The organism is Collinsella sp. TF06-26 (assembly GCF_002232035.1).
Taxonomy (GTDB): domain Bacteria; phylum Actinomycetota; class Coriobacteriia; order Coriobacteriales; family Coriobacteriaceae; genus Collinsella.
Map to the genome: position 1 here is coordinate 267 of NZ_NKXR01000009.1, position 100,369 is coordinate 100,635.

The window sequence follows — 100,369 nt, forward strand, 5'->3', positions numbered from 1 at the left end:
GCTGATCCGGTCCGACCGGGCCGCGCGGCAAGGAGATATATTGCCAGACCGGAAGGGCGCCGGGGGCGGGAATCTGGGCGTACACATTTCCTGCACATTTTGGGATCCGGCTAACGTTTGCCAGCCGTTACCTACCGCTCGCCGAGCATCTCTTTATATAAGGCAGCCTCATGGTTAAAGCGGATACGTCCCCCTAGCTAAAGCACAGCCAGCATCGAGCAACTCATCACGTTCTTCCACCGAGAACCCCTCGGCGTAGACGCGCACCACTGGTTCGGTCCCGCTAGGACGGACCAGCAACCACGTGTCATCCTCGAATGCCAAACGCAAGCCATCCATATGACTAACGTTTTGCGGCACCTTGCCACAAATCGACTTGGGGTTTACGCCCGGCAGCAGGGTTCGCAACGTTTCGGCATCTTCGGCCTCAAGGCGCAAATCGCGTCGACCGTAACTCGTCTTACCAAAACTGTCCTCGAGTTGGTCGACCAGAACGCCCAAAGGCGCGTCCGTCTTTGCCATAAGCTCGCACAGAATCAGACAGGCGAGGATTCCATCGCGCTCGGGCATATGCGCGGCGATGCCGATACCACCGGCTTCTTCGCCGCCCATGAGGACGCCGCCCTTCTTCATCTCCGCCGCTATATATTTGAAACCGACTGGTTTGACGGTCACGCGGCAGCCAAGCGCCTCGGCAATGCGACGCACGAGCGTCGAGCATGAAAGATTGACAACGACGCGCCCCTCCAAATTACGAAATTGAACCAAGTCGCCCAAAACGAGCGCCATGATCTGATGCGGATGTATATATCTGCCGCGCTCGTCAACCGCGCCGATACGGTCGGCGTCGCCGTCGGTCACCAGGCCAGCGCAAGCTCCGTCCTCGATAACCGTGCGCTCGCAAGCGTCCACCCACGGCTCAACGGGGTCGGGGCAGATATCTTCTTGGTCAGGTGCCTGCCCGGCATGAATCTCGTGCACCTCAACGCCAAGCTCGCGCAGCAAGTCGGCTAGATAGCCCTGGGCTGCGCCGCCCATGGGATCAACAACCACGCGCAGGTGCGCGGCACGGATGGCTTCGGCATCAACAAACGATGCCACCGCCTGCATATAGTCAGGAATGATATCCGCGGTGCGATATTGCCCCTCGATCCCCATTGGCTCGGGAGCCATGGTCTCTTCGAGCTCTTCGATGACATCCTGGTTGGCGGTCGAGCCGTCACCCATGCGAATCTTGAGGCACAGATAACCCTGCGGATGATGGGACCCCGTCACCATGAGCGCGCCGCACGCCTCACCGTCATAAGCCGCCGCCCACGTAAGGGCAGGGGTCGGAACAGGTCGCGAAGCGAGCACGGCGTCTAGCCCGTGCGCTGCTAGCACACCCGCCGCAAGCTCAGCGAACTCGCGCGCCAGGGGCCGAGTGTCGAACCCTATATATACCGTTTTGCCCGGATTGGTCTTTTGCCACAACTCGCCGACGGCATCGGCGATACGGGCAACGTTATCGGCAGTGAAGTCCTCATCGACGCGAGCGCGCCAACCGTCAGTTCCAAAATGAATTATCGTGCACACGCGCAGACACCTCACAGTGTTTGGATCATGGTACGCATGAGGTATACCCGCGATACACACTCGGCAACCTGCCGGCACCAGCATTCACCATTTGGGCAAATGCTGCCGAGGACATGCAAGCAATAAAAAACCGCCCCGTATGGAGCGGTTTTGCCCTTTATATATCGAGCGCCTCGGCCATCGCTGCCGTAGTGATTGCCGTGGTTCCACAGCAACTGCCCACCATTGCGGCACCGGCATGTCTCCATTCGATGCATGCGCGCGCGAAAGCCTCGGGGTTCTCGTGCCATACGGGGCCATCCTGAGTCTGGACCGGATCGCCCACGTTGGGACGCACCGTGACGGGAGTAGTCGCCGATGCAACCATCCTGGGCACTGCCGCGTTCGCAGCCGCAAGCGAACAACAATTAACACCAACCGAGTTTGCGCCGTGTTTTTCGGCGTACAAAACGGCTGCCTCGATGTTGAGGCCATCGCCCAACAGGTCGCCTTTATCGTCAACGACAAAACTCACCAGGACAGGCATGCCGTCGGCGGCATCTCGGGCGCCGGCAAGCATGGGCTGCAAATTACGGATAGACGTCACCGTCTCGATCAGCAGACCGTCAACACCGGCATTGAGCAAGGCGTGCGCCTGTTCGCGCGCAATGCCTCGGATTTCACGATACTCGGCAGAGTCTTCGGCAAACCACTCAATACCGATCGGGCCCATCGAGCCCAGCAGCAGCTGAGGGTGCGCCTGGCGGGCATCGTCAACGGCCCCTCGATTGACCTCCGCCACGGACGGCGCAATCTGATCGTGCTTGAGGGCATAGCTTGATGCCTGAAAGGTGTTGGTAATGAGCACCTGCGCGCCGGCGGCGACATACAAGCGATGAATACGAGAAACGGTCTGCGGCTCTGCCAGATTCCAAAACGCCGGTGGAATATCGGCGGCGTCGTACTCACTCAACAGAACACTGCCCATGGGGCCCTGCGCCAACAAGGTCTCGCTCGACAAGCGGCGCGTAAGTTCCTCGGCACCAAAGCGATTGTAATAACTCGTATCCATATATATCCCGCTATTCCTCGACGCTGATTCCCTGCTTTTCGAGATAGGCGAGCCAGCGGTTCATCGTGTCCTCGGATAGCGCATGCTCCATCATGCAGGCCTCGGAATCGGCTCGCTCAAATTCGACACCGAGCTCCTGAACCAAAAACGTGCGGACGAGGCGATGACGGTACCAGATAGCCGTGCCAACCTCGCGGCCGCGATCGGTCAGGACTACCTTGCCGTAGTGCGATTGCTCGACAAGCTCGGATGCCTTGAGCGCCGAAACCGCTTTATTGACCGATGCCTTGGAGACGCCAAGGCGCTGCGCGATGTCGACCGATCGCACGCCGTTGGTTTCCCCCTCTTCGCTTTCAATGCGAACCATGCACTCCAAGTAGTCTTCGTTCGCCACCGTCAGATGTAGTTCGCGCGAGCTATTTGTCGTATCCATGATCTTCCGTCCCTTCTGCATTCAATGGCTGATTCTACCCCATCCAAGCGTCGCGGTATGCCGTGGCATACCGTGCTAGAGTTCTTGTTGCACACGACGACCAAGATTGGAGCGGTCTTTATGGAAAACACCACCACGAACCCCGATGTCCTCGAGCGCTTTTTGCGCTACGTCCAGATCAACACGCAGTCCGAGGATGCAAACTGCGACCAGGTACCCTCGAGCGTCGTTCAGTTTGACCTTGCCAACGTGCTGGCTGAAGAGCTGCGCGAGCTTGGTGCGGAAGATGCCCACGTGACCGAGCATGCCTATGTCTGCGCGCATATCCCCGCAAGTGCGGGCGCTGAGGACAAGCCCGCCCTTGGCCTGATCGCCCATCTCGACACCACCGAAGTTGCACCGGGCGCCGGCGTGAAGCCGCACATCGTACACTACGAAGGCGGCGACCTGGTCTGCGGCACGGTTGACGGTAAGCCCGTTGCCATGAGTACCGCCAAGCTTCCCGCCCTGAACGACCTCGCGGGTGAGGACCTGGTCTGCAGCGATGGCACCACGCTGCTGGGCGCGGACGACAAGGCAGGCGTCGCCGAGATCATGTCGCTTGTCGCGCGTATCGCTCAGGACCCCTCTCTGCCCCATCCCGCACTCGGCATTTGCTTCTGCCCTGACGAGGAGATCGGTCACGGAGCCGAGCTGTTGGATATCGATACCTTTGGCTGCAAGTACGCCTACACGGTCGACGGCGGCCCCATCGGCGAGCTGGAGTGGGAGTGCTTTAACGCCGCCGAGGCGACCATCCGCTTTGAGGGCCAGTCCATCCACCCGGGCGACGCCAAGGGCCGTATGGTCAACGCAGGCAATCTGTTCTGCGACTTCAACGCGTTGCTCCCCTACGTGCAGCGCCCGGAGTATACGGAAGGCTACGAGGGCTTTTATCACCTTGAGGGTGTATCTGCGACCGTCGATCACGCCACGGCGCGCTATATCGTCCGTGATCACGATGCCGCCAAGTTCCAGCAGAAACTCGACCTTATTGATGCCGCCGCCTCGATGCTCAACCAGCGTCTGGGTGAGGAGCGCGTGACGGTCGAGATTAAGCAGCAGTATCGAAATATGGCCGAGATCGTTCGTGACTATCCCGAGCTTATTGATGTTGCCAAGGAAGCCTACCTTGCCTGCGGCGTTGAGCCCCAAGTGCTGCCGATTCGTGGCGGCACCGACGGCGCTCAGCTGTCGTTCCGCGGTCTGCCCTGCCCCAACCTTTCCACCGGCGGCTATTGCTACCACGGCGTCAACGAGTTCGTCCCGGTCAGTTCGCTCGTCAAGATGACCGACGTGCTCCAGGAGCTCGTCGCCCGCTTTGCATAAGCCTGGCCGCTCAAGCCTAAAAGACAAACCGCCCCGTCCTCTACAGAGGACGGGGCGGTTTTTGTACAGGGAGTGTCCCTAACTGCCGGCAGAAAAGGAACGTCCCCAAGTGCCGCAAAATGACGAGATCCACTCTCGCTTTGTGGGTAGTCATTGGGGACGTTCTTGTTTGACTAGTCGTTTAAGAACGTCCCCAATGACTACCCAACGACTAGTCCGGACCGAGGCAACGCCGATGTTTTGGCAACGACAGCGAAAACCCGCCAGAGCGAGCAAGGTGCCTTGAAACGAGGCGGCATTGATCTTTTGATCATGCCGCCGAAGTTGAAAGGCAGATTGCCGCTCTGGCGGGTTTGCAGCGTCAACTGGTTACGCGGGCTGGTAAGCCCGCGTAACCCTAATAATTGGCTTCGTAGCCGTTGCCGTCGCCGGTGGGCTCTTCGTAGTAGTCCGAATCGCTCGAATCGCTTGAGTCATCGGAATCGTCAGAGCTGACCGATGAGGTTGCGGTACCGTTTGCGTAATCGTCAGACGTGTTGTTGTTCAGGTCGCCGATCGTAGAGCTGGAACCGTCGGAAAGACCCATGGTGTTGGGACCCTTGGGATCCTTGCCAGCATCGACGCGCTCCATCATTTCCTTGAGCTCGTCCTCGTAGACAAAGACGTAGCTCACACCGTCGATCATGGTGCTGTCGTCGGCGTACGAGGGCAGGTTGGCCGAGTAGATACCGTCGACATCCATACCGCGCATGGCGTTGACCGTAGCCACGATATCCTGAACGCTCATATCGGTTACGAGCATATCGGACAGCGAATTAACCAGGCCAAAGATCTTCGTGGCATCGAAGTTATTGAGAATCTGGTTGGCAAGGGCGCCAAGCACCTGACGCTGGTGGCGCATGCGCGTGTAATCGCCGTCGGCATAGGTGTAGCGGCAGCGGGCATAGGTAAGGGCGGTGGCACCGTCCATATGCTGCTGGCCAGCGGTAATCTTAATATCCAGGTGCTCGGGGTCGTCAACATCATCGGTTGCGTTAATGTCGATACCGCCAACCGAATCAATCAGCGCCTGCATACCGTCGAAGCTGACCTCGGCATAGTGGGAAATCTGAACACCGCACAGCTCGTTGACCGCCTCGACCATGGCCTCGGCGCCGCCAACGGTATGGCAGGCGTTGATCTTCATGGTCTCGCCCTTGTACTCGACCTTGGTGTCGCGCGGAACGGAAATGAGCGTCGCCTGCTTTTGCGTGGGGTCGATGCGTGCCAGGATAATCGAGTCGGCACGATACGTATCCTCGCCCGGACGGCCGTCGGTACCAAGAAGCAGCACGTAGAACGGATCCTTTGCCTCATCGGTGTCAACCAGAACCCGACGCAGATTGTCGGTAATGACATTAGAATCGCCGAGCTTGCCCATAATGGTGGCAAACCACAGGCCGGCAGCGGTAGTGGCACTCAACAGCACGCCAAGCACGACAATGAGCGCGACGTGACGAATCGTGTGGCTACGACGACGTTGGCGAGCGCGCTCGGAATAGCGAGCCACGTTATCGCGACTGTAGATCTTGGCCTGCGCACCAGTTGAGGGTCTTCGGGTGGTGGTATCTGCGAGGGGCTTTTTATTAAACATAGGCAACCTGTATTAGTAGATGACGGGATCGGGGACGGTAGCATGCTCGACATGCGCGCCGAGCGCCTGCAGCTTTTCGACAAACTGCTCGTAGCCGCGCTTGATGTGATGGATAGCCGAAACCTCGGTCGTCCCGTCGGCGATCAAGCCCGCTACGACGAGGGCCGCTCCGCCGCGCAGATCGGGCGAGGTAACCTGTGCACCCGAGAAGCCCTTGACGCCATGAATCATGGCATGATGGCTCTCGATACGAATGTCGGCACCCATGCGCACCAGCTCAGAGGCAAACATAAAGCGATTCTCGAAGATGTTCTCGGTAATAACGGAACTGCCGTCGGCAAGGGCGGAGAGCACCATAATCTGCGCCTGCATGTCGGTCGGGAAACCGGGGAACGGAAGCGTCTGGATGTCGACCGGCTTGATACGCTCGGCACGGTTCACATGGACGCCATCCTCGACGCGCTCGCAGTCGATACCCATGAGCTCCATCTTCTTGAGCACCATGCCCAAATGAATGGGGCAAAAGCCCGTGACATCGACACCGCGATCGTCCGCCATCAACGCACCGGCGACGATAAAGGTACCGGCCTCGATGCGGTCGCCCACCACGCGATGGATAACGGGATGGAGCTCTTCCACGCCTTCGATAGTCACGACGGGCGTACCGGCGCCAACAATCTTGGCGCCCATCTCGTTGAGCATGTTAGCGAGATCGACGATCTCGGGCTCGCGGGCGGCATTGTCGATAACCGTGGTGCCCTGTGCGCGCACAGAGGCCATGATGAGATTCTCGGTCGCACCGACGCTGGCGAACTCGAGCGTGACGGTGGTACCGCGCAGACCTTGGGGCGCATTAGCGTTGATGTAACCGTGGGCGGTATCGAACTCAACGCCCAGGGCCTCAAGACCAAGAATGTGCATATCGATCTTACGAGCACCCAGGTTGCAGCCGCCCGGCATGGCAATTTTGGCGCGATGGAAGCGGCCCAGCAGGGGCCCCATGACGGCGGTGGAAGCGCGCATCTTGGCAACGAGCTCGTAGGGGGCCTCCCATGAATCGACCTGAGAGGTATCAATCTCGAGCGTGTGCTCGTCGAGAACATCGATCGTAGCGCCCATGCCCTTGAGCACCTTGCCCATCACGTGGACATCGGAAATATCGGGCACGTTCTGCAGCGTCGTCTTGCCCGGCGCCAGAAGCGTTGCCGCCATGAGTTTGAGCGCGGAGTTCTTGGCGCCCGAGACGGGCACGGAGCCTCCGATGGCGTGGCCACCCTCAACGCGGATAATATCCAAGGTCTACCCTTTCAAAAAGCATGCCCGGGGTGGCTGGGCCATCCCGGGCATGATGTGTTCGCAAATGGTCGAACGCTAAATCGTTTGACTATTGGGCAAGCTTGAGCTTACACCATGCGATTTCATTATAGAGGTAGGCGCGGCGTGCATCATCCTCCGACAAATTACCCAGCTTCTCTTCAAAACCTTGAATATCAGCTTTAAGCTTGTCGGCATCGACGGTCGCCAAATCGCAAGCGCGCTCGGCGAGAACGGTCACGACATCGTCCGCAACCTGGGCATAGCCGCCGGCCACGGCAAACGTGTGGTCGACAGTGCCCATGGCCTTATCGGAAACGCGAACGTAACCGCGGTCGATCGTGCAGATCTCGCTGGAGTGAGCAGGCAGAACACCAAACTCGCCATCCGTGGACGGAATCGACACAAACGCAGCGTCGCCCTCATAGGCGCAGCTCACGGGGCACACGATGCGGATACGCATAACCTACTTCTCCCCCATCTTGCGGGCGCGCTCGCGCACGTCCTCAATCGTGGAAGCATAGCGGAAAGCCTGCTCGGGCAGGTCATCGGCCTTGCCGTCGACAATCTCGGCGAAAGAGCGGACGGTATCCTCGACGCGGACGTAGACACCGGGGTTGCCGGTGAACTTCTCGGCGACGTGGAAGGACTGCGAGAGGAACTGCTGAATCTTACGGGCACGGTTGACCGTAAGGCGCTGCTCCTCGGACAGCTCGTCCATACCCAGAATGGCGATGATGTCCTGAAGGTCGGAGTACTCCTGCAGGAGCTCCTGGACCTTGACGGCGACACGGTAGTGCTCCTCGCCGACGATCGAGGGATCGAGAGCGTCGGAGGAAGACGCGAGCGGGTCGATAGCCGGGAACAGGCCGAGCGACGAAATGCTACGCGAAAGAACCGTGGTGGCGTCGAGGTGCGTAAACGTCGTGGCAGGCGCCGGGTCGGTCAGGTCGTCTGCGGGGACGTAGACAGCCTGGACGGAGGTAATGGAGCCCGTCTTGGTCGAGGTAATGCGCTCCTGGAGGTCGCCCATCTCGGTTGCCAGCGTGGGCTGGTAACCAACGGCGGACGGCATACGGCCCAGCAGTGCGGAAACCTCGGAACCTGCCTGGGAGAAGCGGAAGATGTTGTCGATGAACAGCAGAACGTCCTGGCCGCGATCGCGGAAGTACTCAGCGGTGGTAAGGCCGGCCAGACCGATGCGCAGACGCGCTCCGGGCGGCTCGTTCATCTGACCATAGACCAAGCAGGTCTTGTCGATAACGCCAGACTCGCTCATCTCGAGGAACAGGTCGGTGCCCTCGCGGGTACGCTCGCCGACGCCGGTGAACACCGAGGTGCCGCCGTGCTCCTGGGCGAGGTTGTTGATGAGCTCCTGAATCAGAACGGTCTTGCCGACGCCGGCGCCGCCGAACAGGCCCGTCTTGCCGCCACGGATGTAGGGCTCGAGCAGGTCGACGGCCTTGATGCCGGTCTCGAAGATCTCGGTCTTGGTGGTGAGCTCGTCAAAGCGGGGCGCTGCATGGTGGATGGGGTAGAACTCCTCCACCTCGGGCATGGGCTTGCCGTCGACGGGCTTGCCCATAACGTTCCAAATTCGGCCGAGCGTCTTGGGGCCAACGGGCATCTTCATGGGCTCACCGGTATCGGTGGCGATGAGGCCGCGCTGCAGGCCGTCGGTCGAGGACATGGCAACCGTGCGGACGACGCCGCCCGGAAGCTGGCTCTCGACCTCGAGGATCGTGCTCAGATGACCGATCGGGGTCTCGGCCTCGACCGTGAGCGCGTTGTAGATCGGGGGCACCGCGCCGTCAAACTTGACGTCGACGACAGGGCCGATGATTCGCACGATGCGACCATCACCGGCAGTCGTCTTCTTGGTGGCTTCCTCGACCGCAAGCTTTACGGTGTTATTAGCCATTACTGTTCCTCCAATGCTGAGGCTCCGCCGACGATCTCGTTAATCTCGGTCGTGATCGAAGCCTGGCGCACGCGACTATACGTGCGGGTAAGGGTCGAGATGATCGCGGTGGCGTTTTCCGTCGCGGAGTGCATGGCCTTGCGGCGTGCACCCTGCTCGGCAGCCGCCGAATCGATCAGGGCCTGGTAGATGACCGTCAGGATATAAGACGGCACAAGCTTGCCGAGAACATGCTCGGGAGAGGGCACGAACTCGAACGTGGACGAGATGCGCTTAGGGGCGTCGGTCTCGTTCTTACGCGGACCGTGGGCCATAGCGATCATCTCGGGATCGAGCGGCAACAGATGCTCGACGCGAAGCTCCTGATCCACGCGGTTCTTGGCGTGGTGGTAGACAAGCTCGACACGGTCAAGCTCACCGGCACGATACGCATCGCAGATATGAGAGGAGATCATGCGGGCCTGATTGAAATCGGGCTCAGAGGAGTTGCCCTCAAAGTGCATGACGACGTTTGCGCGGTCACGGAAATACGTGGCCGGTTTGCGCCCACACGCGATGATCTCGCACTCGATGCCGTCGTTCGCCCAAGAAGCGGCGAGCTTTTCGGCCGTGCGCTCCACCGTCGTATTGAAACCGCCGGCAAGGCCGCGGTCAGAAGCAATGACGACAATCAGGCCACGCTTAACGCTCTCATGCTTCTGCAGCATGGGATCGGTGCCCGAACAGGAGGCGTCGCCGGCGACCGTCAACATGACGTCGGTCAGCGCCTCCTTATAGGGCTCGGCCTGCTTGGAGCGATCGAGGGCACGACGGATCTTGGCCGTAGAGACCATCTCCATCGTGCGCGTGATCTGCTTGGTCGTGGTAACCGAGGAGATTCGCTTCTTAATGTCGCGAAGGTTGGCCATGGGGCTTAGTTCTCCTCTGATCCAGAAACATCCGAATGGTGCTTGGCCATGAACTGCTGCTTGAAGTCGCCGATGACGCGCAAGAGCTCAGCCTTGGTGTCATCATCGATCTTCTTGGCGCGAACCTTGTCGAGCAGCGAACCAAAGCCATTGTCCATGTACTCGATGAGCTCGGCACGGAAGGGCAGCACGTCGGCGATCTCCAGGTCATCCAGGAAGCCCTCGTTGCCAGCGAACAGCGTAACGATCTGCTCGCCAACCTCAAACGGCTTGTAACGCGGCTGCTTCAGGAGCTCGGTCATGCGAGCACCATGGGTCAGCTGCTTCTGAGTAGCCTCGTCGAGGTCGGAGCCGAACTGCGTAAAGCCAGCGAGCTCCTGGTACGAAGCGAGGTCCAGGCGAAGGTTGCCGGCAACCTGCTTCATAGCCTTGGTCTGAGCGTCGCCACCGACGCGGGACACGGAGATGCCCACGTCGACTGCCGGGCGCTGACCCTGGAAGAAGAGCTCGGACTGCAGGTAGATCTGACCATCGGTAATGGAAATGACGTTGGTCGGAATGTAGGCCGAGACGTCGCCGTCCTGGGTCTCGATGATCGGCAGTGCCGTCATGGAGCCGTAACCGTTCTTCTTGGACATCTTGACGGCACGCTCGAGCAGACGAGAGTGCAGGTAGAAGATGTCGCCAGGATAGGCCTCGCGTCCGGGCGGACGATGCAGCGTCAGCGACATCTGACGGTAGGCCACAGCCTGCTTGGACAGGTCGTCGTAGATGACGAGCACGTGGCCGCCGGGGTTGGTCTCGCTGGCGGGCTTGCCGTCCTCGCCGTTGTACATGAAGAACTCGCCGATAGCGGCACCGGCCATAGGCGCGATGTACTGCATAGGGGCGGAATCGGCAGCGGTGGCCGAAACGATGATGGTGTAGTCGAGCGCACCGTGCTGAGCGAGGGTCTCGCGGATGTTGGCAACCGTGGAGGCCTTCTGGCCGATGGCGACATAGATGCAGACCATGCCCTTGCCGCGCTGGTTGAGGATAGCGTCGATGGCGATGGCGGTCTTACCGGTCTTACGGTCGCCGATGATGAGCTCACGCTGACCGCGGCCAATAGGCACCATGGAGTCGATAGCGAGCAGACCGGTCTGAACCGGCTCGCACACCGGGGTACGATCGATGACGCCGGGAGCCTTGAACTCGATGGGGCGACGGTGCGTGGCGACGATGTCGCCCAGGCCGTCGATGGGCTGGCCGAGCGGATTGACGACGCGGCCGAGCATGGCACGGCTCACGGGGATATCCATAATGCGGCCAGTGGTGCGGCACTCGTCGCCTTCCTTGATGGAGTCGACGGCACCGAACAGAACGGCGCCGACCTCGTCACGGTCAAGGTTCTGGGCAAGGCCGAAGACGGTCTCACCGGTATCGGAGCTCTTGAACTCCAGAAGCTCGCCTGCCATGGCGCTCTTGAGGCCGGAGACGCGCGCGATGCCGTCGCCTACCTCGTCGACCGTTGAAACCTCATGCGTATCGACCGTCGCGGAGAGGCTCGTGAGCTGCTCCTGCAGTTTCTTGGCGATATCCTGGGCATTGAGGGTTTCGGACATTAGGCTTCACCTCCGTACGAATTAGCAGAGTTTGCGAGGGTCTCCTGCGCGATGCGCAGCTGCGTCTTGACGGAAATGTCACGACGCTCGCCGCGGGCCTCGAGCACCAGGCCGCCCACGATAGACGGGTCAACCTGCTCGATAAGGAATACCTTGCGGCCGAAGTCCTGCTCGCATTTCTTAGTGATGGTTTGACGCAGCTCGTCGTCGAGCGGGATCGCCGTGGTGACGGTCACGCCCACTACATCCTCGTCTTCCTCGGCAACATACTTAAAGGCAGCTGCCACCTTGGGAAGAAGGTCGAGCTGGTCGCGCTTGGACATGGTGTCGAGCACGGCGATGATCTCGGGGCTGGCAGAAGCCAAGCGCTCGATCATCTCGAGGTCCTCGAACACATGGTTCTCGGCCTTAGCGGCTTCCAGAAGGGAGCGCGCGTAGGTCTCGAGCACCTTGTCCTGATAGCGGCTAGTCGGCATTCAGGCTACCTGCTTCCTGGATGTAGCGCTCGATGAGCTTCTTCTGCTCGGCATCGTCCTCGAGTGCCTCGCCCACGATCTTGGTGGCGACGGCAACGGACAGGTCGGCGATGGAGCTCGCGGCACCGGCGTAAATGGACTTGCGCTCGTCCTCGACGGTCGTATGGGCCTTGGCGATGATCTCCTCGGCCTCCTTGTGAGCAGCCTCGATGATACGGGCGCGCTCGGACTCGGCGTCCTTACGGGCCTCGAGAACGATGTCGGCAGCCTGACGACGGGCGTCGGTGACGATCGAGTCGGACTCAGCGCGCTTGGCGATAGCCTCCTGCTTGGTCTTCTCGGCCTCGTCGAGGCTCTCCTCGATCTTCTTGCCGCGCTCCTCCATGGTTTTCATGATGCCCGGCAGGGCGACCTTGGCCAGCACGATCCAGATAATCAGGAAGGCGATAAGCGCCGGGATGAACTCCGCCATCTTAGGGATGAGGATGTCCGCACCGGCAGCGCCGTCCTCGGCGAACGCGGAAACCGGCATGAGCAGCGCGGCCGCGGACGCGGAGAGTGCGATCGCGCTCTTCTGGGATGAAAGATTCATACTTGACGCTCCGTGCTATTTAACGATCAGCGCGACAACGAAGCCGATCAGAGCCAGAGCCTCGCCGAAGGCGGAGCCCATAATGAAGACGGTGAACACGCGGCCCTGGACCTCAGGCTGACGGGCCATAGCACCCGTAGCACCCAGAGCAGACAGGCCGATAGCAAGACCAGCGCCGATAACACCGAGACCGTAACCGATAACTCCCACGATTCCTCCTTTGTCGTGCGTGTCTTATTTCACGCAGGATAACCTTTTTATAACTGCCGGGCTCCATGGGTACGGGCACCGGCGGTTTAACGAATTACCTTACCTTTAAGGCGCGAACGGAAGACTACTCCTCCTCCGCGACCTCCTCTGCCTCGGAGACATACACGGCGGTAAGGACCGTGAAGACGTAAGCCTGGATGGCGCCGACCACAAGTTCGATCGCATAGATCAGGATGAGGATGGCAAGCCAGGCCAGCGAAGGCAGGGCGCCAACGGCGTGGGCCGCGGAAACCTGCTGAAGCAGCGGCTGCATGAACATGCTCGCCATGATGGCGAACGAGCCCATGACCACGTGTCCTGCGAACATGTTGCAGAACAGACGGACGGCGAGCGTGATGAGGCGCAGGAAGGTCGAGAAAAGCTCGACGACCCACACGAGCACGTTCATCGGGAAGCTCACGCCCTGCGGGGCGAGGCTCTTGATGTAGCCGATCACGCCGTGAGCCTTGCATCCGTAGTAGATGAAGTACACGAAGGCGAAAATGGCGAGTGCGGCGGTGGAGCCGATTGCGCCGGTGCCGGGCTTCATTCCCGGAATCAGGCCGATCATGTTATTGATCAGGATGAACAGGAAAAGCGAGCACAGGAACGGGAAGTGCTTCTTCCAGTTCTCACCCACGACACCCTTGCCGATATCGTTCTCGACGTACTCGATGATGTACTCGAAACCGTTGACGAAGAAGCCCTTGGGAACCAGGGTCTGCTTCTTCTTGAACACGGCCAGGACGATCAGGAGCACGATCGTGGAGACGATCAGCCAAAACGAGTACTGCGTGATGCCGCAGCTCAGATCGCCCACGACAGGGGTGGAGCTGAACTCGCTGACCAGATGATTAATCTCATCAGGCAGCTTTTCAAAAATTTCCACGACTTACCTTTCGACCTCATGAGGATCTCGCAGCGCCTTGGCGACACGAACCGCGCAGGCGGCCATAAAGGCCACGAAGCCGATCGCCTCGCCCAGGAGGAACATGCGAAATGCCTCTCCGAACAACACAAACACAACCAAGGTAAAGACGAGCAGGGCGATTGCCGAGACCGCCAGACTCACCATACCCTTGAGCATGTCCGCATTCTGTTTATCGTCAAGAACCGGCTTGAGCGTAAAGACAAAGGGAAGGAAGGCAATTGCGCCCGCGATGGCGCCTGCAACGATAGCGAGCAGATCGGCTATCTGAAACACTGGCGTCCTCACTTTCCTTTTTAACGCTTCACAGAACAGTTCCCGCCAAACATTGGTGACTATTGTACGAGCCAATCGCTAAAGTACAACCGAAAAAGCATCGGTTAATACGCACCTGTTCGTTTTCTTAAGACCTTCTTTATGCCGCAGGTACGGTAATACGTTTTTCTCGAACCCTGCAGGGCAAAACGTCCGTTAACAGGAGTGCGCGCGGTCGCCTTTTGTTCGTCCGCGCGCACCGTTTCTTCGTATTTGCAGCCGCGGCCGTTTAGCCCAGCGACTAGAGCGTGCCGTAGATGCGGTCGCCGGCGTCGCCGAGGCCGGGAACGATGTAGGCAGCCTCGTTGAGATGGTCGTCGATGGCGCAGGTATAGATATGCACATCTGGGTCCTTCTCGGTCAGCGACTTGAGGCCCTCGGGGGCCGCGACGATGCACAGCATGCGGATGTCCTTGACACCGCGCTCGCGCAGGTAGCTGATGGCCATCTCGGCCGAACCGCCCGTGGCAAGCATGGGGTCGACGACCAGGCAGATGCGCTGGTCGATATCCTTGGGCATCTTGCAGTAATACTCGTGCGGCTCGTGGGTGACCTCGTCGCGCTCCATGCCGATGTGACCCACGCGAGCGGAGGGCACCAGGTCGAGGATGCCGTCGACCATGCCAAGGCCCGCACGCAGGATGGGCACGATGGCGAGTTTCTTGCCGGCAAGCTGTTTGAACGTGGCGGTAGTGATGGGGGTCTCGACCTCGACGTCTTCCATAGGCAGGTCGCGCATGGCCTCGTAGCCGTCAAAAAGCGCGAGTTCGCGCACGAGCTGGCGGAACTGGTTGGTGCCGGTGTTTTTGTCGCGCAGGATCGACAGCTTGTGCTGGACGAGCGGGTGATCGACAAGCGTCACACGGGACGCATCGTAGGTGACGGTCATGGATTGATTGCCCCTTTCGTTGCGGCCGCAAAACGGCCTTGCTGACAAGGCGCGCAGCAATGTTGCCGCCGCACGCCATGCATTAGTTTAGCGGTTTGTTGTATCGAGCAGCCCATCGCAGCCCTACTGTGAGGTGCTGAGCGAGCGCCTGACTGCATCACGCCAGCCCGCAAGGTTTTGCTCGCGGCGCTCGGCGGACATGTGGGGAAGGAAGGTCCTAACGATCTGGGCATTTTGCTCCAGCTCTTCCAGGTCTTCCCAATAGCCGACGGCAAGACCCGCCAAGTACGCGGCACCGATTGCCGTGGTCTCCACCGTCTCGCATTGCAGCACGGGGATATCCAGCAGGTCGGCCTGGAATTGCATGATGAACTCGTTGCGCGAGGCACCGCCATCGACAGACAGGCGCTCAATCGAAAGCCCCACGTCCTGCTCCATGGCGCGCAGCACGTCGTAGCTCTGATATGCCATGGATTCGCAGGCGGCACGTACGATGGTCGCACGGCTCGAGGCGCCGGTCAGACCGCACACGATACCGCGAGCATGCGGGTCCCACCAGGGAGCACCCAAACCCGCAAAGGCGGGAACGAAGTAGCAGCCCTCGTTGTCGCTAATCGAAGCAGCGAGTTGTGCCGACTCGCTCACGCTCGAGATGATGCCCATGTTGTTGCGAAGCCAGTTCATCGTTGAGCCGGCGGCAAAAATAGAGCCCTCGAGCGCATAGCTGACTTTGCCGTCCGCAGCAATACCGATGGTGGAGACCAGGCCATTCTTGGATTCGACGATCTCGTCGCCGGTGTTCATGAGCATAAAGCAACCCGTGCCATAGGTGTTTTTGGTCTGGCCGGGACGGAAACAGCAGTGGCCGAACAGCGACGCCTGTTGGTCACCCGCCACGCCCATGATGGGCGGCATGTTGGTCATGATGTCGCTCGCGACGCGGCCGTAGTCGCCCGAGCTCCAGCGAACCTCGGGCATCATGGAACGTGGAACGTCAAAGAGTGCCAGCAGGTCGTCGTCCCAATCGAGCGTATGGATATTAAAGAGTGCCGTGCGGCTGGCATTGGTGTAGTCGGTGGCAAAGACCTGGCCGCCGGTGAGGTTGTAGATGAGCCAGGTGTCGATGGTGCCAAACATGAGGTCGCCCGCCGCCGCGCTTTCGCGTGCGCCGTCGACGTTGTCGAGAATCCACTGCACCTTGGAGGCCGAGAAATACGGGTCGAGCGTGAGTCCCGTGCGGGAGCGCACCAGCCCTTCTGCGCCCTGCTCGACAAGCTCGTCGATCAGAGGTGCGGTACGGCGGCACTGCCATACGATAGCGTTATAGATCGGCTGACCGCTCACGCGATCCCAGACCACCGTGGTCTCGCGCTGGTTGGAGATGCCGATGGCGGCAATGCGGTCGGAGTGGATACCGCTCTTAAACTGGACTTCCATCATGACGGCGATCTGGCTAGCAAGGACCGCCATGGGGTCTTGCTCCACCCAGCCGGGACGCGGGAAGCTGGTTTTGACGCTGCGACGTGCCTGCGCGACGATGCATCCGTACTCGTCGACGATGGTCGCAAGTACCGAGGTGGTGCCGCAGTCGAGCGCCATGATGTAGGAACCGCCAAAGTCAAACGAGGCATCTTCCATGCCCAGGCTGCCCAGATTCAACGACATCGCTTAAACCTTTCTATTGCATCGGGTCGGACAGGACCCGTTCGATCTCTGATGCGGGAAGTGCGCCTTGGCGCAGGATCTGGAGCTCGCCGTGCTGAAACGACACGATGGTCGAGGCGTCGCGACACGGGGTCTCACCGGCGTCGACGGCAACATCGACCCCCTCCAGGATGCGACCCTCCACCGTGATAAAACTTGCCGGCGCGGGCGCGCCATGCGTGTTGGCGCTGGTGCAGGCAAGGGGGCTGCCACAGGCGCGAATGAGCGCCTGCACCACGGGCGAGGCCGAAGCGCGAAGTGCCACCGTGTCGTCGGCAGCGCGCATAAAGGTCGGCACGCAGGGAGCTGCCTTGACCACGATAGTCAGGGCTCCCGGCCAGCATCGTCGCGCGAGTATGCGGGCATCTTCCGGGATATCCACGCCATAGCGGTCGAGTGCTTCGACGCCATCGACCAGCCAAGCGACGGTTTGCGTGAGTTCACGTTGCTTGAGAGTGAAGATACGGCGATAGCCGGTGCCGAGCGCAGGAACTGCGGCGCCATTGACGGCAGCCTGCGGATCGCGCGGCCACGATGGGAATTCGCTTGTATCTTGGGGCACGGCGTCCGAGAAGGCGTTGACTGCCACGGCGACACCGTAGACGGTCTCGGTCGGGATCAAAGCCAGGCCGCCGCGGCCGAGCACCTCGGCCGTGCGCTCGACGGCAAGCCGATGCGGCTCGCGCGTTCCCTCGTATACCCGATAGACCGTCTGCATGTGTATGCCAGCCCCTTACGCTCTGGTGCAAGTTTGTTTACTGTGGGGCATTCTCGCACGAAACGTTCAACCTATTTGCCCAGAGCGCATGTTGGTTTGGTGAGCGGCTCTAGTAGTCGGTGAAAGTGAGGGGGTTATTGGACTGCGACGAACTTCTTTGGCCTGCCGGCGTGACGTTCTTGGGCGGCGTAACGCTCGATGCTGTCTATCGTTATCATCCGACGGCCGTCGACGAGTTCAACATCGAGCTTTCCGGCTTTGACCAGCGCGGTAATCCGCGGAGCGGAGACTTTGAGGTCCAGCGCTGCGTCTTTAAATGTTCGGCACGCCGCTTCCCGAGCGTCCTCGTGGTCGATTTCGACTGAAAGGGCCACGACCTCGGCCGAGCGTTCGTACCCTGCCGGAGTCAAACCGTTGTTGAGGTCGTCGGCCAAAAACGCCATCAGTGCCTCGGTGGCATGGGCAATCGCTTCTTCGCGCGTATCGCCATCGGCAAAGGCGCCGGGAATCTGCGGGAAGCTAGCGCAGTAACCATCGTCTTCTTTTATGAGAACGCAGTCATAGGTAAATCGCTGCCTCATTTTGCCTCCAACTACCATCCAGCTTGGCGACGAATACTTGCCCACGTGCCCTTCTTTGGTCGATCACCACCAGAGCCGTTCACGGTGACAACGCGGTCACCAGAAACATACTTAGCATGACTACCGACTTGCGCGACCTTCACGAATCCATCGTGCTTGAGTAGGGCAATGATTTCCCGAAAGGTAGGAGGTTGCATGGGCCGACCTCTTTCAGCCGTCCTAATTATAAACTACTTTATAATTTTTGCTAACCAGTTAATAAATATTACTGGCGTTGCTTGGGCTCGGTGACGATGGCTCGGACAATGCGGGGGCGATCGGTGAGGTCGTGGACGATACGCACGTCCGAAAGGCCTGCTTGACGACAGAGCTCGGCCGCGGCGTCGAGCGCGCCCTCGTAGAGCTCGCAGGCAAACAGGCCGCCGGCACGCAGCATGTAGGGCGCCGCGTTGAGCAGGCGGCGGAAGATATCGAGACCGTCGGCACCGCCCTCGAGCGCCAGATCGGGCTCAAAGTCCTTGACCTCATGCGGCAGCGAGCGCATGACGTCGGTCGGGATGTAAGGTGGGTTGGAGACGAGCACATCAAAGGTGCCCCACTCTTCGCGGGGAATGGAACTCACCAGGTTTGTGAGGCTGAAGGCGACCTCGTCGGACGTGAGGCCAAGCGCATCACGGTTTTTGGTGGCCAGATCGATGGCGCGCGGCTCGATATCGGTAGCAGTGCAGGTAACGTGGCCGCGGCGCTCCCAGGCAAGGGAGAGCGAAATGCAGCCCGTGCCGCAGCCGACCTCGAGAACGCGGGCAGTGCGGGGCTCGGCTGGGGCAGATACGTTGGCCTCGGCGGCATCTTGCGCGGGAGTCGCCTGTTGGTCGTTGTCCTCAATGGCGATGCCGTATTCGTCGAGCTCGGGCTCGGGGGTTTCCATGGCCTCTGCTTCTGCCGCTTCGGCTTCTGCCGCCTGCGCGGCGGCTTCCTCGGCCTCGCGATCGGCCAGTTCCTCGGCATAAGCGCGACTGCCCAGCACATCGCCGCCTAGCGCCGCCTCGTCGGCAGCTGTGAGGTTGGCGGCACGGCGCTCGGCCGTCGCTCGCTCGTCGGCCAATGCGGCCTCGGCCTTGCGTGCCTGCTCGACCTCATCGTTCCAAGGCAGCTCAACACGCTGACGGGCAGCGGCCTCGGGGCTCAGTACCTCGGCATCCAGATAATTGAGGACTTCCTCGACGAGCATCTCGGTCTCGGGGCGCGGAATGAGCACACCGGGGGCGCACGCGACGTCGATCATGCGAAACTGCGTGCTGCCCGTGATGTATTGCAGCGGCTCGCCCTTAGCGCGGCGGACAACGGCCGCATGCATGGTCTCGAGCTGGGCCGCGTTAAGCGTCTCGTCCATACGCATATATAGGTCAATGCGCGCCAGGCCCGTGGCGGCGCACAGCAGCCACTCGGCAGAAAGACGGGGGTGCTCCTCGCCGCGCTCGGCCAGGTACTCCTTGGTCCACTCGAGACAACGCTTGATGGTCCAAATCTCGTTTGCCATGGGGCCCTCCCCTCTTAAGCGCCGGACGGCGCGCGAATGTCGGAGCAGATTGTAAGCGAGGCCAGCGCTTGGCAAGGGGCGATTGAAGGCGATTATCGAGAATCAGCCCAGAATTTTGCACCGAGCTCGCTCAAAGTGTTCATTCGCTGACGTCTAAATTTGCATTCGTCAAGCTTTTGGCAAGGTTGCCCCAAAACTGACCAATATCTAACCAAGAACTTGCCACATCGCTTGACGCACGACCCATCAAAAATCGCTCCGCGACTTCTTGAACGATATTTTGAGCAATATTTTCGATAGCGAACTTATGCCGTCAATTACCTTAAGCAGGTAAGCAGCTCAAATGACATCACAGCCGACTGAATAAAATATCAAGGCAATGTCACCAATGACTCCCTACGAATCATTTGACAACCAAGGAAACGCCGATGTTTTGGCAATGTCAGCGAGCGACGTCCAGAGCGAACAAGTTGGCATGAAAAAGGCAAGGCATAGACCTTCTGGTCATGCCTTGCCTTTTGAATGACAAATTGTCGCTCTGGGCGGCGCGCAGCGTCGAGTCGTTACGCGGTTTGTAAAACCGCGTAACCTACACGGCCTGTGCCAGCTTCTCGGCTCGCTCGGCGGCGGCGAGCGCCTCGATGACCGTGCCGAGCTGATCGCCTAGAAGGACGCCGTTGTAGGTGGAGTTGAAACCGATGCGGTGATCGGTCACGCGGTCCTGGGGCTGGTTGTAGGTGCGGATCTTCTCGGAACGGTTGCCGTGGCCGATCTGGCTCTGGCGCTCGGCACCGAGCTCTGCCTGCTGACGCTCGAGCTCCATCTCGTACAGACGAGCACGCAGCATCTGCATGCAGACCTCGCGGTTCTGGATCTGGGAACGCTGCTCCTGCGACTGCACCACGGTGTTGGTGGGCAGGTGGGTGATGCGCACGGCGGAGTAGGTGGTGTTAACGCACTGACCGCCAGGGCCGGAGGCGCAGTAGGTATCGATGCGCAGGTCGGACTGGTTGATCTGAACGTCAATCTCCTCGGCCTCGGGAAGCACGGCGACGGTTGCCGTGGAGGTCTGGATACGGCCCTGGGACTCGGTCTTGGGAACGCGCTGGACGCGGTGCACGCCGGACTCGAACTTCATGACGGAGTAGACGCGGTCGCCCTCGACCTTGAACTCGATGGACTTAAAGCCGCCGGCCTCGCTAGGGCTGGAGTCGAGCACGGTGGTCTTCCAGCCGCGCGACTCGCAGAAGCGCTGGTACATCTTGTACAGATCGCCGGCAAAGATGGCCGCCTCGTCGCCACCGGCGGCGGAGCGGATTTCGACGATAGTGTTCTTGTCGTCGTTGGGGTCGCTCGGGATGAGCATGTACTTAATGTCTTCCTCGAGCTGGGGAAGCTTGGCCTCGTTTTCGGAGATGTCCATCTGGAGCATCTCCTTCTCATCGGCATCGGTGGTATCGTGCAGCATTTCCTTGGCAGCCTCGATGTCATCGAGCGCACCGATGTACTCGCGCGAAGCGGCGATGAGGTCGGACTGGTGCGCGTACTCCTTGTTGAGACGCGTGAACTCCTTAATATCGGAGGCGACGGCCGGGTCGGAGAGCTTCTTCTCGAGCTCCTCGTAGGCCTTGATAATCTTTTCGAGCTTGTCGCGCATGGCGGGACTCCTTTATATGCGTGAAGGTGAAAATCGGCAGAATTGATGGGGCGCGGGGCGCCGATGCGGGGGTAAGCCCGGCTAGAACATGTCGATCTTCAGATACATGCGCATCCCTTCGCGTATGGGGGTACATAGTTGCGGTCTAACCCATACATGATAGCGTGCGCAGGCAAACCTGCATACAACCCGCACGGAATCCGACAAAGGGAGAGTCCCTTTGTCGGATTCTAGAGCGTATGGAGCAGGGCGATGAGGAAGCGAACACCCTGGAGGTAGGCGCGGCGGGTGATGCGCTCGTTGGTGCCGTGGACGCCGCGGTCGCACTCGTCATCGTCGACCACAAACGCCGAAAAACGAATGCATTCGGAGCAAATGTGCTGGTAGTTGGCAGCGTCGGTCGCGCCGATCACGGTCGAGGGGACAATCGCCAACGGCTCGGATGATCCGTTTTCCTCCGTCCCCTTTGGATCGCAGAAATAGCGGGCGGCGATGGAGCGAACCGCCTCGAGGCCGGGACCACCGATGCGCGGGGACGGCGAGGGCTCGGAGCTGCCGGGGCCCAGCTCCACTTCGACACGACCGGCAAGGTCCGCCCCGGCAACCGCCTCACGGCAGCGCGCCACAACGTCGGCCACGCTCGTGCCCTCGAGCATGCGGAAGTTAATGTTGGCCCACATATCCTGCGGCATCACGTTGGCGCCGGCGCTGCCTCCCTCGATCTGCGTGGGCGCGCAGGTGGTCGTCACCAGCGGATAGAGCTTCTTGCTGGCGAGGCAATCGCGGACAATGGCGCCCCCGTTGGCGGCAATCTCATCCGCCGTGTAGAGCCCCAGCTCGACAAGCTGCGCGGCAAGCAGATCGGTCACGCGCGTCGGCCACTCGATATCGCAGATTGCGGCGATGGCACGGCTGAGCACCTCGAGCGACGTGCCGCCGTAGGGGTTAGACGAATGCCCGCCCGCGCTCTTCGTCTTGAGCACGATATCGGCATAGCCCTTTTCGGCCAGGTCGGCATGCATAAGCCAGCCCTCGCCCGCGCCGTACTCGGCAGCCGGAACGATGCGGTAGTCGCCCTCGTCGATCAGGAACTCGAGCTCAACACCGCGCTCCTCGAGCACGCGGCCGATAGCTCCAGCGCCGTACTGCGTGGTTTCCTCGTCCTGGCCAAAGGCGAGCAACAGCGAACGCTTGTGCTCCCAACCGTGCGCCAATGCATACTCAACCGCCTCGAGAATGCCTGCGACCTGATCCTTCATGTCGATAGCGCCGCGGCCCCAAATGTAGGTGTCGTCCACGTGCCCGCTAAAGGGGGCGTGCGTCCAGTCGGCCTCGGTACCCGGCACCACGGGGACCACGTCCATGTGGCCCATGAGCATAACGGGATTGAGAGCAGGGTCGGAGCCGACAAGCGTCACCAACAGCGAGTGGTCGATAAGCTCGACCTCGCCCGCCGCAAACACGCGCGGCCAGGCCTGCTGCATATAGGCGCGCAGGTCGTCGAAGGGCTGCCAGTCCACCGCCTCGGCATCCATGCTCGAAATGGTCGGAAACGACAGCACGCGGCCCAAGCGCTCGCACGCGCTGACCTCGTCTATATCGGCAAAATCGTCCTCATGCGCAAAGAAGCGCCAAACCTCGGCCATGACATCCTTTCGATTGTGACGACAAAGGCCGCCCCACGGGAGCGGCCCTGCAACGTAAGCGTTTGCGGTCGGTTATTTGTCCTCGAGATAGCGAGAGAGGAACTCACGAGTGCGCTGGTGTTTGGGGTTGCCGAAGAGCTCGGCCGGCGCGGCATCCTCGAGCACCACGCCCTTGTCCATAAAGACCACGCGGTCGGACACCGTGCGGGCAAAGGCCATCTCGTGCGTGACGACGACCATGGTCATGCCGTCGGCGGCGAGCTTGCGCATGACCTCGAGCACCTCGCCCACGATCTCGGGGTCGAGCGCGGAGGTCGGCTCGTCGAACAGCATGATCTGCGGATTCATACATAGGGCACGAGCGATGGCCACGCGCTGTTTTTGACCACCGGACAGGCGGCCAACGGCGGCGTGCGCGAACTTTTCGAGTCCCACGCTCGTCAGATGCTCCATCGCGACCTTCTCGGCCTCGGCCTTGCTCATCTTTTTGAGCGTGACGGGCGCGAGCGTGCAGTTGTCGAGCACATCCATGTTGTTGAACAGGTTAAAGCCCTGGAACACCATGCCGATGTCCTCGCGCAATTTGTTGATGTTGCAGCGCTCGGCCGTGAGGTCCTGGCCGTGGAACCAGATGTGGCCCGCGTCCGGGGTCTCGAGCAGGTTGAGGCAGCGCAGGAAGGTCGATTTGCCCGAGCCCGAGGCGCCGATGATGGTGACAACCTCACCGGAATTGACGGACAGGTCGATGCCCTTGAGTACCTCGAGTGAGCCAAAGCTCTTGCGCAGGCCCTCGACGCGGATAAGCGGCTCTTGGTTTTGCACGGCTGCCGCAGTGCCGGTAGTGGCGGTATCTGCCATGATGATTCTCCTCGTCTTGCGCCTAGTTGGAGCTGGGCAGCGTGGCAGGGGCCTCGGCGCCCAGCTTTTTGCCAAAGGCTTCGAGCAGGCGGCTCGCCACGAGTGTCAGGATCAGGTAGACCACGAGCGCCACGCAGTAGACCTCCATCTGGCGGTAGTACACGCCGGCGACCGTGGTAGTAGCGTACATAAGGTCGAACACGCCGATGACCGAGAGCACCGACGAGTCCTTAATGTTGATGATGAGCTCGTTGGTGAGCGCCGGAATCGCGTTTTTAATGCCTTGGGGGAACACGACTTTGCGCATGGCCTGCCACTGCGACAGGCCCAGCGAGCGCGCTGCCTCGGCCTGGCCGGGATCGATGGACTCGATGCCGCCGCGCAGGACCTCCATCATGTAGGCGGTGGAGTTGAGCGAGATGGTGACGAGGCCGGCGGTGAAGGTACTCCAGATCTGGTTGGCCTGAGCGGTCTCGAAGCCCATGCCGCGCAAAACGGTAAAGCCCGCGTAATAGATGAGCAGGCCCTGGACCATCATGGGCGTGCCGCGCACGATGGTGGAGTAGATGGTCGCAAAGCCGCGGCCGATACTCTTAAAGAAGCGCACCAGGTCGTTGTCCACGCGGTCAAAGGTCTGAATACGCAGGAACACAAAGAGCAGCGCCAGGAAGAATGCGATGACGGTACCGAAGGTCGCAAGCGCGATGGTGATCTCGATACCGCGGATAAAGAAGTCGCCACTCTTGTAGGTCATGTAGACCAAGCTCGACAAAAAGTCGCTGGGGTTGGAATCCGAGACAATGCTCACCTGCACCAGGTCGATAAACGACATGACGCAGCGGTCGATAAAGAAGATCGCCGCGATAGCGACCACAACATAGCTACCCAGGCGCGCGCCGCGGCGGAAACGCTCGGATGCGAACGGCGACTTTTCGCGATAGTCACTCCAGTGCATAAGCTTGGTGACAAGCGCCGCTGCCGACACGACAATCCAGGCCCAAAGAATCGCCCAAAGGCAATCCTGGAAGATACCGGTGGGGGCTAAGAAGCTCAGCGGTGTGGGGTTGCGCTGGCTAAACGCCAGGCCGAGCGCCGCGATGACGCTCGTGCCCAGGTATACATAACGGTGGTCGGCCTTGATAAAGGAGGCCAGACGGTTGATGGCTTTCATGCTGCCTCCCTATGCCGGCTGACGGTCGAGGCACGCGTCCCACATTTGGTCGCGCTCCTCTTGGCTAATGCCCTTGAGTGTCTTGTCGATGAGCTTAAGCAGTTTGTCCGAGCCCTTGCGGCAACCGACATTTGCCGTGACCTCCTGCTTAAAGCCCTCGCCCTCGGCAAAGTGGATGGGGACGATACCGGGATTTTGGGCCATATAGCCCTTTTCGTTCTCAGTGTTGTAGGTCACGGCGTCGCACGTGCCCTGCAGCAGATTCGAGAACACCGTGGGGACCGAATCGACCGGGTTCTTGTGCACAACGCCCGGAATCTCGTCGATGACGGTATCGAGCATGGTGTCCTTTTGGCCGAGCACCGTGGCACCGCTGAAGTCGCTGAGCTTGGTGGCGTTTTGGTAGGGCGAGCCCTCTTTTACGAACAGGCCAAAGTAGCCAATGAAGTACGGGTCGGAAAAGCCGACGGACTCCTCGCGCTCGGGCGTGGCGCTCATGCCGGCGATGATGAGGTCAATCTGGCCGTTGTTGAGCGAGTCGATAAGGCCCGAGAAGCTCTGCTTGACGGCAACGGGCTCGCCGCCGAGAGCCTTGCAGACGATCTTGGCGATCTGCACGTCGTAGCCATCGGCGTAGGCTCCCTGCACGTTATCGATGGGGATCGTGACCTCGCTGGCCTCGGAAACCTGCCAGTTGTACGGGGCGTAGGCCGCCTCCATGCCAATGCGGATCTTATCCTTGCCGATCACAGAATCGGACAGGTCATCGCGACCGCCGCCCGTCGTGGGCTGGACCACCTTGAGTGTGGACGGACGCTGGCAGCCGGCAAGCGCGCCGGCGACAACGGTTGCGCTCGCAGCGAGGGCGCTACCCAAGAAGATGCGACGACTGCACACCGGCTGGGCCTGCGCGTCGCGCTGTAGTCGAGGTTGCATCTGATGCCTTCCTGTTTTGCTTTGCTGACAATAAGACAGGATATACGCCCGCAACCAGCAACGCGGCATGTGCGCGAAAAATTAATAGACACACAGTAGTCGTTTAAGAACATCCCCAATGGCTACCTACCAAAAAGCCTCCCTGCCGGATGTGGCAGGGAGGCTTAGCGGGCAGGAAGGGACAAAGGGACTGTCCCTTTGTCACATCTAGAGCAAGGTGACGCTAAAGCTACGTTTATCGGTAGCGCCCGGTGCCAACGTGATGGTGTTGACCTTGTGCTCAAAGACATCGTCCTCGGTGTCCATGGTGGTGTGGCCGGTCCAGGGCTCGAGCGCCACAAACGGAGCGTCGTTGGCGGCAGACCACACGCCGATGTACTTAAAGCCCTCAAAGTCGATCTTGACGCCGTGGCCCGACTTGCGGCCGCGCAGCGTGAGCGTGGAGCCCGGAGTATCGGTGAACATGATGGCATCGTTATCGAAGCTGCGGTGCGTGATGGGCAGCACGTCCGAGTTATCGGGAGCCTTGTAGCTACCCTCGAACGTCATGAGACCGTCGGGCGTGATGATGGGAGCCTCGTTCGTCCAGGCCTCGGTAAACGCCAGCTCGTAATCCTCGAATACCTCGTCCTCGGCACCGGGGGCGGGCACGTTAAATGCGGGGTGGCCGCCCACCGAGAACGGCAGGTCCACGTCGCCGGTGTTCGTAACGGCAAAGGTCTGGGTAAGCGTGGCGTCGCCGGTCAGGGCATAGGTCATGTTGAGCTTAAAGTGGAACGGGAACGCCTTGAGCGACTCGGGCGTGTCAGTGATCTCGTACGTTACCGAGGAGCCGTCCTCCGAAACCTCGACCAACTTGTGCTCGACGATGCGAGCGAGTCCGTGGCGCGGCATCTCGCAGGTGCCGGCCGCAGATGTCGCCATGTTGTTGCGCAGCGATCCCACGATGGGGAACAGGATAGGCGCATGCTTGCCCCAAAAGGCCGGGTCGCCCTGCCACAGATACTCGTTGCCGTTGAGGGCAAGGCTCGTGAGCTGGGCACCCATGGAATCGATGGCCGCGGTGAGGCCGCCGCGCTTGATGGTAGTGACGGTGGACATGCTACTTCCTCCAATAGTAAACAACGGTGTCGAGGGCTATTGTCCCACTCTTGGCGGCGGGGTTGAGCGACAGGTGCAGTTATTGAGCAATAGCGTAAAGGTCAAACCCGCCCTGCGGCGTGCTATCGACCGTATCGGGCGCCTGTGAATTAAAACTCACCGGAACCATGCGCTTTGAGGCACGGTAACGCGTGCCGTCGGTGGCGACGGGCGGCTCATCGACCGTGAGCTCGTAGTCGCCGGGCTTGAGCTCGATGCCGTCACCTTCGGAATTGACGTATTGGTACTCGTCGATCGCTTGCCCCTTGAGCGTGCGACCCACGATATGGACGAGCATCTGGCTGTCGCCGCGCGCGGTGTCCCACGTCGCGCCGTCCTTGACTTCGACCGATACATGCACCGAGCGCGTGCGGCTGAGCGATTGTTCGACGGACATCTCGACCTTGGCGGCGTCTTTTCGTTGTTGTTCAACATGGCTCCAGACGTTTCCAATTACCGAGCATGCGATAACGCCGGCCATGAAGGCGATGAGGATGGGGCCGAGCGGAGAGCGACGGCCCGCGTCCTCCTCGCGAGCCAGGTCGGGGCGACGTGTGGGCGCGGGTGCCTGGGCACCCTGCGCGGGCACGTCGAGTATGCTGAAGGATGCCGTGCTGCCGGGGTCGATGTTATGGCGCGGCTGTGGGGTCTTTGCCGGCGAGATCGACATATCAGCCGGCTCGCCGAGCGTGGCCGTGGCATCGGCCTTCGCCTCGTCGGCCTCGGCCTGGGCCCAGGCCTGTTCAAAGGTCAGGGACTCGGCGGCATCGGAGGCGGCGTCAGGCTCGACAGCGGTATCGTTGCCGGTCTCGTCCTCGTCGCTCGACATGTCACACGGCGCGGGCTCGTCCCACTCTTCGTCCGGAGCCTCGCCCTCGCTATACCACCATTCAAAGTTATCGATATCCATACGGGGCGCCCCTTAGGCCTCGCAAATAAAACACTTGCTAGCCTTATACCCCCAGATGGCACGGCGGCTCGCATGGAATGTGACAAAGGGACTATCCCTTTGTCACATTTTGCGTTTAGCCGTGGGCGATCTTGTTTCTCAGCAAGAAGTCGACCGCCCCTACGATTCTGATGCCGTCGATGTCTGTTGGATGCTCACCATCCCTGACGATCAGGATCTTCTCGTACGAATCAGGGATTTTTCCCAGCGTGTTTAGTTTGAGCGGTCGCAGCTCGCGCTCTCTGGTCGCCTCGGCATCGATCCGTTCGGTAACCTGGATATATTTACGGTCCGATCCCTCGCCGATTGCGACAAAGTCGATTTCCCCCGCGCGCAGATGGCCGCAAAACACTTCGTATCCTTCAAAGACAAGCTGGTTGTAGATAACGTTCTCGAGCATCCTTCCGCTATCGCTGCCTCTATATCCGTCAAGATAGCTGCGGATTCCCGTATCGGCTATGTAATATTTACCGCCTGTCTTGAGAAGCTCCCGCCCCTTGACGTCATACCTTTTTACCTTGGTAAACAGGTACGTCTCTTCCAGAGCGTCAATATACGCCGACACCGTCAGTGCGTTGGTCTTACCGCCCGATGATTCGTTGAGCGTCCCTACGATTTTGTTGACCGAGGTTTGATTGGAGATGTTGTCTGCCAGATACGCACAGAGCCGCTCGAGAACGTCGCGCTTGGTGATAGCTCCGCGACCTCTACGCGTCGCGCGCAATAGGATATCGCGCGCGACAATCGTCTGATAGAGGCTGCGGATGTAGTCGCGGCACGGTTCGCGTCTCGGCTCGTCATGAGCCAGAAACGGCATGCCGCCATAGGTTATGTACTGCTCGAGCACGGTGTTTGAATTAAGGCGATCGCCCGTCTTGGAAACGAGCTCGGCCCTCTCGCCGAGCCCTTCGGCGACGACCGCATCAATCGAGCGAAAATCAAGATACTCGCCAAACGTGAGCGGCTGCATCTTGACCTCGATATACCGGCCCGAGATAAGCGTTGCAAGCTCGCTCGATAGCAAAAAGGCATTGGAGCCCGTGACATAGATATCGCACGGCAAATCAATTCGAAGCGAGTTAACCGCCTTTTCCCAGCCCTCGACATTCTGGAGCTCGTCAAAGAATAGATAGGGGCGATCGACACCGTCAACGCGCTCCCGAACCATGCGATAAAACGTCAGGTAATCTGTAATCCCCGCATACTCTAGAGATTCCATCTTAAAGGTCAGCAAACGCTCGGCCGGCACCCCCTGTTGCGCCAGGTGCTCCCTCATCATGTCCAATAACGTGGATTTGCCGCAACGGCGTATACCCGTCACGATTTTGATGAGGTCGGTATCCTGAAAAGCAATGAGTCGATCGAGATAGCGGCTTCGGCGAACGATGTTCATAGAGTCTCCCTAGCGCCCGTCCAGACATGAAAACTTATAAACTTGCATTATTTGCAAGTTTATAAGATGCCACCTTAGAAACTTGCAGATTTTGCATGTTTCTAAGAAATGGACGTGGCTGTGACAAAGGGACTGTCCCTTTGTCACATTGCGAGGGTGACGGGGATTTGGATGCAGCAGAAGTCCTCTTGGTGGGACTCGTCGTAGCTCGTGGTATCGAGGTAGCAAAAGTCGAAGGCGTTGCCAATGGGCAGGAGCGCGTGCTTGTCCATGCAGGCAACGATGGCGCGGATGCCCTCAGGCTCGTACGGCATACCCCAGCGGCTCATGCACAGATACGTGCCTGCGGGCAGCACCTCGATGCCAATCTCTGCCAGCTCGGCGGGATCGCTCGGCAGCAGCTCCTCGGCACCGCGCGGCAGCACGGCAAAGGAGCCGGCGCCGGCAATAGGGTCGTCGGAATGCAGCGCCTCGCGACGCAGCATGGCGCCCCAGCCGCGCATGGGGCGCGTGCCCGTCAACGTACGCATGCGCAGAATCGCCCGCATGAGCGTGGGGTGAAGCATCGAGCGGCCGCGCTCGATATCGCCCGGAAACTCCTCAAAGACCACGTAGCGGCGCTCAAACTGTTTGAGCTCCGGCTTGCCCTCGCGCTCGCGCCAGTAAACCGCCTCGTCGTAAAAGCTCAGACGCTCCTGCACACTCGCGCGCTCGGCTTTGAGCCCGGCGATCTGTTCATCGAGCGCCTGCACCCGCGAGCGCAGGTGATCGGTCATCTCGCCAATGTCGAACGTCGAGGTCAGGCGGTCAATCTCGTCGAGTTCGAGCCCCAGGTCGCGCAGCATGCAGATCAGACGCATGAGCGGGATCTGCGTGGGCGAATAGAAACGGTAGCCTTTTTCGTTAACCACGGCGGGCTTAAACAGGCCGATCTTGTCGTAGTAGATGAGCGTTTGGCGCGAAACGTTAAACAAGCTCGCCATCTCGCTAATCGCATACATGCCCGTCTGCATAGATCCTCCCGACACACCAAAGCCCGCCGCCCACAGGGGCAGCGGGCTTAAACACTATTCGTATCCTACCCTAAAGACGCCTATGACCAGCGCTTATAGTTTGCACATGGCACGCCGACGGCCTCGAGCGCCTTGGCGGCGATGTGATGCACCGCGTCATCGAGCGTGGCGGGGCCGTTGTAAAACGTGAGCATAGGCGGCATGAGCATGATGCCGGGCACGCGCGCCAGGCGCGCCATGTTATCGACGTGAATGGCGCTGAAGGGCGTCTCGCGCACCATGAGCACCAGGCGGCGCTGCTCTTTCATCTGCACGTCGGCCGCGCGCAGCAGCAGGTTTTCGCTGTAGCCGCTCGCGATGCCGGCGAGGGTCTTCATGGAGCAGGGCGCCACGATCATGCCGTCGACCGGATAGGTTCCGCTTGCGATGGCGGCGCCGATGTTTTTGTTGTCGTAGACCACATCGGCATAGCACGCAAACTCGTCGAGCGTCATGCCGAGCTCCTGCTCGATGGTGATCTCTCCCCCGCGTGTGACGACAAGCGCCGACTCGGCGCCAGCCTGACGCAGGCATTTGAGACACTCAAGACCCAGCGCGGCACCGCTGGCGCCAGACACGCCAACAACAATGCGACGGGGACGGACAGAAGGCTCAGGCATGACAACTCCTTGACTACTTGGTAGGGCTTACCAGCAACAACAAAATGGCGGCTATAGGTCGGGCAATGTCAGCGAGCGCGCGCCTGGCGAGACAAGGTGCCCCGAAACAAGAAGGCATAGGGCTTATGCCCATGCCTTCGCAGCTGAGGGGCAGATTGTCCGCCAGGCGCGGGCGCAGCGTCGACCGGTGCGGCGTTTGTTAAAACGCCGCAATCTCCCTAGCCCATTTGTCCTTGTCGATTTCCATGAACTGCGAGCGGATGAAGTTCTTCTTAAGGTTGAACGGGACCGTGCAGTCGAAGATGGCCTTGCAGGCGATGCCGTGCTCGCGGATCGTGGGATCGAACGCGGGATCGTTGGACGGGTCGAGCACGTGGCAGTGGCAGCCGGGAATGGTGATGAGGTCCACGTCGGCCTGGAAGCGCGTGGTCATGGCCCACATCACGTCGCTCATGTCGAAGATGTCGACATCCTCGTCGACCAGGATCACGTGCTTGAGCTCGGAGAACGCCGAGAAGGCGAGCATGGCGGCGTTGCGCTGGCGGCCCTCGTCATTTTTGCTCGACTTCTTGAACTGCATGATAGCAACGAACTTGCCGCCGCCGCAGGGAGCGGCGTGGACGTTGAGCAGGCGGCCCGGGATAGCGGTCTCGACCATCTTGTAGATGGAAGCCTCGGTGGGGATACCGGCCATGGAAACGTGCTCGTGCGAAGGTCCGATGCAGCTCTCCATAATGGGGTTGACGCGCGTGGTGACGGCGGTGATCTTGATCACCGGGCATACCTTGGCGCCGCCGGTGTAGCCGGGGAACTCGGGCATGGCGTAGCCGTGGCCGTTGACGTCCTCGTTGATGGTCTCGTCGTGCATGAGGTAGCCCTCGAGCACGTACTCGGCATTGGCAATGCACTTTTGCGGAACGGTGACGCAGTCGGCAAGCTCGACAGCGTGGCCGCGCAGGGCGCCGGCGATCTGCAGCTCGTTAAAGCCGAGCGGCGTGGTGGGAGCCTCGAAGCCGCAGCACATGTACACGGCGGGGTCCAGGCCGATGGAGATGGAAATGGGCATGTCCTCGCCGCGCTGGCAGTACTCGTCAAAGAAAGCGCCAAGGTGACGGCTGCCCGGGGTGATCCACATGGCGAGCTTGTCCTTGTCGACGCAGGAGAAGCGGTGGATGGTCACGTCGGACTGAGAGCCGTCGGGGCTCGTGCCATAGGCGAGACCCATGGTGATGTAGGGGCCGCCGTCGACGGGCGTGTTGGTGGGAGCGGGGACGATCCTGCGCAGGTCAAAGCCCTCGTCGTTCGCCTTGTACACAACCTCCTGGCAGTCGATGTGCGCGCCCTCGGCGATCTGCTTGGGCGCGATCAGGTTCTCGAAGCGCTTGCCGATCTCGAGGCCCAGGTGCTCCTCGTCCAGGTCGAGCAGGGCGGCAACGCGCTTGCGGCTGGCAAGCATGCCGATGCAGACCTTGGCATCGTCAAAGCCCTTGACGTTGTTGAAGACCATCGCCGGACCCTCTTTGGTCGGACGCATAACGGTACCGCCGGCACCGACGTGGCGATAGACGCCCGAGACCTCGGCGTCCGGGTCGACCTGGGTGTCGGTCTCGAGCAGCTGGCCCGGCATCTCGCGCAAAAAGTCGAGTGCGGAGCGCAGGTCGTGGATCTGGGAAGCATCGGTAGTGGACATAGCGTGCTCCTTTCGGGAGAGTGCCCGGCGACGGGAGTGCCGCCGGGCTGGGTAACGTAGTGGGGCCGCAGCGCTTATAGATTGAGCGCTTGGCAACTCGCGGTTCAAGCACTCGGCTGTTTGCAGCCCAAGCGCTCGGCCGCTTACATCAGGCCAAAGAGATGGAACCAGGCGGCCTCGACCAGCACGACGATAAAGACGACCGCGGTGAGGGGAATACCCATGCGCATGGCCTCTTTGGAGGTGTAGCCGCCGGCGTCCTTGCCCTCGCCGATAAGGATCGGCAGGTTGTGGAACGGCAGGATGTAGTGGATGTTGATGGACGTGAAGACGATGAGCGCCACGGCAAGCGGGCTTACGCTGGAGCCGGCCGCGAAGCTGATGAACGCCGGCACGCACACACCGAGCACGGCCATGACCGAGCCCATGAACATGTGGATGATCATGGAGAGCGCGGCGACGAGCAGGGCGAACAGGAAGATGTTCTCGGGCACGGAGCTGGGAAGCACGACGTCGGCGATCCAGGCGTTCATGCCGGTGGCGCCGCCCACGGAACCCACGGCCATGGCGGCCGTCAGGAACATGAGGGACTTGATGTCGACAGCGTTCCAGCTGGCAGGAGTGAGAACCTCGCCGATGATGGGCATGGCGAGCGCGACACCGATGGCAAGTGTCACCCAGCCGATGTAATCGCCCGAGACGGTAAGCCACAGCGCGATGGCGATGACAAGCCACACGATGGCGCGGATCTCCTTGACGGAGAGCTTGCCGAGCGCGGCCTGCTTGGCCACGATCTGCTCGCGATCGTAAACGAGCTCCTTGCTGGGCTTAAAGAGGAAGAGGCCCAGGAACAGGGTGCACAGCAGCGCGACCAGCATAGGCACGCTCATGTACAGGAACCAGTCGACGAAGGACGGGCTCATGCCGCCGGCCTCGGCGCTGTACTGCGCGACGAGCGGGTTGAGTGTGGAGTCGCCCGTCAGGAAGAACATGGAGCCCGGGGCAGCAGCGGCAAACACGAGGAAGCCGAGCTTACCCTTGTCGTCGTCACCGTAGCCGGCGGACTCGGCGATGACCGAGACGACGGCGAGGATGAGGAAGGCGCGGGGGAACGGATGCGGGATCAGCAGCGACAGCACAAAGGTGAGCGCGAAGATCGAGATGATGAGCGACTTGGCGTCGCGCACGAACTTGAGCATAAACGCATAGGCGATGCGCTCGCCCAGGCCTGACTCCTTGACCGCGCTGGCGATGAGGTAGGCACCAATGACGAGCCACATGGTGGCTTTGGTCCACGAGCTAAACGTGGAGGCGACCGTCGCCGAGATGCTCGCGGCACCCGTGTCGTCCACGCACACCTTGAACAGAACGAGCAGCGCGCAATAGAGCAGGCCCACAAAGCCCGGCTGCGCCACGCCACACGCCCAGAACACCACCGTGGCGAGCGTCAACGCCAGACAGGTCTGACCGCCGACCGTAAGCTCGACCGTCGAGCTCAGCTCCGCCAAAGGAAGAAACTTCACCAGCAAAAAGACAACGATACCCAGCACAAAGCCAATTTCGCGCTTGGTGATCTTAAACGCCTTCTTTTCCGCTTCCATCTCCCCACCTTTCTTGTTGGGGGCGCTCCGGATTCGCAACCACGTTGCCGCTTAAAAAGGGGCGCCCGTTATCGGACGCCCCTTACGTTGCGCTGTGTTGTTGCAATACAGTCAAGCGGGATTTTTTGGATGGGAAGAAAAAAATCCGCGCCATTGATTCCATTGACGAGCTGCGGCTTTCGGCCCCGGCGTTGCCCCGGAGACAAATTGAGCAACAAGGCGCGAAAACCGCACTCATCGAGAGAGGGAGAGGAACAATTAGAGCGTCTTGGCGATTGCCACCAAAATCGAGTAGTACTTATCCTCGGGCGTATCGGTTCGGCTCGTCATGACCACGGGATGAGTCGTGCCGTTGAGCGAACCGGCGCTCTTGAGCTCGGCGAAAAACGTCAGGCTCTTGGTAAAGATGTTGCCGGACGGCAGATCGGGGACAATGAGCACGTCGCATTTACCGGCTGCCGGGTGCGTGACGCCCTTCAGGGCCGCCGCCTCCGGCGAAATGGCGTTATCAAGCGCAAAGGGACCGCCCACGCAAGCGTCGGGCCAATCCATATCGGCAATCGCGCGTGCATCGACCGTACTCGGGATTTTGTCCTTAACGACCTCGAGGGCACTGAGCACGCCAACGTTGGGATGCTCGTAGCCCAGCAGGTGTGCCAAATCTATGGCGTTGCGGGTGATCTGAACCTTTTGGTCCAAATTGGGCGAAATGTTCACGGCGCAGTCAGAAATGACCATCATCTTGTTCTGTGCCGGCCACTCCAAAACCGTCGCCTGCGACAGCAACTTGCCCGGGGGCAGCAGGCCATCCTGCTTATCCAAGATGGCGCGCATGAAGTTCGCCGTCATCATAAGGCCCTTCATGGGAATATCGGCCTCGCCGGAGCGAACCATCGATACCGCCATCTTGCCAGCGGCGAGCTCATCGTCGCATGCGATGATCGTGTATTCGTCCGCATTCTCACCCGCGGCGCTCAGGAGCTCCTGGATTCTGTCGACATCGCCAATGAGCGTAGCCTCGATAACGCCGCGCCGATGCGCATCGACAACGGCGGCGAGACCGTCGGGGTCCTGCGCACATGCCATGGCGATGCGCGCCTTTTTCCCCGATTCGAGCACCGCGCGCTCGATATCGTCAAACGACTTATATACCGTCATCTCCTACCACACCCATTCGGGAACGATTTGCTGGGGCTTAAACTCCTTGAGCTCGATCTGGCCGGAAAGCGCACGGTACGCGTTGGTTCCGAGCGATTCCATCTCGCGCTCTCCGGGCATAACGACCACGGGGGCGATAAAGCCGACGCGCTCGATGATACGGTCGACCAGATACGCGGCGTTGGCCATGCCACCGGTCAGCACAATGGCATCGACCTTGCCACACAGAACAGTCGCGTGGGCGCCGATGTCCTTGGACGCCTGGTAGCACATAGCGTCGAGCGCCTCGGCGACCTTGCTGTCGCCCGCCTCGGCACGGGACACGAGCGCACGGATATCCGTAGTGCCCGTATAGGCCATGAGGCCCGCCTCGCCGTTGAGGTGACGCTTCATCTGCTCGTGCGTAAACTCGCCCGAGTAGCACAGGTCAACCAGGGCCGCGCTGGGAACGCCGCAGCAGCGGTTGTTGGAGAACGCGCCGTCTCCGCCCAGGCCGTCCTGAGCGTCGACCATCAGGCCGCGCTTGTGACTCGCGACGGTAATGCCGCCGCCCATCATGACCATGATCAAGTTCAGGTCCTCGTATGCGCGGCCAATCTTATCGGCGTAGGCACGTGCCATGGCACGGTGGTTAAGGGCCTGAAACTTGCTCTCGCGCTGAATCTCGACCAGACCGGTATAGCGAGCAAGCGGCTCAAACTCATCGGTCGTGGGAAGATCGGTCGTTACGGGCACCGCATGGTCGGAGCGCTCCGTCAGACGGAAGGCGATCTCGACGCCCAGGTGGCTCACGTGCGTTCCCCACAGGCAGCTGCGGGTCTCGGAGCGCATGGCCTGGTTAATGCGGTAGGTGCCGCCCGTCGTCGGCTCGATATTGCCGCCACGGCTGCTGATGGCATCGAGCTCGTCGAGCTCAATACCGTGCTCTTCCATAAAGGCCAGGACAGACTGCTCGCGCAGGTCATACTGTGCCCAAATGTCGGAACCACATGCAGCCAATGCATCGGCATCGTGCGAAAGCGACTCGCGGATCTTGCACTCATCGTTCTCGAAATACGCGATCTTGGTGCTCGTGGAACCCAGATTGATAGCGAGGATCTTGTACGTCTTATCTTCCATAATTAGACCTACGCAGCCTTCTGGGCAGCTGCGGCGCGCTCCTCCTCGCCGCGCTTGGTCGCGGCCTGAATGTTGGCGTCGAGCTTATAGAGCAGCGGCTGAATGCCCTTCTTGCAGATGAACATGGCCACCAGGCCGGCAACAGCGGTAATCGCAAACGCAATGGCAAGCGAAGAATAGTAATCGTTTGCGGTCGGGACCATCGGATAGTACTTGTTGAACAGCTCGAGGATGGGCATGTGGCAGATGAAGAAGTAGAGCGAGTACTCACCGAGCGTGGAGAAGATCTTGTGGTTGAGGACCTTACTCGTGAGGTAATCCTGGTTGGCAATCGCAAATGCGCAGGTGATAACGGCCCAAATATCGATGAACATCTCGGCGGTGCCACGCCAGGTGTTACCGACGACCTCCCAGTACACGAGCGTGCAGAAGAAGAAGAGGTGGACGATAGTGAGGATGGTCTTGCCCTTGTTGGTGAGGACCATGGTGCGAAGACGCTCGTAAGGCTTGTAGCAGACCACGCCGATGCACATACCCCAAACGCCGAAGGCCAGGGCGTTCTCGACGATGCCGCAGAACAGGACGCGGCGGTCGTTCATCTCGAGGCCCTCGTTGAGGCACCAGACGGCGGCGAAGGAAACGACGATAAACGGAGCGATGAAGCCGGTGAAAATGTCCTCGTTCTTGGCAAGCAGGTAGTAAAGGAAGTAGCCGCCCACGAAGATGGCAGAGATGTACCACAGCGGAATGTTCCAAGCGAAGCTGATGCCGAGCTGGCCAAGGATGCCCGTGGCGTCGAGGCCGGCAAACTGCAGGATAGACGACAAGAGGTTGTACATCACGTCAGCGATGCCGCCGAACGACTCGCCGTTGGTGTAGATGAGGTTGCCCATGCTGTGACCGTCGTACTCGGCAAAGACGTTAACGACAAAACCGATGACGACGCCCAGGAAAAGCGCCGGCCAGAGGCCGAGGTAACGGGTCTTAAGGTAGTCGACCGCCTGGGTGCGCGCGGGCTTATTCGTGAGACCGCGACGCTTCTTGCCCTCATAGGACTTCATCATGAAGAAGCCGGTGAAGATCAGGAAGACGCCCAGGATATTACCCTCGGTAAAGAGAATGCCCTCGGCATTCCAGGAATGATCCTGCATAAACGTGAATCGATAGTTGAGCTGGTAGTGTCCCCAAAAGACCGCCAGCGTGGCAAAGAATCGCCAAAAGTCGACCGCATAGTTGCGCTGCTTCTTGGGCTTTGCAATGGCAGTTTCCGCCATCGTTCCCACCTTTCCGTTTTGCTCATAGTTGCGAGCAGTTTCACATTGAGAAATGACCCCGGCCAGGCTGTTTCGTTGATTGTTTCTTTATACGAAACGTCATTTCTTATTACGAACCATTATTTACCATAGATTTCTTGGTATGTGAACGAGAATCCCTTCAACGTAGAATATTTTCTGTGAACGTTGCTTTTTGCTATGATTTGTTTGTTACGCATAGAGAAACGGGTGATTTTATGGCAGAACGGACCTCCGGATCAGACGACAAGTATCTGTTGGGTTCCGTCAATAACACGCTTTCGCTTTTGGACACGCTCGCCGTCAAGGGCCCCATGACGCTCGCCGAGCTCGATCGATCGACGTCCTTTGGCAAAACATCGCTGTTCCGCATGCTGCACACGCTGGAAGTGAACGACTTCATCTGTAAGGATTCCGAGGCACGATACTCGCTGGGGCTTAAGCTGCTCTATCTGGGTAGCTCCGTTATCGCACGACAAGATCTTGCCGATACGGCACGACCCCGGCTGAGAGAGTTTTGCACGGAGCAAGGCCTGTCTACGCACCTGGCAAGGCTCTCGGGCTCTCGAGCCGTCACCATCGACGTCGAGACTCCGCTCCGCGACCTGCAGATCACCGGCCGCGTTGGCATGAGCCCGCGCGCGCACTCGACCGCCATGGGGCGTGCCATTCTCGCGAACCTTCCCGATTCCGAGCGAGAGGAGCACCTGCGCGGCGTTGACTACGTCAGCTATACGAACAGCTCGGTTACAAGCGAAGCGGAGCTCGCCGCACTTCTCGAGCAGGTAAAACGCGACGGTTATGCCTTGGATGTCAACGATCGCTACCCCGGCTTTGGCAGTATCGCCGCACCTATTTTCGATTACCGAGGCACCTGCGTGGCCGCATGCGGCATCGTCGCGCTCTCGCAAACGATTGCCGAGCGCACGGACGAACTGTCACAAGCCGTTATCGCGCTTGCCGCCGATATTTCCGGTGACCTGGGCTACCATCCAGACGCTCAGCAGATGTGACAAAGGGGCCATCCCTTTGTCACATGGCGAGGGCCGTACGGATGGATGGGTCGCCGAGAGCCTCGCGGAGCCAGGGGGCCAGCTGCTCGGGGTGACCCTGCAGGTAGCCTTTGAGCTCGGACGGAGCCACGCGGCGCACTTCCGAGATCTCCTCTTGGTTGATATGCAGCTCGCCCGGCTCAACATGGGCTGCGAACACCTCGCACCATTCGCACTCGCAGCGGCCGTCGCCATGGTCCTCGCGGTACACCACGTGACCGAGGTGCTTGAGCTGATCGGGCCCGCGCGTAACGCCAAGCTCTTCGTTGATGCGACGCGCCGTGGCGGCGGCAACGTCTTCCCCGGGGAGCGGATGGCCGGCGCAGCTGTCGGCCAGCACCCCGCCCCACAGGCGCTTGAGCGGACTGCGACGGCAGAGCAGCAGGCGCGCGCCCTCGCCCCACCCCTCGACCAGAAGCGTCAGAAATGCCTGGTGCAGGACGCCCTCCCCCGTATGGGCTTCGATGCGATCGACGGGGCCAAGCGCCTCGCCGGTCGCGGCATCGACCGCCACGACCTCGGCGCCCGCGCCGCCCTCATCCCAGCCGGCACGCAGAATGCGGGCGGCGTCTTCCTCGAGCGCGGCGATGAGCTCCTTGGTGGTGTCGAGCACGCGCTGCAGGTCGTCCCCGCTCGCCTGTTCAACATGAAAACCCGTGCTTGCAACGACCGGCACGCCAAAGCGCGTGGCCAGCGCCGCCGCGATATCGTGCGCCGGGATCTCGTCTCGATGGCACGGAACGGCCAGGATGCTCACCGTCGCCGTACGGCCGGGCTCGGGACGCGGAATGGCCTGTGCCGTGGCGCCCAGGTGCGCAAACTCCGGCGAGCAGGCGTACACCGCCATGCCTCGCGGCGTCACCGTCAACTGGGCCTCGAGCGCAAACTTGCCCTCGCCCACTACAACCTTTGTCGTGTGCATACCCATGGGATCTCCTGTCGCCCGCAATGTACCTGAGACCATCTTCGCCTGTATTGCGACTATACAGGCAAGCGCAGCCTGCGACAAAGGAGGCAGGCACCTGACACATTCTGTTAGAGTTGCAGGGATTGAATCCCGCTTATTCATGCGACATTGGAGTGACAACCTTGACCGCCGCAACCACGCCTAAAAGTAAGTCAACCGCCGCCGCGCTCTCCCCCGCGCGCACCAGGCTCTGCCTGGCGCTGCTCGTGCTGCTGGGATTCTCGCTCGGCTGCTCCGAGTTCGTGGTCATCGGCATCGAAAGTGACTTGGCGACGGAACTCGGCATATCGCTTGCCGCTGCGGGCCAGCTCATCAGCGTTTTTGCACTGGTCTACGCCATCGCGACGCCGGTGCTTGCGCTCAGCACGGGGCGCTTCCGTCGTTACCAGCTGCTCGTGTGCTACAGCATTATCTTTGTGCTCGGCAATCTGGTCATGGCGTTGGCGCCCAACTTCCAGGTACTGTTTATCTCGCGCATTGTCCTGGGATCCGTCTCGGGCGCACTGCTCGCCGTGGGCGTGACGTACATCCCCGAGCTGCTGTCCCCGCAGCAAACTTCGCTTGCCATCTCGGTCGTGTACGGCGCGTTTTCCGTGGCGATGGTCTTTGTGACCTCGATTGGCAAGTTTGTGGCCGACACGCTCGACTGGCACGTGGCCATGTACGGCACGCTGACCTTTGCCGTTTTGATCTGCGGAGCGCTCGTGGCGTTTATGCCGCGCGCCGGACAGACCGACGAACCCGCTACCTTCCGCGAGCAGGCGGGTCTGCTACGCGAACCGAGCATCATCACCGGCATGCTCATCTTTTTGTTTGGCGTGGGATCGGTCTATGTGTTCTACGGCTACGTGACGCCTTATCTTGAGCAGGTGCTGGGCATGGGCACTGTTCAGGCGAGCACCACGCTTATGGCCTACGGCGTGTTCTGCCTGGTCTCGAACATCTTGGGCGGATGGATCGACGCGCGCTTTGGCATGAAGGCGCTGCTTGTGACGTTTGTGCTGCAAGCTGCGGCGTTACTCGGGCTGTTTGCCGTGGGCGACACCATGCCGCTCGCGCTGGTCTTTGTCTTTAGCCTAGCGCTGCTCATGTACCTGTTCTCGGTGTCATGCATCACGCACTTTATGGACGTGGCGCGCAGCCGCCATCCCAAATCGATGGTACTCGCGAGCTCGGTAGAACCCATGGCGTTTAACGTCGGCATTTCGTTTGGCACCGCAGTGGGCGGCGCCGTGGTGAGCAGCGTTGGCATTGCCTACGTAGGCGCCGTGGGCGCTGCGTTCTCGCTTGTAGCCTGGGCACTTACACTGGTGACGATTAAGCTGGCTCGCTGGGAGCGCCACCGCGGGTAGCGCAATTGCAGCCAAAAGCCGCAGCACCGCCCACCATCTTTTGACCGTGTGGCGTTCGCTCCTGCAGCCATGCAACACGTCGTCTGCCGCCCAAGTCAGCATCTTTCCCGGCGCTATTTAACCACGCAAAACGCATCCTGTTAAGATTATCGCTATCGTTTTTCGCAATCTGAAAATCGATGGAATCGCAGGTAGAGCTTTCGTAGTCTGAAGTGGTCAATCCACACGAAAGGGGTTTACCACATGGACAAGAAAGCAGTTGTAATCGCCGGAGCCGGCAGCACCCACACTCCCGGCATCATCCAGAGCCTGTTGCAGAAGAAAAACGAATTACCGCTGCGCAAACTCGCCCTGTACGACATCGACGAGAAGCGCATGCATCTCGTCTACGACATCATGAAGCAGTTCATCGAGCAGGAAGCTCCTGACATCGAAGTTGTCGTGACGACCGATCCCGAAAAGGCATTCACCGATGTCGACTTCGTCTTCGCGCAAATCCGCCAGGGTGGCCTTCAGATGCGTCGCCAGGACGAGCGCATCCCTCTCAAGTACGGTTGCGTGGGACAGGAAACCTGCGGCGCCGGCGGTTCGATCTCCTATGGCATCAGGTCCATCCCCGGCGTCTTCGACCTCGTACGCTACGCCAAGAAATATAGTCCAGACGCCTGGATCCTCAACTATTCCAACCCCGCCGCAGTTGTCGCCGAGGCCACACGTCGCGAGTTTGGCAACGACCATATCCTTAACATCTGCGATATGCCCACGGCTATCTTGCTCTCGTACTCTAAGATGCTCGGACTTCCCAGCTGGCGCGATATCGACCCCATGTATTTTGGACTCAATCACTTTGGCTGGTTTACCAAAATATACGACAAGCAGGGGCGCGATCGTCTGCCGGAGCTCCGTCAGATGATTCTCGAGCACGGCATGGCCGTGAGCGACAAGCATCACAAGGACAAGGACTGGATGCACACCTGGGGTCAATACGTCAAGATTGTGAAGGACTATCCCGAGTATCTGCCCAACAGCTACCTGCAGTACTACCTGTACTCCAAAGACATGGCAGATGACATGGACCCCAACTGGACGCGCGCCGACAACGTCATCAACGGACGCGAGAAGGAGATGTTTGCCGAGCACGACAAGTACCTGGCAGATCCCGCCAATTACAAGAGCCCCGTACAGAGCTTCACGGTCTTTGGCGACTTTATCGTCGACGCAGCCGCCTCTATCGCCTACAACAAGTGCGAACGTTATCTCGTAATCGTCGAGAATAACGGCGCCATCCCCAATCTGCCCGACGACGCCATGGTCGAGGTCCCCGCCTACCTGCGCTCCTGGGGTCCCGAACCCATCAGCCAGCCTGCTATCCCCACCTTCTACAAGGGGCTTATCGAAGAGCAGAATGCCAGTGAGAAGCTCGCCGTCGACGCATATTACGAGCATTCCTACCAGAAGGCGCTCGAAGCCATCGCAATCAACAAGACCGTCCCTTCGACTACCGTCGCGCGCCAAATCCTCGACGACCTGATCGAAGCGAACGGCGATTATTGGCCGACCCTGTCCTAACTCCCCGCGCATCGAAGGAACATCATGAAAGAAAGCAAGCTCTACAGCGAGTTCCAGAGACTCGGCAAGGTGCTCATGGCGCCGGTCCTCCTCCTGCCCGTTTCCGGCATTTTGGTCGGTCTGGGCTCCGCCCTTTCCAATGCTAACCTCATCTCGCTCTGCCCGTTTTTGGGCACCGAGCCGATGGTGATCTTTAGCACGCTCATCAAAGCAGCCGGCAACGTTATCAATGGTAACATCTCGGTTCTCTTTGCGATCTGCATCGCCTACGGTTACGCCAAGGCCGAGAAGGCGACCGCCGCACTCTCGGGCTTCATCGGCTACATGACCATGAACACGATCATGGGTCAGCTGCTTATCCTGCTGGGCACCATCGATCCCGCCAACCTGCAGACCGGTCAGAACGCCATCCTGGGCGTAACCACACTCGACACCGGCGTATTCGGCGGCATCATCATCGGCTTGGTAGTCGCATGGATCCACAACCGATTCTATAAGGTGCAGCTTCCGCCGGTGCTCGGCATCTTCAACGGCACGCGCTGCGTCCCCGCCCTCACCGTCGTTTTCGCAAGCCTGGTGGGCGTTGCGCTCGCCTTCGTGTTTCCGTTTGTGCAAACCGGCCTAAAGGCCGCCTCGACACTCATCGATTCCACCGGGGTGTTTGGCGCGTTCATCTATGGCTTCTCCGAGCGCATGCTTCTGCCCTTCGGCCTGCATCATTTCATCTACCTGCCGTTTTTCTTCACTTCTCTGGGCGGTAGCATCCAGGTTGACGGCCAGACCGTCGAGGGTGCTGTCAACATCTACAACGCCATGCTCAACACGCCCGGCATGATGTACGACATCGACATCTCAAAATACGTCATGAACGGCAAGGTGCTGTTCGCCATGTGCGGCCTGCCCGCGGCGGCGCTCGCCATCTACCACTGTGCCCGTCCCGAGAATAAAAAGAAGGTCGGCTCCCTCATGATCGCCGCCGTTATTCCGGCCGCCATCATGGGCATAACCGAACCGCTCGAGTACTCCTTCCTCTTTGTAGCGCCCGTACTCTATGTGGTCCACGCCCTGCTGTGCGGCATCGCGTATGTACTCACCTACCTGGTACAGTTCAATGTACCCGGACCTTCCGCCTTCGGCGGACCGCTCCTCTCGTGGATCTTCAACGGCATCATGAACGCCGATAAAGGCTCCAACTGGTTCTGGCTTATTCCGCTCGGCATCGCTTACTTCGGGATTTATTACGTACTGTTCCGCACCTTTATCAAGAAATTTAACCTCAAAACCCCGGGCCGCGAGGATGATGACACGCAGGCAGCGGATGACACGTCGGCCATCGACTCCAAAGCACCTGTCCAGGTAAGCGAGCTCATCCCGCAGATCGTGGAAGCCGTGGGCGGCGCCGATAACATCTCGGGTGTCAACGCTTGCTTCACTCGCCTGAGGCTCAGCCTCAAAGACACCGCCCTGGTCAAGGACGATAGCGTCTTCACCAAAGACCTCGGCGCCAGCGCCATCGTGCACGTTGGCGGCGGTGTTCAGATCGTTTACGGCAATAAAGCTTCTGTCTACAAAGTCGAAATGAGAGAATACTTGGGCATGGAATAAATCCGTCCCATAGCTTCACCACAATGCTCCGGAGATGGCATATCCGCTCCGGGGCATTATTGTTTGGAGTGATTTGAATGTCGATGTACGAGGTCTATTCGAACCTCAGGTCTTGTATCGAAGACGTCGAGAAGGGCGGCAGCCTTGACGCCCACATCGCACTCTACGCCCTTTCCCATCACGACGAGGTCCCAGAGCTCTCAATAGAAGAACTTGCCCGCGCGTGCAATACATCGCCCGCGACCATCTCGCGCTTCTGCAGGCGCGTAAACGGCTCGAGCTTTCGATCGTTCAAAGAGCAAGTTGACGACTTCAACGCTTGGCTCCAGCGTGAGACAACCGAGGCAAGGGCTCATAAGCAAATCGATATACCCTGGTATTTCGATATCGTAGAGACCTCTTTGCTTGAAACAAAACGCCTGCTCACTGAGGATCGACTCGAGCAGGCCGTTGACTGGCTTCTCGATGCGCAAAATGTCTACGTATACGGAAGCTCATTCTCCAATCTCGCCGCCCGCTCACTCTGCGAAAAGCTGAGCCGCGTAAACCGACTGTGCTTTTCATTTGGCTCCGTCAAGGGACAGGAGACGTCGCTCTGTCTGCTCCAACCCGACGATCTAACCATCTTTGTATCGTTCTCAGGGAAGACGAGCCACATCTTCAATCTTTACGTTGAGGCCAAGCGGCGAGGTTGCCGCGTTATTTGGATATCGAGCAACATGGCATTCGATAACAACGGGGCGCGCGAGCTCTTGCTACCCGTGAGCGCGGAGTCACTCAGCGAGTACTCGACCGCCTTGGTTGAGGGCATGAGCCTACAAAGCGCGGTTAACGCTCTGTATATCAGCTGTGCAAATCGACTTCGGGCGCAGCGCTAGCCGCAAACACGCTAGAACCGAAAAAAAACGCACCTCACCGTCGCAAGGCGTCCGAATACACGATAGTCAGCGCCAAAAGAGTGCAGCGAGCACGTCATGTACTTGCCCATTCGCCCCAAAACAGCACAGGTCGGCGCCCGATTGAAGGATCGGGCGCCGACCTGTATTAATCTTGATTGTGTGTTTGAGTCGTTTACTCCATACCCAGCAGCTCGCGCATCTGGGTTGCGTAGTTAGATGCCATGTTGCCGTAGACAATCTGCACGCCGCCGTTGACATGCACGATGCCACGCGCTTCGAGCTTTTCGGTAAACTCGGCGTCATCAACCACCTTGTCACAGTCATTGAGCTGGATGCGCAGACGGGTGAAGCAGGCCTCGACAGACTTAATATTGTTGTCGCCGCCCACTGCCTCAACGATGGCGGGAATGAGGTCGCTAATCACGGTCTTGGGAGCCTTTTCGGCCTCATCGTCGGACTCTTCCTCGCGGCCGGGAGTCTTAAGGTCCTTCTTAAGAATGATGAACTTGAAGACGAAGTAGTACACCACGAAGTAGATGGGGCCGAGGAACAGGATAACCTGCCAGTTGGAGCCCTTGGCTGCACCCATAATGCCGTTAAAGATCAACGACAAGAGCGGGCCGCCGAAGGACGCGGAGCCAGCCACGTTGAACTGCAGGATATAGGTCAGCGCATAGGCAAGACCAGCCATGAGAGCGTGGAACACGTAGAGGATGGGCGCGATAAACAGGAAGGAGTACTCGAGCGGCTCGGTAATGCCGGAGAGGATGCAAGGCACCACGATGGCAATCATGAGCGCTGCGGTCTTCTTCTTATTCTTGGGAAGCGCCGTCTTGTAGAAGGCGAGCGCAGCGCCAGGCAGGCCGAACATGGCGAAGATAACCTTGCCGTTCATGACAAAACGGCTGACCTCGATGTTAAACGGCGTGCTGGGAGAGCCCAGGATCGCGTTGTAGATATTGATAGCGCCCTGAACAGTCTGGCCGTCGATGGTCTCGACGCCACCGAGCGACGTGAAGAAGAACGGCAAATAGACAAAGTGATGCAGGCCAAAAGGCAGGAGCATGCGCTCGCCGGCGCCGTAGACAAATGCACCAAAGGCACCCGTAGTCTTGATGAACTCGGACAGCGCACCGAGAGCGTTCTGAATAAACGGGAAAACAAAGGACATGACCAATGCGAGGATGCTGCATGAGAGCAGCGTCACCGCCGGGATAAAGCGCGTGCCGTTGAAAATGGAGAACACGGCAGGCAGCTCAATCTTGTAGTAACGGTTATGCAACCATGCGACGATTGCGCCCACCAGAAGACCGCCGATAACGCCAGTGTCGAGCGTGGTGATACCGAGGATCGTGCTCTGGCCAGTCGTAAGATTCGCGGGATCGATGACACCAGTCGCCGTAAGGAACGTGCCCATCACGGAGTTCATGCACATGTAGCCCAAAAAGCCACAAAGCGCCGCGGTAGCCTTCTCGGACTTGGCGAAGCCATAGGCGAGACAAATCGAGAAGATAACCGGGATGTTGCTCATGACGATGCCGGCCGCGGCCTTGAGAATCGAAAAGAAAATCGCAAAGCCCGGAGCAGCAAGCCAGGGAACAGCTGCCGTAAGGGTGGGGCTGGTAAAGGCATTGCCAAAGCCCTGAAGGATGCCGGCGATTGGCAGGATCAAGACAGGCGTCATGAGGACTTTGCCCAGGCGCTGGAACTTTGCCAGCAGCTCATCTTTGTTCATGGGATACCCCTCTTAAAGAAACGGGGCGTGCAGCTCTACAGCCCACACGCCCCATAACAGTTATCAAGCGCTATGGAACTAGCTACTTAAGCTCCGGCCAGTAATCCTTATTGGCCTCGATGAGCTTGTCGAGCACTTTGCGAGCCTTCTTGGCGTCACCGACCAGACGATTAAGCGTGAGTGCCTGCAGAGCCTTCTCGTAGGAACCCTCCATCCAAGCCTCAACAGTCAGGCGCTCATAGGCGTACTGGTTCTCCATAAGGCCGCGATAGAAGGTACCGATCTTGCCAACAGCATAGGGCTGCGGGCCATTGGCGCCCACGCTTGCCGCGACCTCGACCATGGCGTCATCGGGCATGCCCTCGATAATGCCGTTGTTGGGCACGATGACAATGAAGGTCTTGTTGGTGTTGCGATAAATGGCCGAGGTGATTTCCACGATCATATCGCCATGAGCGTCGTTTTGCACAACCGAGGAGTTCTTTGCGGTGCCGACTTTGGCAACACGCTCGCACTCGGCGAACACGCGCTTTTCACGACCGTTGATAACCTCGTCGGAGCGAGTGTAGTCGGGGTCGAGGTGAGCGACCTTGTACTCGGGATACAGATAGTACTGCAGATAAGTGTTGGGCAGATAGTCGGGGAAGTCCTCGAGCATGTCCTTGACCATGGCGTAGGTATCAAGCCAGGACTGGTCACGCTGCTCGGCATCGGCAGGAAGGAAGCCGTTCTTCTCCGTGTATTCCTTAATCTGCGGGACGAGGTCATGGCCCTCTTCATCGTAGATGTGCTTGAACCAACCGAAGTGATTGAGGCCGAAGTACACGGGCTCCGTCTTGCTCATATCGCGACCGAGCAGGCGACCGTAAGAGCGCATGAGGTTGACAGGCTGGTCGCAGATGTTGAGGACGCGATGCTCATCGGGCAGGACGCGCTCGAGACCATATGCCACAATAGCAGCCGGGTTGGTGTAGTTGATAATCCACGCCTCCGGGCTATGAGCGCGAACGTCGTTGACGATCTCAACCATGTCATGCATGGAGCGCATACCGTAAGCCATGCCGCCAGGGCCCACCGTTTCCTGGCCGATGATTCCCATATGCAGCGGAATCTTCTCGTCCTTGCTGCGCATCTCGTAGCCGCCGGTACGAATCTGGCAGAGCACAAAGTCAACGTCGGTGTATGCCTCGTCCTTATCGGTGGTGTAACCAAACTCCACACCGGGCTCCTCCTCGGCAAAGAGGATCTTGCCAAACTCGCCGATCGGACGCTGACGCTCGGCATCGATGTCATAGAGCATCACGCGGTTCAGCGGCAGAATGTCCATGTGCTTGGTCAGGGCTTTAAGAATGCCAGGGCACCACGTGGAGCCGCCGCCAACGATCACAATATTGAGCTTATCCTTCATGTTCCGTCCCTCCAGGGTTGGCTGATCGGTGTTCTCGAAGACCTTGGGCTACGCGGTTGTCCTCGGCTTGCTTCGTTTCGATTGATATTTTGCGACATAAGGTCATTTGCGAGTCCCCGTGTGGGCCAATGCGAAACGGGGACACATGATTTCGCTCACGACACAGATATGTGTAGGCAAACACGCGCGTTTGCCCAGTTCATGGGCAATAGGCAATCTTGACCGATTACCGATTTCTCACCTGGCTACACAAAGCGGTACCATATATACGGCGAGGTGCGAGGGGCTGAAACATCTTATGAAAGATCAAGAATCTTTTTATGATCATGTGCGAGCTGGCGAGAGCAAGCTCAACGATCTCGAAAGCGAGATCATGCGCTACATCATCGAGCTGCGTGATGATATTGACGATGTCACGCTTAAGAGCGTTGCTGAACGGTTCTTCGTCGCTCCCAATACAATCGTCAGGCTTGCCCATAAGCTTGGCTTCTCGGGGTTTACGGAGCTCAAACAATCGTATTCCGCCTCGCTCGACCGCAATCGATTCACTATCGAGGCACTTCCTCTTGATACCCAGCTCGTACAGACCAAAGATCTGCTTAACGACCGGGTCATCGATTCGGTTGTGAGTCTTATCCAGGACGCCTCGCATATCGTGTTCTTCTGCTCGGGTTTTTCGAAGTACCCGTGCCTCGAAATGGCTGAAAAGCTCAAAATAATGGGCAAGAATACCGACACGCTCAGTGAACGCCACGTCATGAGGCATTACGCAGAACTGCTTGGCAAAAACGACCTGGTCTTCAGCGTTTCAGTCAGCGGTGAGACGCAGGTGTCTATTGACGCCACATCGATAGCCAAAACGCGCGGATGCAAGGTCGTCACGCTCACCGGCTTTTCTCGAAATTCTCTCTCGAAACTAGCCGACTACCCCATCTACACCGTGCAAAAAGAAATCCGCTTGGGCAGCATGGACCTCGACAGTCGATTGATGTTCTATTACGTTTTCGAATTGATATTTGAGCGTTACTTCAAACTGGCCAAGAAATAAAACTTGGCATGCGTCCGGCTTCGACCCTTTAGCAGCCTTCTATATGAAAGGTATCGTCCTATGCAACGCGTACTGTTTATCTGTCATGGGAACATCTGCCGCTCGACGATGGCTGAGTCCGTGTTTACCGAGCTGGTGCGCCGCGCTGGGCGCGCGGGCGAGTTTGTCATCGATTCTGCAGTGACCTCGACCGAGGAGATCGGCAACCCGCCGCACCACGGTACCGTTGCCAAGCTACGCGAGGTCGGAATCCCCGTCGTCGCCCACCGCGCGCGCCAGGTGCGTCGCGCGGAGTATGGCGACTGGGATCGCATTGTCTATATGGATGCTGAGAACGCGCGCGGCCTGCGTCGCATCTTTGGCGACGACCCCGACGGCAGGATTACGCGCTTGCTCGACTGGACCGATCGCCCCGGCGACGTGGCCGATCCCTGGTATACCGGCAATTTCGATGCCACCTACCGCGACGTGCTCGCCGGTTGCGCCGCTATGCTCGAGCAGCTGTAGGTTCGCGGAGGCACGAACCTCGCGAGCCGCGTCATCGGCATACAGATCGAGCGTGGATTTTCTCCCACTTTGAGCATTCAAGTGCGCTCTAGACGGGAGAAAATCCACGCTCATTATCTCGGATAGCGGATGCGACAAAGGCACTATCCCTTTGTCGCGTCGGGGACTGTCCCTAGACCGGCTTGACCTCCAGCTTTATCCCCTCGGCACAGGAGTCACCCAAAACATCCGAAAGGGCCCAGGTCGCATATAGCGGCAAATAAAGAACAGCTCCGCTGCGTTCAACGTTGCCTCTCGAGAAAACAATCCCGAGCCTTACACCATATTCGGCCGTATCAAGCACATGGCCGAGCGCGGCGTGCGCGTGGTAATAGGAACCCGATTTAACCTCGATCGGAACAGCTGTTCCATCCGGTCCGTCGACCACAAAGTCCACTTCGCCGCGCTTCTTTGTCTGATAGTAGTAAAGCTGGCGATTTTGGGCAGCCAGCTGCTGGGCCACCACGTTTTCGTAAATACCGCCCAGATTGGGTTCCTTGCTATCAAGATACGCCGCCTGGGCGACGCCAACGGGGTAGCGCGCCATCAACATGCCCGTATCCGATTGGTATAGCTTGAACTGCGATGGCCGTGCCGTCTTGAGCAGGGGCGACTTTGGCTCGGTTACGATATCCGCCTTGAGAGCAACGCCGGCATCGACAAGCCAGACAAAATCTCGCTGGTACTTGTCGTAATGCGCCTTGGGGTCAATGGAATTGAGCACGAAGCGTTTGTTTTCGCCCTCGAGCATAATAGGGAGCTGATCGTAAATGCTCTGCACCTGAAGGGCTCGCCCGCTTGCATACTTGGAGATATCCCGCCGGTACTGTTCGTTGAGCTCTGACTGTAGCTGACGAACAGAGGCAAGGTCGCCCCGCGTGTCAAGGAAACGCTGCACGACCTCTGGCATTCCACCGACAACGGTATAGGTCCTGAAGTTTGCCATCATCGCGTCGTGAATGTAATCAGGAATGGGCTTCTCGCTGATACACGCGTCGCGTATCGTTTGGCGAGCTCCCTCGCTCACCCCGATCGCCCAGCAAAACTCCTCAAAATCGAGCGGGAACATCCTAAGCTCGTGAACATATCCCACGGGATAGGACCTAACGCCCTTGAACTGGGTCCCGAGCATTGACCCCGAAAACGCCCAGCGGCACCTCCCGTCCTCAACAAGGAACTTTGCCATCGTCATGATGTCGGGGGCCTCTTGGACCTCATCGATAAACACGAGCGTTTTGCCCGGTGCTATCGGCTTTCCCGAGAGAAGCGTCACCCTGCTGATGAAATCGTCGGCATCCCGTGCCTCGAGAAGAGCATCTTTTGCCTGGCGATTTTCCGCGAGATTGAGCTCGATATAGGTTGCGTAGTTTGACTTACCGAACTCGCGAATCGAGTAGCTCTTACCGATTTGGCGAGAACCCGTGACGAACAACGCCTTTCGTTCAATGGATCTCTGCCAACAATCAAGCTCATCAGCGATTTTCCTGCGCAACATAAGCTCTCCCATCGCCTCGATAAATGAAATGCAGATATTTATATCGACTATTATCGATGAAATGCAGAGATTTTTAGTACCGAAATTTGATGAAATGCAGAAATTTGAGCTTACTCGCGCATAGAACAACGACGCGTGCGCCTAAGCATGGGCATAAGTGAGGTCGGGATTCTCGCATACAAATCGAGCGAGGACTATCTCCCACTTTGAGTGCGAAATTGCGCCCAAAACGGGAGATAATCCACGCTCGATATTTCGACGGGAGAAAATCCACGCTCATCTATTCGTCGACGATCTCGGCAAGCCAGACGTTGAGGGTGTCGACCTCGGGGCAGCAGAACTTTGCCGTACCAGGCTCGTTGCCAGGCACGGTTCCGCCATAGCGCAGGATATCAATATAGGGAAAGCCCACATGGCAGGCCATGGCGCACATCTTGCCGCGGTCTCGGTCGAAGTCAAAGACGTCGCCTGGCTTGTGACCATGGTGGCAGCGGCACGCACCCAGCTGGTCCACGCAGCTCACGCGGATACGCGGACGCTTGCCACGCGGCGCGCCGAGCGGCTTGTTCTCGCCCGCAGGCTTGACGCCGCCCTCGCCAGCGTTACTCATGGTCGATCACGTCCAGGCAGGCCTCGATGGGCAGGCCGGCCGACTTGTCCTCTTGGTCGGCATTGCGTTCGATAAGCTCAGCCACCACACGCATGGCATCGGACGTCGCGCGCTGCAGACTCCAACCTGCCATAACGCGGCCGACGAGCACCGCCGAGAACGTGTCGCCCGTGCCCGGGAAATAGACCGGAATGAGCTCAAAGGGAATCGTGAAGTACTCCCCCGCTACATGGTCGTAACCGATAACCGCGTTCGTGCCATTGACCACGGCGCTCGTAATGACCACCGACCTGGCACCCAACTCGCGCACGGCGTCCACAAGGGCGCGGGCCTCATCGGGCGTGATCTGCTCTGCAATAGGCGTATCGGCGAGCAGACAGGCCTCGGTGTAGTTGGGCACCGCGTAGTCTGCGCACTCCAGCAGGTGCCGCATGAGGCCAATCGTGGACTCGGGCACGCCGGCATAGAGCTTGCCGTTGTCACCCATGATGGGATCGACGAACACCTTGGTGCCCTTTTGCGCACGGCGGTGGCAAAAGTCCGAGATGATGCGCGTCTCTTCCTCGGTCACGATAAAGCCGGTCGAGATGGCGTCGAACTCAAAGCCGAGCTCTTCCCAGATGGCAAGACTCTGACGCACGTACTCCGTGGTGTCGTGGATGTAGAACTTGGGATAGTTGAGCGTATCGGACACAAGTGCCGTCGGCAGATTGTGGATACGGTAACCCATGTGCGACAGCACCGGCAGCATGGCAGAAAGCGCGACCTTGCCGTAGCCGCACATATCGTTAATCAGCAGCAGCTGAGTGTTCTTCATGAGTGTCCCCCTTGGGTCGGGCGCGGCGGCGCCATAGTGCGACTTAGTGTAGCGCAGGGGACGTTGTGAGCAGAGGCGAGCGGTGCGAAGTGCAAATTGTTGCGGAAAGGTTTCGGAAATGGGGGCTGTTTGCTCCATGGCGGCCTAGTTAATGCTACTCATATAGTGCCATTTCAAAACTATGCCTATTTACTACGTTTAACCGCCCACCTCCAACCACAACAAATTTCGCTCCGACAAAACCGCAGGTAGATAGCTTGCGCTTTTTCAGAAACAGCTGTTGTGGTCGGGGATGCCGGATTCATCGTAGTAATTAGGCATAGTTTTTGGCGAGGCCGCTTCGAAAGGCGTCATCGCAGCCCAAAGTAATCCCTTTTCCTCCGTCCCCAAGGGATCAGATTGCCGCTTAGGAGCGTTTGCAGCGTCGAGCGGTTACGGCGTTTGGTAAAACGCCGCAACTTAATAAGTTTGGTACCTTGACATTCATTTCTTGCACTCCTAGATTAGTTAGGCACAAAACAATTGCACTACCTAACTAAAGAAAGGAGCGACACCATGTGCGATGACCACATCGGCCTCTGCCCCCACACGCCGGGCGGCGACCCCCATGAACCCGCAGATGCGCCCGCGGCACAGTCCCAATCAGACGCGCTCGCCAAGCACATCCTAAACGGGCTGGGCTTCTGCGGCCACTTTCTGCACTTTCACGGTGGCGGTGCCTCGGGAAAGGCGCCCATCGTCTGCCTGCTCGCCAAGCAGCCAAACGGCGAGATGTCACAGCAGGAACTAGGCCTGCACTTTGATCTTAAGCCCGGTTCGCTTTCCGAGATTCTCTCCAAGATCGAATGCGCCGGCCTTATCGAGCGCAGCCGCAATCCCAAAGACCGGCGGCAGCTCACCATTCGCCTGACCGAAGCGGGATGGGAAAAGGCCCACGTAGAGCAGGCTGCCCGCCTGCGCTTTAGAGAACGGGCCTTTAGCGCGCTCACCCACGACGAGCGCGAGGACCTCGCCGAAATGCTCGATAAAATCCGCGTAACCTGGGAGGAACTGGATGATTAAAACCCTCATGGGCAGCATCCGCGACTATATGAAAGTCACCGTTGCTACGCCGTTGCTTGTGCTTGGCGAGGTGCTCTGCGAGATGCTGATTCCATTTATCACTGCCAACCTGATCGACGCCATCAAAGACGGCGCCACCGTAGCCGAGATGCTTCCCACCGCAGGCTTTTTGGTGCTCATCGCGCTGACGTCGCTTGCTTTTGGTGCCGCTGCCGGCGTCACCTGCAGCCATGCGAGCTGCGGGTTCGCCAAGAACCTGCGTCACGACCTGTTCTACAAGATCCAGACGTTCAGCTTTGCCAACATCGATGAGTTCTCGAGCTCCTCGCTCGTCACGCGCCTGACCACCGATATCAACAACGTGCAGCAGGCCTTTATGATGATCATCCGTATCGCCGTGCGCGCGCCGCTGGTATTGATTTTCGCCTTTACCATGGCGTTTATCATGGGCGGCAGCGTCGCCATGGTCTACCTGGTCATCATTCCGCTGCTAGGCTTTGGACTGTTCTTTATCATCTTTAAGGTGCGCCCCATCTTCTCGCGCGTGTTCCACAAGTACGACGCCCTTAACGAGTCCGTTGAGGAAAACGTCACCGGCATGCGCGTGGTCAAGAGCTATGTGCGCGAAGACTTTGAGAAGGAGAAGTTCGCGACCGCCGCGCGCGACGTCCAGATGGACTTCACCCGCGCCGAGAAGCTGCTCGCCTTTAACAACCCCATGATGAACATCTGCGTCAACGGCGCGTTTGTCGTCATCATCTACCTGGGCTCCAAGCTCATCATCACGAGCCAGGGCACGCTGTTCGACGTGGGCCAGCTCTCCTCGACCTTTACCTATGGTTTCCAGATTCTCATGAGCCTGATGCAGCTGTCGATGATCTTTGTCATGGTGACCATGGCCGACGAATCGGCACACCGCATTGCCGAGGTGCTGGCCGCCGAGCCCACGATCGCCGGTCCCGCCGAGCCCGTGCTCGAGGTTGCCGACGGTTCCATCGACTTTGACCACGTGAGCTTTAAGTATTCCAAGCATGCGAAGCGCCAGGCGCTCGACGATATCGACCTGCACATTACGAGCGGCGAGACCATCGGCATCATCGGCGGCACCGGCTCGGCCAAGTCCACGCTCGTTAACCTCATCGCCCGCCTGTACGACACCACCGAAGGCGCTGTGCGCGTGGGCGGCGTGGACGTGCGCGACTACGACCTGGACGCGCTGCGTCACCAGGTCGCCATGGTGCTGCAGAAAAACGTGCTGTTTAGCGGCACCATCGCCGAGAACCTGCGTTGGGGCGACCCGAACGCCACCGACGAGGAAGTCCGCGAGGCAGCGCATCTGGCCTGCGCCGACGAGTTTGTCGACGGTTTCCCCAAGGGCTACGACACCTGGATCGAACAGGGCGGCTCCAACGTTTCCGGCGGTCAGAAGCAGCGCCTGTGCATTGCACGCGCCCTGCTGCGTCGCCCCAAGATCTTGATCCTGGACGACTCCACCAGCGCCGTCGACACCAAGACCGACGCCAAGATCCGCGCAGGGCTGGCAAGCTATCTGCCCAACACGACCAAGCTCATCATCGCCCAGCGCATCAGCTCCGTACAGGACGCAGACCGCATCATCGTCATGGAGGGCGGCCGTATCGCGCAGATCGGCAACCATGACGAGCTACTCAAGACGAGCGAGATCTACCGCGAGACCTTTACCTCGCAAAACAAGATGTCTGCCGAGGGCGAAGGGGCCGTCGAGGCCGACACCGAGGCATCCGCAACGCAAGCTCAGACCCAGGAAGGAGGCGAGGCACATGAGTAAGGCAACGACCGCCGAGCGCGCGCTCAACCGTAAGGGCGGCACCATGTCGCGCCTCATCAAGACGCTCTTTGGCTTCTATCCTGTGCTTTTGCCCCTCGTCGTCGCCGGCGTGGTGCTCTGTGCCATCATCAACTCCATCGGCGCGACCTTCCTGCAGAGCGCCCTGCAAATTATTAGCGAATCGTGGCAGTCGGGCGATTGGGAAGCCGCACAGCCCAAGATCGCACAGCTCGTGACCACCCTCGCCTGCATCTACGGCGTCGGCGTCCTGTCCTCGCTCTTCTGGAACCGCGCCATGGCTATTGTCACGCAGGGCTCGCTCGAGAAGCTGCGCGAGATGATGTTCAACCGCATGCAGGACCTGCCGATTCGCTACTTCGACACGCACCAGCGCGGCGACATCATGAGCCACTACACCAACGACATCGACACGCTGCGCCAGATGATCAGCCAGTCGCTGCCCAACCTGCTCATGACGATCATCATCATCGTCACGGTGTTCTTTATCATGCTGTACTACAGCGTGTGGATGTGCCTGGTCATCATCGCCGGCGTCGCCTTTATGACCTTTATGACCAAGCTGCTCGGATCCAACTCCGCGCGCTTCTTCATTGCGCAGCAGACCGAGCTTGGCGTGGTCGAGGGCCATATCGAGGAGGTCATGAACGGCCAGAAGGTCGTCAAGGCGTTCTGCCATGAGTCTGCCGCCGAGGCCGATTTTGACGAGCGCAACGAAAAGCTCTTCGAGGTCTCCCAGAAGGCCAACATGTACGCCAACATCCTCATGCCCATCCTTATGAACCTGGGCAACCTGCTCTACGTGCTGGTCGCACTGGCGGGCGGCATTTTCCTGGCGCTGGGCGTGCCCAACCTGAGTATCTCGGGCATGGCGCTGTCCATCGCCGTCGTGGTGCCGTTCCTCAACATGACCAAGCAGTTCTGCGGACAGATCGGCCAGATCTCGCAGCAGATCAACGCCGTGGTCATGGGCCTCGCCGGCGCCGACCGCATCTTTGAGCTCATCGACGAGAAGCCCGAGGCCGACGAAGGCTACGTGACGCTCGTCAACGCACAGGTGAACCCCGAGACTTGGGAGTTCGAGGAGGCTGACCACCACACCGGCATGTGGGCATGGAAACATCCGCACCGCGCAACCGGCGAGATCGAGTACGTGCCGCTGCGCGGCGATCTGGTTATGAACAACGTGGACTTTGGTTACACGCCCGACCACGAGGTGCTGCACGGCGTGTCTGTGTTTGCCAAGCCGGGCCAGAAGGTCGCGTTTGTCGGCGCAACCGGTGCCGGCAAGACGACCATCACCAACCTCATCAACCGCTTCTACGACATCGCCGACGGCAAGATCCGCTACGACGGCATCAACGTCAACAAGATCCGCAAGGCCGACCTGCGCCGAAGCCTGGGCGTCGTGCTGCAGGACGTGAACCTGTTCACCGGCACCGTGATGGATAACATCCGCTACGGCAACCTAGACGCCACCGACGAGGAGTGCATCGCGGCGGCAAAGCTCGCGGGCGCGGACGACTTTATCACCCGCCTACCCGACGGCTATGACACCATGCTCACCGGCAACGGCGCCCAGCTGTCGCAGGGCCAGCGCCAGCTGATTTCAATCGCGCGCGCCGCCGTCGCCGATCCGCCGGCAATGATTCTGGACGAAGCAACGAGTTCCATCGACACCCGCACCGAGGCCATCGTGCAGGCGGGCATGGACAAGCTCATGGAGGGCCGCACGACGTTTGTCATCGCGCACCGCTTGTCCACCGTGCGCAACTCCGACGCGATCATCTGTCTGGATCACGGCCGCATCATCGAGCGCGGCAACCACGACGAGCTGATCGCCAAGCGCGGGTATTACTACCAGCTGTACACGGGTGCGTTTGAGCTCGAGTAGGACCAGTTACTGACGGAGGGTGCCCCGGGGTCGGCGGGGTAATTCCTCCGTGCTCAAACATTCTCGCTGCACTGCGAAACTGCGCGCGGAGGAAATACCCCGCCGACCCCGGGGCACCCTCCTGCGCGCAATCAGTCCGTCGTTTGGAGCGGAATGAAAGTTAGTGAGGCCCTGGCCGTTTGGCCAGGGCCTCGTTTTGTGGGCTCAGCGGTCCTCGCGTTGCGGCCCAGCTGCCTCGGCTTTCTTTACGCGGTTCTTGTCGATGTACATGTTTTTGTCGGCCTGGGAAAAGAGCTCGCGCATCGTAGGCGGTTCATCATAATCACTAGAAAGCGCATAACCCACTGCATAGCTGATAGGCATGTCAGGGTGAGCCTCAGAATACTCGTTCACATTCACGCGAATCCAAGCGAGACAGGACTCCACGGCGGCTCGATCGGCATCCCACAGCACCGCGATAAACTCATCGCCGCCGTCGCGGCCCACAAAGCAGGTCTCGGACGCCACGCGCCCCAGCTGATGGGCAAAAGAACGGATGTATTCGTCACCCTTCTCGTGGCCAAAGCGGTTATTGACCGTATGCAGATTGTTAAGATCGAAGACACACAGCGCAACGGGCGCTTCAGCGGAAACGGGATGCTCCTGGCCCAAGATTTCCTCGCACTTGTTCTTGTTGGGCAGTCCCGTAGCTTCGTCGAGATAAACTTTGCTCTGCAGCTCGCGATTGAGTGCGGCAGTGCGCACCGCGCGAACAAGTTCGACCGCAAAGGTCGCCACCAAGCCCACGATGTCGATGATCACCAAGCCCTCGAGATAGTTGAGCGCCGTAGCCTTCTCCTGGGAGTAGTCCTCAGCGAGCCTCGTGGCGTCGTCACAAATACCAAAGAACTCCTCGCTCATGGCGATGATGTCGGTGTTCTCGTAGCCGACTTCGCGCACGCGGGCAATCTCGGTTCGAAGCTCGTCAAAATAGCCCGCGAGTTCGGTCATCTTTGCCTGATACTCATCGTCATCCAGACGGACGAGATTGAGGTCGTCGCTTCCGTAGCGCAAACCATTAATGTATGAATCAACGGCCTTGAGCAGGTCGTCTTGTGGCTGGCCTGCGTCCTCGAGCTTAACGATTCGCTGCGTGGTGCCGCGCACCAGACCGGCGTAGTTGACCACGCGCGCCGTGCCCTGGATGTCGGAGACGAGCAGCATAACATTGATGAAGAAGAAGATGAGAACTGCCGTGAGCGCCATCATGAGAAGGCGCACCGCCTGGCTGACCTTCTTGGCAACAGAAGCATTCACAAGCTCACTCTCCAAATGGTAAAAGCGCAGATAGCGCGCAGTGTGCCGAAATTCACGCGCGGACAACTCTACCATGATGGACCGAGAGCCTCAAACTTGATGCAGCCTATGGGGCGCAGCTTTGGGAGCGATTCCACCGCGTAGAGGGGCAAGTCGATGATTGCACCGTCCCGAGATGGCTTACCCGCCGAAAAACGAATGGCCAAATCATAACCAAATCGCTTAATACTCGCCGCCAGGCTCTTCGCCTTAAGGTTGGTCCCCGACTTCACCTCGACGGGAACCGCACGCGCCCCTGTGGGTTTTGGCAGTTTTCATAGGGAAAAGGTAAGAAAACATGGCAGTTTTCATAGGGAAAGCGGGCTTTCTGTGGCTATTTTCTCACGCATCCGTTGTGGGTCTTCTTTTTTACCAGGGGACTAGGGCTCGTTTTATGTGGGTGTTTTGACTGGCAGGTGCTGCATATTATTCGTATAATTTATCGTAAGTTCCCGTACATCGATTGGAGCCTTACATGCCCGCCATTAAACCTGTTTCCGATTTGCGCAATTACAACGAGGTGCTCTCCGATGTCCACGAGGGCTCCCCGGTGTTCCTGACCAAAAACGGGCACGGTTGCTACGCGGTGCTCGACATGAAAGATTACGACCGGTTTTGCGCCATCAGCACGCTGATGTCGGAGCTTGAGCGCGGGCGCAGCTCGGGTGATGAGAGCGGATGGGTCTCGTCGGACAACGTCGCCGCACACTTCCGCCGCAAGGCCGCAAACCATGCATAGCTGCGAGGTCGTCTACTCTCCGCTGGCTCTGCAAGATCTCGACGACATCTGGGACTACATTGCCGTCGAAAAGGACAATCCCGCAGCAGCTGATAGGATCGTAGGGGGCATTCTCGCTCGGATAGACCTGCTCTCCAGCTTCCCCGAGTCTGGTACACCACTCTCCTCGATCTATCCCCTACGCTCCGATTACCGGTTCGTGGTCTGTGACAACCATCTCGCGTTTTACCGTTTTCACCAGAAGGTCTATATCGACCGCGTCCTCCACAGAAAGCGCGATTACCTGCAGGTGCTACTTGCCGAATAAACAGGCCCCGATATAATTCGACCCCTTATCCGGGACCATGCCCGATGCAGCTAAAAAGCCCCGTCCTAAATGAGCTAGTTGAGGAGTTGGGCCATGGCGTTGACGAATTTTTGGACTTGGAGGGTGGGCTCGAGCGGGTAGTGCAGAAAGACCGGCACCTCGCGGCCGCACAGAAACGGCACGCCCACAAAGGCCGGGTGCACGCCCGACCACGCTCCGCAGGTGAGCACCGCGTCACCCTTTTCCTCCGCATCGTTAAAGAGCGCAAAGTCGAAGCTATCCACGTCGATCACGTCCACACCGCCGTCGGCCAACAGGTCGATGCGCAGGCTGTCCATAGCGTCGTTGCCGTGACGGAGCACGCGCAGGCGCATGCCCTCCAGGTCGGCAACCGTGATGCGCGTCTTGCGCGCAAGCGGGCTCGTGCGCGGCACATCAATATAAAACGGTACGTTGACGATAAGGAGCTTTTGGCAGGCGTCGCCCCAGCGCGGGGTCGAAAAACTCGACTGCACCACATCCACTTCGCGACCAAGACTGCGCATGACGGCCTCGCGCTCATCGTAGAGGTCACTCACCGGCACAATCTCAAAGCGCAGCGACGGCTCCAACTCGTGCACACTCGACCACATCGACAGCGTCTGGCGCCCCGGGCACATCATCGACACGCCCAGGCGCACGGCGCCGCCATCGCCCGCCGCGCGTCGGGCGCGGCGCAACGCATCCTCAGACTGGCGCATAATCGATCGCGCATCGTCCACCAGCAAAGCGCCCGCCGGCGTCACCTTGACGCCCGAATGTGAGCGCTCGAACAATGTAATGCCAAACTCGGCCTCGAATCCTGACACCTGTTTGACGAGCGCTGGTGTCGACACGCGCAGTTTTGCCGCCGCACGCGAGAAGCTTCCCAGCTCCGCGGCGGCCGTTATGGCCTCGAGTCGCCGATCGTACACGTCAATCTCCCGTTTCCAGAGGTATGGCCATGCGCTGCCAAAGGGGGTCGTTTTGGCAGGTCACACACTCAATTAAGAACAAATCTTCTTGCAAGCTATAAACCATTAGTTTACGCCATTCTAACAAATATGCAATTCACCTGCGCAAATCCAAAGCATACGATAACCAGCGAAAACCACGTGGGTCGATTAATGGGAGCGACCCACCGGGAGGCACAAGAAGGGAAGTTCCTATGAGCAATTGGCTTAAGCTCGAGGGCGATGTATGCGCCGTTACCGGCGCACTCGGCGGCATGGGCGTCGAGATTTGCCGAGAGTTCGCCCGCAACGGCGCCAACGTCGTCCTGCTCGACCTAGACGAGGAAAAGGTCAAGGCCGCAGCCGCCGACCTCGCCGCCGAGTTTGGTATCCATGCCGAGGGCTACAAGATGAACGCCTGCAACGAGGGCGAGGTTCAGGCCGCCGTCGACGCCACCATCGCCGACTTCGGCCGCGTCGACGTCCTCGTCAACACCGCCGGCATCCTGCGCTTCGCAGCCATGGAGGACCTGCCGTTGAGTGACTGGAACGACGTCATCAACGTCAACCTTACCGGCTACTTCATCACCTCGCAGCGCTTTGGTCGCGAGATGATCAAGGCTGGTCAGGGTCGCCTGGTGCACATCTCGACCGTTGCCAGCCACTCCCCCGAGACGTTCTCGGGCGTGTACAGCTCCACCAAGGCGGGCGTCAACATGATGTCGAAGATGTTGGCTGCCGAGTGGGGTCCCTACGGCGTGCGTTCCAATTGCGTCGAGCCCTGCTTTGTTAAGACCCCCATGTCGGCGAGCTTTTACGCCGACCCCGAGGTCGAGAAGAGCCGCAGCCGTCTCATCGCCACGCGCCGCATCGGCGAGGTCAGCGATATCGCCAACGCCGTCATGTTCCTGGCGTCCAAGCGCTCGGACTTTACCACCGGCGACGCCATCAAGGTCGACGGCGGTTTCTCCAATATGATGGGCGACCTCACCGCCAAGCCCGGCGGCCGTCGAGCCTTTGCCGACAACTACCTCAAGAACAAGGGCGTCGAGCTTTGGTCCGACGAGTCCGGCGTCGCAAAACCGACCGACCAGTAAACCAGCCTGCCAGGGAGGCCCCGCGGACGCACCCGCCCCTCCCCCGCATCGATTAGAAAGAGTCCAATGGCTTCCACCAACTCCAACAAGGGTCGCGCCGCCGTGCTTTCCGCCGCGTGCGTCACCATGTTCTTCATCAGCTCCATCGCGCTGTATTCCGTCGTGAGCAAAAATCTGCTCGCCGTCTACCCCGAGTGGTCGAGCGCCCTCACCTGGGCTTTCCCGGTCTTTCAGACCATCATGGCCGTGACGGGTATTTTCGCCGGCCGCATCTCCGATAAGATCGGCCCCCGCAACGTCGTGATCGCCGCCGCCGTGTGCTACGGCCTGGGCTGGTTCATGTCCGGCACCGTCACCGAGCCGTGGCAGTTCTACCTGTGGTTCTCGCTCGTCGCCGCCATCGGCAACGGCCTGGGCTACAACCCCGCGCTCACCACCGGTCAAAAGTGGTTCATCGACAAGAAGGGCCTCGCCTCCGGCATCACCCTGGCCGCTTCGACCGCCGGCCCCGCCGTGCTGTCCCCGGTGCTCGCCTCGCTGCTCATCCCGAGCCTCGGCATCTTTGGCGCCCTCAAGGCACTCGGCGTCATCTTCTTTGTGATGATCGCCGCCTCCGCCCTGTTCCTGAAGGCCCCCGAGGCCGGCTGGCTGCCCGAGGGCTTCGAGGCCCCCAAGGGTGGCGCGCACGCCGGCACCTTCGGCGACCTCACCCCGGGCGAGATGGTCAAGACCCCGCGCTTCTGGGTCCTCATCATCACCTTCGCCTTTGCCGCCACCGCCGGCACCCTGCTCGTGGGCAAGGTTGCCTCCATCGCCGCCGTCCAGCTCTTCGCCGACCCCACGAGCGCCGCGGCCGTCGCCCTCGGCGGTGTGGTGGTCTCCGTCAACACCTGCGCCAACCTGGTCGGCCGTCTGTCCTTTGGCCAGATCATCGACAAGCTCGGCGCCTACAAGTCGCTGCTCATCAGCCTTGTCGTCACCATCGTCGCGCTCGTCATCATGTCGATAAGCTTTACGCAGAGCATGTTCTTTGTGGCACTCGCCCTGCTCGGCTTTAGCTTTGGCGCCCTGCTCGTCATCTACCCGCCGCTCACCGGTGGCGCCTTCGGTACCAGCAACATCGGCGTCAACTACGGCATCATGTTCCTGGGCTACGCCGCTTCTACCTGGATCAGCCAGCCCATCACTGCCGTGCTGTATCACGCTGAGGCCGGCAGCGCCGCCTACCAGCAGTCCTTCTACGGCGCCATCGTGATCGCCGCCATCGCCGTCGTGCTCACCGTCTACATGATGGTCTCCGACAGCAAGAAGAAGTCCGCCTAGTTTTGCTTGACGCGGCAAGGGCCGTTCTCTTGCCGCATTCCACCGGTCACCAGTATTAAGGAGTCGAAATGTCTGAGCTCAACCCCGTCCGCATTGCCGTTATCGGCGCCGGCGCCATGGGCCGCAACCACATCCGCTTTGTCACCGAGGAGCCCGAGGCCGAGCTCGTCGCCATCGCCGACGCCTTTGAGGGCGCCCGCGCCACGGCCGAGGCCGCCGGCGTGCCGTTCTTCACCGATCCCGCCCAGATGATGGACGAGGTCAAGCCCGAGGCCGTCATTATCGCCACGCCCAACGACCTGCATCTGGGCGTTGCCCGCGAGGCCGTGAAGCGCAACATCGTACCGCTGGTCGAAAAGCCGATCTCCAACGACCTCGAGGATGCCCAGGCCTTCGCCGCCGAGGCCGAGACCGCCGGCGTGCCCGTGCTCGTGGGTCAGCACCGTCGCCACAACCCCTTCGTCAACAAGGCCAAGGAGATCATCGAGTCCGGCGAGCTGGGCAAGCTCACCGTGTCGAGCTTCCACTACATGATCTATAAGAACGACGAGTACTTCGATGTCGAGTGGCGCCGCAAAAAGGGTGCCGGCCCGATCCTGGTTAACCTGGTTCACGACGTCGACCTGCTCCGCTATCTGCTGGGCGAGCCCGTTGCCGTCCAGGGTATGCAGTCCAGCGCCGCCCGCGGTTTTGAGACCGAGGACTCCGCCGTGGTCAACGTCCGTTTTGCCGATGGCGCGCTCGCAAGCATGACCATCTCCGACGCCACCGCCAGCCCCTGGAACTGGGAGGCAACCGCTCGCGAGGATCCGCAGTACCGCCCCTTCGACGCCGACGCCTACTTTATCGGCGGAACCTTGGGTGCCCTTTCGCTGCCCCGCCTGCATCAGTTCTCCTACGACGGCGCCTCCAACTGGCACAAGCCGCTGCAGATGGAGATTCCGGCCGTCGACCCGGCGCTGCCGCACAAGATGCAGCTCAAGCACTTTGTGAAGGTCGTCCGCCGCGAGGTCGAGCCCGTCGTAACCCCCGCCGACAACGTCAAGACGCTCACGCTTCTCAACGCTATCAAGGAGGCCGCCGAAACCGGCCAGCTCGTCGAGCTGTAATGGCTTAAGAGCGGCCGCGGCAGAAACCCCATGCGAGCCCCTCGGTCCGCCACCAACAAGCCCCCTCTTCTTTGCCCCGCGAGCAGCCTCCTGCCCGCGGGGCTTTTTGCTACTTCGCTGACGATTTTTCTGAGGCGGGGGGCCTTTTTGCGCCTCAGTTTGGTTCGTTCGCCACGAAATGGGCCTATCTACTACGTTTAACCAATCACCCTCAACCATACCGAATTTCGCGAAATAAAAACCGCAGGTAGACGGGTTGCCGATCTTCGGAAAACCCAGGCATGGTCAGCCCCTACGGGTAAAACGTAGTAGATAGGCCGTTTTTGTGGCGCGGCCCCAAAACAGTCTTTTGGGACGGGTGGTATCCTTGGTAGCTCTGTGCTGCAAATGCACCATAAACGCAAGGAGTTCCATGGATCTTATCGCGCAGCTCGCCCGCGAGCTCAACCTTAAGGCCGCCAACGTCGAGGCGGCCGTCAAGCTTATCGACGATGGCAACACCATCCCCTTTATCTCGCGCTACCGCAAGGAAGCCACGGGCGGCATGGACGACGTCGCCCTGCGCGCACTCGACGAGCGCCTGTCCTACCTGCGCAATCTTGAGCAGCGTAAAGAGGACGTCATTCTACTCATCGACGCCCAGGGCAAGCTCACGCCCGAACTCGAGCAGCAGATTCGCGAGGCCACGCAGCTCCAGCGTGTCGAGGACCTCTACAAGCCCTACCGCAAAAAGCGCATGACCCGTGCGCAGAAGGCCCGCGAGGCCGGCCTGGAGCCGCTCGCCAATATGATCATCATGCAGGCTTCGGCCAAGGGCAGCGCGCTCGACGCCGCCGCGGCATACGTCAACGAACAGGCCGGCTTCGACACGCCCGAAAAGGCGCTCGCCGGTGCGGCGGACATCGTGGCCGAGACGGTGGCCGAGGACCCCGAGAACGTCGCCGACCTGCGCGCCTTTACGCAAAACACCGCCGACATCGTCGTCGAGGCCACCGACCCCGCCGAGAAGACCCCCTACGAGCCCTACTACAACTACGACGAACCCGTGCGCAAGATCCCCAACCACCGCATCCTTGCCATCGACCGCGGCGAGCGCGAGGGCAAGCTCCGCGTACGCGTCAACGTCGACGGCGCCGTCGCCACGGCACGCCTCGGTAGCCGTTGGCCCCGACGCCAGGGTGTCTTCGCCCCCGTCTTCGATGCCGCCATCGCCGACGGCTACAAGCGCCTCATGGCGCCCTCCCTTGAGCGCGAAGCCCGCGCCAAGCTCACCGTCCGCGCCCAGACCGAGGCCATCAACGTCTTTGCCAAGAACCTCGAGGGCCTGCTCTCGGCACGCCCCGTGCGCGGCGCCCGCGTGCTCGCGCTCGACCCGGGCTACCGCACCGGCTGCAAGGTCGCCGTCATGGACGAGACCGGCAAGCTACTCGACCACGGCGTGGTCTACCCCACCAAGCCGCGCCACGACGTCGCCGGCACCAAGCGCGAGCTCGCCCGCCTCGTCAAGAAGGACGGCGTCAACACCATCGTCATCGGCAACGGCACCGCCAGCCGCGAGACCGAGGAAGTCGTCTCGGAGTTCATCTCCGAGCAGGCGCCCAGCCTTCGCTACACCATCGTCAACGAGGCCGGCGCGTCGGTGTACTCCGCCTCCGAGCTCGCCAGCCAGGAATATCCCGACCTGGACGTCACCGTACGTGGCGCCATGAGCCTGGGCCGCCGTCTGCAAGACCCGCTGGCAGAGCTCGTCAAGATTCCGCCCCAGTCCATCGGCGTTGGCCAGTACCAGCACGACCTTGACCAGGCCGAGCTTTCGCGCACCCTGGGCCACGTGGTGGAAGACGTCGTCAACCGTGTGGGCGTCGACGTCAACACCGTGAGCGCAAGCCTGCTGGGCTACGTGTCGGGCATTACGCCAAGCGTAGCCAAAAACATCGTGGCCTACCGCGAGGAAAACGGCGCCTTTACCGATCGCCGCCAGCTCAAGAAGGTCCCCAAGCTGGGACCCAAGGCGTACCTTAACGCCGCAGGTTTCCTGCGCATCAGCGGCGGCAAGAACCCGCTCGACGCGACAAGCGTCCACCCCGAGAGCTACGAGGTGGCCACGGCCGTCCTGGAGCGCGCTGGCGTTGGGGCCAGCGAGCTCAGCCGCGGCGGCGTGCCTGACATCGAGCGCCGCCTGGGCAGCATCTCGACGCTGGCAAGCGACCTGGACTGCGGTACCCTCACGCTCATCGACATTGTCAACGAGCTCAAGAAGCCCGGCCGCGACCCGCGAGACGACGCGCCCGAGGTGGTCTTTAGCCGCTCGGCACTTTCCATCAACGACCTGGAACCCGGCATGGAGCTCAAGGGCACGGTGCGCAACGTCGTGGACTTTGGCGCCTTCGTCGACGTGGGCGTACACCAGGACGGCCTCGTGCACATCTCCAAGCTGGCCAACCGCTTCGTCAAGCACCCCAGCGACGTGGTGCGCGTCGGCGACACGATCAAGGTGTGGGTCGAGAAGGTCGATCGCGACCGCAAGAAGATCTCGCTCACCATGGTGCAGGGGAAGTAAACCGCCAAAGCGAACGTCCCCCTCTTCGCGGCGAGTGTCGCAAAGAGCGCGGGAATTCCCCGCACTCTTTGCCCCTTCGACAAAGTGGGGTATACTGTCCGCAGTGTGAAAAGCCTTCGTGCTTTTAGCGGCTGCGGGTACCTGTACCTACAGCCGCATTTTTCGTTTTGGAGGCTCGACTATGAAGGAGCGCCCGCTCATCCTGGCAGAACAACAGGTCGCCCACCTCGCAGAGCGGGGCGTCCGCTTCGACATAATGAGCCCCGAGGATGCGGTTGCGTTCCTCCGCGACAAAATCTTCTTTTTCAAGGTCAAGGCGTTTGCGAAGTGCTTCTCAACGTATCGTAGCTCCGCGTCAGAGGGCTACGGACGCTACGTCAACCTAGACTTCGCCTACCTCGCCGAGCTCACCAGACTCGACCACCACCTCCGCGAGCACATCCTCTCGATGACGCTTGACATCGAGCACTACATGAAGGTCCATCTAAACCGGACGATGATGGACGACGGCGCCGACGGGAAGGAGATCCTCGACCTCCTCTTCGCCCACGAGAGGGTGCGTAAGGAGAGGATGCTGGAGGAGCGGTTCGATCCAAGCGGGTCAGAAACAGCCGTCGAGAAGATGAAAGCCATCGCCGACCGGCTAGATGGAGTGGGCGGCAGCGAGCGAGCGACGCTCTTCCTCGAGATGCTCCACATCGCCGAGGACCAGACTTTGGGGATAGACCCGGAGCACCTTGAGCGCAGCGTCTCGTACCTCGGAGACTCGAACTACACCCGGAACCTCGCGAATAAGTATGGCAGACGCGAGGACATGTACGTCTGGAACTACCTGGAACTCGTCTCCTTCGGGGGAATCATCGCGCTTTACAAGTTCTACTTCTACGACCTCAGGAGGGAACGCAGCCAGGAGGCCGAATCCGTCAAGCAGCTCCTGTTCCCCGTGAAGGCCCTGCGCAACGCGGCCGCTCATAACGGCAACGTTCTGAACACGATCGGGCAGCGCCTACAGAAGCCCGTCGGCTCCATCGCGACGGCCGCGCGGGAGGAGCTCAGAATCGACCAGGAGCTCGTCGCCCTTACAAAGCGCTTCCCCGTCACCCACGACTTCACCGCACTCGTACTCTGCTTCGATAGAATCGTCAGCGATGCGGACGCGAGGTCGGAAAAGGCAGCAGGCCTGCGCGCCCTGCGCGAGCGCTTCCTTGAGCACGCCGACTACTTCGAAAAGCAGATCGAGCTTGACCGAGGAATCAGGATGCTGGGGGAAGTCATGCGCTCGGGAGCCGATGCCATCTCCTCGAGCTCCCTATAGCTCTTCAGTCCCCTAATAGCCCCTTGCCACTTGGGCCCCGCTCGGACAGAGTGGGTTCGAGTAGGTTCGAGCAACTCAGCAGCAATCCGACTACCCGCTGCATGAAAACCGCAGCTCAGACGCATGACATGCCGTCCCATGAAGCAGCGGGTTCGGGTAAGAGTACGTCCGAGTGGTCAGAGTAGGGCCCGACTTCCCCCTCTTGGCGACGTGCAAAATCGCGAATATTCAGCATCTCTCGATAGCCCCGCGGCGCCTCAGAGAGCCATAAAAGCAAAAACGGCCCCGTTTTAGCGTCAATTAGAGCCAAAACGGGGGCCGTTCCGTGCTTCAACCAGCTGGTAAAAGCCTTTACCGTGCTGAATATTCGCGATTTTGCACGTCGCCGCAGGGGGTACCCTTGCTTACGGCAAGATATGGAAGCCCAAAGCGGCGATATCCTTGGCAAAGCCGCGCACGGTGTCGAGCGAGACCTCGTACGGGTCACGTCCGATGTTCTTGCGCTTGGCCAGGATACTGTTGGGCACCGTGATGATCTGGCAACCGCATCCTTCCGCCTGGTAAATGTTGATGAGCTCGCGCGTGGACGCCCACAGGACCTCACAGCTGGGCTTGGCGGCGGCCTTCTTGACCGACTCCGTCATAAACGGAATGGGGTCAACGCCGGTGTCGGCGATACGGCCGGCAAAGAGCGAGATGATGGACGGCGTCTCGGCGTCAACGGCCTCGACCATCTCGTCGACCTGCGCAGGCGTAAAGATGGTGGTGACGTTGACCTTGATGCCGTCGGCGGAGAGCTTGCGCACCAGCTCGGCGGTGGACTCGCCCTTGGTAGTCACGCACGGAATCTTGACGTAGACGTTCTCGGCCCAGGCAGCAATCTCGCGGGCCTCGACCTCCATAGTCTCGACGTCGTCGGCAAAGACCTCAAACGAAACGGACACATCGGTGATGTGGGCCAGGACCTCCTTGGCAAACGCGCGGTAATCCGTCACGCCGCCCTTCTTCATAAGGGACGGGTTGGTCGTGAAACCCTGAACGTTGCCGTTCTCGTACATGTCGAGCATGCCCTCGAGGTTTGCACCGTCAGCGAACACCTTGATTGCCATCTGCCTGATTCCTTTCGCTTGCACATGGGCGTTGCACTGCTAAACACTTTACCTACGTTTATCAAGGCGTGAACTGCGGTCTTTTATCTTCTCGGCGAACGGTTTTGCAGATTTACCATTTTTATATCGACGCCCCAGCGGCAAAACGTTTTGCCGATCATTGCGTTTGATTCCGTTCACGGAACAGAAGCAGCGCCTCGCCGGCTCATATTCACAATCGCTCCAAAGCAAAAAGCGGTGACGCCTCGATTGAGACGTCACCGCTTCCGTGTAGGAGCCGGTTATCGGAGCTCCGCCCGATTAGGGCTTAACGTATGCCTGGATTACTCTTCCTCAACGTGATTGATCACAGCACCCTTGGTGTGGATGAAGTTGGGGACGAAGGCAACGACCAGAAGGACAGCGAGAATCGCGTAGACACCGGTGGTACCGAAGGCCTCGGCAGCGCGGCCAAGCGTAATACCAATGACGGAGAAATCGAAGTCGCCGAACGTAGTGTTCTTGAAGCCAAAGACGTCAAGAACGGGCAGGAGCAGGGCCGGGGCAAAGGTGATGAGCAGGCCGTTGACGAAAGCGCCAAGAGCTGCGCCCTTGCGACCGCCGGTAGCATTGCCGTAGATGCCCGCGGTAGCACCGCAGAAGAAGTGGGGAACCATGCCCGGGATGATGAAGATGCCCAGGGTAGCGCCCACGATGAACATACCGACCACGCCACCGATGAAGGAAGCGACAAAGCCGAGGATAACGGCGGTGGGAGCATAGGGGAAGAAGACAGCGCAGTCGACGGCGGGGATGGCACCGGGGATCAGCTTGTTGGAGATGCCCTGGAAAGCCGGGACCAGGTCGGCAAGGATCATACGAACGCCGTTATAGACGATGGTGACACCAACGGCGAAGGACAGGGCACAGGTCAGGGCATAGACAATCACGTTGTCGCCGCCAGCGGTCTTGGTAACGACCGCAGGATCTGCGATGTAAGCGGCGAAAGCGGTAACCAGGTAGAAGAAGGCCATGGTAAGAGCCGTGGAGATGGTAGTGTCGCGCAGGAAGGCGAACTTCTCGGGAACCTCGATCTTCTCGGTGCTGTTCTCCTCGGCGTCCTTAGCAAAAAGCGTACCGACTGCAGCGGAGATGTAATAGGCGAGTGAACCGAAGTGGCCCATGGCGATTTCATCGCCATCGGTAACCTTCTCGGTGAAACGCTGACCAACGGCGGGAAGCATAGCGCTCACGAGGCCCAGGAACATGCCGCCCACGATGACAAGCTGGACATCCTGGAAGCCAGATGCCTGCAGAACGGCAGACAGCAGGCAGGCCATAAACATGCTGTGATGGCCCGTCAGGAAGATGTACTTAAACTTGGTAAAGCGGGCAATGATAATGTTCACGACATAGCCGAGAATCAGGATCATCATGGTCTGAACGCCGAGGACGCTCTGAGCCATCGAAACGACGACCTCGTTGTTGGGCACGACGCCGGTGATGTGGAAACCGGTCTCGATGAAGGTACCCAGCGGAGCAAGGTTCTCCTGAACAACAGCGGCGCCGGCGGACAGCATGATGTAACCAAGAATGGGCTTCAGGGTGCCCGTCATCACCTTGTGGGCAGGGCGCTTAAGCGCGACAAGGCCCACAAAGGCAAATAGACCCATAATCCACGCTGGCTTGGTCAGAATCGATTGGATAAACTCAAGTATGGGAAGGATGGCTTGCATCTGCGCTTCCTTTCTCTCTAACGTGGGCGCGTTTCCCTCTTCCACAGGGAACCGCCCTTTTTTGTGCCGCTTTAGGCGTTAGCGGCGGCCGCCTTGATTGCCTCGAGGGCGTCTTCGCGGATCTTCTTCTTGTTCACATAGCTGCGAACGATCACAACGTTGCCGTGGAGCTCGGGGGCGAGTTCCTTAACGGTGATGAACAGATCCGGATTTGCGGAAGAAGCACCGTTCAGGTCCATAGACTCAACGTCGGCCTTGATGCCCTCCTCCTCGCAAAGCTCCTCGACTTTGCCGGCGAGCATCAGGCTGGACCCGATGCCGTTTCCGCATACGGTGATGATATGCATGGCAACCTTCCTCTCCTACACGTGACGGTTTTCCGTCTATCCAAAAGCGGCGACGCATCGCCGTGCCATTAAGGCCTAAAAGAATGAACGCATGGTCTCCAAAACCTGCTCGGGCGTATCGCATGCGCTGAGCTTGGCAACGCAGTCCTCGTCCTCGAACATCTGCGAAAGCTCCGCCAAGCAGCCAAGATGAGCCTTGGGGTCGGGTGCGCAAATACCCACGAGCACGTGAACCGGATCGAAATCCTCGTGTCCAAACGCAATGGCAGGGTCAAGCGTGACGATACAGATCCCCGCTTCACTCACATTGCCATCTGCCTGAGCGTGGGGCATGGCGATGCCCTCTTCCAAGACCATATAGGGGCCGAATTTGTGAACCGATGAAATCATGGCGTCAACATAGCTCTGGTCGCATTTGCCAGCGTCTACGAGCAACTTACCGCATGCCCTGATCGCTTCCTCCCAGTCGGAGGCCTCGACGTGGCAGGCAACAAGCTCGGGCTTAAGAAGATCGGTCAGCATACTCGTCCCCTACTCCTCGGGCAGAATGTGAAAACCAAGCGCCTGAATGTCGCGGGCAAAGCCCTTGACCGTATCAAGCGAGTACTCAAGCAAATCTTTCCCGAAATTCTTGCGTTTGGCAAGAAGGGCATTGGGGACCGTAATGATCTGGCATCCAACGGACTCCGCCTGGAAGATATTGAGGACCTCGCGCGTAGACGCCCAGAGAACCTCGGCAGCAGGCTTAACGGCAGCCTTCTTTACGGACTCCGCCATGAGGGGCAGCGGATCGACGCCGGTATCGGCAATGCGACCGGCAAAGATGGACAGAATAGAGGGGGTCTCAGCAGAGACGGCATCGACAAACTCGTCGACCTGCTCGGGCGTGAAGATAGTGGTGACATTCACCTTGATGCCGTCGGCAGAAAGGCGCTTGACCAGCGCGGCAGTGGACTCACCCTTGGTGTTGAGCGCCGGAATCTTAACGTAGACGTTGTCTGCCCAGGTTGCGATCTCGCGAGCCTCGGCTTCCATACCTGCCTCGTCGTCGGCGAATACCTCAAAAGAGACCGACACATCAGTAATGTGCTCAAGAACCGTCTTGGCAAAAGCGCGGTAGTCGGTCACGCCGCCGGCCTTCATAAGGGAAGGATTGGTCGTGAAGCCCTGAACGCTGCCATTGTCATGCATGTCAAGCATACCCTCGAGGTTAGCGCCGTCGGCAAACACCTTGATCGCCATGTTCGGTCCTTTCTCATCTAACACTATTGCTATCGAAAGCCTTCTTCTTTGTTTCAAAAGCTTTTCGGTATTCTTTTATAAACCATTTCAAAAGCTATCGAAAGCTCAATTGTCAACTTTCCGTGAACGGTCGAATATCGGACGTGAACGTACTTCTTTTGGGCGGCACCTTCAGAATGAGACTCTTTATAGCCCGTTTACGTGCGAACTATCTGCTACGCATGCATTTATGACATGCCATTCCGTTCTTTGATTCATTCGAATTTGCCTTGTTCTTTTCATATCGATACGTTATATTTCGATTACGAAAGGCGCATCTTTTTACCTTTTGTTCAAAAGGAGCGGCATATGGCATCTACTTCAGACCTTTCACCGGCCGAGCGTCAGCGATTTATCATGAATTGGCTGGCCGAAAAGCCAAATATCTCGGTATCCGACATCGTTCGCCGTTTTTCGGTTTCGGAAGTCACCGCACGACACGACCTCATCTCGTTGGAATCCGAAGGCAAGCTGCGTCGCGTACGCGGCGGAGCGGTATCGCTTTCTCGCTCCAACGCAATCTCGTATCCCGAGGAGCGCATCAATGTCCAAGTCGAGGCCAAGGAGGCCATCGCCGCAACCGCAGCAACTCTTGTTGATGATGGCGATGTTCTGGTAATTGATATCGGCACCACAGGCTTTTACTTCGCTAAGGCCCTTATGGACAAGCGTGAGATCACCATTATCACCGGCGATCTTGCAATCGCGAACTACGCCAGCTTCAATCTCCCCAATGCTTCGGTAGTGCTGCTGGGCGGCTCCGTGCGCAAGGGCCACCTCTATCTCGCGGGCGCACTGACGCTCGACTGCATGAGCAAACTACATGCCGACAAGGCGTTTGTCAGTGCTGACGGATTCCACCCCGACCACGGTTTTACCGTCGAGCACGACTTCTCGGCCATGATCAAGCATATGTACCTTACCAACTCAAACCAGGGCTACATGATGGTTGACCAGGGAAAGTTCAACAAGACCAGTTTTTATCAGTCCGCGCAGATCGATGACCTCGACGGCATCATCGTTGATGGAGACAACGAGGGCATCATGACGGCGGCGATCGAGAGCAGTCGCAGTCATCCCAAGCTCTATATTGCAAAATAGCTCAAATGGCCGGGTCGCCCCCACTACGGGCGACCCGGCCATTTATTAAATCAACCCAAAATGCTGCATCGCTGTGACGGTGCCGTCGTTCGCGACGTCGTCGGTCACGTAGTCGGCGACCGCCTTGACCTCGGGCATGGCGTTGCCCATGGCAACAGCCGTCTCGACGGCGGCGAGCATGCCCAGGTCGTTGCCCGAATCGCCAAAGCCAAAGGTGCGCGCATTTCCCTCGCGGCCCAGATACGCCAGCGCTCGTGTCACGCCCGCACCCTTGTCAATGCCCTTGGGGCTCAGCTCGCGATTTGCTTGCTGGGCTCGCTTGGAAGCTCGGCGGTAAACGCGTCTCCCAGTCAATCCGGCACCGCCGAGGCAAACCCCACACGCGCCCGCCAACGCAAAGGTCCGGCGGGACGCACCTAGCATCCCGCCGGACCGTCACTCGTCCAGGAGGCCACCGCGACGAACCTCTAGATCTTCGCAAGCTCCTCGGAGATGACGCGGCAGACGTCCTCAGCCTGAGGCATCACGCCGTACATCTCGAAGAAGCCGTGGTCGCAGCCGCGATAGCGAATCGCGGTGACATCAACGCCCGCATCCTGCAGCCTCTTCGCGAACAGCTCATCCTGATAGCGCAGGTAGTCATACTCGGAAGAGATGATGACCGTGCGGGGGAACGCGCTCACGTCCTCCGCGAACAGGGCAGACACCCTCGGGTCGAGCATCTCCTCCGCATTGCCGTTGGTATACATCAGCGGCAGGTCATCATTGGCATTGCGAATGCGATCCACCCTGCTCAAAGCCTCGATCCTCTGGTCGTTCACAATCTCATAGAGGTCATAGGACCATTCCTCCGGAACGGGGCCGCCGTCGACGAGCGGATACAGCTCGGCCACGAGCTTGATCCTGTCCACATGGGACCCGTCGAGGACGACGGCGTTGGTCAGGCTTCCGCCCGCGGAGTCGCCAGCCACGGCGATCCGCGTCGCGTCAACACCCAGCTCATCCGCATGCTCGACAAGCCAGCCGAGCGTCTTCATGCAGTCCTCGACGCCACCGGGAAACATCGTTTCGGGAGACAGGCGGTACTCGGGGTAGACCGCAACACAGCCCGTTCGCTCCGCGATGTCGCGCAGGCAGTTCTCGTACTGGCCGATGTTGCCAACCATAAAGCCGCCGCCATGGATGAACACGAGCGCGGCAGAACCGTTCTCGTGGCTCTCGGGCGTGAAGACGTGCAGGGGAATGCCCCTGTCGCCAAAATTCATGACGACGGTCTTCTTGGCAACGCCCACGCCCCTCACGACATGGGTCTCCTTGTTGGGAGCGGAACGCCACGCGATCACGTCCACCGGCCCCGCCGGCGCCGGACCGGCGGCGAGCTTCGCATGGGCGCGCGCATAGACGCGCGGATCGAGCACGTGCTCGCGCTCATCTCCCGGCACGGGCTTCAGTAGGAGCTTCAGCCCGTTGGGCTCGATGACCTCCCTAGCTCCACGCTCAAGCACTTCAAGCTCGGAAGTGGGGTACTTCCTCTCCTCGGTGCCCATGGCTAGCCGATCTTCAGCTCGTCAAGCTTGGCGTCAAGCTTGGCCATCTCATCGGCGGAAAGCTCCCACTCGAACGTCTCGCAGTTCTGAATCGCATGGGCGTCCGTGCGCACGCCAACGAGCGCGGTGCCCACGTACTCCTTCTGGGTGCTCCAGTTCACGGCGACCTGTGCCACGGGCTTGTCATGAGCCCCGGCGATCTCGTCCATGACCTTGAGCAGCTCCTGGACGCGCGAGAACTTGGGCTCCTGGAAGTAGTCGTAGAAGCCGCCGCGAACATCGCCCTCCTCGAACTTCGGCAGCTCGCGGAACTTGCCCGACAGGATGCCCGCACCAAGGGAGCCATAGGTGAAGGAGTCGATGCCACGCTCGTAGCCCCACTTGATGAGGTCCTCGGAGGAGCGGTCAACCATAGAGTAGGGCGGCTGCTGGACGTCGATCTGAGCGACCTTCTCGCACTCCTCGATCATCTCGGTCGTGAAGTTGGAGACGCCGATGTGGCGAATCTTGCCTTGCTCCTTGAGGAGCTGGAGGGCGCACATCGTCTCGGAGAACGGGGTCTTGGCGTCGGGCCAGTGCACGAAGTAGAAGTCGATGTAGTCGGTGCGGAGGTTGCGCAGCGAGCTCTCGACCTCCCTCATGATGTTCTTGAACGAAGAGTCGCGGTCATAGCCGGCGGCGCTGGTGATTAGGCCAACCTTGGTCGAGAGCAGGTAGCTCTCTCTGTCGACGCCCCTGAGCGCGTTGCCGACGACCTTCTCGGACGTGCCGTTGCCATAGCACGGCGCGGTGTCGATGAGGTTGACGCCGTGATCGAGCATGGTGCGGATGGCGGACATGCTAGCGGCGTCATCGTTCTCACCAAAGGAGTCGCCGCCGATCGCCCAGGTGCCCACAGCGAGCTGGGAGACGTCGACGTCGGAGTTCTTGAGGTGCGTGTAGCGCATGTTCTCTCCTTCTAATGGGGCGGCACGCGTCGAATGTCCTCGATCGCGTGCCGCCGGGAATTGCCTTGAACAAGCTTCTAATGATCCGAAAGCCGCCTTACACGATGCCCACGAGGCCGAGGACGAGCGCCAGAATCATGATGCCAACCAGGATGATGTTGACGTTCACGTTCTTCTTGCGCAGGAGCCAGAGGACGACGAGCGTAAGCCCCAGGGGCACGATGCCCTTGAAGATCGAGTCGAGGTAGGTCTGGATCATGACGGGGTCAGAGTCCTGAACCGGAATGGACAGGATCGTGTTGAATTGGACGTTCGCCGCAGTCATGGCACCGATCATCACGAGGCCAACCGTGGAGGTCGCCTTGGTGATGAGCTTCATGAGACCACCCTCGTACATCTCGGAAATGAAGTTGGTGCCCATGCTGAAGCCGAGGTAGGTCATGAAGTATCGGCAGAGGATCGACGGGATGTTGTAGATCAGCAGGAACATGATCGCGCCGAGGGGCGAGCCGCTCATGGCGAGGTTGATGCCAATGCCGGCGGCGATGACGCGCAGGACGCCCCAGAAGATTGCGTCACCGATGCCGGACATCGGGCCCATCAGGGAAACCTTGATGCCGTCGATGGACTCGGTGTCGAAGTCTTCGTGCTGCGAGTTCTCCCTCTCCATGGAGGCGACGAGGCCCATGGCGAACGTGCCGACGTTCTGGGTAATGTTGTACCAAGTCGTGTGACGCTTCATGGCTTCGGCACGGGCCTCGGGGTCATCGGCGTAGTAGCGGTTAAGCGCGGGCTGGACGGAGTACAGCCAGCCGTCGGCGCCAGCCTTGACGGAACCGCCAGCGCAGGAGGCGAACACGGAGAAAGAGCGCAGGAAAATGCTGTTGAGCATCTTCTTGTCTTCAGGGCTCACATTCTTGGTCAGGTTGCTCATGCGAAGAAATCCTCCTCGTCGCTGGTTACAGAGTCGTTGGAAACGGCCTGGGTGGCCAAGCCCTTCTTGGTGAGATCGAAAATCTCCTTGTCGCGGAGGGCGGAGGCAACCGCGATGATGACGCCGAGAACCGCGATGGCGATCATCGGGAGGCCGAGGTACTGGTAGAGCGTGAAGCCCAGGAAGAAGTAGATGCTGAGCTCGGTGCTCCACAGCATCTGGAGCAGGAGCGCCATACCAACGGCGGGCAGGAGGGCGCCCACGGCGTTGAGGCCGCTCATGACATTGGCCGGAATCTGGTTGACGATAGCGGCAACGGGCTCAGCGCCAAGGTAAACGCCGAGGAAGGCGATGAGGCCAAAGGCGGCGTACTTAACGAACCAGAGAACGAAGTGCTGAAGCGCGAGGCCCTTCTCGTTGCCCTCGGCGGCCATCTTGTCAAAGGTGGCGGCGAAGAACGCGAGGAACACGTTGTTCATGAAGATCGAGAGGAACGCGGTGACGACGCCAACGGGAACGGCCAGCGTGATGGCGGCGCCTTGGTCGATGCCGGCGCCAACGGTGAAGGCGACGGCGAGGGCGGTCGCGGTAACGGGCTCGGCGGAGATGGCGCCACCGATGTTAACCGCGCCCATGAAGATTGCCTCGAGAGAGGCACCGATGATGACACCGGTCTTGACGTCGCCCATCAGAAGGCCCGCAACGAGGCCGACCACGAGAGGACGCTCGATCATACACTGACCGAGAACCCAGTTGCCGCCGTAGCAAATCAGCACGGTCAACCAGGCCATTACTGCTAACCCAATCATTTGACTTCCTTTCTCTCATTTCATTTGACCGCCTGGCCAAATCCCCTTATTTCTCCGCCGCCTCGATCAGACTCTTGAGAGGAGTCTTGGGATTGGACGGGATAAGCTGATGGAAAACCGGAATACCCTGCTCGCAAAGCTCCTTCGCGGCCTCGAGCTCATCCGGGTTGAGCATGATCGTGGAGTTGAGGGCGACCTTGCTATCCGGATCGGACTTGTCGAAGCGGCCGACATTGGCAACGTTCACGCCCTCGATCTTGCCCGGTGCGCCTTTAACGAGCTCAAGCACGTCACGCACGCAGTTGGTGAGCGCGAAGATGCGCATGGAGTCCGCACGCGGATCGTTCGCGATGCGGCAAGCATCCGGAACATCCTTGACGAGGAGCTTCTGGCCCGCCGGCGTACCCATGGAAAGCGTCATGCGAAGGGCATCGCTCTCCACGGCGTGCTTGTTGGCGACGATGATCCTGGTGGTGTTGAGCTCCTTGGTCCACACCAGGGCGACCTGCCCGTGAATCAGACGGTCATCGACTCGAACCTGAACAATCATTGTTTCCTCTCCTTACTTATTAGTGCTCTCTAATCGAAGAAGTCTCCGTCGGACCCCTCGTTGTCCGCGGCCTTGCTCGGAGGCTCGACAACCTGCATCGTCGCCCTCGCCAGCTCGACGCTCTGCTTGATCGAATCTGCCGTGACCGGCTCAGCGCCGAGGAGCGCCTCGATCACGAGGCCGAGGTTCATACCGGTAACATGGACGATCCCGCGCTTCTCCGGCTCCATGAGGACGACCTTCTGGAAGACGGAGCCACCGTAGATGTCGGTGAAGATGATGGCCTCGTCCTCAGGGCCCACCGAGTCAATAAAGGCCTGGATGCGAGGGGTGAAATCGGAGTCGTCCACGTAGCAGTCAACTGCTTCCACCATGTCCGCCATACCGGTCAGGATCTCGATCGAGCTCCTGATTCCGCTTGCGAGGTGACCGTGCGACGCGACAAGAACTTTCTTCATCGAGTCTCTCCTAGAGCGAATAGTGGTTGGGGTTCAGAAGCTGGATCTTGCTTGCGACGAACGCGCGCATGTCGGGGGCGGCGTCCATCAGGAGGCCAACGCCGTTGCCGTCGTTCTTGCCGGAGTTGATGTCCTTCTCGAAGGCGCGGTACATGGAGCGGAAGTACTCCGTGGCGATGTTGAACTTGCTCATGCCGAGGTTCACGGCCTCCTGGAGCTGCTCGTCGGGGATGTCGGAGCATCCGTGCATGACGAGGGGAACGCTGACGGCCTCCCTGCAGGCCTTGATGCGCTCCATGTCGAGGTTCGGGACCTTGACGTAGGGACCGTGGGCGTTGCCGACGGCGATGGCGAGCGAACCACAGCCGGTGCCCTCGACGAACTCCTCGGCGAGGTTCGGGTCGGTATAGTGGTCGCTGTTCACGAAGTCGTTGGCGTCGGAGCCGTTGCCGACGTGGCCGAGCTCGGCCTCGATGTCAACGTCGAAGATCTTGGCGACCTGGACGACGTCCTTCGTGAGCTGGAAGTTCTCCTCATAGGGAAGCGAGGAGCCGTCGACCATGACGGAGGGGAAACCGGCCTTGACGCCCTTGACGGCGATCTCGTAACCAGCGGAGTGATCCTGGTGGACGGCGACGGGCACGCTCGCGCGCTCGGCGTAATAGCGGGCTGCGAAGGCGATGATGTCGAGGGCACAGTGGTCCTCGAAGCCGGGCCAGTACTGGATGATGATAGGCATGTGCTCATCCTCGGCGGCCTGGATCGCATAACGGATGGTCTCCGTGTTGATGACGTTGATCGCGGGCACGCCATAGTGGTGCTCGGTCGCATGTTGAAGAAGCTCGTTGACCTTGATGAGAGACATCTTTGTCTTCCTTTCACTTGGATAACCATTGGATTGGACAGTTCTCAGCTCGTCAGCTGGTTGAACACGAAGAGAAGCGCGAGGCAGGCAGGCGCTTGCAAAACGCGGTGGAGCCTATGCGGCCGACTGGCCCTCAGGCTGTGGCGCTGCGCTTCGACGCCAGAGTACGTACGCCACAAGAGCAACGACCGCAGCAATCGTTGAAGCGAGGGCGAAGGCCAGAAAACCCGTGTGCGTGCCGAGCGCGTCGCACGCCCAACCGCCAAACAGGTTCGCAACCACGACGGACAGACCGCTCTGGACCATCGCGAAGGCGCTCTGACCTCGAGCGCGACAATCCTCGTAAGTGTGGTTGGCAATGTAGGTAACGCAGGAGTAGTAGACGGTCATGTAACTCACGCTCTGCAGCAGCTGGCCGCAGACCATGACCGGGACGATGCCGGTGCCCACAAGCACGAGCCTGAGCGCCGCCATGAAGCAGGAAAAGATCAGGAGGTTCATCTCGCCGAAGCGCCTGACCAGCTTGGAGGAAACGAGCAGGATGGGAATCTCGCTCGCTGCGGAGACCGCACTCAGGACGCCCACGAGGTTCTGACCCTCGCCAAGCTCGACCGCGTAGCGGCCCAAGAACGCCCCGATGAAGCCAATCGCGGCCGAACTGATGAAGGCGAAGACCAAGACGAAGGCGATCTCATTGCTGGTGAACAGCGAGAGGAGGCCCTTTCCGTGGGAGACCTTGGGATCGTCCGCGGCATTGGCGCGAATTCCCGCCTCGGGGAGGCGCCACATGTGAGCCGCGAAGACCACCAGCGCGGCAGAGACCACCGCGAACTGGATTTGAGGAGCCATGTCGAGCAGCCGACCGACGATCAGGACGACGATGGCATAGCCCATAGTGCCACCCATGCGAATGCGAGAAAAGTCCAGGCCAGAGCGATCCGCGAGCTCGATGACGAGGGAGTCGCTCAGGGGCAGGAGCCCCGAGAAAAACGCCGAGAACGCAAAGGTTACGAGAAGGACCGGGACGAACGTCGACGCCAGGTAATACAGCGGAGCGAGTACCGCCGCCGCAAGGCAGAGGATCACGATGACCGCGCGGCGGCGCCCGAGCTTGTCGGCGATCGTCGACCAGAGCGGCTGGATGGCGAGCGCACACACCGGGGTCGCCGCGAGGAGGATGCCGGTCTGGGCTGCGCTGAGGCCGAGGCTCGTGTAGTGAGCGGAGAGGAACGGCGAGTACACGCCCGCGCAGACCCAGTAGAGGACGTTCGCGAAGAACAGCGAAGTCATGCTTGCGTTTGTCCTGGCGTTGTGCATCGTGCTTCTCCCTTCTTGCTCGCCGGGTGCCTGTCTGGGCTTCGAAGTGATTCGCCATCTAGCGTGAAACGAAGTTGTGAGGCGTTGGAACAATGTTCTGTTGTTTCATCGTTTTTGTGCCGTTGTTTCACGGCTCATAAGATAGCAGCTCAAGATGAGATTGTGCCGGGGAAGCACCGATTTACCGTGAACAGTAGGAAATCAGCGGTGAAACGCTATTTCACCGCTTATGAAACATTTTGCTTTATTTTCACCTCTCTTGACCTAAGATACAAAGCAAACTAGGGCCAAGGAGTAACCATGGATAAGACAGGGGATGTGCTCAGCCACATCTGCGCGGTCATGAGCAGCCTATCCCCCTCGGAGAAGGCAATCGCAACGTATGTGCTCGACCACCCGTCGGACGTCGCAACGATGACCGTCCGCGAACTCGCCGCAGAAACCGGTACGTCACCGGCGTCTGTTTCGAGGTTCGCAAGGACGCTTGACTACCGAACCTATTCGGACATGCGTCTGGCGCTCGGCATATCCATCAGCAGGGCCTCCGGCGAGGAAAAGGCCACGGGCGGCAAGGTTACTCTGGACGACGTCGAGGGCTCCATTAAGTACGTCCTGTCTCACAAGGTCAAGGAGCTCTCCCAAACCGCCTCGCTCATTGACTCCGATGACTTTTCGGCAGTCGTCAATCTGCTCCACAACGCCAACCTCGTCCTGATTGCGGGCGTCGGCAACTCGATTAGCATGGGCGTAAACGCGGCGTTCAAGCTCTCACAGGTTGGAGTCAGGGCGTTTTGCCCCAGTACCACCGATGCCATGGTCTCCGCCGCAACCAGCCTCAAGGAGAATGACATCCTGCTCGTCATTTCGACGTCCGGATACTCGAAGCGCCTCGTCAACATATTCGACTCTGCCGAGGATTCGAACACCCCCATCATCATGATCACAGACAACCCAGATACGCCGCTCGCGAAGCGTGCCACGTATATCATCCGAGCCATCTCGCGAGATCAGGCCATCACCGGAACCGAGGTCGCCTTCTCGCACAGCTCGATCAACTTCGTCATCGAGCTGCTGTTCCTCTTCCTGACCTCTTGCTGGGATGACCCGGTAGAGCTTAACAGGATCATCTCGAAGAATCTCTTGGGAGACAGGCAATACAGCTAGGACGACGCACGCCGGCGCACCGACGCCCAGACCGAAACGGGAGGACCCCTTGATAAAGCTCATCCTCGCAGACATGGACGGGACCCTGCTGCCGTTTGGCTCAAGGGTCGTATCGGAGCGCACGCACAGCGCGATTCTTTCGGCGCTTGATGCGGGCATCGCGTTCGGCCCCGCAAGCGGCCGCGACTACGCCGACCTGGCCGATGCCTTTGACGGCGACGCGCGCTGTTTCTCGACCGGCATCATGGCCAACGGAAAGAAGGTCTTCTCCAGCGGCGAACTCGTGTTCAAAAAGACGCTCTCGACGGAGGCCCTCGTCAAGCTCGATAGCGCCGTACGCCCCTACGCGGGGACGTCACTCTGGCTAGTCGCCGATGTCGATGAGACAGGCAAACGCTGCGAGCAGTTCCTCTGCGCCGTCGAGCCTGGCGACGAATTCGCCCTGGAAGTCGTTAAGGACTCCGGAAGAGACATGGCGCTCGGAGACGTGCCCACGAACCGTGACGTCATCACCGCCGGTATCTTCGTCAACGTCAGCTCCGCCCCGACGGAAGTCGTTCGGAGTCGATGCAAGGAAGCCTGCCCAGAGCTTGATTTCCCCTCGCCCGTCCCATTCTTCCTCGATGTTGTTCCGGCTGGCTGGAGCAAGGTAAACGGACTCGACGCGCTTCTCGGCAGCCTTGGGGTCACGCTGGACGAGATTGCTTTTATCGGAGACTCGGAAAACGACGTGACGCTCCTCGAAAAGGTGCCGAACTCCTACGCAGTCGCGGGCGCGATGCCGGAGGCGAAGGCCGCAGCCCATCACCTGATCGGGGACGCGGCCGAGGACTCCGTCGCGAAGCTCATCGAACAGATTGTCCAGCAGCGAGGCTAGGGTTCCGCCAGCGAGGCATGCGCCGCGTGCCTCGTCATCCGTTCGTGGCGCGCTACCTCGTGACGATCCAGAGCGTGGCCATCGTCGCGACGCCGATGCCTACGATGAGCGCGACCCACAGGACGCGGACCACGGGGTTCATGTCGCCCGCCACCGCCATGTCGTTCGCGTGCCAGAACCAGCTCTCGTTTGCCTTGCGCATGATGTCCTCCCTTAGCCTCGATTACTCCATCTATGGTCGAGCAATCGCAGGTCACGTGCCATGGATTTGCCCTACGCCCAGCTTTCAGTTCTGTAAGGCGGCGGGAGCCTGTGCGAGGCCCCGAGTCCTGAGGCTGTTGCAATGAAAATGGGAATCAAGGAGCACGCATCAATCATATGGGTTCCTTTCGAGGATAAGGGCAAACGAAGCATCCATCATATAATGGAGCGACGCAACCAGAGAGGTCACCCATGGAATTTTACGCAAGCTGCCCCGAGGGCTTTGAGTCCGCACTCGCCGATGAGCTTAAACGCCTCGGGCTTTCGCATGTCCGCCGCCTGAAGGGCCGCGCTACGTTTGAGGGCGAGCTCGAAGAAGGCTACCGCGCCTGTCTGTGGTCGCGCCTGGCGAGCCGCGTGTTTGTAGTGCTTGGGCGCTTTGAGGCGCAGGATGCCGATGCGTTGTACGACGGTGTTTACGACATCGCCTGGGAGAGCATTGTTCGCCCCGGCGCCACCATCGCCATCACCGCCCGCGGCGTGACCGAGCAGCTGCGCAACACGCGTTTCTCGGCTCTGCGCGCCAAGGACGCGCTGTGCGACCGCCTGGCCGAGGCCACGGGTCGCCGCGCCGACGTCGACGCCGCCGACCCCGACGTCCACCTGCTGCTTTCGCTGCGTCAGCGCCGCGCGAGCATCAGCCTGGACCTTTCGGGCGACCCGCTGTTCAAACGCCTGCCGCCCGCAGCGACCCGTGCCGGCGAGGGCGCGCACGTGTTGCGCCCCGACTACGCCGCCCTGGTGCTGGCACAGGTCGGCTGGACCGCACTGTGCGAGCGCGAGCTGACGGCCGACGACTACGAAAACGAGGCCCTACCTACGCTGATCGACGCCTCGTGCGCCGGCGGTGGCCTGCTGCTGGAGGCCGTGAACATCCTGACCGACCGCGCCCCGGGCGCCGCACGCGAGCGCTGGGGCTTTGAGGGCTGGCAGCTGCACGATGCCGCCCTATGGGAGCAGTTGCTTGCCGAGGCACGAGAGCGCGAGGCGGCAGCGCGCGAGCGCCAGGCACGCATCGTCGCCGTGGACATTGACCCTGCCGCCCGCAAGACCGCCGAGCGCATGGCCAAGTGCGCCGGTTACAAGCGCTTTGTCGAATTTTGCGCCGCCAAGCCCGCCACCGTGCTGGACCATGCGGGCGCTGTCGCCGGCGCCGCCGTGGTCGCAGACACCACCGAAACTCCGCTTTCGCTCATGCACGACGCCATGACGCTGGTCGGCGAGCTGCGCCGCGCGCCCGAGCTTGCCTCGGCGCCGGTCGCCGCGCTCACCCGCGATGGCCTTATGGCCCGCGCGCTCCATGCCGAGCCCGCGCGCTCCATAGCTGTCATGCCCAATAACGAAGAGGCAACTATTGAGGTTTGGCCCTCGCTCGACCACGCCGCCGCGGCATTTGAAGCTGCGACCGGCGCAGATGCCGAGGAGCAGACCGCAGACGCCGTGGACGAAGCTGCCAACGCCCCCATGCCCGAGCCTGCCGCCATGCTCGACCTGGGCGACGGCAAGCCGCTGCCCGTGCTCATTCCCGAGTCCGAGCAATTCGCCAACCGCCTGCGCAAAAACGCCCGCCTGCGTCGCAAGTGGGCAAAGCGCGAAGGCGTGAGCTGCTACCGCGTCTACGATGCCGACCTGCCCGACTACTCCGCCGCCATCGACCTGTACGAGGGCTGCCCGCAGACGCCGGGCCGCTGGCTCGTCATCGCCGAGTACGCCGCACCCAAGACCATCGACCCGGCGCTGGCCCAGGCCCGCATGCTCGATATCTTGGCCATCGCGCCGCGCATCCTGGATGTTCCGGCCGAGCATGTGCACGCCAAGGCCCGCATGCGTTCGCGCGGTGGCTCGCAGTACGGCAAGCAGGGCGCCGGCAAGGGCGGCTCGGGCGAGCGCGCCAACATCGCGCGCCGCCGCCTGCCGCTCATCGAGGAAGGCGGTCTTACCTTTGCCGTCAACTTTGACGACTACCTGGACGTGGGCATCTTCTTGGACCACCGCGTCACGCGCGATCTGGTGCGCGAGCACGCCAAGCAGGCACGCCGCTTCCTCAACCTGTTCGCCTATACCGGCACCGCCACCTGCTATGCGGCAGACGGCGGCGTCGAGGAAACCGTGACGGTCGACCTCTCCAACACCTACCTGGACTGGGCCGAGCGCAACATGCGCCAGAACGGCTTTGTGGGATCGCAACACCACTTTGTGCGCGACGACGTGCTCGCCTGGATTCGCGACCAGCGCCAGACGCGCAACCGCTGGGACCTGATTTTTGTCGATCCGCCCACGTTCTCGAACTCGTCCAAGATGGGCCGCCGCACCTGGGATGTCCAGCGCGACCATGTTGAGCTGTTGGCCGGCGTATCGCGCCTGCTCGCACAGGGCGGCCATGCCATCTTTAGCTGCAACCTGCGAGGCTTCCGCCCCGAGACACGCAAGCTCGCACGCGCGGGCGTGGTGCTACAGGACATAACGGCGCAGACCATCCCCGAGGACTTCGCACGCAACCAGAAGGTGCACCATTGCTATATCGTGCGCCGCCTGCCCATCGAGGACGCCATGGCCGAGGTCGGCTTTAGCGCCGAGGAAATTGCCGAGCGCGTCGAGGAACTGCGCAACCCCGAGGCCCGCAAGCCTCGCGCGGCAGCGCCCGCGCACGCGCAGGCCGGCAACGGCAAGTCCAACTTTGCCGGCAAACCCTCCCCCGCCGGCAAGCCCAAAAAGAAGAAGTTCTACGCCAGCAAGCCTAAGGGCAGATAACAAAGTTGCGGTGGAATACGGACTGTTTTGCCTGGAATTAGGCAAATTTAGACCGTATTTCACCGCAACTCATATTGGGATGGTGGTTGGCGATCTAGCCTTGGGTGACCAGGCGGTAGCCAATGCCTACATGGGTTTGGATGTAACGCGGATGCGCGGGGTCGGACTCGATCTTCTTACGCAACGTGCCCATAAAGACACGCAGGCTCGCCAGGTCGCTCTTGGTCGCCGTGCCCCAAATCTCGTGCAAGATAAACTGGTGCGTCAGCACCTTGTCGGCGTTGTGCGCCAGCAAGCACAAAAGCTTGTACTCAATCGGCGTCAGATGCAGCTCCTCGCCATCCATCGTGGCGATGCCGGCATCAAAATTGATATGCAGCTCACCGGTATCGAACGAGCCCTCGGAGGCAACGCCGCCCGTTTGCGCATACGAAAGGCGCCTGAGCGTCGTGCGAATGCGCGCGAGCAGCTCCTCGACCGAAAACGGCTTAGTCAGGTAGTCATCGGCGCCGGCATCGAGCGCTCGGATCTTGTCCGCGTCCTCGCTGCGCGCCGAAACCACGATGATCGGCATGCCCGACCACGCGCGCACCGACTCCACCACCTTGACGCCGTCCATATCGGGCAGGCCCAGATCGAGCAGCACAATGCTCGGCGCCTGCGACGAAGCGGCGGCGATGGCGGCGTGGGCGGTCTCCACAGCCATATGGCGCAAACCGTGCGCCTCGAGCGCGGCGACGATAAGGTTGCGGACGGCGGGATCGTCCTCAACGACCAAGATGAGCGGTTTCACGGCAGAGTTCGGCACAGCGCTACTCCTTATCAAACGAAACGTCGGCGGCGGGAAGCTCAATCGTAAAGACCGAACCGTGAGGGTCCGCCGCGGTAACCTCTATGCTACCGCCATGTGCCAGCGCAATGGAGCGGCAGAGCGAAAGCCCCAAGCCCACACTGCGGCAGCTGTCGGCCAGGCCATGGTTGGCGGTGTAGAACGACTCAAAGATTCGCTCGCGGTCCTCGGGCGCAATGCCCGGGCCATCATCAGCAACCGAGCACGCCACGCATCCATCATGGACGCCAATCGAGATTACGATATGCGAGCCCGCAGGCGTATAGGCGATGGCGTTGTTCACCAGATTGACCACCAGCTGCACCATCAGGCGCGCGTCGACGTTGACGAGCGCCGGCTCATCGCACGCCACTACCTTAAGGTCATGCTCGCGCACAGCCGGATTTACATGACGCAGCGCCTCCTCGACGATATCGTCCATGAGCTCGAGCGTGGTCGACAGGTGCATGCCGCCGCCCTCGAGCTTGGTGATGGCGAGCAGATTCTCGACAGTGGCGTTGAGCCATTGCGCGTCCGAGCGAATGGATAGGAGCATGCCGCGGCGTGTCTGGTCGTCGAGCACGGCCGTGCCGGTCGAGCCCTGGTCGAGCAGCACATCGGCATTACCCGAAATACTGGTAAGCGGCGTGCGCAGGTCGTGCGAGATGGAGCGCAGCAGGTTGGCACGCAGCTGTTCGTTTTTGGCGAGCACCGCCGCTTCCTCGCGAGCCTCCATGGCGCGGGCGCGATCGAGCGCCAGCTCGCCTTCGCTCACGATGGCATCGGCAAGCGTCCGCTCCTCGGGCGTCAGCGCATCGGGCTCGGCGACAATGGCGAACACCCCCACCACCGAGGCGGGATCGCCCGCGCGCACCATGGTGTCGCCCGAGCGCACGGTCAGGTATATGCCGTAGAACGCCGAGGCGCCATAGGTGGCATCGAGCGGCGTTCCCACATAGGCGGACGCCGAGAGCCGCGGCGGCATCTGCGGCGCCAGCTGGTGTACCGGCGCGGCATCGCCCACGGCCGTGTACGTCGTGCGCGGCAGCAGGTCATCGTTATCGGCATCGGCGCTATACCACACGACCGGACAGTCCGAAAGACGCGCCAGCTGCGTTGCCATAGCGTGCACAATCTGTTGCTGATCGCCACACCGCTGCAGCATACGGTTGGTCTCGAGCACCATCTGCGTGCGACGGTCGCTGGCGGCAGCCTGCGCCAAGGCGCGGCGCAGGGCCAGCGCGATCGAGCTCGATACGAGCGAGACCGCAAACATGATAAAGAACATGCCGGGATAGACGCGGTCGATAAACGACAGCGCGTAGCGCGGGTCGACAAACAAGAAGTTGTAGAGCGCCACGGCGGCAGCCGAGCTCAGCAGGCAGTACAGGCGGCTCCAGGTAAAGAAAGCGCACAGCTGCACGGCGAACACATAGACGATCATGATGCTCGGCGCGAGCCCCGGATGGTCGAGCAGCGCGCCCACAATCGTCGCCGCGGCTAGCAGCCCCGCCGATACGCAGGCGTCATACAGAGGACTGCGACGCGTCAGCGTTGTACGCCGCCACCAAAAGTTCTCGGCAATATCGCCGTCCGCACGGACGTCCATCAGCGCCCCGCCCCTCTCTCAAAAACAAAAACCACCACAAAGGGGACTGGCACCTTTGCGGTGGTGGCCTCCTTGTGGTGGTTTCAAGTGTATAGCCTTTGCAGCCTGCGGTCGCTAGACAAACAGCAGACGTCGACTACGGACGCTCGTCGGGAGCCAGGCGCTGCATCTTGCTCACGGCCTTAAACTTGGTGAACAGCGGCACGTACTCAAAGCTCACGTTGGAGTTCTCCAGGCCGTACCAGCGCGCAGGCGTGCCGGCAGCACGGCGGATGATGTACTTGAGCGTGATGGCCGTACGCTCGCTGGGCTCCACGTCGCTTTCGGGCGCCAGCAGCTTGCGGATCATGACGAACTTAAACGTACCGATGTTGCCCGGATCCTTGTAGACCGAGTAGTCGTGCGTCTGCGCCGGCAGCTCGCCGCTGGCAGCCAGGTCCTGAACAACCTGGCGCAGGTAGGCATTGACGCGCTGGTTGATCTTATAGCCCAGGTACAGATGCACGCGGAACACGTAGTCGGTGCCAAACGTCTCGACCGAGTAGGCAAAGGTATGCGGTTCGTCCATGGTCTCGACATTCACGAACCACCAGGCGCGAGCGCGCTTGGGGTGCTTATCCAAGATGGAGTAGACGATATCGCGGTCGATATAGTCGGTGTTGGTGTCCTTGGTCAGGTACACGATGTTGTCGCTCACGAGCTCGTAGCGATCGTCGTCGCGCAGGCGCTTGAGCTGCGGCAGATAGCTGCGCAGCGGCAGCAGCGTAAACTGGCGCTGCTCAACCGCCGTGCCGTTGTACCAGCACACCATGATGCCCATGATGAGCGCGGCCATAAGGATGGTGAAATAGCCGCCGTGGAAGAACTTGGTGAGCGAGCTCACAAAGAAGAAGCCTTCGAGCATGAGGAAGAAGGCGGCAAAGATCCACGGCGCGACCTTGAGATTGCGCTCCACGTGCAGATAGAAGAAGAGCAGCATTGTCGTGCACATCATGGTCAGGGTAATGGCCAGGCCGTACGCGGCCTCCATGTGCGCCGAGTTCTGGAACAGCAGCACCACGACGACACAGCCCACGAGCATGACGTTGTTGACCATGGGGATGTAGAGCTGGCCCTTGGTCTCGGCAGGATAGAAGACCTGCATATGCGGCATGAGGTCCAGGCGGCTGGCCTCGGACACCAGCGAGAATGCGCCGGTGATGAGCGCCTGCGAGGCGATGATGGCCGCGACGGTGGAAAGGCCGACGGCAAAGGGGCGCAGACCCGGGGCGAGCATCTGGTAGAAGGGGTTGAGGTCGGCGATACCCATGAGCTCCGGGTTGCCGGCGTTGTTGATAAGCCACGCGCCCTGGCCCATGTAGGACAGCAGCAGGCAGCACTTAACGAACGGCCAGGTGGCATAGATGTTGCCGCGGCCCACATGGCCCATGTCGGAATAGAGCGCCTCGGCACCGGTGGTAGCGAGGAAGCAGCTGCCCAAAATCATGATGCCCGCATGGTTGTTGGGGCTCAGCAGAAAAGCGATGCCACGCAACGGGTTGAGGCACAGCAGCACCGCGGGATACTGGCAGACAAAGAACAGGCCCGTGCCGCCCAGGAACAAAAACCACAGCGTCATGATGGGGCCGAAGGCGTGACCGATCTTGGCCGTGCCGATGCGCTGCACCAAGAAGAGCGCGATGATGATGGCAAGCGTGATGGCGACGACACGACCCTGGTCGTCACCGAGCACGGCATGGACCGCCGGGATGGTGCGCAGGCCCTCGATGGCCGTGGTGACGGTAACGGCAGGCGTCAGGATGCCGTCGGCGAGGAGCGCCGCGCCGCCCAGCATGGCGGGGATGATGAGCCACTTGCCGCAGCGCTTGACCAGGCTGTACAGGGCAAAGATGCCGCCCTCGCCGTGGTTGTCGGCGCGCAGCGAGATCAGCACGTACTTGACGGTCGTCAGCAGCGTGACCGTCCACACGACAAGGGAGAGCGCGCCGAGCACGAACTCCTGCGTGACGCTTCCGATGCCGCCGTTGCCGGCAACGAGCGCCTTGGTTACATACATGGGGCTGGTGCCGATATCGCCATACACCACGCCCAGCGTGACGAGCATCGCCGAGATGCTCACAGGAATCGCAGCGTGCGAGGCTACTTCCTTTGCCTTTTGTTCCATAAGCCGGTTTCCTCCCAATTTTAACGTTCGACGGGATTATATGTAATCAGCCCATATTTTAATGGCACCGTTTTCCCAGCTAGATAAACATTTATGCGGCCTTTAGGCCACCGCGGCGATATGGAATGTGACAAAGGGATGCCCCCTTTGTCACATTCGTCATTTTCCGAGCCAGTTTTTGAACCACCACTCCATAGAGCGGCTCATCTCGGCCATAAAGGGACTCGTGTGCTTACGGGTGTAGATATCGACGACGCGCTCGCCCACCTCGCGGGCGTGCGGGCGAAACATCGCGTCCATCTCGGCCACCTGCGCATCCAAGGTCGCGGCGTCGGCGCGACAATAACGCTCCTCATGCACCAGGTTCACCACGGGATGCGCGATCGCCGGGCGCTCCTTGCGGGGCGTGCCGATGATGAGCATCGACAGCGGCATGGTATAGGGAGGCAAGTCCAGCAGCGCGGCGACTTCCTCGGCGTTCTCGACGACATCGCCGATATAGCAGCTCCCCAGCCCCAGGGCCTCGGCGGCAACCACGGCGTTTTGCGCAGCGATCACGGCATCCTGCGCCGCGATGGCAAAGTCGCCCAAACCCGGCGCGCGGCGAGGTGCCTTGCCCGTGCGCTCGACAAACTCGGGCTCAAAGCAACCCGCGTGCTCAAACAGATCGATCCACTTGGCATAATCGACCACAAATATGAGTGCCCAGGGCGCCTTGGCGATCATGGGCTGGTGATCGCACAGGTCGGCCAGACGGTCCAGCGTAGCCTGCTCGCGAATGCTCACGATGGAATACATCATCATGGCGCCTGCCGACGGCGCGCGACTCGCCGCATGCAAGATCGCCGCCCGCTGCTCGTCGGTCACCGCTACGGGACGATCGCTGTCATCGCGCGCAAAAGCGCGCGTGGACGAACGGTGCTCCAAAATGTCCAACACCGCGTTGCCCGTAGTCTCGACCGGATAGCCGCACGTATCGACCGCCGCTCCGTCGCCGCCCATGTCCGCCTTGCAAACCTGCTCGCTCATCGCCCTACCCTCGCCATTTCTTTAAGAAGCCTTTACGTTTCCGTGTAATTCCCGTCCATTATCGCGCAGGTCGCCACTACATTGCGCCACACCGCCACACGTGCGCGTTAATATGGCTGGTTGTTGTGCGCAGCCACCAATTGCAGCGCATATCTTGGTAACAATCGGGTAAACCCCCGTTTTCGTAGGTTTTAAGTTTGTGAGGAGTCTCAGCATGTTCGCTGCCGCCATCTCGCTCGTCGGTCTTGCGGCGACCGTCTACCTTGTCTTGCGCGAGGCCAAGGCCATTCGCGCACAGTCGGGCACCGTTGCCAAAGGCGCTCTTGGGTGGAGCGTCGCCTTCGGCCTGTTCCAGCTCTTTTTGACTATTTGGGGCGCCGTGGGCCTCGTCGCCCAAAACGAGCCGCTCACCTTTGTGATGCTCATCCTGACCAATGCCATCCTTACCGGATGCGCCTGGGCCAGCATCGCCCGCGACCGCATCGCCCCGCGCGTCTTTGCGTTCGCCGAGCCCGACGCCCCCGCCCCCACCGGCAAGCTCGCCCGCCTGCGCGGCGCCTTTGTAGGCAAACCGCTCGTCGCCGCCGTCTTGTGCCTACTGCTCGCCGGCGTCTTTGCGCTGCTGGGCATGGAGGTATCGTCCAACCACGACTTTACCTGGGTCTACCCCCTGTGCATCCTGCTCGAGTGGGCCATCATCACCACGCTCATGGTCGGCTTGTTCTTCCTATTCCAGCGCCACGGCGCAGCTCCCGCGGTCCTGGCCTTTGTCCTCTTTGTCCTAGGCATTGCCGAGTTCTTTGTCATCACGTTTAAATCCATGCCCATCCAGCCGGGCGACCTTTCGGCCATCTCCACCGCCGCCGCAGTCGCCGGCAACGGCTACACCTTCTCCATCTCGCTGTTCTGCGTGCTGTCTATGGGCTTTACCGCCATCGCCATGCTGCTGTGCGAGTACGCCGGCCTGGTCGCGCCGCACCGTCAGAAGGGCGCCGCCAACGCCAAGCGCATGTTGCTCACCAACCTGCTCGTGGCGGTGCTGTGCCTGGGCGGCGTGACCGCGCATGTCACGCTCATCGACTACTACAACACCCTCGGCATCACCGTCTACACCTGGCGTCCGCTCGAGAGCTACTGGCGCGAGGGCTATCTGCCTGCCTTTATTAGCGCGGCACAGTCCATCAAGCCGCCCAAACCCGCCGACTATTCTGTCGATGACGCCAAGGCCACGCTCAAAAAGTACGCCAAGGCCTACGACAAATCCGACGCGGCCAAGAGCGACGAGCGCGCCGCCGCAAAGGAGCAGTTCGACAGCGAGAAGCCCACGGTCATCGCTATCATGAACGAGACGTTCTCGGATTTGTCGATCTACCAGAACATGCGCGCCGGCTACGAAGGTCCGCAGTACTTTAAGAACCTGTCCAACTGCCTCAGCCGCGGAAAGCTCTACGTGAGCGCCTACGGCGGCGGCACGGCCAATACCGAGTTTGAGTTTATGACCGGCAACTCCATGGCCAACCTGGGCTCGGGCGTGTACCCCTACACCATCTACAACATGGAAACGACCGGGAATCTGGCAGAGCAGTTCAAATCGCTCGGCTATTCCACCACGGCCATGCACCCCAACCACGCGACCAACTGGAACCGCGAGAACGTCTACAAGGACTTTGGCTTTGACCAGTTCCTGTCCATCAACGATTTCCAAGGCGCCGATACCCTGCGCGGCATGGTGACCGACCAGGCAACCTACGACAAGATTCTTGAGCTGCTCGACCAGAACGCCGATCCGCAGTTTATCTTCGATGTGACCATGCAGAACCACTCGGGCTACGACACGGGTCTGCTGCCGGTCGACAAGCAGATGCACCTGAACATCGACACGACCGACCTGGACGCCAAGACCGTCGAGGACGGCACGCTCTCCGATGTCGACGAGTATGTCTCGTGCATCGAGCAGTCCGACCAAGCGCTGCGTTACTTCCTCAACGCCTTGAGCAAGCTCGACCGTAAGGTGGTCGTGGTGTTCTGGGGCGACCACCAGCCGTTCTTCCCGTCCAAGTTCAACGATAAGTGGTTTACCGGCGAGGACGACGCCACGCATCAGGAGCGTCTGTGGCAGACCGACTACATCATCTGGGCCAACTACGACGTTGCCGGCTGCGACCAGACGAGCGAGGTCGACGACCTGTCCACCAACTACCTGTCCACGCAGCTTATGCAGCTGATCGGCGCCCCGCTGACCGACTACCAGAAGGCGCACATGACGCTGCGCGAGTCGCTGCCCGCCATCAACTCGGTGGGCTACGAGGACGCCAGCCTGCGCTGGGCGCTCTCCTCCAACGTCACCGGTGACGACGCCGCAGCCGCAGCCGCCACCAAGGCGCGTGAGGATTACGCCAAGATGCAGTACTACGAAATGTTCCGCGACGGCAAGAACGTCTACACCGAGCACTTCCAGACCGAGGCCAACGAGACCGACCCCAACCTGGCACCGGGCACGACCAAGATCAAGTAGCGGCGCGTCTTAACTGGTTCGTCTGCCCGGCGGCGCGGAATGTAAGGTTCCCTGCTCGGACAGTCCTGCTCGCACGGAGAGCACATTAAGTGCTCTCCGGCTCGTGCGGAACTCGCGATGAACCTTACATTCCGCGTCGCCGGGCAGACGCCTCGGTGTTGAAACGCGGCTTGTCATGGGGGCACCCGCAACATATATAAATTGAAGGCCACGTCATGTGGCCTTTTTTGCATCCGGAAACCGTGTCCCACTCTGAATACATCCAGCGAACGCTTGCCACGGTTGCGCCCACGAGTGTCAAGAAAAAAAGCCTCGAGGATTTCGAGGCTTTCACATTTGTATTGTTTTGCACGAAGGACCGCGAACAGCGAAGTTACTCGCCCAGCACGGCCTTCTTGGCCGCCGCCGCCATGTTGTCCAGATCCTCCTTGGTGGGATGGTCCTTCGCGGCAACCCAGTTGTCGAGCAGCATCTTAAATCGGGCGTTATCGGGATCTTGCTCGAGCATGGCCTCGTAGCGCTGCTTGACCGCGGGGCCCATCTTGCCCTGGCACATCGCCCAGCCCGCAAGCTCGGCATCCTCGGCCAAATTGGACGACACGCGGTCGATAATCTGCTGAAAATAGCTCTGGTCGGCACCGAAGCCGCAGGTGCCAAACAAAAAGACGCGCTTGCCATGTAGGGCGGAAAGCAGCGCCGCCACCGAGGGCGTGCAGGCGCCATTGTCGCACCAAAAACCAACGAGCACCGTATCGGCAGCGCAGGCACCCTCTGCCTCGTGCGCGACCTGCTCCGGATCTGCATCATCGCTCAACGCGGCGGCGTGGACAAACTCAACGCCCGCAGCCTGCAGGGCGCGCTTGATCGCCCCCGAAACCATCCTGGTATTACCGCTCTTGCTGTTGACCACCATAGAGCATGTCATAGTCACGTTGCCTCGTTTCCCCCGAAACTCGAGCCATTAATGCAATTTATTAGATGAATATCTTAGTACTAACGTGACAGATGTAAACCACCGTCTGTCGATTGATTAATTTGCCCCACGGGCTTGCTCACTGGGCAAACTGGCTGCGGTAGAGCTCGGCGTAGAAGCCGCCTGCCGCTAGCAACTCGTCGTGCGTGCCGCGCTCGATAATCTCGCCGTCGCGCATCACCAGAATGCAGTCGGCGTTGCGGATGGTGCTCAGGCGGTGCGCCACGACAAAGCTTGTGCGACCTGCCATGAGCTCGTCGAATGCCGCCTGAACCTGCAGCTCGGTGCGGGTATCGATGCTCGAGGTCGCCTCGTCCAGCAGCAAGATCGCCGGGTCGGTGAGCATGACGCGCGCGATGCACAGCAGCTGCTTTTGGCCCTGGCTAAACGTGCCGCCGTCCTCGCCGATTACCGTATCGTAGCCGCCCGGCAGCTGCACGATAAACTTGTGCGCATGCGCGCGCTTGGCGGCCTCGATAACCTGCTCGCGCGTGGCATCGGGGCAACCGTAGGCAATGTTTTCGGCCACCGTGCCCTCGAACAGCCAGGTGTCCTGCAGCACCATGCCAAAGGCGCGGCGCAGGCTTGCGCGCGTGTAGTCACGTGAAGACCGGCCATCGACCATGATGCGACCGGCGTCGATATCGTAGAACCGCAGCAGCAAATTGATGAGCGTTGTCTTGCCACAGCCCGTAGGACCGACCAGGGCAAAGCGCATGCCGGGTTTAGCCTCGATGCAGATATCCTGCAGCAGCTTGCGGTCGGGCACATAGCTAAAGTCCACGTGTTCAAAGGTCACCTCACCCTGCGGGGCGGCAAGTTCAACGGCATCCGCCGCATCAGGCTCCTGCTCGCGGGCATCGAGCAGCGCAAACATGCGGCGCGCCGAGGCGTACGCGGTCTGAATCTGCGTAATAACGTTGGTAACCTCGTTGAACGGCTTGGTGTACTGGTTGGCGTAGGACAGGAAGATCTGCACGCCGCCCACCGTGAGCGCCGCAGGCACGCCCGTGATCACGCCCACGCAGCCGATCACAGCAACCACGGCATAGATGATGTTGTTGATAAAGCGCGTACCGGGATTGGAAAGCGAGCCCATAAACTGCGCGCGCTCACCTGCCGTATAGAGCTCGGCGTTAAGGGCATCGAAGCGCTGCTGAGCGTGCGGGCCGTAGGCGAAGGCGTCCACGAGCTTTTGCTCACCCACATACTCCTCGATATGACCGCCCAGTTGACCCTGAATACGCTGCTGGGCCGTAAAACTCTTGTTGGAAAGCTTGGCGATGGCGCCGGCTGCAAAAATGGAAAGCGGCGTGACGAGCACCACCACGAGCGTCATGGTCAGGTTAATGGAGAGCATAAACGCGAGCGTGCCAACGATGGTGATGACACCGGTGAAAAGCTGGGTAAAGCCCTGCAGCAGACCGTCGCCCACTTGGTCGACGTCGTTGACCACACGGCTCATAAGGTCGCCGTGGGCGTGGCTGTCGATAAAGCTGAGCGGCATGCGGCTGAGCTTGTCGCTCGCCTCCACGCGCATGTCACGCACCGTCTCGTAGGACAGGCGGTTGACGCAGTAGCCCTGCAGCCACTGGAAAGCCGCCGCGCCCACCACGACAATCGCGAGTTTGGTAACGAGCGGCAGCAGCGCGTCAAAGTCCACCTGCCCGGCGGCAACGATGAGGTCGATGCCCTCGCCGATGAGGATGGGCGTATAGAGTTGCAAAATCACCGAGATGGCGGCGCTCACAAACGACGCCGTAAACGAAATGCGATGCGGACGAACATAGCCCAGCAGGCGGCGGGTCACCGCACCCACGGGATAGCGCTCGGGATCGCCGGGCTGGCGCGGGCCGTCGCCCAGGTCGTTAAGGCTATCGTTACCGGACACGTTGGCCGTCATCGTGACGACCGAACCGGAAGAAGTGTACGGATTCATTTAGCAGCCCTCCTTTGCGCAGGCGGATGCGGAGGCGACTGGGGCGGGCGCGGAGCTTGGAGCGGGCTCGGGCGTCGCGCTCCCCTGCTGGCACTCGAGCTCCTCACGGCGAAGCTGCGACTGGCAAATCTCGCGGTAGAGCTGGCAGGTCGCATACAGCTCGTCGTGCGTGCCCAAGCCCGCAACCGAGCCGTGGTCGAGCACGCAGATCATATCGGCGTCGCGCGCGGTCGAAACACGCTGGCTCACGATGACGGTTGTCAGTGGCAGCCCGCCCTCGGCGGCGGCGCGACCGCTGCGCTCGCGAATGGCGTGGCGAAGCGCCGCGTCGGTCTTAAAGTCGAGCGCCGAGGCGGAGTCATCCATGATCAGAATCTGCGGCGAGCCCACTAAGGCGCGCGCGATGGTCAGGCGCTGGCGCTGGCCACCGCTAAAGTTCTTGCCGCCCGCCTCGACCGGGGCATCCAGGCCTTGGGGCTTGTTGCGCACGAATTCGCTGGCCTGCGCCATATCGAGCGCCGCCCAAAGCTCCTCGTCAGTCGCCGCCTCGTCGCGCCAGGTCAGGTTACTGCGGATGGTGCCGCTCACCAGCGACGCACGCTGTGGGACAGTCGCGACCACATGGCGCAGCTGGTCGAGCGGCCAGGCGCGCACATCGGCGCCCATCACGCTCACGCTGCCAGCGCTCGCATCGTACAGGCGCGGGATAAGCGAGACGAGCGTGGACTTGCCGCTACCCGTGCCGCCGATGATGCCGAGCGTTTTGCCCAACGGCAGCTCCAGGGTCACGTCATTGACGGCGTTGGCGGCGCCTGCGCCAAACGAAAAACTCGCATGGTCAAAGCTCAGCGCGGAGACCGGAACAGCGCCACCCGCCAGATCATTCGGCTCGGGCAGCGCGACCGGCTGGCTGCCCCCGTCGGTGATGCTCGGCTCACAATTGAGCACCTCGTTGATACGCGACGCGCTGGCGCTCGCCTTGGTAAAGACCACGACTAGGTTGGCAACGTACACGATGGAGGTCAGGGTCTGCGTCATGTAGTTGACGAACGCCATGACCTGACCCTGCGTAAGCTCGCCCACGTTGACCTGGATGCCGCCCACCCACAGGATGGCGCACACGCCCAGGTTCATCACAAGAAACGTGACGGGGTTGAGAATCGACGAGAGCTTACCCACCGCGATGGCAGTATTGGCCTGGTCATCGGCGGCTTGGGCAAAGCGCTCGCGCTCATGGTCCTCGCGCACAAAGGCGCGAACCACGCGGGCGCCCGAAAGGCCCTCGCGGCAGATAAGCGCGATGCGGTCGAGCTTTGCCTGCAGCTGCTTGTAGTACGGAATACAGCGCGCCATGACAACCCAGAACACCAGGCCAATGGCGGGCGTGCAAATCAAAAAGATGATGCCGAGCTTAAGGTCGATGGCAAGGGCCGCGACCATGGAGCCCGCCGCCAGGAAGGGCCAGCGGATGAGCATGCGCACGCCCAGCGCCACGGCGAGCTGCACCTGGTTGACGTCGTTGGTAATGCGCGTGATGAGCGACGGCGTGCCAAAACGGTCGAGTTCGGCATAGCTCAGCTTGTTGATGTGCTGGTAGAGCGCGCCGCGAATGTCGGTGCCCATGCCCTGCGAGGTGAGCGCCGCCATCTTTTGGCAGACGAGCGTAAACGAGATGCCGATCACAGCCATGGCGCCAAGTACCATACCGTAGTGGACGACGGCGTTCACGTCGTGTGCGCCGATACCCTTATCAATCATCTGGGCAATCACCAGCGGCGTCAGCAGGTCAAAGATCACTTCGATCAGCTTGCACGCAGGACCAATCACCATATAGCGGCGAAACTTACCGCCAAAACGCCTGAGCAGCTCAATCATGTATAGGCGCTCCCTATCATCATCCACATTCAATTCGAACCATGATAGTACCGCCACCCCAAAAGAAGCGTAAACAACTCGTCATTTCTAATGGGATTCGGTTTCCAAAGAAGCGGAAAGGCACGCGCACGCCCAGCCAGTGTCGGGTCGACCGCTTGGTATACTTACATTAGTGCTACCAAGTTAGTCGCCGACCCTTGAAATGAGGTGCCGAGATGAACGACATTCTCGCAAGAAGAGCAAGACGAGCAACCGTGGGCATCGCCCTTTCCGCGGCACTTGTCGCGGGAATCGCCCCCGTAACGGCGATCGCGGCAGAAACCAGCGCCCCCACCGGTGCAGTTGCCTTGCAGACGGAAGACGCGGCCGCCGCAAAAGAAAAAGCGTATGCAGCCATGCAGGAAGCGCTCAAAAACCTCGAGGCCGCAAAAGACGCCGCAAGTCCCGAGAAAATTGCGGAAATCGATACTAAAATTGCCATTTTTCAAGAGAACTACGACACTAATTTGGCGCAAGCCGCCATATATAAGGAATCCCTTCCTACCATGCAAGCGAACGTCGATGCAGCTCAAGCCGAATGCGATAAGGCCCACAACCGGACAAGAGCCCTTGAGGCAGAATTAAATAAAATGGTTGATTTTCAATCTCAGCGCAACAGCCTGAACGGCCCCCGCGTTTCCGC

General features: G+C 60.1%; 88 protein-coding genes. 24 read left to right on the plus strand and 64 right to left on the minus strand.

All coding sequences use genetic code 11. The features are described 5' to 3' along the window. Positions 1 to 174: 174 nt before the first annotated feature. The 3 genes from CHY22_RS06185 to CHY22_RS06195 all read right to left on the minus strand — a co-directional run bounded on the left by CHY22_RS06185 (position 175) and on the right by CHY22_RS06195 (position 3,059). A complete protein-coding gene (locus CHY22_RS06185) occupies positions 175 to 1,575 on the minus strand; it encodes a phosphoglucomutase/phosphomannomutase family protein (RefSeq protein WP_089573097.1) in 1,401 nt (466 codons plus the stop codon). A gap of 157 nt (positions 1,576 to 1,732) precedes the next feature. Next, positions 1,733 to 2,626 (minus strand): homocysteine S-methyltransferase family protein, encoded by an 894-nt coding sequence (locus tag CHY22_RS06190; protein ID WP_035138801.1) that lies wholly within the window; start codon positions 2,624 to 2,626, stop codon positions 1,733 to 1,735. Between the two features lie 10 nt (positions 2,627 to 2,636). Further along, a complete protein-coding gene (locus CHY22_RS06195; RefSeq protein WP_089573098.1) occupies positions 2,637 to 3,059 on the minus strand; it encodes a metal-dependent transcriptional regulator in 423 nt (140 codons plus the stop codon). Between the two features lie 120 nt (positions 3,060 to 3,179). Here CHY22_RS06195 and pepT point away from each other — a divergent pair, with 120 nt between their 5' ends. Next, entirely contained in the window at positions 3,180 to 4,427 is a 1,248-nt protein-coding gene (pepT, locus tag CHY22_RS06200; RefSeq protein WP_089573099.1) for a peptidase T, read from the plus strand. Positions 4,428 to 4,824: 397 nt separating this feature from the next. On the opposite strand, the gene CHY22_RS06205 is transcribed toward pepT, so the two are convergent. From CHY22_RS06205 to CHY22_RS06360, 31 genes are all read right to left on the minus strand, one after another. Then, on the minus strand, positions 4,825 to 6,060 hold the full coding sequence (locus CHY22_RS06205) for an LCP family protein (RefSeq protein WP_089573100.1): 1,236 nt from the start codon (positions 6,058 to 6,060) through the stop codon (positions 4,825 to 4,827). Between the two features lie 12 nt (positions 6,061 to 6,072). Next, positions 6,073 to 7,356: a UDP-N-acetylglucosamine 1-carboxyvinyltransferase gene (gene murA / locus CHY22_RS06210; protein ID WP_089573101.1), complete on the minus strand. Its 1,284-nt coding sequence runs from the start codon at positions 7,354 to 7,356 to the stop codon at positions 6,073 to 6,075. Between the two features lie 88 nt (positions 7,357 to 7,444). After that, a complete protein-coding gene (gene atpC, locus CHY22_RS06215) occupies positions 7,445 to 7,837 on the minus strand; it encodes an ATP synthase F1 subunit epsilon (RefSeq protein ID WP_006235718.1) in 393 nt (130 codons plus the stop codon). 3 nt (positions 7,838 to 7,840) lie between these two features. Then, entirely contained in the window at positions 7,841 to 9,295 is a 1,455-nt protein-coding gene (atpD, locus tag CHY22_RS06220; protein WP_006235717.1) for a F0F1 ATP synthase subunit beta, read from the minus strand. Beyond that, a complete protein-coding gene (gene atpG, locus CHY22_RS06225; protein ID WP_089573102.1) occupies positions 9,295 to 10,203 on the minus strand; it encodes an ATP synthase F1 subunit gamma in 909 nt (302 codons plus the stop codon). The genes atpD and atpG overlap by 1 nt, the downstream gene beginning before the upstream one ends. A gap of 5 nt (positions 10,204 to 10,208) precedes the next feature. Further along, positions 10,209 to 11,807, minus strand: coding sequence for a F0F1 ATP synthase subunit alpha (gene atpA, locus CHY22_RS06230; RefSeq protein ID WP_035138794.1), 1,599 nt, complete (start codon positions 11,805 to 11,807; stop codon positions 10,209 to 10,211). Beyond that, complete coding sequence (locus CHY22_RS06235) at positions 11,807 to 12,283, minus strand: F0F1 ATP synthase subunit delta (RefSeq protein ID WP_006235713.1); 477 nt, start codon at positions 12,281 to 12,283, stop codon at positions 11,807 to 11,809. The genes atpA and CHY22_RS06235 overlap by 1 nt, the downstream gene beginning before the upstream one ends. After that, a complete protein-coding gene (gene atpF, locus CHY22_RS06240) occupies positions 12,273 to 12,875 on the minus strand; it encodes a F0F1 ATP synthase subunit B (RefSeq protein WP_006235712.1) in 603 nt (200 codons plus the stop codon). Before atpF ends, CHY22_RS06235 begins: the two co-directional genes overlap by 11 nt. Positions 12,876 to 12,890: 15 nt before the next feature. After that, positions 12,891 to 13,085, minus strand: a complete 195-nt coding sequence (locus tag CHY22_RS06245; RefSeq protein ID WP_022094262.1) for an ATP synthase subunit C — start codon at positions 13,083 to 13,085, stop codon at positions 12,891 to 12,893. 124 nt (positions 13,086 to 13,209) lie between these two features. Beyond that, the gene (atpB, locus tag CHY22_RS06250; RefSeq protein ID WP_022094263.1) at positions 13,210 to 14,013 is read right to left on the minus strand and encodes a F0F1 ATP synthase subunit A; all 804 of its coding nucleotides are present in this window, start codon (positions 14,011 to 14,013) and stop codon (positions 13,210 to 13,212) included. Between the two features lie 3 nt (positions 14,014 to 14,016). Next, on the minus strand, positions 14,017 to 14,328 hold the full coding sequence (locus tag CHY22_RS06255) for a hypothetical protein (RefSeq protein ID WP_035138788.1): 312 nt from the start codon (positions 14,326 to 14,328) through the stop codon (positions 14,017 to 14,019). A gap of 280 nt (positions 14,329 to 14,608) precedes the next feature. Next, the gene (upp, locus tag CHY22_RS06260; RefSeq protein WP_040359658.1) at positions 14,609 to 15,256 is read right to left on the minus strand and encodes a uracil phosphoribosyltransferase; all 648 of its coding nucleotides are present in this window, start codon (positions 15,254 to 15,256) and stop codon (positions 14,609 to 14,611) included. Positions 15,257 to 15,379: 123 nt separating this feature from the next. Further along, positions 15,380 to 16,921, minus strand: a complete 1,542-nt coding sequence (gene glpK / locus CHY22_RS06265) for a glycerol kinase GlpK (RefSeq protein WP_089573103.1) — start codon at positions 16,919 to 16,921, stop codon at positions 15,380 to 15,382. Between the two features lie 13 nt (positions 16,922 to 16,934). Then, complete coding sequence (locus CHY22_RS06270; protein WP_089573104.1) at positions 16,935 to 17,678, minus strand: L-threonylcarbamoyladenylate synthase; 744 nt, start codon at positions 17,676 to 17,678, stop codon at positions 16,935 to 16,937. Positions 17,679 to 17,812: 134 nt separating this feature from the next. Then, positions 17,813 to 18,304 (minus strand): type II toxin-antitoxin system HicB family antitoxin, encoded by a 492-nt coding sequence (locus CHY22_RS06275; protein ID WP_128620077.1) that lies wholly within the window; start codon positions 18,302 to 18,304, stop codon positions 17,813 to 17,815. A gap of 220 nt (positions 18,305 to 18,524) precedes the next feature. Beyond that, positions 18,525 to 19,799: a HemK/PrmC family methyltransferase gene (locus tag CHY22_RS06285; protein WP_089573107.1), complete on the minus strand. Its 1,275-nt coding sequence runs from the start codon at positions 19,797 to 19,799 to the stop codon at positions 18,525 to 18,527. Positions 19,800 to 20,388: 589 nt separating this feature from the next. Further along, positions 20,389 to 21,456, minus strand: coding sequence for a peptide chain release factor 1 (gene prfA, locus CHY22_RS06290; RefSeq protein WP_089573108.1), 1,068 nt, complete (start codon positions 21,454 to 21,456; stop codon positions 20,389 to 20,391). Between the two features lie 230 nt (positions 21,457 to 21,686). Further along, on the minus strand, positions 21,687 to 23,102 hold the full coding sequence (locus CHY22_RS06295; protein ID WP_089573109.1) for a M20/M25/M40 family metallo-hydrolase: 1,416 nt from the start codon (positions 23,100 to 23,102) through the stop codon (positions 21,687 to 21,689). 72 nt (positions 23,103 to 23,174) lie between these two features. Continuing rightward, on the minus strand, positions 23,175 to 23,960 hold the full coding sequence (locus tag CHY22_RS06300) for an amino acid ABC transporter ATP-binding protein (RefSeq protein WP_089573110.1): 786 nt from the start codon (positions 23,958 to 23,960) through the stop codon (positions 23,175 to 23,177). A gap of 22 nt (positions 23,961 to 23,982) precedes the next feature. Next, a complete protein-coding gene (locus CHY22_RS06305) occupies positions 23,983 to 25,131 on the minus strand; it encodes an amino acid ABC transporter permease (RefSeq protein WP_089573111.1) in 1,149 nt (382 codons plus the stop codon). 9 nt (positions 25,132 to 25,140) lie between these two features. Then, positions 25,141 to 26,067: a transporter substrate-binding domain-containing protein gene (locus tag CHY22_RS06310; RefSeq protein ID WP_089573112.1), complete on the minus strand. Its 927-nt coding sequence runs from the start codon at positions 26,065 to 26,067 to the stop codon at positions 25,141 to 25,143. Positions 26,068 to 26,274: 207 nt separating this feature from the next. Beyond that, entirely contained in the window at positions 26,275 to 27,168 is an 894-nt protein-coding gene (locus CHY22_RS06315; RefSeq protein ID WP_089573113.1) for an aldose 1-epimerase family protein, read from the minus strand. A 79-nt stretch (positions 27,169 to 27,247) separates the two neighbouring features. Then, the gene (locus tag CHY22_RS06320) at positions 27,248 to 28,117 is read right to left on the minus strand and encodes a hypothetical protein (RefSeq protein ID WP_089573114.1); all 870 of its coding nucleotides are present in this window, start codon (positions 28,115 to 28,117) and stop codon (positions 27,248 to 27,250) included. A gap of 115 nt (positions 28,118 to 28,232) precedes the next feature. After that, positions 28,233 to 29,549 carry an ATP-binding protein gene (locus CHY22_RS06325; protein ID WP_233502835.1) on the minus strand — a complete coding sequence of 439 codons (1,317 nt, stop codon included), beginning with the start codon at positions 29,547 to 29,549 and terminating at the stop codon, positions 28,233 to 28,235. Between the two features lie 143 nt (positions 29,550 to 29,692). Further along, positions 29,693 to 30,562: a MerR family transcriptional regulator gene (locus CHY22_RS06330; protein WP_089573115.1), complete on the minus strand. Its 870-nt coding sequence runs from the start codon at positions 30,560 to 30,562 to the stop codon at positions 29,693 to 29,695. Positions 30,563 to 30,642: 80 nt separating this feature from the next. Beyond that, a complete protein-coding gene (locus CHY22_RS06335) occupies positions 30,643 to 31,221 on the minus strand; it encodes a UbiX family flavin prenyltransferase (RefSeq protein WP_089573116.1) in 579 nt (192 codons plus the stop codon). 199 nt (positions 31,222 to 31,420) lie between these two features. Continuing rightward, positions 31,421 to 32,911 carry a UbiD family decarboxylase gene (locus tag CHY22_RS06340; protein WP_089573117.1) on the minus strand — a complete coding sequence of 497 codons (1,491 nt, stop codon included), beginning with the start codon at positions 32,909 to 32,911 and terminating at the stop codon, positions 31,421 to 31,423. A gap of 143 nt (positions 32,912 to 33,054) precedes the next feature. Further along, entirely contained in the window at positions 33,055 to 34,512 is a 1,458-nt protein-coding gene (locus CHY22_RS06345) for an SLC13 family permease (protein WP_199408754.1), read from the minus strand. A 258-nt stretch (positions 34,513 to 34,770) separates the two neighbouring features. Then, on the minus strand, positions 34,771 to 35,670 hold the full coding sequence (locus CHY22_RS06350; protein WP_089573118.1) for a phosphate acyltransferase: 900 nt from the start codon (positions 35,668 to 35,670) through the stop codon (positions 34,771 to 34,773). A 3-nt stretch (positions 35,671 to 35,673) separates the two neighbouring features. Then, complete coding sequence (gene buk / locus CHY22_RS06355; RefSeq protein ID WP_089573119.1) at positions 35,674 to 36,789, minus strand: butyrate kinase; 1,116 nt, start codon at positions 36,787 to 36,789, stop codon at positions 35,674 to 35,676. Positions 36,790 to 36,797: 8 nt separating this feature from the next. Beyond that, on the minus strand, positions 36,798 to 38,063 hold the full coding sequence (locus CHY22_RS06360) for an acyltransferase (protein ID WP_089573120.1): 1,266 nt from the start codon (positions 38,061 to 38,063) through the stop codon (positions 36,798 to 36,800). 236 nt (positions 38,064 to 38,299) lie between these two features. Between CHY22_RS06360 and CHY22_RS06365 the strand changes: the two genes are divergently transcribed. Beyond that, a complete protein-coding gene (locus CHY22_RS06365) occupies positions 38,300 to 39,094 on the plus strand; it encodes an IclR family transcriptional regulator (protein ID WP_089573121.1) in 795 nt (264 codons plus the stop codon). Positions 39,095 to 39,113: 19 nt separating this feature from the next. On the opposite strand, the gene idi is transcribed toward CHY22_RS06365, so the two are convergent. Next, a complete protein-coding gene (idi, locus tag CHY22_RS06370) occupies positions 39,114 to 40,061 on the minus strand; it encodes an isopentenyl-diphosphate Delta-isomerase (protein WP_158551173.1) in 948 nt (315 codons plus the stop codon). Between the two features lie 152 nt (positions 40,062 to 40,213). Between idi and CHY22_RS06375 the strand changes: the two genes are divergently transcribed. The 4 genes from CHY22_RS06375 (at position 40,214) to CHY22_RS06390 (ending at position 45,504) form a co-directional block, all read left to right on the plus strand. Then, complete coding sequence (locus CHY22_RS06375) at positions 40,214 to 41,452, plus strand: MFS transporter (protein WP_233502836.1); 1,239 nt, start codon at positions 40,214 to 40,216, stop codon at positions 41,450 to 41,452. A gap of 243 nt (positions 41,453 to 41,695) precedes the next feature. Further along, entirely contained in the window at positions 41,696 to 43,021 is a 1,326-nt protein-coding gene (locus CHY22_RS06380; protein WP_089573123.1) for a 6-phospho-alpha-glucosidase, read from the plus strand. A 24-nt stretch (positions 43,022 to 43,045) separates the two neighbouring features. After that, positions 43,046 to 44,626 (plus strand): PTS transporter subunit EIIC, encoded by a 1,581-nt coding sequence (locus tag CHY22_RS06385; protein WP_089573124.1) that lies wholly within the window; start codon positions 43,046 to 43,048, stop codon positions 44,624 to 44,626. 77 nt (positions 44,627 to 44,703) lie between these two features. Then, positions 44,704 to 45,504 (plus strand): MurR/RpiR family transcriptional regulator, encoded by an 801-nt coding sequence (locus CHY22_RS06390; RefSeq protein ID WP_089573125.1) that lies wholly within the window; start codon positions 44,704 to 44,706, stop codon positions 45,502 to 45,504. 193 nt (positions 45,505 to 45,697) lie between these two features. On the opposite strand, the gene CHY22_RS06395 is transcribed toward CHY22_RS06390, so the two are convergent. Both CHY22_RS06395 and CHY22_RS06400 read right to left on the minus strand, forming a co-directional pair. Continuing rightward, positions 45,698 to 47,260: a PTS transporter subunit EIIC gene (locus CHY22_RS06395; protein ID WP_089573126.1), complete on the minus strand. Its 1,563-nt coding sequence runs from the start codon at positions 47,258 to 47,260 to the stop codon at positions 45,698 to 45,700. 82 nt (positions 47,261 to 47,342) lie between these two features. Further along, a complete protein-coding gene (locus CHY22_RS06400) occupies positions 47,343 to 48,668 on the minus strand; it encodes a 6-phospho-alpha-glucosidase (protein ID WP_089573127.1) in 1,326 nt (441 codons plus the stop codon). Positions 48,669 to 48,966: 298 nt separating this feature from the next. On the opposite strand from CHY22_RS06400, the gene CHY22_RS06405 reads away from it, so the two are divergent. Both CHY22_RS06405 and CHY22_RS06410 read left to right on the plus strand, forming a co-directional pair. Continuing rightward, complete coding sequence (locus tag CHY22_RS06405) at positions 48,967 to 49,716, plus strand: MurR/RpiR family transcriptional regulator (RefSeq protein ID WP_117757480.1); 750 nt, start codon at positions 48,967 to 48,969, stop codon at positions 49,714 to 49,716. A gap of 60 nt (positions 49,717 to 49,776) precedes the next feature. Further along, positions 49,777 to 50,223 carry a low molecular weight protein-tyrosine-phosphatase gene (locus tag CHY22_RS06410; protein WP_089573129.1) on the plus strand — a complete coding sequence of 149 codons (447 nt, stop codon included), beginning with the start codon at positions 49,777 to 49,779 and terminating at the stop codon, positions 50,221 to 50,223. A 172-nt stretch (positions 50,224 to 50,395) separates the two neighbouring features. Here CHY22_RS06410 and CHY22_RS06415 read toward each other — a convergent pair whose 3' ends face one another. The 3 genes from CHY22_RS06415 to CHY22_RS06425 all read right to left on the minus strand — a co-directional run bounded on the left by CHY22_RS06415 (position 50,396) and on the right by CHY22_RS06425 (position 53,184). Further along, positions 50,396 to 51,757 carry an ATP-binding protein gene (locus tag CHY22_RS06415; protein ID WP_089573130.1) on the minus strand — a complete coding sequence of 454 codons (1,362 nt, stop codon included), beginning with the start codon at positions 51,755 to 51,757 and terminating at the stop codon, positions 50,396 to 50,398. 280 nt (positions 51,758 to 52,037) lie between these two features. Next, positions 52,038 to 52,367 (minus strand): TIGR04076 family protein, encoded by a 330-nt coding sequence (locus tag CHY22_RS06420; protein ID WP_192934641.1) that lies wholly within the window; start codon positions 52,365 to 52,367, stop codon positions 52,038 to 52,040. Beyond that, the gene (locus CHY22_RS06425; RefSeq protein WP_089573131.1) at positions 52,360 to 53,184 is read right to left on the minus strand and encodes a PfkB family carbohydrate kinase; all 825 of its coding nucleotides are present in this window, start codon (positions 53,182 to 53,184) and stop codon (positions 52,360 to 52,362) included. Before CHY22_RS06425 ends, CHY22_RS06420 begins: the two co-directional genes overlap by 8 nt. Positions 53,185 to 53,739: 555 nt before the next feature. Between CHY22_RS06425 and CHY22_RS06430 the strand changes: the two genes are divergently transcribed. The 3 genes from CHY22_RS06430 to CHY22_RS06440 are packed head-to-tail and all read left to right on the plus strand — an operon-like array spanning position 53,740 to position 57,965. Beyond that, positions 53,740 to 54,246 (plus strand): MarR family winged helix-turn-helix transcriptional regulator, encoded by a 507-nt coding sequence (locus tag CHY22_RS06430; protein WP_089573132.1) that lies wholly within the window; start codon positions 53,740 to 53,742, stop codon positions 54,244 to 54,246. Beyond that, entirely contained in the window at positions 54,239 to 56,053 is a 1,815-nt protein-coding gene (locus CHY22_RS06435) for an ABC transporter ATP-binding protein (protein ID WP_089573133.1), read from the plus strand. The genes CHY22_RS06430 and CHY22_RS06435 overlap by 8 nt, the downstream gene beginning before the upstream one ends. Next, a complete protein-coding gene (locus tag CHY22_RS06440) occupies positions 56,046 to 57,965 on the plus strand; it encodes an ABC transporter ATP-binding protein (RefSeq protein WP_089573134.1) in 1,920 nt (639 codons plus the stop codon). The genes CHY22_RS06435 and CHY22_RS06440 overlap by 8 nt, the downstream gene beginning before the upstream one ends. A gap of 204 nt (positions 57,966 to 58,169) precedes the next feature. On the opposite strand, the gene CHY22_RS06445 is transcribed toward CHY22_RS06440, so the two are convergent. Beyond that, positions 58,170 to 59,261, minus strand: a complete 1,092-nt coding sequence (locus CHY22_RS06445) for a GGDEF domain-containing protein (RefSeq protein WP_199408755.1) — start codon at positions 59,259 to 59,261, stop codon at positions 58,170 to 58,172. Positions 59,262 to 59,775: 514 nt separating this feature from the next. On the opposite strand from CHY22_RS06445, the gene CHY22_RS06450 reads away from it, so the two are divergent. Next, positions 59,776 to 60,039 (plus strand): prevent-host-death protein, encoded by a 264-nt coding sequence (locus tag CHY22_RS06450; protein WP_089573135.1) that lies wholly within the window; start codon positions 59,776 to 59,778, stop codon positions 60,037 to 60,039. Then, complete coding sequence (locus CHY22_RS06455; protein ID WP_158551174.1) at positions 60,032 to 60,346, plus strand: type II toxin-antitoxin system RelE/ParE family toxin; 315 nt, start codon at positions 60,032 to 60,034, stop codon at positions 60,344 to 60,346. The genes CHY22_RS06450 and CHY22_RS06455 overlap by 8 nt, the downstream gene beginning before the upstream one ends. A gap of 74 nt (positions 60,347 to 60,420) precedes the next feature. Here the strand turns inward: CHY22_RS06455 and CHY22_RS06460 are convergent, their stop codons facing one another. Next, on the minus strand, positions 60,421 to 61,299 hold the full coding sequence (locus CHY22_RS06460) for a LysR family transcriptional regulator (RefSeq protein WP_089573137.1): 879 nt from the start codon (positions 61,297 to 61,299) through the stop codon (positions 60,421 to 60,423). Positions 61,300 to 61,532: 233 nt separating this feature from the next. On the opposite strand from CHY22_RS06460, the gene CHY22_RS06465 reads away from it, so the two are divergent. The 5 genes from CHY22_RS06465 to CHY22_RS06485 all read left to right on the plus strand — a co-directional run bounded on the left by CHY22_RS06465 (position 61,533) and on the right by CHY22_RS06485 (position 68,721). Further along, the gene (locus CHY22_RS06465; RefSeq protein ID WP_089573138.1) at positions 61,533 to 62,414 is read left to right on the plus strand and encodes an SDR family oxidoreductase; all 882 of its coding nucleotides are present in this window, start codon (positions 61,533 to 61,535) and stop codon (positions 62,412 to 62,414) included. Positions 62,415 to 62,480: 66 nt separating this feature from the next. After that, positions 62,481 to 63,737 carry an MFS transporter gene (locus CHY22_RS06470; protein ID WP_089573139.1) on the plus strand — a complete coding sequence of 419 codons (1,257 nt, stop codon included), beginning with the start codon at positions 62,481 to 62,483 and terminating at the stop codon, positions 63,735 to 63,737. A 68-nt stretch (positions 63,738 to 63,805) separates the two neighbouring features. After that, positions 63,806 to 64,846, plus strand: a complete 1,041-nt coding sequence (locus tag CHY22_RS06475; protein ID WP_089573140.1) for a Gfo/Idh/MocA family oxidoreductase — start codon at positions 63,806 to 63,808, stop codon at positions 64,844 to 64,846. Between the two features lie 412 nt (positions 64,847 to 65,258). After that, on the plus strand, positions 65,259 to 67,406 hold the full coding sequence (locus CHY22_RS06480) for a Tex family protein (protein WP_089573141.1): 2,148 nt from the start codon (positions 65,259 to 65,261) through the stop codon (positions 67,404 to 67,406). Between the two features lie 181 nt (positions 67,407 to 67,587). Continuing rightward, entirely contained in the window at positions 67,588 to 68,721 is a 1,134-nt protein-coding gene (locus tag CHY22_RS06485) for an Abi family protein (RefSeq protein ID WP_089573142.1), read from the plus strand. 404 nt (positions 68,722 to 69,125) lie between these two features. Here the strand turns inward: CHY22_RS06485 and CHY22_RS06490 are convergent, their stop codons facing one another. The 5 genes from CHY22_RS06490 to CHY22_RS06510 form a co-directional block, all read right to left on the minus strand. Then, positions 69,126 to 69,830 carry a transaldolase gene (locus CHY22_RS06490; protein ID WP_168170433.1) on the minus strand — a complete coding sequence of 235 codons (705 nt, stop codon included), beginning with the start codon at positions 69,828 to 69,830 and terminating at the stop codon, positions 69,126 to 69,128. 323 nt (positions 69,831 to 70,153) lie between these two features. Next, positions 70,154 to 71,545, minus strand: coding sequence for a PTS ascorbate transporter subunit IIC (locus CHY22_RS06495; protein WP_089573144.1), 1,392 nt, complete (start codon positions 71,543 to 71,545; stop codon positions 70,154 to 70,156). Positions 71,546 to 71,616: 71 nt separating this feature from the next. Continuing rightward, positions 71,617 to 71,892 carry a PTS sugar transporter subunit IIB gene (locus CHY22_RS06500; RefSeq protein ID WP_022094539.1) on the minus strand — a complete coding sequence of 92 codons (276 nt, stop codon included), beginning with the start codon at positions 71,890 to 71,892 and terminating at the stop codon, positions 71,617 to 71,619. A gap of 75 nt (positions 71,893 to 71,967) precedes the next feature. After that, a complete protein-coding gene (locus CHY22_RS06505; protein ID WP_089573145.1) occupies positions 71,968 to 72,414 on the minus strand; it encodes a PTS sugar transporter subunit IIA in 447 nt (148 codons plus the stop codon). A gap of 9 nt (positions 72,415 to 72,423) precedes the next feature. Continuing rightward, positions 72,424 to 73,134 (minus strand): transaldolase, encoded by a 711-nt coding sequence (locus CHY22_RS06510; protein ID WP_089573146.1) that lies wholly within the window; start codon positions 73,132 to 73,134, stop codon positions 72,424 to 72,426. 348 nt (positions 73,135 to 73,482) lie between these two features. Here CHY22_RS06510 and CHY22_RS06515 point away from each other — a divergent pair, with 348 nt between their 5' ends. Further along, on the plus strand, positions 73,483 to 74,274 hold the full coding sequence (locus tag CHY22_RS06515) for a DeoR/GlpR family DNA-binding transcription regulator (protein ID WP_128620070.1): 792 nt from the start codon (positions 73,483 to 73,485) through the stop codon (positions 74,272 to 74,274). 45 nt (positions 74,275 to 74,319) lie between these two features. Here the strand turns inward: CHY22_RS06515 and CHY22_RS10260 are convergent, their stop codons facing one another. The 9 genes from CHY22_RS10260 to CHY22_RS06560 form a co-directional block, all read right to left on the minus strand. Beyond that, a complete protein-coding gene (locus CHY22_RS10260) occupies positions 74,320 to 74,697 on the minus strand; it encodes an HAD hydrolase family protein (protein WP_089573148.1) in 378 nt (125 codons plus the stop codon). A 44-nt stretch (positions 74,698 to 74,741) separates the two neighbouring features. Further along, positions 74,742 to 75,821 (minus strand): alpha/beta hydrolase, encoded by a 1,080-nt coding sequence (locus CHY22_RS06525; RefSeq protein ID WP_089573149.1) that lies wholly within the window; start codon positions 75,819 to 75,821, stop codon positions 74,742 to 74,744. A 2-nt stretch (positions 75,822 to 75,823) separates the two neighbouring features. Then, entirely contained in the window at positions 75,824 to 76,768 is a 945-nt protein-coding gene (locus CHY22_RS06530) for an aldo/keto reductase (protein WP_089573150.1), read from the minus strand. A gap of 97 nt (positions 76,769 to 76,865) precedes the next feature. Next, positions 76,866 to 77,702: a PTS system mannose/fructose/sorbose family transporter subunit IID gene (locus CHY22_RS06535; protein ID WP_055251948.1), complete on the minus strand. Its 837-nt coding sequence runs from the start codon at positions 77,700 to 77,702 to the stop codon at positions 76,866 to 76,868. Beyond that, positions 77,699 to 78,511 (minus strand): PTS sugar transporter subunit IIC, encoded by an 813-nt coding sequence (locus CHY22_RS06540; RefSeq protein WP_089573151.1) that lies wholly within the window; start codon positions 78,509 to 78,511, stop codon positions 77,699 to 77,701. The genes CHY22_RS06535 and CHY22_RS06540 overlap by 4 nt, the downstream gene beginning before the upstream one ends. Before the next feature lie 46 nt (positions 78,512 to 78,557). Further along, complete coding sequence (locus CHY22_RS06545; RefSeq protein WP_055251944.1) at positions 78,558 to 79,061, minus strand: PTS sugar transporter subunit IIB; 504 nt, start codon at positions 79,059 to 79,061, stop codon at positions 78,558 to 78,560. Between the two features lie 29 nt (positions 79,062 to 79,090). Next, positions 79,091 to 79,519, minus strand: coding sequence for a PTS sugar transporter subunit IIA (locus CHY22_RS06550; protein WP_055251942.1), 429 nt, complete (start codon positions 79,517 to 79,519; stop codon positions 79,091 to 79,093). Between the two features lie 10 nt (positions 79,520 to 79,529). Next, entirely contained in the window at positions 79,530 to 80,384 is an 855-nt protein-coding gene (locus CHY22_RS06555; protein WP_089573152.1) for a class II fructose-bisphosphate aldolase, read from the minus strand. Between the two features lie 114 nt (positions 80,385 to 80,498). Continuing rightward, positions 80,499 to 81,701 (minus strand): MFS transporter, encoded by a 1,203-nt coding sequence (locus tag CHY22_RS06560; RefSeq protein ID WP_089573153.1) that lies wholly within the window; start codon positions 81,699 to 81,701, stop codon positions 80,499 to 80,501. Between the two features lie 300 nt (positions 81,702 to 82,001). Between CHY22_RS06560 and CHY22_RS06565 the strand changes: the two genes are divergently transcribed. Together CHY22_RS06565 and CHY22_RS06570 are read left to right on the plus strand one after the other, a co-directional pair. Next, entirely contained in the window at positions 82,002 to 82,865 is an 864-nt protein-coding gene (locus CHY22_RS06565; protein WP_089573154.1) for a MurR/RpiR family transcriptional regulator, read from the plus strand. Positions 82,866 to 82,914: 49 nt separating this feature from the next. Next, positions 82,915 to 83,742 (plus strand): HAD family hydrolase, encoded by an 828-nt coding sequence (locus tag CHY22_RS06570; RefSeq protein WP_089573155.1) that lies wholly within the window; start codon positions 82,915 to 82,917, stop codon positions 83,740 to 83,742. Positions 83,743 to 83,794: 52 nt separating this feature from the next. Here CHY22_RS06570 and CHY22_RS10090 read toward each other — a convergent pair whose 3' ends face one another. Next, complete coding sequence (locus CHY22_RS10090; protein ID WP_158551175.1) at positions 83,795 to 83,944, minus strand: hypothetical protein; 150 nt, start codon at positions 83,942 to 83,944, stop codon at positions 83,795 to 83,797. A 251-nt stretch (positions 83,945 to 84,195) separates the two neighbouring features. Here CHY22_RS10090 and rlmKL point away from each other — a divergent pair, with 251 nt between their 5' ends. Further along, entirely contained in the window at positions 84,196 to 86,754 is a 2,559-nt protein-coding gene (rlmKL, locus tag CHY22_RS06575) for a bifunctional 23S rRNA (guanine(2069)-N(7))-methyltransferase RlmK/23S rRNA (guanine(2445)-N(2))-methyltransferase RlmL (RefSeq protein ID WP_089573156.1), read from the plus strand. A gap of 94 nt (positions 86,755 to 86,848) precedes the next feature. Here rlmKL and CHY22_RS06580 read toward each other — a convergent pair whose 3' ends face one another. From CHY22_RS06580 to CHY22_RS06595, 4 genes are all read right to left on the minus strand, one after another. Further along, a complete protein-coding gene (locus CHY22_RS06580; RefSeq protein WP_199408756.1) occupies positions 86,849 to 87,562 on the minus strand; it encodes a response regulator transcription factor in 714 nt (237 codons plus the stop codon). Positions 87,563 to 87,566: 4 nt separating this feature from the next. After that, entirely contained in the window at positions 87,567 to 89,192 is a 1,626-nt protein-coding gene (locus tag CHY22_RS06585) for an ATP-binding protein (protein WP_089573157.1), read from the minus strand. Positions 89,193 to 89,328: 136 nt separating this feature from the next. Then, positions 89,329 to 91,356, minus strand: a complete 2,028-nt coding sequence (locus tag CHY22_RS06590) for a KUP/HAK/KT family potassium transporter (RefSeq protein ID WP_089573158.1) — start codon at positions 91,354 to 91,356, stop codon at positions 89,329 to 89,331. Positions 91,357 to 91,515: 159 nt separating this feature from the next. Beyond that, a complete protein-coding gene (locus CHY22_RS06595) occupies positions 91,516 to 92,385 on the minus strand; it encodes a nitroreductase family protein (protein ID WP_089573159.1) in 870 nt (289 codons plus the stop codon). A 214-nt stretch (positions 92,386 to 92,599) separates the two neighbouring features. Here CHY22_RS06595 and CHY22_RS06600 point away from each other — a divergent pair, with 214 nt between their 5' ends. Next, on the plus strand, positions 92,600 to 94,900 hold the full coding sequence (locus tag CHY22_RS06600; protein ID WP_089573160.1) for an LTA synthase family protein: 2,301 nt from the start codon (positions 92,600 to 92,602) through the stop codon (positions 94,898 to 94,900). Positions 94,901 to 95,273: 373 nt separating this feature from the next. Here CHY22_RS06600 and bilS read toward each other — a convergent pair whose 3' ends face one another. From bilS to CHY22_RS06615, 3 genes are all read right to left on the minus strand, one after another. Next, the gene (bilS, locus tag CHY22_RS06605; RefSeq protein WP_089573161.1) at positions 95,274 to 95,825 is read right to left on the minus strand and encodes a flavodoxin family protein BilS; all 552 of its coding nucleotides are present in this window, start codon (positions 95,823 to 95,825) and stop codon (positions 95,274 to 95,276) included. Positions 95,826 to 95,952: 127 nt separating this feature from the next. Further along, positions 95,953 to 97,812 carry an ABC transporter ATP-binding protein gene (locus CHY22_RS06610; RefSeq protein WP_089573162.1) on the minus strand — a complete coding sequence of 620 codons (1,860 nt, stop codon included), beginning with the start codon at positions 97,810 to 97,812 and terminating at the stop codon, positions 95,953 to 95,955. Then, positions 97,813 to 99,687, minus strand: coding sequence for an ABC transporter ATP-binding protein (locus CHY22_RS06615; protein WP_089573163.1), 1,875 nt, complete (start codon positions 99,685 to 99,687; stop codon positions 97,813 to 97,815). A gap of 215 nt (positions 99,688 to 99,902) precedes the next feature. Here CHY22_RS06615 and CHY22_RS06620 point away from each other — a divergent pair. Further along, positions 99,903 to 100,369, plus strand: a 467-nt coding sequence (locus tag CHY22_RS06620) for a hypothetical protein (protein ID WP_143759218.1), incomplete at its 3' end; no start/stop codon positions are given.

Bases quoted from the DNA above. Each gene is read 5' to 3' on its own strand.
- CHY22_RS06190 (WP_035138801.1), bottom strand. From the start codon at position 2,626: ATGGATACGAGTTATTACAATCGCTTTGGTGCCGAGGAACTTACGCGC.
- CHY22_RS06195 (WP_089573098.1), bottom strand. From the start codon at position 3,059: ATGGATACGACAAATAGCTCGCGCGAACTACATCTGACGGTGGCGAAC.
- pepT (WP_089573099.1), top strand. From the start codon at position 3,180: ATGGAAAACACCACCACGAACCCCGATGTCCTCGAGCGCTTTTTGCGC.
- CHY22_RS06205 (WP_089573100.1), bottom strand. From the start codon at position 6,060: ATGTTTAATAAAAAGCCCCTCGCAGATACCACCACCCGAAGACCCTCA.
- atpC (WP_006235718.1), bottom strand. From the start codon at position 7,837: ATGCGTATCCGCATCGTGTGCCCCGTGAGCTGCGCCTATGAGGGCGAC.
- atpD (WP_006235717.1), bottom strand. From the start codon at position 9,295: ATGGCTAATAACACCGTAAAGCTTGCGGTCGAGGAAGCCACCAAGAAG.
- atpG (WP_089573102.1), bottom strand. From the start codon at position 10,203: ATGGCCAACCTTCGCGACATTAAGAAGCGAATCTCCTCGGTTACCACG.
- atpA (WP_035138794.1), bottom strand. From the start codon at position 11,807: ATGTCCGAAACCCTCAATGCCCAGGATATCGCCAAGAAACTGCAGGAG.
- CHY22_RS06235 (WP_006235713.1), bottom strand. From the start codon at position 12,283: ATGCCGACTAGCCGCTATCAGGACAAGGTGCTCGAGACCTACGCGCGC.
- atpF (WP_006235712.1), bottom strand. From the start codon at position 12,875: ATGAATCTTTCATCCCAGAAGAGCGCGATCGCACTCTCCGCGTCCGCG.
- upp (WP_040359658.1), bottom strand. From the start codon at position 15,256: ATGACCGTCACCTACGATGCGTCCCGTGTGACGCTTGTCGATCACCCG.
- glpK (WP_089573103.1), bottom strand. From the start codon at position 16,921: ATGTCGTTGAATCTGGGCAGCCTGGGCATGGAAGATGCCTCGTTTGAC.
- CHY22_RS06270 (WP_089573104.1), bottom strand. From the start codon at position 17,678: ATGCAGACGGTCTATCGGGTATACGAGGGAACGCGCGAGCCGCATCGG.
- CHY22_RS06285 (WP_089573107.1), bottom strand. From the start codon at position 19,799: ATGGCAAACGAGATTTGGACCATCAAGCGTTGTCTCGAGTGGACCAAG.
- prfA (WP_089573108.1), bottom strand. From the start codon at position 21,456: ATGCGCGACAAGCTCGAAAAGATTATCAAGGCCTACGAGGAGCTCGAG.
- CHY22_RS06295 (WP_089573109.1), bottom strand. From the start codon at position 23,102: ATGGCCGAGGTTTGGCGCTTCTTTGCGCATGAGGACGATTTTGCCGAT.
- CHY22_RS06300 (WP_089573110.1), bottom strand. From the start codon at position 23,960: ATGGCAGATACCGCCACTACCGGCACTGCGGCAGCCGTGCAAAACCAA.
- CHY22_RS06305 (WP_089573111.1), bottom strand. From the start codon at position 25,131: ATGAAAGCCATCAACCGTCTGGCCTCCTTTATCAAGGCCGACCACCGT.
- CHY22_RS06310 (WP_089573112.1), bottom strand. From the start codon at position 26,067: ATGCAACCTCGACTACAGCGCGACGCGCAGGCCCAGCCGGTGTGCAGT.
- CHY22_RS06315 (WP_089573113.1), bottom strand. From the start codon at position 27,168: ATGTCCACCGTCACTACCATCAAGCGCGGCGGCCTCACCGCGGCCATC.
- CHY22_RS06320 (WP_089573114.1), bottom strand. From the start codon at position 28,117: ATGGATATCGATAACTTTGAATGGTGGTATAGCGAGGGCGAGGCTCCG.
- CHY22_RS06325 (WP_233502835.1), bottom strand. From the start codon at position 29,549: ATGAACATCGTTCGCCGAAGCCGCTATCTCGATCGACTCATTGCTTTT.
- CHY22_RS06330 (WP_089573115.1), bottom strand. From the start codon at position 30,562: ATGCAGACGGGCATGTATGCGATTAGCGAGATGGCGAGCTTGTTTAAC.
- CHY22_RS06335 (WP_089573116.1), bottom strand. From the start codon at position 31,221: ATGCCTGAGCCTTCTGTCCGTCCCCGTCGCATTGTTGTTGGCGTGTCT.
- CHY22_RS06340 (WP_089573117.1), bottom strand. From the start codon at position 32,911: ATGTCCACTACCGATGCTTCCCAGATCCACGACCTGCGCTCCGCACTC.
- CHY22_RS06345 (WP_199408754.1), bottom strand. From the start codon at position 34,512: ATGGAAGCGGAAAAGAAGGCGTTTAAGATCACCAAGCGCGAAATTGGC.
- CHY22_RS06350 (WP_089573118.1), bottom strand. From the start codon at position 35,670: ATGACGGTATATAAGTCGTTTGACGATATCGAGCGCGCGGTGCTCGAA.
- buk (WP_089573119.1), bottom strand. From the start codon at position 36,789: ATGGAAGATAAGACGTACAAGATCCTCGCTATCAATCTGGGTTCCACG.
- CHY22_RS06360 (WP_089573120.1), bottom strand. From the start codon at position 38,063: ATGGCGGAAACTGCCATTGCAAAGCCCAAGAAGCAGCGCAACTATGCG.
- CHY22_RS06365 (WP_089573121.1), top strand. From the start codon at position 38,300: ATGGCAGAACGGACCTCCGGATCAGACGACAAGTATCTGTTGGGTTCC.
- idi (WP_158551173.1), bottom strand. From the start codon at position 40,061: ATGGGTATGCACACGACAAAGGTTGTAGTGGGCGAGGGCAAGTTTGCG.
- CHY22_RS06380 (WP_089573123.1), top strand. From the start codon at position 41,696: ATGGACAAGAAAGCAGTTGTAATCGCCGGAGCCGGCAGCACCCACACT.
- CHY22_RS06385 (WP_089573124.1), top strand. From the start codon at position 43,046: ATGAAAGAAAGCAAGCTCTACAGCGAGTTCCAGAGACTCGGCAAGGTG.
- CHY22_RS06390 (WP_089573125.1), top strand. From the start codon at position 44,704: ATGTCGATGTACGAGGTCTATTCGAACCTCAGGTCTTGTATCGAAGAC.
- CHY22_RS06395 (WP_089573126.1), bottom strand. From the start codon at position 47,260: ATGAACAAAGATGAGCTGCTGGCAAAGTTCCAGCGCCTGGGCAAAGTC.
- CHY22_RS06400 (WP_089573127.1), bottom strand. From the start codon at position 48,668: ATGAAGGATAAGCTCAATATTGTGATCGTTGGCGGCGGCTCCACGTGG.
- CHY22_RS06405 (WP_117757480.1), top strand. From the start codon at position 48,967: ATGAAAGATCAAGAATCTTTTTATGATCATGTGCGAGCTGGCGAGAGC.
- CHY22_RS06410 (WP_089573129.1), top strand. From the start codon at position 49,777: ATGCAACGCGTACTGTTTATCTGTCATGGGAACATCTGCCGCTCGACG.
- CHY22_RS06415 (WP_089573130.1), bottom strand. From the start codon at position 51,757: ATGTTGCGCAGGAAAATCGCTGATGAGCTTGATTGTTGGCAGAGATCC.
- CHY22_RS06420 (WP_192934641.1), bottom strand. From the start codon at position 52,367: ATGAGTAACGCTGGCGAGGGCGGCGTCAAGCCTGCGGGCGAGAACAAG.
- CHY22_RS06425 (WP_089573131.1), bottom strand. From the start codon at position 53,184: ATGAAGAACACTCAGCTGCTGCTGATTAACGATATGTGCGGCTACGGC.
- CHY22_RS06430 (WP_089573132.1), top strand. From the start codon at position 53,740: ATGTGCGATGACCACATCGGCCTCTGCCCCCACACGCCGGGCGGCGAC.
- CHY22_RS06435 (WP_089573133.1), top strand. From the start codon at position 54,239: ATGATTAAAACCCTCATGGGCAGCATCCGCGACTATATGAAAGTCACC.
- CHY22_RS06440 (WP_089573134.1), top strand. From the start codon at position 56,046: ATGAGTAAGGCAACGACCGCCGAGCGCGCGCTCAACCGTAAGGGCGGC.
- CHY22_RS06450 (WP_089573135.1), top strand. From the start codon at position 59,776: ATGCCCGCCATTAAACCTGTTTCCGATTTGCGCAATTACAACGAGGTG.
- CHY22_RS06455 (WP_158551174.1), top strand. From the start codon at position 60,032: ATGCATAGCTGCGAGGTCGTCTACTCTCCGCTGGCTCTGCAAGATCTC.
- CHY22_RS06465 (WP_089573138.1), top strand. From the start codon at position 61,533: ATGAGCAATTGGCTTAAGCTCGAGGGCGATGTATGCGCCGTTACCGGC.
- CHY22_RS06470 (WP_089573139.1), top strand. From the start codon at position 62,481: ATGGCTTCCACCAACTCCAACAAGGGTCGCGCCGCCGTGCTTTCCGCC.
- CHY22_RS06475 (WP_089573140.1), top strand. From the start codon at position 63,806: ATGTCTGAGCTCAACCCCGTCCGCATTGCCGTTATCGGCGCCGGCGCC.
- CHY22_RS06480 (WP_089573141.1), top strand. From the start codon at position 65,259: ATGGATCTTATCGCGCAGCTCGCCCGCGAGCTCAACCTTAAGGCCGCC.
- CHY22_RS06485 (WP_089573142.1), top strand. From the start codon at position 67,588: ATGAAGGAGCGCCCGCTCATCCTGGCAGAACAACAGGTCGCCCACCTC.
- CHY22_RS06490 (WP_168170433.1), bottom strand. From the start codon at position 69,830: ATGGCAATCAAGGTGTTCGCTGACGGTGCAAACCTCGAGGGCATGCTC.
- CHY22_RS06495 (WP_089573144.1), bottom strand. From the start codon at position 71,545: ATGCAAGCCATCCTTCCCATACTTGAGTTTATCCAATCGATTCTGACC.
- CHY22_RS06500 (WP_022094539.1), bottom strand. From the start codon at position 71,892: ATGCATATCATCACCGTATGCGGAAACGGCATCGGGTCCAGCCTGATG.
- CHY22_RS06505 (WP_089573145.1), bottom strand. From the start codon at position 72,414: ATGCTGACCGATCTTCTTAAGCCCGAGCTTGTTGCCTGCCACGTCGAG.
- CHY22_RS06510 (WP_089573146.1), bottom strand. From the start codon at position 73,134: ATGGCGATCAAGGTGTTTGCCGACGGCGCTAACCTCGAGGGTATGCTT.
- CHY22_RS06515 (WP_128620070.1), top strand. From the start codon at position 73,483: ATGGCATCTACTTCAGACCTTTCACCGGCCGAGCGTCAGCGATTTATC.
- CHY22_RS10260 (WP_089573148.1), bottom strand. From the start codon at position 74,697: ATGCTAGGTGCGTCCCGCCGGACCTTTGCGTTGGCGGGCGCGTGTGGG.
- CHY22_RS06525 (WP_089573149.1), bottom strand. From the start codon at position 75,821: ATGGGCACCGAGGAGAGGAAGTACCCCACTTCCGAGCTTGAAGTGCTT.
- CHY22_RS06530 (WP_089573150.1), bottom strand. From the start codon at position 76,768: ATGCGCTACACGCACCTCAAGAACTCCGACGTCGACGTCTCCCAGCTC.
- CHY22_RS06535 (WP_055251948.1), bottom strand. From the start codon at position 77,702: ATGAGCAACCTGACCAAGAATGTGAGCCCTGAAGACAAGAAGATGCTC.
- CHY22_RS06540 (WP_089573151.1), bottom strand. From the start codon at position 78,511: ATGATTGGGTTAGCAGTAATGGCCTGGTTGACCGTGCTGATTTGCTAC.
- CHY22_RS06545 (WP_055251944.1), bottom strand. From the start codon at position 79,061: ATGATTGTTCAGGTTCGAGTCGATGACCGTCTGATTCACGGGCAGGTC.
- CHY22_RS06550 (WP_055251942.1), bottom strand. From the start codon at position 79,519: ATGAAGAAAGTTCTTGTCGCGTCGCACGGTCACCTCGCAAGCGGAATC.
- CHY22_RS06555 (WP_089573152.1), bottom strand. From the start codon at position 80,384: ATGTCTCTCATCAAGGTCAACGAGCTTCTTCAACATGCGACCGAGCAC.
- CHY22_RS06560 (WP_089573153.1), bottom strand. From the start codon at position 81,701: ATGCACAACGCCAGGACAAACGCAAGCATGACTTCGCTGTTCTTCGCG.
- CHY22_RS06565 (WP_089573154.1), top strand. From the start codon at position 82,002: ATGGATAAGACAGGGGATGTGCTCAGCCACATCTGCGCGGTCATGAGC.
- CHY22_RS10090 (WP_158551175.1), bottom strand. From the start codon at position 83,944: ATGCGCAAGGCAAACGAGAGCTGGTTCTGGCACGCGAACGACATGGCG.
- rlmKL (WP_089573156.1), top strand. From the start codon at position 84,196: ATGGAATTTTACGCAAGCTGCCCCGAGGGCTTTGAGTCCGCACTCGCC.
- CHY22_RS06585 (WP_089573157.1), bottom strand. From the start codon at position 89,192: ATGGACGTCCGTGCGGACGGCGATATTGCCGAGAACTTTTGGTGGCGG.
- CHY22_RS06590 (WP_089573158.1), bottom strand. From the start codon at position 91,356: ATGGAACAAAAGGCAAAGGAAGTAGCCTCGCACGCTGCGATTCCTGTG.
- CHY22_RS06595 (WP_089573159.1), bottom strand. From the start codon at position 92,385: ATGAGCGAGCAGGTTTGCAAGGCGGACATGGGCGGCGACGGAGCGGCG.
- CHY22_RS06600 (WP_089573160.1), top strand. From the start codon at position 92,600: ATGTTCGCTGCCGCCATCTCGCTCGTCGGTCTTGCGGCGACCGTCTAC.
- bilS (WP_089573161.1), bottom strand. From the start codon at position 95,825: ATGACATGCTCTATGGTGGTCAACAGCAAGAGCGGTAATACCAGGATG.
- CHY22_RS06610 (WP_089573162.1), bottom strand. From the start codon at position 97,812: ATGAATCCGTACACTTCTTCCGGTTCGGTCGTCACGATGACGGCCAAC.
- CHY22_RS06615 (WP_089573163.1), bottom strand. From the start codon at position 99,687: ATGATTGAGCTGCTCAGGCGTTTTGGCGGTAAGTTTCGCCGCTATATG.